The organism is Paracoccus sp. J55, assembly GCF_000513975.1.
Lineage (GTDB): Bacteria > Pseudomonadota > Alphaproteobacteria > Rhodobacterales > Rhodobacteraceae > Paracoccus.
The window spans coordinates 1-111,159 of the sequence record NZ_AZVA01000003.1; the positions used below are offsets into that span (position 1 = coordinate 1).

Genomic DNA, 111,159 nt, shown 5'->3' on the forward strand with positions numbered 1-111,159 from the left:
TCCCACAGTCCCGCCAAAGTCCAGCGGCGGAACTGACGGTAGACCGAGGACCACTTGCCAAACTCTTCGGGCAGATCGCGCCATGGCGCACCAGTCCTTGCGATCCAGAATATACCATTCAGAACAAGACGATGGTCCGCAGGTTTCCGCCCGTTAGGGTGCCGGACGGCACGAATGAAGCCCTCGAAGAAGGTCCACTCATCGTCGGATATCAGGTTGCGTGCCAAGTTCATCTCCCACGTAGAGATGAGCTTGAATCATAGGACGACTGCCAGAGGAATCCCTTTTGTCAACACGACCTATGTTAGGCGGGAAAAGTTAGCCAAAGCGCCGAACGCAGGACGGAATTGTGACGATTCACCACGATTGGGACAAAGCCGACTGCCGCAACCTGCATTCGCTGGGCAGCGTCGATCTGACCTGGATCGCGCGCGAGCAGGTGCAGGGCCGGATCGGCATGACGCCGGGCAAGCGGTGTTTCGACATCGTGCTGGCCCTGGTGCTGCTGATCCCGCTTTCCGTGGTCATGGCCGGGGTCGCGATGATCCTGCTGCTGACCCAGGGCCGGCCGCTGTTCTACGTCGCGCCGCGCATGCGCGCCCCGGGCGAGCCGTTCAACCTGCTCAAGTTCCGCACCATGCTGCTGGAAGACGGGGATTTCGGCGCCACCGGCGCGCACAAGCATTGGCGCATCACCCGCGTCGGCCGCATCCTGCGCCGCACCCGCATCGACGAATTGCCGCAACTGTTCAACATCCTGCGCGGCGACATGAGCTTCGTCGGCCCCCGCCCGCCGCTGCGCGAATATGTCGAGCGTTTTCCGGCGCTTTACGCCCAGGTGCTGAAGAACCGCCCCGGCGTCACCGGGCTGGCCACGATGATCTATCACGCGCATGAGGACCGGATCATGGCGCGCTGCAAGACCGCCGCGGCGACCGAGGCCGCCTATTACCGCCGCTGCCTGCCGACCAAGCTGCGGCTGGACCTGATCTATCAGCGCCGGCGCAGCCTGCGGCTGGACCTGTGGATCATCTGGCATACGGTGATGACCGTGGTGATTCCGCATTGGCAGGGCCGCCGCGCTCGCCGGGTGCCCAGCATGCCGCAGGCGGCTGCTCCGGTCAGGCCCCAGCCCGTGTTGCCGGCGGTGCACCCGCAGCCAAGCGTTCCCGCCGAGTAAGCCGCCGGGAGTCGCCGCAGCCTGCCGGCGCCGCGTCCTGTGGTCTGCCAGCCTTGTCGTCGCTGTCCTCCTCTCGACATCTTCAAGCCCGCCGCTTTGGCGCGGGCCGGGCCGCGGGTGCAGCCTGTTGCCCGCGGGGTGCCGCCGGGTCCTAGCTGCCCACGCCTGCCCTGCACCCGGTCGTCGCCAAAAGGGCGGGCCGCGTCCCGGCATGTGCCGGGGCCGCCGCGTCAGCGCGCGACAGGGGCAAAGGGGTCCTGCGGATAGCCCACCCCGGTCAGGTAAAGCCCCTGCGGCGGGCAGACCGGGCCGCAGGCGGCGCGGTCGCGGGCGGCGAGCGCCTCGGCCACGCGCCCCGGCGGCCAGGCCCCTGCGCCGACCCGCTCCAGCGTGCCGACGATCGAGCGCACCTGGTTGTGCAGGAAGGACCGGGCGCGCAGGACAAAGCGGTATTCGCGGCCCTGCGGGACCTCGACCTCGTCGATGCTCAGCTCGTCCAGCGTCTTGACCGGGCTGTTCGACTGGCACATGGTCGAGCGGAAGGTGGTGAAATCGTGCCGGCCCAGGAGATGCGCCGCGCCTGCGCGCATCGCGGCAAGGTCCAGCCGGTTCTGCACCTGCCAGGCCCGGCCGCGATCATGGGTCAGCGGCGCGCGGCGCGCGATCAGCCGGAACATATAGCGCCGCTCATGCGCCGAAAACCGGGCGTGGAAGTCATCCGCCACCCGTGCGGCGGCCAGGACGGCCACCGGGGCGGGCTTCAGGTGCCAGTTCAGCGCCTCGGACAGGCGAAACGGGTCCCAGTCGCGGTCCAGATCGGCATGGGCGACCTGCCCGGTGGCATGCACCCCGGCGTCGGTGCGGCCCGCCGCGGCGATGCGCGCGCCGGCCGCGAAGCCGGGGTCGAGCCGGCCGAGCGCGGCCTCGATGGCGCCCTGCACGCTGGGCCGGTCAGCCTGGGCCTGCCAGCCCGCGAAGGGGCCGCCGTCATATTCGATCAGCAGGGCGAAACGCGGCATGGCTAGCGGCGCGGCTTTTCGGAATCGCGCGGGATCAGCAGGTCGTCCAGCGTCATCGGCCGCGACAGGTCCGCCGGCTCGTCCGGCTGGGCGGGGATGGCGGGGGGCCGCACCCCTTCGCGCGCCAGCCGGTCGCGCAGCACGCTGATCTCGATGTCCAGGTCGGCGCGGCCGCCTTCCAGCACCCGGGCGCTGCGGGCTGCGAATTCGGTTTCCAGATCGTTCAGGAGCGTCTCGTAATCCTGGCGCGCGCGGGGGTCGCGGGTCTGGGCGTAGAGGTCGGCGAATTTCACCGTCGCGTCCCGCGCGCCCTGCAGATAGACGCTGAGATAGCGGCGCAGGGCCGAGATCGTGTCGGGATTGTCCTCGACATGGCCGAAAAGCGTGCGCGCCGCGGCGGCGAACATGCCGACGCGGGCCTCCAGCCGGCGGTCGCCGGTGCGCAGGATGGCCTGCTGCATGGCCTGCAGATGCGCCTCGCCCTCGGCGACGATGCGCTGGGCGCGGTCCTGCCGGACGCCGTCGATGCCCTCCATACCCTTGTCGCGCATCGGGTCGGTACCGAAGGCCAGCCAGTGCAGCATGGCGCCGGCGATGCCGATCACCCCCGCACCGGCCTCGGCGCCCGGGACATACGAGCCGAGGGCGAGGCCGAGCCCGGTCAGGATGCCGCCGAAGAGCTTGCGCGGAATCGCCGGCCGGCGCGCGACGCGGCGGGCGTCATAGGCGGCCTCGGCCTGCAGCCCCTCGCGCGTCATCCACATGCCCGAGGCGAGGCTGCCGAAGGCGATCAGATGCAGGGCAAGCCCGGCCGGGTCCTGCCAGAAGGCGCTGATCAGGAAGGGGACGGCCATGATCGTGACCCAGCGCGTGCGCGATTCCAGCGGATGCCGGACCTCGCCGGGCGCCGGGCGCGCGGGCGGGCGCGGATCGGTTCCGTCCAGCCGGGGCTGCGGCGAGAAGCGGCCGCCGAAACGCTTTGCCATCGCCGCCTCCCTCAGCCCGCGCCCACGAAGGAGGCGTAGAGCGTCAGGCCCATCAGCAGGAAGAAGGACAGGCGCTGCATGGCTTTCCGGGACATGGGCTTCCTTTCGGCGCGTCGGGCGAGTCGCCCGCGGGATGGTCGGGCGAGATGCCCGCGTCTTGCGGATTGCCCGCAGGATATAGGGCGCATCCGGCGGGAACGGAAGGGCTGGGGGCTCTGCCCCCCACGCCTCCCGCGCCCTGTGGGGCGCAGGAGGCGCTCCCCCCGGGATATTTGGGCAAGAAAGAAGCCGGGTGCCGGGCGGGAGGGTGAGCGGAAGGGGAAAGTGGAGCGGGTGATGGGAATCGAACCCACGTATTCAGCTTGGAAGGCTGCTGCTCTACCATTGAGCTACACCCGCATCGCCTTGGCTTGTATCCTGTCCCGAGATGCTTCGCAAGCCAACGGCGGGGGCTCTGGTCCTGATGGCTTCTCTTTGGTCGGCGGGGCGGGCCGGCTTGTGGAGCTGCGGTCCGATCCGTTCGGCTGGGCCGTGATCTTGGGCCAGCGGGGGGCCCGCTTTCCGCGACCAGCGGGAGGCGATGGGTAGCGGTAAAGGCAGCGTCCGCCCACGACCTTCGCGGTGGCGTGCCCGGGGGCGGTAGCATCGCGTCCCGCCTGTCCCGGGCGCGGCGGAGCGTTGCAGAGATGGAACGGCGCCGACCGCACCTTGTCTGGCTGCGGATCGGCCCCGTGGCAGGTCGTTTGCAGGGATTCGCCCGGAAGCCCCGCGCCGCATCCGCTCCATTGCTTCGAATGATCGATCCCCGCGCTTCCGGCCTTCGGGGTGCGGTCGGTCGCAGCCTGTTGCGGGCGGATGGAGATCGGCGGCGCGAAGCGTCGCCACGTCCAAGGGGGCGGGCGCCGTATCGATGCCCTGGACGCGATCACGCCCCGGCTGGGGACGGTGCCGAGGGTGCATGATCCTGGCGGCAGCCAGCCGGGCATCGGGTCGCGAGGCCGTCCGTGGCGGTTGCGGCTGGCGGGCCGGCCGGCCATGGCTCAAGCGGGTTGCCGCCCTTGGAAACGGCCGGGCCTCAGCTTGCGCCCTTGCTTGCCGGCAGGTGGTGCAGCAGGGACGAACAGGCGCCCATGATATGGGCATAGACCAGCGCGCCGGCCTTTTCCGCATCGCCCGCCCGGCAAGCGGCCAGGATCTCGCGATGCTCGCGATCGGCCGTGCCCTGGCCGTGCGACAGGGCCAGCTGGATGCGCAGGTAGCGTTCCAGCCGGTCGTTCACCGAGCGGATGGTGCTGACCAGGAACGGCCGCTGCGCATCCAGATACAACCGGCTGTGGAACTGCCAGTTCAGCGCCGACCATTGCGCGACATCGGTTTCCCGCGCGAAGGCGTCGCAGAACGCCTCGGCATCGGTGAAGGTCTCCGGCGTCATATGTGGCACCGAAAGCTTGATGGCGGCCGATTCCAGGATGGCCCGGGTTTCGAAGATCTGGGCGATCTCGGGCTCGGAAACCGCGGTGACGATGGCGCCCTTGTTGCGCTGGAACTCGACCAGACCCTCGGCCTCCAGCCGCTTCAGCGCCTCGCGGACCGGGATCTTGCTGACGTTGAACATCCTTGCGACATCGTCCTGGCGGATCGGCTCGCCCTCGTCCAGCGTGCCGTCGGCGATGGAATCGCGGATGAATTTCAGGATGATGTCCGAGGCGGTGGGGGCTTTCCCGAGATTGGGGACCTCTGCATCCTTGAATGGCATTCTGCTTCCCCCAGCTGCGCGGCTGCACGGGCAGGAAGATATGGTAGCCGATATTCCGCCGCAAGAGGATGCCGCGCCCGGAGAAGGTGCGGGCTGTGAGGACTCGCGAAGCGCGCTTGACGGGGCAGGGCGAAACCGGCAATGTGGTGATGAAAATATCGTATACGAAATACCAACCTGCGGCCAGCCCTGCCTGTCCGCAATGATCGAGGAAAACCAATGCGCACATCCAGGGTCGTGCATGTCGTGTCCTGCCATGCCGAAGGCGAGGTCGGCGATGTCATCGTCGGCGGCGTGGCCCCGCCGCCGGGCGAGACGGTCTGGGACCAGTCGCGCTGGATCGCCGAGGACGAGACCCTGCGCAGCTTCGTGCTGAACGAGCCGCGCGGCGGCGTGTTCCGCCATGTCAACCTGCTGGTGCCGCCCAAGGACCCGCGCGCCCAGATGGGCTGGATCATCATGGAGCCGGCCGATACGCCGCCCATGTCGGGCTCGAACTCGATGTGTGTGGCGACGGTGCTGCTCGATACCGGGATCATTCCCATGCAGGAGCCCGTCACCCGCATGATCCTCGAACCGCCGGGCGGGCTGATTGAGGTCGAGGCCGAATGCCGGAACGGCAAGGCCGAGCGCATCCGGGTCCGCAACGTGCCCTCTTTCGCCGACAAGCTGGACGTGCGGATCGAGGTCGAGGGCCTGGGCACGATCACCGTGGACACCGCCTATGGCGGCGACAGTTTCGTGCTGGTCGATGCGGCTGCGCTGGGGCTGGAACTGCGTCCCGACCAGGCCCGCGACATCGCGCAGATGGGCGTGAAGGTGACCGAGGCCGCCAATGAACAGCTGGGCTTCAAGCATCCCGCCAATGATTGGGACCATATCTCGTTCTGCCAGATCACCGACCCTGTGCAGATGAAGGACGGGGTGCTGTGGGGCAAGAACGCCGTGGCGATCCGTCCCGGCAAGCTGGACCGTTCGCCTTGCGGCACGGGCTGCTCGGCGCGGATGGCGGTGTTGCATGCCAAGGGGCAGATGAAGGCCGGAGATCGCTTCGTCGGCACCTCGCTTCTGGAGACCGAGTTCCATTGCCGGATCGACAGCGAGATCGACCTGAACGGCAAGCCGGCGATCCGTCCGATCATCTCGGGCCGGGCCTGGATCATCGGCACCAAGCAGCTGATGGTCGATCCGGCGGATCCGTTCCCGGGGGGCTATCGCCTGTCGGATACCTGGCCGATGGATCGATAGGGGGCATCGCCATCCCGCTTGCCGGCGGGCTGGATGCGCCGCACCACCCGACGGGGGACGGGCATGGCCGGCCGGCAGGAAACACCGGAGGCCCCGGCTCTTGCCAGGCCAGCTCGTCTCTGGCTCTGTAGCGGCATTTCAGGCCGGCCCGGCGGGCGCCGACCCGTGCAGAAGAAGGGAACGCATTTCCATGACAAGCAAAAACGCCCCGCAATTCCTGTCCTATGAGGATGCGATCGGCCGGCTGAACTGGCCCGATGCCGTCGAGGCGTTGCGGCAGGGCCACGGGCTGCCCCCGGCCGAGATCAGGGATGTGTTCCTGGGCCCGCCCACCGGCACGATGATGAGCCGCTCGGCTTGGATCGAGGGGCTGGGCTACGGCGCCAAGACCTTCACCGTCTTCGACGGCAATGCGGCGCGGGGGTTGCCCACGGTCCAGGGGGCGATGCTGGTCTTTGACGGCGAAACCGGCACGCTGCAGGCCATCGTGGACAGCCCGCTGGTCACCGAGATCAAGACCGCCGCCGATTCCGTGCTGGCTGCCAGCCTGCTGGCGCGCCCGGACAGCCGGCACCTGCTGATTGTCGGCGCCGGGACGGTCGCGACCAGTCTGGTCAAGGCCTATACCGCGGTGCTGCCGGGGATCGAGCGCGTCTCGGTCTGGTCGCGCCGCCCGGAACAGGCGCGGGAACTGGTCGCCGGCCTGGACGGAATCGAGGCCGAACTGGTGGCGGTGCCCGACCTGCAAGACGCGGTCGGAGAGGCCGACATCGTCTCTTCGGCCACCATGGCGCGCCAGCCGGTCATCCTGGGCGATTGGGTCCGGGCCGGCACCCATGTCGACCTGATCGGCGCCTTCAAGGCCGACATGCGCGAGGCCGACGATGCCCTGATGGCCAAGGCGGCGCTGTTCGTGGACAGCCGGGCGACCACGCTCGGCCATATCGGCGAGCTGATGCTGCCCATCGCCTCGGGCGCGATCACCGCCGAGAGCGTGCTGGGCGATCTTTACGACCTCGTGCGGCCGGATGCCCGCCGGCGGCAATCGGATGACGAGATCACCCTGTTCAAGAATGGCGGGGGTGCGCATCTGGACCTGATGATCGCGTCCTGGATCGCCCGCGTCATGGCGGACTGAGCGATGGGCCGGGCGGACGTTCTGCCCGACCTCCGGCTTCAGGGAGATGTTGCGACCCCGCCGCGCGGGCTCGGCATCGCGATTCGCCTGTCCAGATCCGGGCGAGGTCTGAAAATGGCCTCGAATTTGTTCCATCTGGCTGGCTGATGGGCAATATTCAGGCGCACCGCCTGGCGATCCTCTGGTATCCCTCTCGCATCGAATGAGGAGATCGGCATGATGCGTATCTGCCCCACCGCCGCGGGGGCACCGCCGCGCTGCTGGCCGGCTGACATTCCGCAGGGGGCCGCGGCCCCCTGTTTTCCAGAAAGAGCCCGGAGGAGGGGTTCATGAGCAATCAGTCATTCCTGGCCGATGTGAACGAGATGTTCGACGTCGCGGCCTCGCGCTGCGACCTGCCCGAGGGGCTGGCCGAGAAGATCAAGGTCTGCAACGCGACCTATGTGACCCGCTTCGGCGTGCGGCTGCGCGGGCGCATGCATACCTTTACCGGCTGGCGGGCGGTGCATTCGACGCATAGCCGCCCGGCCAAGGGCGGCATCCGCTTCGCCCCCAATGCCGACCAGGACGAGGTCGAGGCGCTGGCGGCGCTGATGACCTATAAATGCGCGCTGGTGCGGCTGCCCTTCGGCGGATCCAAGGGGGCGCTGCGGATCGATCCCGCCGACTGGACCGAGACCGAGCTGGAAAAGATCACCCGCCGCTTCGCGCAGGAGCTGATGGCGCATGAATTCCTCAGCTCGGCCGCCAATGTGCCGGCGCCGGACATGGGCACGGGCGAGCTGAACATGATGTGGATCGCCGACGAATACCGCCGCGCCCGGCTGCAGGACATCAACGCGCTGGGTTGCGTCACCGGCAAGCCGGTCGGCGGCGGCGGCATCGAGGGCCGCACCGAGGCCACCGGACGCGGCGTGCAATATGCGATCCGCGAATTCTTTCGCCATCCCGCCGACCGCGCCCGCGCCGGGTTCCTGTCCGAGAGCCTGTCCGGCCTGACCTGCGTGGTGCAGGGTCTTGGCAATGTCGGCTTCCACGCCGCCAAGTTCCTGTCGCAGGAGGACGGCGTGCGCATCGTCACGGTGATCGAACGCACGGGCGTGGTGCGCAATCCCGACGGCATCGACATCGACGCGTTGAAGGCGCATCTGGTGCAGACCGGCTCGGTCGAGGGCTTTGCCGGCGGCGCGGTGAGCCGGCCCGACATGGGCGCGCTGGCCGACGAATGCGACATCCTGATCCCCGCCGCCGCCGAGGGCGCGATCACCGCCGAGAATGCCGCCTCGATCAAGGCGGCGCTGATCGTCGAGGCCGCGAACGGCCCCACGACCAACGCGGCCGACGCCATCCTGCGCCAGGCCGGCAAGATCATCCTGCCCGACCTGTTCGCCAATGCCGGCGGCGTGGTGGTGTCCTATTTCGAATGGGTGAAGAATCTCAGCCACATCCCCTTCGGCCTGATGGAGCGGCGGCTGGAGGAGGACGAGCACCGGCTGCTGGCCCGCTCGCTGGAGCAGATGACCGGCCGGGATTTCCCAAGCGAACATGCCCGCTTCCTGGAGGCGCGCAGCGAGATCGCGCTGGTCCGCTCGGGCCTCGACGACATCATGCGCGCCGCCTATCGCCGGATGAGCGCGCTGTGGAACCGCCCCGACGGCAGCTACCCGGACCTGCGCACCGCCGCCTATGTGCTGGCCATCGACGAGGTGGCGCAGGCCTACAAGGCGATCGGGCTTTAGCCCTTCGGTCCGGCGGGTCCTGCCTCATCCCGCGTGGCGCGCCCTCCGGCTCGGATAAGCTTGCGACCCGCCCGGTGACGCCCGCCAGCCGGGTCGTGGTTTCCCTTGGGGTGGCTGTTCGCGGATTGGCTGGTCTGGGGATAGATCCTTACAGCTGGCGATAGACCCGTGCGGTGTCGGCCTCGAAATGCTGCAGTTCGTCCTGCCGGCGGGCCTCGGACCAGCCGAGGCTGGCGGCGGCGATGCGCGACAGCGCCTCGGCCCGGCCCCGGCCCAGGTCGGGCTCCAGCCCGTCCGGCAGGCGGCGGCGGATGAGGTCCGAAAGGCGCACGACATGTTCGCGGGCTGCCATCTGGCCGATGCCGTCGTCATGGGTTTCGGGCGCCGGAATGGCGCCCGTGGGTTCCGGCCCGCGCCTTCCCAGCCGCTTTTCGACCGCCCGCGCCACCTTCCGCGCCGCGTGGCGGTGCAGCATGATGGTCGAGCCGGTGACGGCCAGCAGGCCGGGCATCGCGGGATCCTCGGCGACCTCGACCGGCAGGCTGGTGGTCCGGCCGTCGCGCGACGAGGTCGGCCGCACGCCGCACCAGCAATGCAGCACATCCGCACGCGTCAGTTGCAGGTCGGGGAACAGGTGGTTGGCCTCGCCCAGGATATAGTCGATCTCGGCATCCTCGACGCGGATGTCGTCGGGATTGGCGGTGACTTCGGTCTCGGTCGGGCCGATGAAATGGAAATCGCGCCAGGGAAAGACGTAATAGGGCTCGCCCTTGCGGGAAAAGGCTTCCAGCCCCTGGCCGCGGAACGCCTCGGGCAGGCGCACCATGACGTTGACGCCCTTGATGCCGATCACCCGGCGCCGGCCCGCGCCGCCGCCCGGCACGCGGTCGATCCAGGGGCCGGCGGCATTCACCACCATGCGGGCGCGGACCTGCGCACGGCCCTGCATCTCGGGCGCGCGTTCGTCCAGCGTGACCAGCCAGCCCTCGCCCTCGCGCACGATGGCCGTCACCTCGGCATAGGTGCGGAGGGTGGCGCCGCGCCGCTCGGCATCCAGCGCGGTATCGACGCAGATGCGCTCGGGCCAGGCATACATGTATTCCTCGAAGACCCCGACGCCGCGCAGCGGCCCGCCCAAGGCCGCCGCCATGGCGCTTTCGCCGGCGGCTTTTGCAGGCGGGAGGCGGCGATAGGCCAGCAGAACCCGCCAGCGGTCCAGCGCCTCGACCAGACGGAAGCCCAGATCGACCAGCCAGGGCGGATAGCGGTCGCCCTTGCGGAACGGATAGTGGAAGCGATGCTTCGTCAGATGGCCGGGCATGTCGTGCACCAGTTCGGCCCGGCAGCGCATGACGTCGCGGGTGTAGAGCAGCCGCCGGATCATGTCGGCGGGCCGAAAGGGCATCTGCCACAGCGGATAGCGCGCGGCGAGATAGCCGAGCCCGGAATAGAGCATGCGGCTGGAGCGCGACGAGGTGCCGGCGCCGATATCGCCGCGGTCGACCAGCAGGGTGCGAAAGCCGCGCCCGGCCAGTTGCCGGGCGCTGGCGCAGCCGACCGCTCCGGCGCCGATGACGATGACGTCGCAATCCGTCCCGTCGAGGCTCGAGAGCGGCGGCCGCGTCACGCCGGATCCTTCGCCATGCGCCGCGCCTTGTCGGTCGCCGCTTCCAGCGCCGCCACGACGGCGCGGCTGAAACCTGCCGCCTCGGCGGCCTCGATGCCGGCGGCGGTGGTGCCGCGATAGTCGTGATAGGCGGCGAGCATGGCGGGCGCTTCGCTGACCCGCCCTTCCAGCAGCCGCGCGCCGCCGATGACGGCGGCCTCGGCCGCGCGCCAGGCGATGGCCTCCGAGATGCCCTGCGCCCGCATGAAGCCGGCCATCGCCACGGCCATCAGCGCCGGATAGGCGGCGCCCGAGCCGGGCAGGGCGGTCATCAGGTCGATCTCGGCCTCGCTTGCCAGTTCGTCGGTGGTGCCGATGGCGGAAAGCAGGCGCCGCACCGTGTCGCGGTCGGCCTCGGTCACGCCCTCGGCGGCCCAGAAGGGCGAATAGGAGGCCCCGATCTCGGCCGCGGCATTCGGCATGACCCGCACGATCCGGCCGCCGCAGCGGGCCAGTTCGCGGGCATCCACCCCGGCCATGAAGGACAGGACCAGCCGCCCCTCGGCCCGCAGCGCCAGCCCCGGCCAGTCCTCGGGGCGGACCGAGACCACGACCACGTCGCTTTGCGCCGCCAGATCGGCCACGTCCCGGGCCCAGACCACATCGGCATGGCCGTGATAATCGGGACGCGGCCCGCTGCGGTTCAAGGGCACCAGATCGCCCGGCTGGACGATGCCGCGCGACAAGAGCCCCGCGCCAAGCGCCGAGCCCAGCCAGCCGGTGGCGCCGACGATGCCGATCCTCATGCGCTCGCCGCGATGTTGCCCGTATAGGCGTTGATGGCGTTCTGGAACGGGATGACGCCGAGGGTCTGGCCTTCCGGGTTCTTGACGCTCAGCGCCTGGAGGCGGTTTGCCGCCATGTGCTGGAGCGCCTCGGCGACCGTGGCCTCGGGGGCGATGGCGGCCTCGGGCAGGCTGTCGAAGCCGTGCTCGGCCACCATGACCGCGCCGACCTTGAGCACCCGGCCGCGGTCGACATGCTGCACGAAATTCGCCACGTAATCGTCGGCAGGACGCAGCACGATGTCCTGCGCCGTGCCCTGCTGGATGACGCAGCCGTCGCGCAAAAGCGCGATACGGTCGCCGATGCGCAGCGCCTCGTCGAGGTCGTGGGTGATGAAGACGATGGTCTTCCTGACCTCCTGCTGCAGGTCCAGCAGGACCGTCTGCATGTCGTAGCGGATCAGCGGATCCAGCGCCGAATAGGCCTCGTCCATCAGCAGGATCGGCGCGTCGTTGACCAGGGCGCGCGCCAGGCCCACCCGCTGCTGCATGCCGCCCGAAAGCTGGCTGGGATAGCTCTTCTCGAAGCCGGAAAGCCCGACGCGCTCGATCCAGCGCATGGCGGTGCGATAGCGTTCGGCCTCGGGCACGCCCTGCACCTCCAGCCCGTAGGCGGCGTTGTCCAGCACGGTGCGATGCGGCAGCAGCGCGAATTTCTGGAACACCATCGCGGTCTTGTGGCGGCGGAAGGCGCGCAGCGCCTCGGGCGGCATGGCGACGACGTTCTGCCCCTCGATGACGATCTCGCCCGCCGTGGGCTCGATCAGCCGGTTGATGTGGCGGATCAGCGTCGACTTGCCGGAACCCGACAGGCCCATGATCACCTGGATGCTGCCCGGCGCGATGGAGATGTTGATGTCGCGCAGGCCCAGCACATGGCCGTGGCGGGCCTGCAGCTCGGCCTTGGTCATGCCGGCGCGCACCGCCTCGACATGCGCCTCGGGCGCGGGGCCGAAGATCTTGTAGAGATTGCGGATCTCGATGCCGATCGGATCAGCCATGACCCACCTCGCGATGTTTCTGCAGCCGCTTGCCCCAGGCCTGGCTGATGCGGTCGAACAGGATGGCGATGCCGACGATGGCGAAGCCGTTGAACAGGCCCAGGGTGAAATACTGGTTGTTGATGGCGCGCAGCACCGGCTGGCCCAGCCCCTGCACCCCGATCATCGAGGCGATCACCACCATGGCCAGCGCCATCATGATGGTCTGGTTGATGCCGGCCATGATGGTGGGCAGCGCCAGCGGCAGCTCGGCCTTGATGAGCTTCTGCCAGGCCGAGGAGCCGAAGGCGTCGGCCGCCTCCAGCACCTCGCGGTCGACCTGGCGGATGCCCAGGTTGGTCAGCCGGATCATCGGCGGCAGGGCATAGATCACCACGGCGATCAGCCCCGGCACCCGGCCGATGCCCAGAAGCATCACCACCGGGATCAGGTAGACGAAGCTGGGCATGGTCTGCATCACGTCCAGCACCGGGTTCAGCACCGCCTGCACCCGCTGCGAGCGCGACATCAGGATGCCCAGCGGCAGGCCGATGGCGATCGACAGCAGCGTCGCGGCGAAGATCATCGACACGGTCTTCATCGTGTCGTCCCACATGCCGAACAGCCCGATCAGCACCAGGGTCAGCAGGCTGCCGATCACCACGCGCAGGCTGCGGCTGGCGCCCCAGGCCAGCGCCCCGACCACCAGCAGGACAAGCGGCCAGGGCGCATTGGTCAGCAGCCGCTCGGACCAGATGAGGAAACTTTGCAGCGGGCTGAAAAAGCCCTCGATGCTGTCACCGTAGTTGCGGGTGAACTGGCGGAAACCCTCGTCGATGACCCGCTTGAGGTCGCGAAGATAGCCGTCGTCTAGCTGGGGGAAGGAAGTTAACCATGCCATGGTGATTTCGTCCGCGCTGGTTCGGAGGGGAAGGGAGAGAGGGCGGCGTCGCGCCGCCCCCCGCCGGACGGGCCGCGCCTAGAGCGCGGCCTTGATGCGTTCCGCCGCCTCGGGCGTCACCCATTGGGTCCAGAGCTCTTCGTTCTCGCGCAGGAATTCCCGCGCCCCGTCCTCGCCCGTGGCCTGGTTGTCGGTCATCCAGGCCATCAGCTTGTTGACGGTCTCGTTGCTCCAGCTGCGCTTGGACAGATAGTCGACGACGCCGGGATCGGCCGCCTCGGCGAAGGATTTCGACACCAGGGTGAAGACATTGTCGATCGGGAAGGCGTTCGGCTTGGGATCGGGGCAATCCGCGACCGAGGTGCAGCGCCGCCATTCCTCGACATCGTGCTCCATGCCGAAATCGACCGCGACCATGTCGTATTTGCCCAGAAGCGAGGTCGGTTCCCAGTAGAAGCCCAGCCATGGCGCCTGCTGCTCGTAGGCGCGGGCGATCGAGCCGTCGAGCCCGGCGGCCGAGCCGGTATCGACCAGGGCGAAGCCCTTGCCCTCGATGTCGAAGGCCTTGGCGAGCTGCGTGGTGACCACGGTGCCGCCCCAGCCCGCCGGCCCATTGTAGACCGCGCCCTTCGAGGCATCCTCGGGGGCCGGGAACAGTTCGGGATGGGCCAGGATCTCCTCGATCTTGTTCAGGTTCGGATGCTCGTCCAGCATGTAGCGCGGGATGAACCAGCCCTGCTTGCCGCCATCCGACAGCGAGCGGCTGAGCGAGACGATCTTTTCGTCCCGCAGCCCGGCCTCGACGATCTCGGGCATCAGGTCGACCCAGGCCTCGGGGACGATCTCGGGCTTGCCCTTTTCCACCAGCGAGGTGATCGAGGGCACGGTGTCGCCGGCGACGATCTCGGCGCTGCAGCCATAGCCTTCGTTCAGGATGAACTGGTCAAGGCTCGCCAGCACCTCGGCGCTTTGCCAGTTCATGCTGGCGATGGTCAGGCTGCCGCAATCGGCCGAGGCGGCGCCGGCCAGCGCAGCGAACGGCAGGGCGAGGACGGTGCCAAAGAGATAGGATCGTTTCATGGTTTTCGCTTCCCTGTCGCGACATTGGTCATGCCTGCCCGGCCCGTCGCGGAAGGCCGGGGGCTGATTTGGGTCAGGATGGGGTTCCTGCCGGCTTGCGCCCCGGTCCGCGACGGTTCAACGCCGCCTCTGCCGGGGCAATTCGGATCGCGCCCGCCGGACCGGCCGGACCACCGGCGGCACCCTCTGCCGGGCCCCTGGCGGGGCTGGGCCCGACCGCGTTCGGCAGGGCGCGGGCGCATCGGAGGCCGGTGGGAACGGTTTCGGGCAAGGGGATGCCTGTCATGAGGGGAACCAGCAGGCGGCCGGCGGCCGCCGATGCGGTATCTTCCCCGTCCGGCCGCGGCCCGGATGCAACAATAGCGGCATGTCGTGCGACGATATCGTCAGCATTGCTGGCCGGACCGGCCCCGCCGCGGCCCGGCGCCGGACGCAGCCGGGAATCGGGCGGGGGGAAATCCGGCAGATTCCGGCCCGGGCTGTCGATGCGGCCGACCCTCATGGTGCGGAGCCGGGACGGGCCCCGGGCTGGGACATGAAACGCGCATTGAAGCGCGCCAGCTCGCGCGGCTCGGGGCGCTGGCCGGTATAGATCTCGACATAGGTGGGAATGCGGGCCAGCCGCGTCTCCAGCTCCTCCCGGGCGCGCATCGAAATATAGCCGATCTGCGTCAGGTAGATGGTGCGGGCGCGGACATCGGCCTCCTGCTCTCCATGTCCCCAGCGCACCAGCATGTCGCGCAGCGCCCCCAGCCGCGTCTCGTCCGCCGCCTCGATTCGCGCCGCCACCTTGCCGTCCTGCAGGGCCCAGCTGCGCACCGCGAATTCCAGCCGCGCATCGAAGACCCCGGACAGGAAACAGGCCAGCACGTTCAGCATCGCCTCGGCCTGGCTGTCGGCATATTCCCGCGTGGCGGCGACGAAGGGCCGGGTGGTGCGCGCCTCCCAACCGTCGATCAGCGCGGTCAGCAATGCCTCGCGATCCTCGAAGAACCAATAGAAGCTGGTGCGCGACAGGTTCAGCTGCCGGGCCAGCGGCAGGATCTTCACCGCGTCGATGCCGCTGTCGATCAGCGCCTGGTAGCCGGCTTCCAGCCAGCCCTCGCGCGACCCGCGCCAGCCGGTTTCGGGGGCAATATGGGTTTCCATGCCCCTGCATAGCCCGCGTGCCGATTCGCCTCAAGCGAATTGTCCAGAGATGCATACTAAAGGATCACATATGATTTTTATATTGACACATGTGAACATTTCTTGCCTTCTTGGGGCAACGACTCCCACCCTTCACAGGCAGAGCCATGTCGAACGATCCCCTTCTGCAGCCCTATCAGCTGAAGCACCTGACGCTGCGCAACCGCATCATGATCACCAGCCACGAGCCGGCCTATCCCGAGGACGGCATGCCCAAGGACCGCTACCGCGCCTATCATGTCGAGCGGGCGAAGGCCGGGGTGGCGCTGACCATGACCGCCGGCTCGGCCTCGGTCTCGCGCGACAGCCCGCCGGTCTTCAACAACATCCTGGCCTGGAAGGACGAGGTGGTCGGCTGGATGAAGAAGCTGACCGACGAATGCCACGACCATGGCTGTGCGGTGATGATCCAGTTGACCCATCTGGGCCGGCGCACGCGCTGGGACAAGGCCGACTGGCTGCCCGTCGTCTCGCCCAGCCATGAGCGCGAGGCGGCGCATCGCTCGTTCCCGAAGAAGATGGAGGACTGGGACATCGACCGGATCATCGACGACTATGTCGATGCGGCCGAGCGCATGAAGGCGGCGGGGCTGGACGGGCTTGAGATCCAGGCCTACGGCCATCTGATGGACCAGTTCTGGTCGCCGCTGACCAACGACCTGGACGGGCCCTATGGCGGCAGCCTCGACAACCGGCTGCGCTTCACCTTCGACGTGCTGCGCGGCATCCGCGAACGCTGCGGCGAGGATTTCATCCTGGGCGTGCGCTATACCGGCGACGAGGACCTGCCGGGCGGGCTGACGGCCGAGGACGGGCTGGCGATCTCGCGCAAGCTGAAGGACAGCGGGCTGGTCGATTTCCTGAACGTGGTCAAGGGCCATATCGACACCGATGCCGGGCTGACCGACGTGATCCCGGTGCAGGGGATGAGGAACGCCCCGCACCTGGAATTCGCCGGGCAGATCAGGAAGGCCACGGGCTTTCCGACCTTCCACGCCGCCAAGATCCCGGACGTGCCGACCGCCCGCCATGCCATCGCCTCGGGGTTGCTGGACATGGTCGGCATGACGCGGGCGCACATGGCCGACCCGCATCTGGTCCGCAAGGTCGTCGAGGGGCGCGAGGACGACATCCGCCCCTGCGTCGGCGCGAACTATTGCCTCGACCGCATCTATCAGGGCGGCATGGCCTTCTGCCTGCACAATGCCGCCACCGGGCGCGAGGAGACCATGCCGCACACCATCCCGCCCGCCCCGGCGAAAAAGCGCATCACCGTGGTCGGCGCCGGTCCGGCCGGCATGGAGGCCGCCCGCGTCGCCGCCGAGCGCGGCCATGCCGTCACCGTCTTCGAGGCCGCCGACCAGCCCGGCGGCCAGATCCGCCTGACCGCGCTGGACGAGCGGCGCCGCGAGATGATCTCGATCATCGCCTGGCGCATGGCGCAATGCGAGAAGCATGGTGTGAAGTTCAACTTCAACACTTTCGCCGACGCGGGTGACGTGCTGGCCACCGAGCCCGACGAGGTGATCGTCGCCACCGGCGGGTTGCCCCATGTCGAGGTGCTGGAGACGGGCAACGATCTCGTCTGCTCGGCCTGGGACATCCTTGCGGGCGACGTGAGGCCGGGCCGCAACGTGCTGATCTTCGACGATGCGGGCGACCATGCGGCGCTGCAGGCGGCCGACCTGATCTCGGCCACGGGTGCGGCGGTCGAGATCGTGACGCCGGATCGCAGCTTCTCGCCCGAGGTGATGGCGATGAACCTGGTGCCCTACATGCGCAACCTGCAAAAGCGCGACACCACCTTCACCGTCACCTGGCGCCTCCGCTCGGTGACGCGCGAGGGCAACCAGCTGCGCGCCACGCTCGGCAGCGATTACGGCGATTTCACCCGCGAGCGCATCGTCGACCAGGTGGTGGTCAACCACGGCACGCGGCCGCTGGACGAGCTCTATTTCGATCTCAAGCCGCTGTCTTCGAACCTGGGCGAGGTCGATTACGAGGCCCTGACCACCGGCGGGTTGCAGGAGGTCCGCAAAAACCCCGAAGGCCGCTTCCGCCTCTACCGCATCGGCGATGCCGTCGCCGCCCGCAACACCCATGCCGCGATCTACGACGCGCTGCGGTTGGTCAAGGACTTGTAACGCACCCCGGCGCGCGGCGATGATCCGCGCGCCGGCCGGATCCCGGGAGGTAAACCGAAATGCCGCGACTGCAACCCCTGCAGGATTTCCTTGATATCGCCTTGCCCGCCATGCGGGCGCGCGCCCATGACGGCAATTCGCCGGCCTCGCTTCAGGGCATTTCCGAGGCAATCCTTTCGGTTGGGGACCAAGGGGCGGGACCGGCCCGCCTGCCCGTGGTCGAGGCTTGGCTCGACACGGCTCTGGCCCGTCCCATGGAATACCAGGATCTTTCCGATCTTTTGCAGGCGATACAGCGGCTGACGCCGCTGCTGTGCTGGCGCCGCCGGACCGGCGACGCGACCGCCAGCGCGAATTTCTCAGAAAGCCATGCCAATGCCATGCTGCTCGGCCCCGGTGGCATCGAGGAGCGCCGCGACCTGTGGATCGGCCTCAGCCTTCTGGCACCGCAGACCCGATATCCCGACCACCAGCACGCGCCCGAGGAAACCTATCTGGTCCTGTCGCCGGGCCAATTCCGCAAGCCGGGGCGCGACTGGTTCGAGCCCGGCATCGGCGGCAGCTTCTTCGTGCCGCCAAACGCGGTTCATGCCATGCGATCCAGCGATGAACCGCTGTTCGCGCTCTGGGCGCTCCGGGCCTGATGGATCGACAACAGCAGGAAGGTCAATCCCATGAAGATACTCGTGCCCGTGAAGCGCGTGATCGACTACAACGTGGCTCTGGTGTCGATTTGGCGAATGTGAAGATGTCGATGACCCGCTCGACCAGATCGCGGTGGAAGAGGCGATTCCCCTGAAGGAGGCGGGCAAGGCCGAGGAGGTCATCGCCATCAGCACCGGCATCTCCGGCGCCATCCAGCACCTTGCTGGGATGAAGGACAGCAATGTGATCGTCACCGATTACGGCTTCGTCGGGATCTGTTCTCCGTCGTCCCGGAACTGACCGGGAAGCTCTGAAGGCTTTCACCGTTTCCCAAATACTCCGGGGGCAGAGCCCCCTGTCGCGTCCCACCAAAGGACGCCCAAGGCGCGGGAGCCCAAAGCAGCCCGGTGCTTCATGCGCCACCATGGATGCACGCGGATTGCCGGAACCGAAGAACTTCTTGACAGAATCGCCCGAAGGCAAGAGATTTCGTAGAACAAATATCGTATACGAATATGGCGATCAGAAGCGGGCGACGAGGATGAAGCGGCCAAAGGGCCCCCCGTAGCCAAGCCGTCCCGAGAACAGGGCAGGTAAAGACGCGGCGCGCCGCCCTGAAACAACGCCGCAGACAGGGAGATGGAAATGCAAAGACTACTCGCTTCGACGGTCCTTGCCGCTGGCCTTTCCGGCGGCGCATGGTCGGCTGCCGCGCAGGATTGCGGCAACGTGACCCTTGCACTGCATAACGTCCAGAGCGCCGAACTGCTGACCTATGTCGACAAGTTCATCCTCGAAAACGGTTACGGCTGCAGCGTCGAGACCATTCCGGGGGATACGGTTCCCTCGACCACATCCATGATCGAGAAAGGCTCGCCCGACGTTTCCTCGGAAACCTGGGTGGACCTGCTGCCCGAGATCGTTCCGCAGGGGCTCGAGGACGGCAAGATCGTCTACGGCGCGCCGGCCCTGCCCGATGGCGGCATTCAGGGCTGGTGGATTCCGAAATACCTGGCCGATGCGCATCCCGAGATCAAGACGGTCGAGGATGCCCTGGCGCATCCCGAGCTTTTCCCGGACCCGGAAAACCCCAGCCGCGGCGTGATCTTCAACGGCGCCGAAGGCTGGGGGGCGACGGTTGTGACCGCGCAATTGTTCAAGGCCTACGAGGCCGAGAAAAAGGGCTTCAACCTGATGCGGCCGGGCTCGGCCGCGGGCCTGGATGGCGCCATCGCCCGGGCCTATGAGCGTCAGGAAGGCTTCATCACCTATTACTGGGCGCCGACCGCGCTCTTGGGCAAATACCAGCTGGTGCAGCTGGAACCGAACGCCGAGCACGATCCGGTCGAATGGAAACGCTGCATCACCAATCTCGATTGCGCCGACCCGAAGGTCACCGGCTGGCCCATCGACACGGTGATGACGGTGTTGACCAGGGATTTTGCCGACCGGACCAGCCCGGCGATCCTGGACTATTTCAACACCCGCGGCTGGAGCAACGACACCGTGGCCAAGCTGATGGCATGGCAGGGCGACAACCAGGCCATGGGCGAGGATGCGGCCGTGCATTTCCTGGAAGAGAACAGGGATATCTGGACGAGCTGGGTTCCTGCCGAGGTCGCGGAAAAGGTCGAAGCCGCTCTGTGACCATGGCCGCTGCGTCATGGCGGATAAACCGGCCTTATGGTGCAGCGATCCGTATTCCCTGATCCCTTTGGTTCGCCCGGCTGTCATCACCGGGCGCGCCTTTCCCATCCCGGCTTCAAGAACACGCCCTCAGGAGCAGCAAACATGGCGTTCAAGCGAATGATCCATGCCGTCGATACGCATGCCGGAACGCCGATGCGGGTGATTACCGGCGGCGTTCCCCATATTCCCGGGCGCTCGTCCTACGAGAAGATGCAATGGCTGGAGGCCAATGACGACCAGCTGCGCAAGCTGATGCTGCGCGAGCCGCGCGGCTATGCGGCGCATTGCTGCAACATCATCGTGCCGCCCTCGCATCCCGAGGCCGATGCCGGCTATATCATCATGGAGCAGATCGAATATCCGGTCATGTCCGGCGGCAATACCATCTCGGTCGTCACGGTGCTGCTGGAAATGGGCCTTCTGCCGATGAAGGAGCCCGTCACCGAGCTGGTGCTGGAGGCGCCGGCGGGGCTGATCCGGGTCCGCGCCGAATGCCGGGGCGGCAAGGTGACCAGCGTGACGTTCCGCAACGTGCCGGCCTTCGCCGCGCATCTGGATGCCGAAATCGAGGTGCCGCATCTGGGCAAGGTCCGGGTCGATGTCGGCTGGGGCGGCATGTTCTATGCCATCGCCGACATCCGGCAGTTCCCCGGCCTGGAACTGATCCCCGAGCATGGCCGCGAAATCGCCCGCATCTCGGCGATGATCCGGCAGGCGGCGATCGAGCAGCTGCCGGTCGAGCATCCCGATTATCCGGGCGTGGGCATCACCATCTCGCAACTGTCCGGGCCGACGGACGATCCGAACGCCGACTGGAAGAATGCCGTCACCATGGCCTCGGGGGATTTTTCCTGGGACAATCCCGCGACCTGGACCGGCGCGCTGGATCGCTGCCCCTGCGGCACAGGCACCTGCGCCAAGATGGCGGTGCTGCATGCCAAAGGCGAATTGCCGCTGGACAAGAGCTTCCGGCACCAGGGCATTCTCGGCAACGTCTATACCGGGCGGCTGGTCGAGGAGACCGAGATCGCGGGCCGCCGCGCCGTGGTGCCGGAAATCTCGGGGACCAGCTGGATCTGTGGGTTGAACACCCTGGTGCTGGACCATGACGATCCGTTTGCCGAAGGTTTCACGGTGGGGGATACCTGGGCGTAGCGCGCGGTCCTGCGGGGCCGCGGCTGCCCGCTTTGCCGGCTCTATTCCGCACCGTAATCCTCTCCGAAGAACTGGCGCATGAAGGCGGGGCCGTCTGTGGTGACGAAGTCGCGGAACTCGCGCGCGGCCGGGCCCAGCGTCTTGCGGCGCGGATAGACCACGAACCAGTCGCGCAGCTGCGGCATGCCGTCGACGCTGAGGACGCTCAGCTTGCCCGCCTGCCGTTCCAGCGCGATGGTGTGGGCGGAGAGGAAGGCGAGCCCCATGTTCGCCATCAGCGGCGGTCAGGAAGATCTGCATCTGCCGCAGGGTGATCGTCCAGTCCGCATCCCCGCATTGCCCCGGTTGAACTGGTCGCGCGTCAGCCGGGCGGGGTCAAGTCGGGCCTGCGGGCAAAGAAGTCGTTGCCCTTGTCGTCGGTGACGACGAAGGCGGGGAAATCCTCGACCCGGATGCGCCAGACCGCCTCCATGCCGAATTCGGCAAAGTCGAGCACTTGCGCCAGCCGTCCCGCGTCGCGCGCTTGACGGTCGTAAGGCGGCGGGGCAAGCAGGGCGGCATGATCGATATCCGTCCCGTGGCCAATATCGTCGGCAAGGTCGTCGTCACGCTCGGGGCGGCGATGGCGCTGCCCATGCTGGTGGACTGGTGGCACGGCGACGCGCATTGGCTGATCTTTCTGGAATGCGGCATCCTGACCATGCTGGCCGGCGGGCTGGTGGCGCTGTCGACGCGGCAGAGGGACAGTTCCCTGACCATCCAGCAGGTCTTTCTGCTGACGGCGATGCTGTGGCTGGTGGTGCCGGTGGCCGGCGCGCTGCCCTTCATGCTGGGCGCGCCGCATGCTGGCTTCACCGATGCCTATTTCGAGGCCATGTCGGGCGTCACCACGACCGGGACCACGGCCTTTGCCGGGCTGGACGGCCTGCCCAAGGGCACCAACCTGTGGCGGGCCTTCCTGAACTGGTCCGGGGGCCTCGGGATCATCGTGGTCGCCATGATCTTCCTGCCGGTGATGAAGGTCGGCGGCATGCAGTTCTTTCGCTCGGAAGGGTTCGACACGCTGGGCAAGATCCTGCCCCGCGCCTTCGACATCGCGCGCGAGATGGCCGGGGTCTATTTCGCCATGACCGCCAGCTGCATGGTGGTCTATATCCTGCTGGGCATGAAGGGCTTCGACGCGCTGGTGCTGGCGCTGTCCACCTGCTCGACCGGCGGGTTCTCCAATTACGACGCCAGCTTCGCGCCCTTCATTGGGCCGGCGGAGTATGCGGCGGCCTTCTTCATGATCCTGGCCTCGATCCCCTTCATCCGCATGGTGCAGCTGATCCGCGGCTCGGCCGAGCCGATCTGGCGCGACATCCAGGTGCGGGCCTATCTGCGCTGGACCTTCTATGCCATCGCCGTGGTGGTGCTTTACCGGCTGTTGTGGCTTGAGGCGAAGAACCCGCTCGCCGTGATCCGCGAGACCACGTTCAACGTGATCTCGGCCTTCTCGGGCACCGGCTTCGCCTCGACCGACGTCACGCAATGGGGGCATTTCCCCTTCGTCATCCTGATCGTGGTCGGGCTGATCGGCGGCTGCACCGGCTCGACCTCGTGCTCGGTCAAGGTGTTCCGCTATCTGGTGCTGCTCCAGGCGGTCAAGGCGCAGCTGCGGCGGATGCAGTCGCCGCATCGGGTGTTTCCGCTGCTTTACGGCGGCCGCCCGCTGGAGGAGGACGTGGTCGATTCGGTCATGGCCTTCTTCACCCTGTTCATCCTGACCTTCGGCCTGCTGATCGTCGGGCTGGCGTTGACCGGGCTGCATCCGCGCACCGCGCTGACCGCGGCCTGGACCGCCATCGCCAATGTCGGCCTGGTCTGGGGCCCGGAACTGACCGAGAGCGGGGCGGTGACGGATTTCCCCACCGCCTCGAAATGGCTGATGATCTGCGGCATGTATCTGGGCCGGCTCGAACTGATCTCGGTGCTGGTGCTGTTCCTGCCGCGGTTCTGGCGCGCCTAGTTCTGCGCTGCCGCCGGGGCGATGGCGGGCGCCTCGGGCTGCGCCTCGCCCGCGCCGGGGGCGAAGCGGGTCAGGTTGTCCGAGATCTCGGCCGCCAGCCGGTGCTGGTCCTCGGGGTCCGAGATCGGCCAGATCAGCACGAAGCCCTGCACGCGCCCTTCCACGACCCGGGCCTCGGCATGGCCGATATGGGTCTGGTTGCTTCCGTCCAGCGTGACGCTGCCGCGTTCCACCTGGCGCTGGGGCGCCGGCACCCAGCCGAGCGCGGTGACAAGGCCGGCGAGGTCCAGCATCTCCTGCTGGCCGCCGGGCTGTGAGAACAGGATCAGCGCCGCGCCCGAGCCGTCCTTGGGCCCATAGATCGACAGCGCGCGCTCGGCGCGGTCGAATTGCAGCTTGTCCATCGGCGCGGGCAGGGCAAGGCCGGTATGGCTGTCCCGAAGCTCGGTCAGGCCCATCTCGGCCCGCCAGGCCTCGCGCCGCCGGATCAGCTCGGCCATGGCGGTGGCGGTATCGGGCGAGGCGCGCAGGCGCACGATCTCTTCGGCGATGGCGGCGCGGGTCTTGGGGCCGTCCTTGCCGTCGATGCCGCCGTCGTAATGGCCGGCCCAACGCAGGGCGCGCTGGATGTCCTCCAGCGGCGGCATGGGCACCGGCGCGGCATCCGGGGCAGGGGGCGCGCCAAGCTCCGGCACCTTGCCGATGATCGCGATCTCGCCCATCTCCTCGCCGGGCGACAGGAAGGCGTCCTTCGGCACCGCGCCGGCGGCCTTGAAGGCTTTCAGCCAGGCGGTGCCGGTCGCCTCGTCCATAGGGCCGAAGGCGATGGCCGACCGGCCGTTGGGCAGGGTCCAGAGCCCGGCCTCGGGCAGGGTTTCGCGCCATTTCGCCAGCAGTTCCTCGGCCCTGGCGCGGTCGGTGCTGGATTCAAGGCGCAGGAAGAATTGCGCCGGCGCGGGTTCGGGAGCGGGTTCCGGCGCGGCCGCGGTGGTGTTTTCGGTGGTGTTTTCGGGGGCGGTTTCGGCGGCGGCGCTTTCGGGCGTGGCGGCCGTGGCCGCATCCTCGCCCGCCAGATCGCCCACCGCAGGCTCGCCGTCCTCCTCTGCCGGCTGGCCCGCGCCCTGCCGGAAGGTCGAGGCATTGCCGGTCGAGCCATCGGGCGCCCCCGGCGCGGCGGGGGCCGCCCTGGCCACCGGGGTCAGGTCGCGGCCCTCGGCGGCGGAAAGGAAGCTGTCGCCCGGCACCTTGCGCTCCTGCTTCAGCTGCTCCAGCCGCGCCGTCGCCGCTTCGCGCGGCATCGGGCCAAGCGCGATGCCGATCCAGCCATCGGCCAGCGGGAAGGTCACGACATCGGGGAAGGCGGTGGCCCAGCCTTCGGCACTGGCGCGGGCGGCCTCGGCACCGCGCTTGGCCTCGATGCGGATCACCACATCCTCGGCTTGCGCGGCCGCGCCGAATGCCAGCGGCAGAGCCGCACCGATGACGAATGCAAAGCGCCGCATGGGCATGTCCCTCTCATTGACCCTGCGCCGCCCTCTGCCTAGAAGGCGGCAGACATTTCCTGCCAGTTATGCCGAAGGAAGCCCCGATGACCAGCCCAAAGGACAATCAGACGGCGAAACCCGTCTGCTTTCAGGACGTGATCCTGCGCCTGCAATCCTATTGGGCCGGACAGGGCTGCGCGGTGCTGCAACCCTATGACATGGAGGTCGGCGCCGGCACCTTCCACCCGGCCACGACACTGCGCAGCCTGGGCGCCCGGCCCTGGGCTGCGGCCTATGTCCAGCCCTCGCGCCGCCCCACGGATGGCCGCTATGGCGAGAACCCGAACCGGTTGCAGCACTACTACCAGTATCAGGTCATCATCAAACCCTCGCCCGCCAACCTGCAGGACCTGTATCTGGGCAGCCTCAAGGCCATCGGCCTCGACCCGATGATCCACGACGTGCGCTTCGTCGAGGACGACTGGGAATCCCCGACGCTGGGCGCCTGGGGCCTGGGCTGGGAGGTCTGGTGCGACGGCATGGAGGTCAGCCAGTTCACCTATTTCCAGCAGGTCGGCGGCCATGACTGCAAGCCGGTCTCGGGCGAGCTGACCTACGGGCTGGAGCGGCTGGCCATGTATGTGCTGGGGGTCGAGCACGTGATGGACATGCCCTTCAACCCGCCCGGCAGCCCGATCCCGCTGAGCTATGGCGACGTCTTCCGCCAGGCCGAGCGCGAATATTCCCGCTGGAACTTCGAGCAGGCCGATACCGGCATGCTGTTCCAGCATTTCAAGGATGCCGAGGCGGAATGCGACCGCATCCTGACCGCGGCCGAGACGGACGGCGCCGGGCGCCGCATCCCGATGGCGCATCCGGCCTATGACCAGGCGATCAAGGCCAGCCACCTGTTCAACCTGCTGGACGCGCGCGGCGTGATCTCGGTCACCGAGCGCCAGGCCTATATCGGCCGCGTCCGCGCGCTGGCGAAACGCTGCGCCGACCTGTTCGTGACCACCGAGGCCGCGGGCGCGGCGGGGGGAGAGGCGGCATGAGCTCGGGCAAGATCGTCGCCTCGATGCTGGTGCTGGTGGCCGTCATGGCCGGCCTTGCCGTCTGGTATCTGCAGGTCTACGGCTTCTATGACGAGGTGGACGAGATCAGCGGCGCGCAAGAGATCGTCGTCACCGACGCGCAGGGCGCGACGCATCCGGTCGCGGTCGGCGATTTCAAGGCCATCGACGCGGCAAGCTCGCCGATCCGCTATCGCGCCTGCTTCACGCTGGACCCTGCCGGGCTGGCCGATGCCGCGCCCTATCCCGCCGCGACGCCGCTGAACGGGCCGGGCTGGTTCAAGTGCTATTCCGCCCGGGCACTGACCGCCGACCTGGAATCCGGCGCGGCGCGCGCCGTGCTGGGCCAGGCCGAGATCCGCCCCGACGTGGACCGGGTGATCGTCGTCTATCCCGACGGCCGCGCCTTTGCCTGGCACCAATTCAACGACAAGACCCCCGAACGCGGAGTGATGGACTGATGCCCGACCTGCTGATCGAGCTGTTCTCAGAGGAAATCCCGGCGCGCATGCAGGCCCGCGCCCGCGAGGACCTGAAGAAACTCGTCACCGACGGGCTGGTCGAGGCCGGCCTGACCTACCGCTCGGCCGGCGCCTTCTCGACCCCGCGCCGGCTGGCGCTGGCCATCGAGGGGCTGACCGCGGAAAGCCCGACCACGCGCGAGGAGCGCAAGGGCCCCCGCACCGACGCCCCCGAGGCGGCGCTGGAGGGCTTCCTGCGCTCGACCGGTCTGACCCGCGACCAGCTGGAAGCGCGCGACGACAAGAAGGGCCAGGTCTGGTTCGCCACCATCGTGAAGCCGGGACGCCCCGCCGCCGGGATCGTCGCCGAGGTGCTGGAGGCGACGATCCGCAACTTCCCCTGGCCCAAGTCGATGCGCTGGGGCTCGGGCAGCCTGCGCTGGGTGCGGCCGCTGCATTCCATCCTCTGCCTGCTCTCGGACGAATCCGGCGCCGCGGTGGTGCCGCTGGAGATCGACGGCATCCGCGCCGGCAACACCACCCGCGGCCACCGCTTCATGGCCCCGGACGAGATCGCCGTCTCGGGCTTCGAGGATTACGCCGCCAGGCTGCGCCGCGCCCGCGTCATGCTGGACTCCGCCGAACGCGAGGCCGCGATCCGGCAGGAGGCGGCGAACCTCGCCTTCGCCCGCGGCTGGGAGATCGTGCCGGACGAGGGCCTGCTGACCGAGGTCGCGGGCCTTGTCGAATGGCCGGTGCCGCTGATGGGCGCCATCGAGGACCGCTTCCTGACGCTGCCTCCCGAGGTGCTGCAGACCTCGATGAAGGAGCACCAGAAATTCTTCTCGGCCCGCAATCCCAGGACCGGCCGCATCGAGGGCTTCGTCACCGTGGCGAATATCGAGACCCCCGACCATGGCGAGACGATCCTGAAGGGCAACCAGCGCGTGCTGGCCGCCCGCCTCTCGGACGCGGCCTTCTTCTGGGACAACGACCTGCGCGAGGCGCGGGCGGGCATGGCCGACTGGGCCGAAGGGCTGAAATCGGTCACTTTCCAGAGCAAGCTGGGCTCGCAGGCGGATCGCATCGCCCGCATCGCGGCGCTGGCGCGCGAGATCGCGCCGCTGGTCGGCGCCGATGCCGATCAGGCGGAACAGGCGGCCAAGATCGCCAAGCTCGACCTGCGCTCGGCCATGGTCGGCGAGTTCCCGGAACTGCAAGGCATCATGGGCCGCTATTACGCGCTGGAGGCCGGCCTGCCCGAGCCGGTGGCCGATGCTGCCCGCGACCATTACTCGCCGCTCGGCCCCTCGGATGCGGTGCCCTCGGCGCCGGTGTCGGTGGCGGTGGCGCTGGCCGACAAGCTCGACACGCTGACCGGCTTCTGGGCCATCGACGAGAAGCCCACCGGCTCGAAAGACCCCTTCGCACTCCGCCGCGCCGCGCTGGGGGTGATCCGGCTGGTGCTGGTGAACGGGGTGCGGGCCAATCTGGGCCGAACCTTCGCCAAAGCCAATCCGGATGCCGCGGCCGCCGACCTCATCGCCTTCTTCCACGACCGCCTGAAGGTCCATCTGCGCGACCAGGGCATCCGCCACGACATCATCGACGCGGTGCTGGCGATGCCCGGCAATGACGACCTGGTGCTGCTGGTCAACCGTGCCACCGCGCTGAACGACGTGCTCAAGACCGAGGACGGCACCAACCTGCTGCAAGGGCTGAAACGCGCCGGCAATATCCTCGCCCAGGCCGAGGAGAAGGACGGCGTCGAATACAGCTTCGGCGCCGATCCGAAATTCTCCGAGACCGACGAGGAACGCGCCCTTTTCGCCGCCCTCGACAAGGCCGAGCCCGCGATCCGCGAGGCCGTCCGGCTCGAGGATTTCCAGGCCGCGACCCAGGGCATCGCCAGCCTGCGCGCGCCCATCGACGCCTTCTTCGAGGCGGTGCAGATCAACACCGACAACCAGATCACCCGCCGCAACCGGCTGAACCTGCTCTCGCGCATCCGCGAGGCCGGCCGGCTGATCGCGGATTTCGGCCGCATCGAGGGCTGACTCCCGGCTTCTTTCTTGCGCAAATATCCCGGGGGAACGCCCCTGCGGCCCCGTCGGGGGCCGCAGGGGCGTGGGGGCAGAGCCCCCGCCTCCGCTCTCGCCTCCGGCTTTCTTCGCACTTGCAGCAATGCGCCGGCCATGCCTAATGTGACGGCATCATGACCGCGCTGACAGATCCCGGAGCCATCGTCGAAATCACCCCCTCGGCGGGGATCCAGGCCGCACGCCACGGCTGGCGCGCAAAATGCCTGCAGCGCCTGATCCGCATGGAGCTGCCGGTCCCGACCAGCTTCGCGCTGTCGGCCGAGGCGGTGCGCGCCATCGCCGCCGGCCAGATGCCCGACCGCGCCCGCCTCGCCGCCATCATCGAGCGCGCCGACGGGCTGGTCAGCGTGCGGCCCTCGGCGATGAACCCGGCCTGGGGCGGGCCGGGCACGGTGCTGAACGTCGGCATCAACCACGAATGCCACGCCCGGCTGGTCCAGACCCGCGGCAAGGCGGCGGCGGACGCGATCTATCTGGGCTTCGTGCAATCCTATGCCATCCATGTTGCCCGGCTCGACCCCGACATGTTCTCGGACAGCGAGGGCGGGCTCGACGCGGCGCTGCGCGCCTATGAGGACGAGACGGACGAGGAATTCCCCCAGGACCCGACCCAGCAGCTGGCCGAGGTGCTGCGTAGCATGGCGCGGGCCTGGGACGGGCCGACCGCGCGGCTTCTGCGCCAGGCCAAGGGGGCGCCGGCCATCGCACCGCTGGGGCTGGTGGTGCAGGACATGGCGCTGGCCATCGGGCCGGGCGTCACCGGCTCGGGCACCATCCAGTTCGTCGACAGCGTGACCGGCGCGTCGCGCATCACCGGCCGGTTCCGCGGCCAGACCCAGGGCCGCTCGAAGGCCGAGGGGGCCGAGACGCTCTACCTGACCCGGGACCCGCGCGGCCCCTCGCTGGAGGAGGCCGCGCCCGAGGTCTTTGCCGACCTGGTCCGGTTCGGGGTCGCCGCCCGCGAAAGGCTGCGCGAGGAGATGCAGATCGAATTCGTCGTCTCGGACAGCCGGCTTTCGATCATCGATGCGGTGCGGGTCATCCGCAGCTCGCGGGCCAGCGTGCGCATCGCCGTGGCGCTGGCCCGCGACGGCATCATCCCGGCGGAAGAGGCGGTGATGCGGGTCGAGCCGCGGGCGCTTTCCGACCTGCTGCACCACCAGGTCGATCCGCGCGCGCCCCGCGACGTCATCGTCCGCGGCATCAATGCCAGCCCCGGCGCCGCCACCGGCCGCATCGTCTTTACCGCCGCCGCCGCCCAGGCCGCCGAGGCGCGGGGCGAGCGCTGCGTGCTGGTGCGTCGCGAGACGGTGCCCGAGGACATCCGCGGCATGCATGCCGCCGTCGCCGTGCTGACCGAGCGCGGCGGCATGACCAGCCATGCCGCGGTGATCGCCCGCGGCATCGGCCTGCCCTGCATCGTCGGCGCCAGCGGCATCTCGATCGACTCGCGCGCCCGGACCATGCTGATCGGCGGGCGCATCTTCCACGAGGGCGAGGAGATCACCATCGACGGCACCTCGGGCGAGGTGCTGGCCGGCGCCGCCGAGATGCTGGAGCCGGCGCTGGACGAAAGCTTCACCCAGTTGCTGGAATGGGCCGACCAGCATTGCCGCATCCGCATCCGCGCCAATGCCGACACGCCCGAGGACGCCCGCACCGCCCGCATGTTCAACGCCCAGGGCATCGGGCTGTGCCGCACCGAGCACATGTTCTTCGACGACGAGCGCCTGCCCGCCATGCGCGAGATGATCTTTGCCGGCAAGCCCGAGGACCGCCGCCTGTCGCTGGAACGCCTGCTGCCGATGCAGCGCAGCGATTTCGCCAAGCTGTTCGAGATCATGGCCGGCCTGCCGGTCACCATCCGGCTCTTCGACCCGCCGCTGCACGAATTCCTGCCCCATGACCGCGAGGGGATGCGGGAACTGGCCGAATCGCTGGACCTGCCGCTGTCGGACGTCACCCGCCGGGTCGAGGCGCTGTCGGAATTCAACCCGATGCTGGGCATGCGCGGCGTGCGGCTGGGGATAACCGTCCCCGAGATCTATGACATGCAGGCCCGCGCCATCTTCGAGGCCACCATCGAGGCCAGCCACAACGGCGCGCCGGTGGTGCCCGAGATCATGATCCCGCTGGTCAGCGCCCGGCGCGAGGTCGAGCTGGTCAAGACCCGCATCGACGCCGTGGCCGCCGCCGTCCGCAACGAGACGCGCAAGGATTTCACCTATCGGCTGGGCGTCATGGTGGAGACGCCGCGCGCCGCGCTGCGCGCCGGCGACATCGCCGAGCATTCCGCTTTCCTGTCCTTCGGCACCAACGACCTGACGCAGATGACCTACGGCCTGTCGCGCGACGATGCCGGCCGCTTCATGGGCATCTATGTCAACCAGGGCGTCTATTCCGAGGATCCGTTCCATATCCTCGACCGCGACGGGGTGGGCGAACTGGTGGCCATCGGTGCCGAGCGCGCCCGCAGCCACAAGCCCGACATCACTATTTCGGTCTGCGGCGAGCATGGCGGCAATCCGGAATCCATCGCCTTCTGCCTGCGGGCCGGGGTGAACTATGTCTCCTGCTCGCCCTTCCGGGTGCCGGTGGCGCGCCTTGCTGCAGCGCAGGAATCGATTCTCATGGCGCGGGAAGAGACGGAATCCCAGACCTGGTTCGGGTCCTAGCCCCGGCCGGTTTTGGCCGGAATCTGCCCGTTAACCTTTTTGTCGTCGGCGGGTTTCCGCCAAAATCATTTAAAATCAAGCGAATCGCGCCGCTCACGCCCATGTGGGCTGGATAGGGGCGTCCTGTTTCGGGCCTTTAACGCCAGACCGCCGCCCGCGAGGGAACCTCGGGGCGGCCCTTCCGACGAAACAGACCGGGCCGGACCCGGACCGAAAACAGGACCAACATGTCGATTAGCAAGTCATGGCTGGCGCGCGTTTCCGTGTGTGTGGCTGTCGCCTTTTCCCCTGTCGCAACCGTTCCGGCCCTTGCCGATGGGCAGCACCAGGTCGCCTATGAAACCAAGACCGGCCGCGCCCGTCAGGCCGCCGTGCAGATCAACCCCACCGACCTGCAATGCCTGGCCGAGGCGCTGTATTTCGAGGCGCGCGGCGAAGGCGTCCAAGGCCAGAAGGCCGTGGCCGAGGTGATCCTGAACCGCGTCGATCACCCGCGTTTCCCCAAGACCGTCTGCGGCGTGGTGAACCAGCGCGGCCAGTTCACCTATAACAAGAACGCCCGCATCCGCGAAAAGGGCACCTATGCCCGGGTGCAGAAGGTCGCCATGGCGGCGCTGGCCGGTGCGCCGCGCACGCTGACCAACGGCGCGACCTATTTCCATGCCCGGGGCGTCAGCCCCTCCTGGGCCAAGCGTTTCGAGCGCACGACCCGCATCGGCAGCCATACCTTCTATCGCTCGGATCGCCGGCTGGCCGCGAACTGAGCCCGCGGGCTGACGCATTCCTTCTGTGGATTCCGCGGTCCCGTCTCTTGCGGCGGGGCCGTTTTCCTGAAAACACGGGCGGTATGGACCAGCCTGACCGTATCCACCTGCGCGATTACATCCTTTCGGCCGAGATCGGCGCGTTCCAGACCGAGCGTGGGCATCCGCAGCGGCTGCGCTTCAACATCGATGTCGAGCTGGCGACCCATGTCGTCGGCGTGAACGACGAGGTGGACCGGATCCTCAGCTATGACATCCTGACCGGCGCCGTGGCGGCCGGGCTGGCGGATCGCCGCTACGACCTGCTGGAAACGCTGGCCGAGAAAATCGCCGCGCAGATCCTCGCCCATCCGCGCGCCGCACAGGTCTCGGTCACGGTCGAGAAGCTGGACCGCATCCCCGGCGCCCTGGGCGTGACGCTGGTGCGCCGCCAGGCGCGGGTCGAGGCCGACAACGTCGCCGCGCCGATCCGGGTGGTCTTTCACGGCCGCGACATGGCGCTGCCCGAAGGCGCGGTGGCGCTGGTCCCGGACGCCCCGCGCCTGCCCCTGCCGCAGGGCGGCAATGCGCGCGAGATCGAGCTGCTGGCGCTGGACCAGGCCGCCTGGGCCCTGGCCGGCCACCTGGGCCTGACCGTCGCCGACAGCCGCACCGAGTTGGACTGGGCGGCGAGCGAGGGCCGCGCCGTGGTCTGGGCCCCGGCCCGCATGGTGCGCGACGTGGCCGGGCTGGCACCCGAACCGCAGGCGCTGGCGCTGTGGCTGGCCGAGCGGCTGGGGGCGAGCCGGCTGGACTGGGCTCTACCCCAGGATGCGGCGGAGCCGGCCGTGCCGGCGGGTTTTCGCATTCCGACCGGGCGTATCTGATCTTCGCGCTTGAATCGGCAGCCGGCCGGCGTAGAGACCGGAGCATGACCGATTATTTCCGCCCCATCCCTTGCGAGACGGGCCGCTGGCGACTGGCCGGCGGCTGGCTGCGCTTCTCGCAATTCGAGCTTCTGCGGCGCGGCGAGCCGCCGCGCGTGGTGGACGCCGCCCCCGAGGCGGTGCTGGCCGCGCTGACCGCGCCGCGCGCGCCGCTGCTGGGCCTGACCATGGATCGCCCGCGCATCATGGGCATCGTCAACGCCACGCCCGACAGCTTCTCGGATGGCGGGGCCTATGATGGGGCGGCGCAGGCGCGGCTGCTGGCCGGGCAGGGGGCCGAGATCCTCGATATCGGCGGCGAATCGACCCGGCCGGGCGCCCGCGAGGTGCCGGTGGCCGAAGAGATCGCCCGCGTTACCCCCGCCATCGCCGCGGGTCGCGCACTGGCGGCGGTGTCGATCGACACCCGCAAGGCCGAGGTGGCGCGGGTCGCCATCGCGGCGGGCGCGGGGCTGGTCAACGACGTTTCGGGCTTCGATTTCGATCCGGCCATGGCGGCGACGGTCGCGGCGGCGGGCGTGCCGGTCTGCCTGATGCACGCCCAGGGCATCCCCGAGACGATGCAGGATAATCCGACCTATGGCGACGTGCTGCTGGACGTCTATGACGCGCTGGCCGAGCGCATCGCCCGGGCCGAGGCGGCGGGCATTCCCCGCGACAGGATCGTGATCGATCCGGGCATTGGTTTCGGCAAGACGCAGGCGCATAATCTGGCGATCCTGCGGCGGATCTCGGTCTATCACGGGCTGGGCTGCGCCGTGCTGCTGGGGGTTTCGCGCAAGCGGTTCATCGGCAGCCTCGGCGGGGCCGAGCATCCGGCGGACCGGGTGGCGGGCACGCTGGCGGTGACGCTGGCGGGGATCGCGCAGGGCATACAGATCCACCGCGTCCATGACGTGGCGGAAACACGGCAGGGCCTCGCCCTCTGGCGGGCCGTGACCACAGAAACGAGTTGAGCGGGGCAAGATGAGCAGGAAACTTTTCGGCACCGACGGCGTCCGGGGCCGCGCCAATACCCATCCGATGACGGCCGAGATGGCGCTGCGCCTGGGCGCCGCCGCCGGCCGCTATTTCCGCCGCAACGGCGAGGATCACCACCGCGTCGTCATCGGCAAGGACACCCGCCTGTCCGGCTATATGCTGGAGAACGCGCTGACCGCCGGGCTGACCTCGACAGGCATGAACGTGCTGCTGCTGGGTCCGGTGCCGACGCCGGCGGTGGGCTATCTCACCCGCTCGATGCGGGCGGATGTGGGCATCATGATCTCGGCCAGCCACAACCCGGCGCAGGACAACGGCATCAAGTTCTTCGGTCCCGACGGCTTCAAGCTTTCGGACGAGGCCGAGGCCGAGATCGAGAGCATCGTGGCGGGCGAGATCATTCCGGCCCAGCCGCAGAACATCGGCCGCGCCAAGCGCATCGATGACGGGCGCGGCCGCTATGTCGAATATGCCAAGACCACCTTCCCGGCCGGGCACCGGCTGGACGGGCTGAAGGTGGTGGTGGACTGCGCCAACGGCGCCGCCTATCGCGCCGCGCCGGACGTGCTGTGGGAACTGGGCGCCGAGGTGATCCCGCTGGGGGTTTCCCCGAACGGCCACAACATCAATGACGGCCTCGGCTCGACCCATCCCGAAGCCTGCGCCCGCGCGGTGCTGGAGCACGGCGCCGACATGGGCATCAGCCTGGACGGCGATGCCGACCGGGTGATGATCGTGGACGAAAAGGGGCAGGTGGCGGATGGCGACCAGATCATGGCGCTGCTGGCCGACCGCTGGGCGGCGCAGGGCCGGCTGCGCGGCGGGGCGCTGGTGGCGACGGTGATGTCGAACCTCGGGCTCGAACGCTTTCTGCAGGGCCGCGGGCTGCGGCTGGAGCGCACTGCCGTCGGCGACCGCTACGTGGTCGAGCGGATGCGCGGCGCGGGCTTCAACCTGGGGGGCGAGCAGTCGGGCCATATCGTGATGACCGATTACGCCACTACCGGCGACGGGCTGATCGCCAGCCTGCAATTCCTGGCGGCGCTGTCGGATAGCGACCGGCCGGCCTCGGAGCTGGTGGCGCAGTTCGAGCCGGTGCCGCAGCTGCTGAAGAACGTGCGCTATGCCGCCGGCGCCGATCCGCTGTCGGTCGAGGCGGTCAAGGCCGAGATCGCCCGCGCCGAGGCGCGGCTGGACGGCTGCGGCCGGGTGCTGATCCGCAAGTCCGGCACGGAGCCCCTGATCCGGGTCATGGCCGAGGCCGAGGACGAGACCGTGCTGCGCGAGGTCGTGGAGGGTATCGTCGCGGCGGTGGAGCGGGCGGCCTGACCGTCTGCGCGGGCCGTGCCGGTGGCGGCCTTGGCATGGGTATTTGGGAAACAGAGAAGTGCAGGCGCGGCGTCAGACCGCCGTCGGGTCGTAATCGTAGAGCCAGGCGAAACGCTCGATCAGCCGGGCCGGGGCGAGGCGCGAGACGGCGCGCAGCCCGGCATGGGCGACGGCGCGGGTCGGGCCGCGCAGGTGGTAGTTGCGGGCATTGGCATTCGCCGCCTCGACGATGCGCTGGCAGCGCGGCTGGCGCAGGGACTGGAAGCGCGCCAGCGCGGTTTCCTGATCCGTGCCGGCATCGAGGCAGGCGGCCAGCACCCAGGCATCCTCGATCGCCATGACCGCGCCCTGGGCCATGAAGGGCAGGGTCGGATGCGCGGCGTCGCCGATCAGCGCCCGTTTGCCGTCCTGCCAATGCGCGGCGACAGGGTGGCGGAAGAGGCCCCAGATGCCGACCCGCTCGACCCGTTCCAGCCAGCCGGGCACCGGGCCGCCGAAGCGGGCGAAGGCGGCGCGCAGCTCGGCCGGATCGCCGGGGATCGACCAGCCTTCCTCGTGCCAGTCGGGACGTTCGACCACGGCGACGATATTGCGCTGGCCCTGGCCCAGCGGATAGCTGACCAGATGCCGGCCCGGCCCCATGAAGACCTGCGCCGCCGGCGCGGCATCGGCTTCGGCCGGGATCAGCGCCCGCCAGGCGGTCTGGCCGGTGAAGAAGGGGGCCTCGGCGCCGTTCAGCGCCGGGCGCAGGCGGCTTTTCACCCCGTCGGCGCCGATCAGCAGCGGCACCTCGGGCAGGTCGGTCACGTCATGGCCCAGCTCGATCCGGGCGCCGGCCTCGCGTGCCACCTGTTCCAGCAGCGCGACCAGCCGGGCGCGGTGGACAAGGCGGAAACGGTCCTGCGGGCGGTATCGGGCCAGGTCCAGCACCGCGACCGGCCGGCCGGCGGAATCGCGCAGCTCGACCCGTTGCGAGGGCACCGAGATCGCCCGGAAGCGCGGCCACAGCCCCAGCGCCTCGATCACCCGCACCGCGTTGGGCGAGATCTGCAGGCCCGCGCCGACCTCACGCAGAGCGCCGGCGCGTTCCAGCACCGTCACGGCAAAGCCGCGCTGCGCCAGCGCGCAGGCGGCGGTCAGGCCGGCGATGCCGGCGCCGATGATGGTGACGGGGGGCCGGGTCAGCAGCGCACCTCGGCGCTGGCGATGGCAAGGAATTCGTCCAGCCTGTCCTGCGGCAGGCCGGCGGCGCGCAGCACCTCGGCGGCGAAGGTCACGGGCGCGGTGCCGGGCGCGGTGATGATGCCGCCATCGGCCACGGCATGCGGCAGGTCGCGGTAATGGTCGGCCGCGTCATAGCCGGGCAGCCAGTGGCGCAGGAAATCGAGCCCGTTCGAGGTGTGGTCGCGCCCGTCCAGAAGCCCGGCGCGGCCGAGCGCCAGGGTGCCGGCGCAGATCCCGGCGACGGTCTGGCCGCGGCCATGTGCCGCGCGCAGCATCTCGGCCAGGTCGGGGGGCGCTTCGCCCGTCCAGCTTTCGCCGCCGCAAAGCACGATCACCTCGTCCTCGCGCGGCACCGCATCCTCGAGCCCGGTCACCGTCAGCCCGCCCATCGAGCGGACCGTGCCGCCGCCCGGCGTGACGTGGCGGACCCTCAGACCGTAGAAATCCCCGCCGATACCGGAGATCAGCGGGGTTTCCCAATCCGCGAACCTGTCCAGGAACAGGATCATCACGGGTTTCAGGCTTGTCTCCGGCATGCTTGCTCCCTCGGGTTGCGAGGCCGGGGCGGCTGCGGGCTCAGTCGTCGCGATGCACGCGCTCGCGCCGCTCGTGGCGCTCCTGCGCCTCCAGCGTCATGGTGGCGATGGGCCGCGCGTCCAGCCGCTTGAGGCTGATCGGCTCTCCGGTCATTTCGCAATAGCCGTATTCGCCGGTCTCGATGCGGCGCAGGGCCGCGTCGATCTTGGCGACCAGCTTGCGCTGGCGGTCGCGGGTGCGCAGCTCCAGCGAGCGGTCGGTTTCCTCGGAGGCGCGGTCGGCCAGGTCGGGCACGTTGCGGGCGCTGTCCTGCAGACCTTCCAATGTCTCGGCGGACTGGTCGAGCAGCTCCTGCTTCCATGCGATCAGCTTGCGGCGGAAATATTCGAGTTGCCGCTCGTTCATGAAAGGTTCGTCTTCGGCGGGGCGATAATCTTCGGGCAGAAAGGTCTGGGCTTTCATCGTTCCTCCGGGAGCCGGGCGACTGGATGCCCGATCCTTGCGGCCCCCTTAAAGTATGGCAGACCAATTGTCACTAGGCCATTCCGACAGGTTTCGCCCGCGGCTTGCGAAGCCGGCGGCTGCTGGCTAGGGTCGCGCAGATTGCGCAAAGGACAGGCGGATGCAGTTTTCCTCGACCGAAACCTATGTGGCGCCCGCGGATCTGGCGATGGCCGTGAACGCGGCGATCACGCTGGAACGCCCCCTGCTGGTCAAGGGCGAGCCGGGCACCGGCAAGACCGAGCTGGCGCGGCAGGTTGCCGCAAGCCTGGACCTGCCCATCGTCGAATGGAACGTGAAATCGACCACCCGCGCGCAGCAGGGGCTTTACGAATACGATGCCGTGTCGCGGCTGCGCGACAGCCAGCTGGGCGATGCGCGGGTTCACGATATCGCGAACTACATTCGCAAGGGCAAGCTGTGGCAGGCTTTCGAGGCGCCGGGCAAGGTCGTGCTGCTGATCGACGAGATCGACAAGGCCGACATCGAGTTCCCGAACGACCTGCTGCAGGAACTCGACCGCATGGAGTTCCATGTCTACGAGACCGGCGAGACGGTGGTGGCCCGGCACCGGCCGGTGGTCATCATCACCTCGAACAACGAGAAGGAGCTGCCGGACGCCTTCCTGCGCCGCTGCTTCTTCCACTATATCCGCTTTCCCGACGCCGAGACGCTGAAGCGCATCGTCGAGGTGCATTATCCCGGCCTCAAGCGCCGCATCCTGGACGAGGCGCTGAGCCAGTTCCTGGAACTGCGCGAGGTGCAGGGGCTGAAGAAGAAGCCCTCGACCAGCGAGCTTCTGGACTGGCTCAAGCTGATCCTGGCCGAGGACCTGTCGCCCGAGGACCTGAAGCGCCCGGCGGGCGAGATGCTGCCCCGGCTGCACGGCGCGCTTCTGAAAAACGAACAGGACGTGGCGCTGTTCGAGCGGCTGGCCTTCATGGCCCGCCGTCAACGCTGAGGGCGGCAGCGATGATCCGCGCGCTTCGCCCCGAGGATCGCAAGGGCTGGCAGCGGCTCTACGAGGGGTATCAGGCCTTTTACGGCTTCGACGACCGGCCGCCGTCCTTTTACGACCGCGCCTTTGCCCGGCTGATGGCGCGCGATCCGCGCGACTTCCACGGGCTGGTGGCCGAGTCGGACGGGCGGCTGCTGGGGCTGACGCATTACGTCTTTCACCCGAACCTGTGGCGCGACGAAGGGGTCTGCTATCTGCAGGACCTGTTCACCGCACCCGAGGCGCGCGGCCGCGGCATCGCCCGCGCCCTGATCGAGGCCGTCTATGCCGAGGCCGACCGGGCCGGCGTTCCCGCCGTCTATTGGCTGACGGCCGAGGACAACTATCCCGGCCGCATGCTCTACGACCGGGTTGGCCAGAAGTCGCCCTTCATCCGCTACAACCGCAAGCTGTAATGCAAAGGGCGGCCCGAAGGCCGCCCCCGCGATCCGCTGTCCCTCGCCTTAGCGCAGGCCGGTGGCTTCCAGCAGGCCTTTGCGCTTGGCCTCGTAGTAATAGCCGCGGGCATACCATTTCACCGCGGCATCCTTGTTGCCGTCGGCGACCATATAGGCGCCGCGCAGGTATTTGACGCCGTATTTCAGGTTCGTCTCGGCATCCAGCAGCCCGGCGGGCGAGCCGCGATAGCCCATGCCGCGCGCGGTGGCGGGCAGGATCTGCATCAGACCGTAATAGGGGCCGTTGCGGGCGCCGGGCCGATGGGTCGATTCGCGGATGATGACGCGCTGCACCAGATCGACGGGCACATCGTATTCCGCGGCATATTTGTGGATGAGCCGGCGCAGCTCCGGCGTCTCGTTCGGGTGCAGCGCAGCGACCTGGGCCGCCGAGGCGCGGGGTTCGACCAGATAGCGGCGGTCGGGATCGACCCGATTGTCGCCGCAGGCGCTGACAGCCAGAACGCCGCTCAGCGCCAACAGTGCGATAATGGATTTCATGACTGCCCCTTGGCTTTTCATTGCCCGAAGGATTAGCCACAGCCGCCGGAGTCGGGGAATGCAAAAGAAAGGGCCGCCCGGTTCGGGGCGGCCCATCGGCGGATTATTGCCGCAGCGCGGCGGCGGTTTCGGTGAAGTTCCGCCGATCAGGCGTGAATTGCGCCGTCGCCGCAGGCCAGCGCTGCCTCGCGCACCGCTTCCGAGCAGGTCGGATGCGCATGGCAGGTCAGGGCGATGTCCTGGGCCGCTGCGCCGAATTCCATCGCCACGCAGATCTCGTGGATCATCTCGCCGGCATTCGGGCCGATGATGTGGCAGCCCAGGACCCGGTCGGTTTCCGCATCGGCGATCAGCTTGACGAAGCCCTCGGCCTGGAACAGGGCCTTGGCGCGGGCATTGCCCATGAAGGGGAACTTGCCGACCTTGACCTTGCGGCCGCTTTCCTTCGCGGCCTCTTCGGTCAGGCCGACCGAGGCGACCTCCGGCGTGGTATAGATCACGCCGGGGATGACGTCATAGTTCACATGGCCATGCTTGCCGGCGATGACTTCGGCCACCGCCATGCCCTCGTCCTCGGCCTTGTGGGCCAGCATCGGGCCGGGCACCGCGTCGCCGATGGCGTAGATGCCCTTGACGCTGGTCTGCCAATGCTGATCGATCTGGACGAAGCCGCGATCGGTCAGCGCGACGCCGAGCTTGTCGAGGCCCAGCCCGGCGAGATAGGGGCGGCGGCCGGTGGCGACCAGCACGCATTCGGCCTTGATCTCATGCTCGCTGTCGTCCTTGCGCAGCTTGTATTTGACCTCGGCCTTGCCCTTCTCGACCTCGACCTCGGACACGGCGGCGCCCAGGACGAATTTCAGCCCCTGTTTCGCCAGGATGCGCTGGAACTGCTTTTGCACCTCGCCGTCCATGCCGGGGGTGATGGCGTCCAGGAACTCGACCACCGTCACCTCGGCGCCCAGCCGGGCATAGACCGAGCCCAGCTCCAGCCCGATCACCCCGGCGCCGATCACCACCATCGACTTGGGGATCTTCGGCAGCGACAGGGCGCCGGTCGAATCGACGACGATGCCGGCCGCGTTGTCGACCTCGACCCCCTTCAGGCTGGCCGGTTCCGAGCCGGTGGCGATGACGATGTTCTTCGTCTCGTGGACGGTGTCGCCGACCTTGACCTTGCCGGGCGCCTCGATGCTTGCCCAGCCCTTCAGCCAGTCGATCTTGTTCTTCTTGAACAGGAACTCGATGCCCTTGGTGTTGCCGCCGACCGTCTCGGCCTTGTAGCCCTGCATCTTCTGCCAGTCGACCTTCGGCGCGGCGCCGACCAGGCCCATCTTCTCGAAATTCTCATGCGTCTCGTGCAGCATGTGGCTGGCATGCAAAAGCGCCTTCGAGGGGATGCAGCCGACGTTCAGGCAGGTGCCGCCCAGGGTCTCGCGCCCCTCGACGCAGGCGACCTTCAGCCCCAGCTGGGCGGCGCGGATCGCGCAGACATAGCCGCCGGGTCCGGCGCCGATCACGATCAGGTCATAGGTGGACATTCGGGTCTCCTTGCAGTTCGCGGCGCGCCTTCGGCGCCGCCATTCGAGTCAGGTGAACAAAGCGGTCAGGATCATCGCCAGCGTGGCGACGAACCCCGCCGCCCAGATGACCGAGCGCCAGGGCGACCAGCCAAAGGCATAGGCGGGGATGTAGAGCAGCCGGGCCAGCAGATAGGTCCAGGCGCAAAGCACGGTCAGGGGCGAGCCGGCATCGCCCAGCACCACCAGAAGCACGGCGATGGTGAACAGGATCAGCCCCTCGAAATGGTTGTCCACCGCGCGGCGCAGCCGCCCGGTCAGGGCCGAGAATTCCGGCTGCCGGTCGCGCGGGCTGGCGTTCCATTTCGCGCCGACGTCGCGGTTCATCGAGGCGGCGGCCAGGCCGATCTGCACGGCCTGCAGCAAGGCCGCCAGCGCCAGCGCGGTGGTCTCGGCCGCCATCAGGCGGCCTCGACGAAATGGAACGCGGAGGCCGAGACGCCGGCCTGGCTGTTGAAGACCCCCGCCGCGCCCTCCAGATAGGCCTTGGCGGCCGCGGCGTCCTGCACCTGGAACAGCGCCCAAGCGCTCTGGTCGCTTTCGCGCCAGAGCTGCAGCAGCGACAGGCCGTTATTGCCGCGATCCTCGGCATCGGCGTCGAAAGCGGTCTTGAAGGCGGCGTAACCCGCGACGGTGTAATGCGCGATCATCTGCATGGCTTCAGTCCTTTCAGCTTTTTGCCGCCCTGCCGGGGACAAGTTTCGACCTGCCGTTCAACGGAACGGCCGCTGCCTGGGTTGCCTTGAGCCGCGCCGCGCCGGCCGGGAAGGGGGAAAAGACGCATCAGCGATCCCCCGGATCATAGCCCAGCCAATCGAAATCGGCGGCATAGAGCGCCCGGATGGCCGCCCGGTTCCCGGCGCTCAGCAGGGCGGCGCGGTCGCTGCGATGATGCTGCCGGTTCGAGGCGGTGTCGGCGGCATCCCCCGGCAGCGGGCGATCCAGCCGCGCGGCGAGTGCGGCGAAAAAGCCCGGCATGTCCTCGACCCGCCCGACTAGGTCGGGGCGGAACAGCGCGGGCCGGACGTTCTCGATCTGCGGGCGCCAATGCGGGTCGACCGCGGCGGCGCCGGCCTGGGCGCGGATGCAGGCCACATAGTCCAGAAACCGCGCGAAGCCCTGTTCCGTGCGGGGATGCCGGGACCAGTCGAAGCCGACCAGGGCGTTCATGCGCAGCCGGTCCGCCGCGAACCAGCCATGGCGCAGCTCATGCGAGCGGCAGAGATGGTCGAAGGCCGAAAGCGCGCGGTCCAGCGGATGGCGGACCGTGGTGATCCGCAGCGCCGCCGCCAGCCGCGCGGCGGCTTCGGGAATGGCGAGGGCCGGGCGCAGGATGCCGGCCGGCCCCTGCAGGTGATGCACGACCGCGTCGGAATTGATGTCGCCGGGCACGTCCCATTCCGCGGTCAGGGGAGCCCCGAATTCCAGCCGGAACAACAGGCGCCGGGCCGAGCTGGTGCCGGATTTGCCGTTGTTCAGGAAGGCCCAGCGCAGGCTGGCGGGCATGTGGATGCTGCGCAGGAACTGCGCCGCCGCATCGGCGGTGGGAAAGTCCTGCGGATGGGTGCGCCGCATGGCCTCGGCCTGCGCGGTGGCGGGACCGGGGGGCAGCGCCGGGCCAAGGAAGACCGATCCGGCCGGGAGGGTCGCCGCGTCCTCAGCCATGCGCCGCACTCCGCGCGGGAGGCGGGACCGGCGCGACGCGGCGGATCGGGGTGGCGATGGCAGGGGACGGCGACATGGAACCCGGCAATGAGGAAGGGGGCGGCCGAAGCCGCGCCCCAAAGCGATCAAAGATCCATCAGCAGGCGGCGCGGATCCTCCAGCGCCTCCTTGACGCGCACGAGGAAGGTCACGGCGCCCTTGCCGTCCACGATGCGGTGGTCGTAGCTCAGCGCCAGATACATCATCGGGCGGATGGTGATCTGGCCATCGACGACGACCGGCCGCTCCTGGATCTTGTGCATGCCGAGGATCCCCGATTGCGGCGGGTTCAGGATCGGCGAGGACATCAGCGAGCCGTAGACGCCGCCGTTCGAGATGGTGAAGGTGCCGCCCTGCATCTCGGCCATGGTCAGCTTGCCGTCGCGGGCGCGCAGCCCCAGCTCGGCGATCTCCTTCTCGATCTGGGCGAAGCTCTTCTGGTCGGCGTCGCGCACCACCGGGACCACCAGGCCGGTCGGGGTGCCGACCGCCACGCCCATGTGGACGAAGTTCTTGTAGACGATGTCGCCGCCGTCGATCTCGGCATTGACCTCGGGCACCTCCTTCAGCGCGTGGCAGCAGGCCTTCACGAAGAAGGACATGAAGCCCAGCTTGACCTTGTGCTTCTTCTCGAACTGGTCCTTGTAGGTGTTGCGCAGGTCCATGATGCCCTTCATGTCCACCTCGTTATAGGTGGTCAGCATCGCGGCGGTGTTCTGCGCATCCTTCAGGCGGCGGGCGATGGTGGCGCGCAGGCGGGTCATCTTGACCCGCTCCTCGCGCGCCGCGTCGTCGGCCGAGCTGGGCGCGCGCGGGGCCTGGGCCGGGGCAGGGGCGGGCGAGGCGGCAGGCGCCGGGGCCGCGGCGGCGCGGGCCACGTCCTCTTTCATCACCCTTCCGTCGCGGCCGGTGCCGGTCACGGCGTCGCGGCTGACGCCGGCCTCGGCCATGGCCTTCTTGGCCGAGGGCGCGTCCTCGACATCCTTGCGGGCGGCGGGCGTTTCCGGACCGGCGCCCGGCGACTGCACGGCGGCCGCGGCCGCGGCAGGCGCTTCGGCCTTGGGTGCCGATGCGGCGCCGGCCGCGCCCTCGGTGATGATCGCCAGCCGGGCGCTGGCCTCGACCGTCGCGCCCTCGGGGGCCAGGATCTCGGCCAGGACGCCCGCCGCCGGGGCGGGAACCTCGACCGAGACCTTGTCGGTCTCGAGCTCGCACAGCATCTCGTCCTGCGCGACGCTGTCGCCGACCTTCTTGAACCAGGTCGCCACCGTGGCTTCGGTCACGCTTTCGCCCAGGGTGGGCACCATCACATCGACGGATTTTCCGCTCATCTTCCTCTGTCCTTCCTGAGCCTTCGTGCCCGCATCAGCCTTGGGCAACATTTCTTCCGGGCCGGCATCGCCCTGTTCCATGATCTGCGCGAGCAGCGCATTGGGCGCGACCACCGTGCCCTCGGGGGCGACGATCTCGGCCAGTTTTCCGGCAACGGGCGAGGGCACCTCGACCGTCACCTTGTCGGTTTCCAGCTCGCACAGCATTTCATCCACGGCGACGCGGTCGCCCGGTTTCTTGAACCAGGTGGCCACCGTCGCCTCGGATACCGATTCCCCAAGCGTGGGGACGCGCAGTTCCACTGCCATGTCAGGACCCGATGGTGATGGCTTCGTGGACCAGGGCCTCTTGCTCGGCCTTGTGGCGCGAGGCAAGCCCGGTGGCCGGCGAGGCCGCGGCATGGCGGCCGACATAGCGCGGACGGCCATGCTTGGCGCCGATGCGCGACAGCACCCATTCGATATTGGGCTCGACGAAGGTCCAGCCGCCCTGGTTCTTGGGTTCCTCCTGGCACCAGACGATCTCGGCGTCCTTGAAGCGTTCCAGCTCCTTGGACATGGTCTGGGCCGGGAAGGGATAGAACTGCTCCAGCCGCAGGATATAGACATCCTCGGCGCCGGCCGCGTCGCGGGCCTGCGCGAGGTCGTAATAGACCTTGCCCGAGCAGATCACCACGCGGCGGATCTTGTCGTCCGGCACCAGCCTGAACTCGGACTTGCCGCGGTCGGCATCGTCCGCCAGCACCCGGTTGAAGGTCGAGCCGGTCTGGAACTCGTCCGCCGTCGAGACCGCCAGCGGGTGGCGCAGCAGCGATTTCGGCGTCATCAGCACCAGCGGCTTGCGGAAGGGGCGCTTCAGCTGCCGGCGCAGGATATGGAAATAGTTCGCCGGAGTCGTGCAGTTGGCCACGATCCAGTTGTCCTCGGCGCACATCTGCAGCCAGCGTTCCAGCCGCGCCGAGCTGTGCTCGGGGCCCTGGCCCTCATAGCCGTGCGGCATCAGCATCACCAGGCCGGACATGCGCAGCCATTTCTTCTCGCCCGAGGTGATGAACTGGTCGAACATGATCTGGGCGCCGTTGGCGAAATCGCCGAACTGGGCCTCCCACATGACCAGGCTGTTCGGCTCGGCCAGCGAATAGCCGTATTCGAAGCCCAGCACCGCATATTCCGACAGCATCGAATCGATGACCTCGTAGCGCGCCTGCCCGCCGCGGATATGGTTCAGCGGGTAGTGGCGCTCTTCGGTGGCCTGATCCACGAAGGCGGAATGGCGCTGCGAGAAGGTGCCGCGGGTCGAGTCCTGGCCGGCCAGGCGCACCGGATGCCCCTCCACCAGCAGCGAGCCGAAGGCCAGCGCTTCGCCCGTGGCCCAGTCGAAGCCCTTGCCGGTCTCGAACATCTGCTTCTTGGATTCCAGCAGCCGGCCCACGGTCTTGTGCAGGTCGAAGCCCTCGGGCACCCGGGTCAGCGCGCCGCCGATCTCGGCCATGGTCTCGGCCGAAATGCCGGTCTGGCCCAGGTTTTCCTCGGCATGTTCGGCCTCGATGCCCGACCATTTGCCGTCCAGCCAGTCCGCCTTGTTCGGCTTGAAGTTCTTGCCGATCTCGAACTCCTCGTTCAGATGCGACTGGAAGGCGGCCTTCATCTCCTCGATCTCGCCCTCGGGCACCAGGCCGTCGGCGACCAGGCGGTCGGTATAGAGCTGCAGCGTGGTCTTGTGGCCCTTGATCGCCTTGTACATCGCCGGGTTGGTGAACATGGGCTCGTCGCCCTCGTTATGGCCGAAGCGGCGATAGCAGAAGATGTCGATGACCACGTCCTTGTGGAACTTCTGCCGGAACTCGGTCGCCACGCGGGCGGCATGCACCACCGCCTCGGGGTCGTCGCCGTTGACGTGGAAGATCGGCGCCTCGACCATCAGCGCGATGTCGGTCGGATAGGGCGAGGTGCGGCTGAAATGCGGCGCCGTGGTGAAGCCGATCTGGTTGTTCACCACGATATGGATGGTGCCGCCGGTGCGGTGGCCGCGAATGCCGGACAGCTGGAAGCATTCCGCCACGATGCCCTGGCCGGCGAAGGCCGCGTCGCCATGCAGCAGGATCGGCAGCACCGCCGTGCGGTGGGTCTGGTCGGAAAGCTGGTCCTGCTTGGCGCGGACCTTGCCCAGCACCACCGGGTTCACGGCTTCCAGGTGCGAGGGGTTCGCGGTCAGCGACAGGTGCACGGTATTGTCGTCGAAGGTGCGGTCCGAAGAGGCGCCGAGGTGGTATTTCACGTCGCCCGAGCCGTCCACGTCGTCGGGCTTGTAGCTGCCGCCCTGGAATTCGTGGAAAATGGCGCGGTAGGGCTTGCCCATGACATTGGCCAGCACCGACAGGCGGCCGCGATGCGGCATGCCGATCACCACGTCCTTGACCCCAAGCGCGCCGCCGCGCTTGATGATCTGCTCCATGGCCGGGATCAGCGCCTCGCCGCCGTCAAGGCCAAAGCGCTTGGTGCCCATGTATTTGACATGCAGGAACTTTTCAAAGCCCTCGGCCTCGACCAGCTTGTTGAGGATGGCGCGGCGGCCTTCGCGGGTGAAGGCGATCTCTTTGCCGTAGCCCTCGATGCGCTCCTTCAGCCAGGCGGCTTCCTCGGGGTTCGAGATATGCATGAACTGCAGCGCGAAGGTGCCGCAATAGGTGCGCTTCATCAGATCCACGATCTGGCGGATCGTGGCGATCTGCAGGCCGAGCACGTTGTCGATGAAGATCGGCCGGTCCAGGTCGGCCTCGGTGAAGCCGTAGGTTTCGGGCTTCAGCTCGCCATGGTCGGGGATGTCGCGCATCCCCAGCGGGTCCAGATCGGCATAGAGATGGCCGCGGATGCGGAAGGCGCGGATCAGCATGATGGCGCGGACGCTGTCCAGAACCGCGCGCTTCAGCTGGTCGTCCGACAGGCTGACGCCCTTTTCCCCGGCCTTGGCGGCGATCTTGTCCAGCGCCGCCTTGGCCTCGGCCTTGGGCAGCATCGGCCATTCGCCGGTCAGCGCCGCGGTGGTGTCGTCCGAGGGCACCGGCGGCCAGTCGGCGCGGCGCCAGCTGGCGCCCTTGGCCTCGCGGGTGACCACGGCCTCTTCGTCGCCCAGGCTGCGGAAGAAGGCGTCCCAGGCCTGATCGACCGCCGCCGGGTTCTGGGCCCACTGGCCGTAAAGTTGCTCTACATAGGCCGCGTTATGGCCCTGCAGGAAGCTTGAATCGTGGAAGGCCGAATTGGGGGATTGATCGTTCATTGGCTTGCCTCCGGGAAATCCTATCCGTTCGCGCCCGGGTCGGGGGCGGTCGCATTGTTCTGGCCAGGACCGGGCGAAGCCCCGGTCATCAGCCGTGTCTGAAGGGTCTGATACCATGCCGGCAGCCCGGCGCGCGGCTGGCGCAGCAGCGCGGGCAGGTGGCGCCCGGCCAGCAGGGCGCCGCGCAGCTGCGGCAGGTCCCAGCGGCCCCCGGCGATGTCCTTGGGCAGTTCGGCCAGCACCATGCGCAGATACCACAGCGCGTAGCGGGCCAGGTCGCGGGCCTGCCGCTCGGAATTGCGGCGGACGAAATAGGCGATGTTCAGCACCGCCAGCGCGCTGTTGATCCGCCGCCGGTCGCGGCCGGCCGCCGCTTCGAGATGGTGGATCAGCGCATCCGGCGCGATGGCCAGGATGCCGTGCCGGCCAAAGCGGTAGCTGGCGTCCAGATCCTCGGCGATCGAGCTGCCGACCAGCCCCTCGTCGAATGGTTCGCGCAGCGCCAGGTGGCGGCGCAGGGTCAGCGCGAAGCCGACGATGAAATCGACGCGCAGCAGCCCCTCGGGCAGGGTGGCATCGCCCTGCCAGCGCCGTTCGGGGCGGTCATAGGCCAGGAAACGCTGCTCGGCGGGGATCATCAGCAGATGCCGCAGGACGAAGTCGATGCCGCGCCGCGCCGGTCCCCCCCGGTCCGCGAGCAGCCCGCCGGCGGGGTTGGTCCGCTTCAGCTCGGCCGCGCCGGCCGCGTCGCGGGTCCGGGGCGCGTTGCGGGCCGAGATGGCGACGATCCGGCCCCGGCTGTCGGCGCGGTAATGCGCCATGATCCGCCCGGCGCAGTCGGGATGCAGCAGCGCGTCGTCGTCGATCATGAACAGGATGTCGGCCCGGGCCAGCGCGACGGCCTGGTTGCGCTGCACCGTCAGCGACTTGCGCAGGGCGGGCACATAGGTCAGGGGACAGCCGCCGGCCTCGGCGACCACCGCCTCGACGCTCCGGCGATTCAGCGGCCAGTCGGCGCTGGCATCGACGATGACGATTTCCGCCGGCCGCTGGTCCGAGGCCAGCGCGGCGCGAACGCAGTCGCAGAGCATCCGCCGGCGATTGTAGGTCGAGACGCAGAGCGCCCAGTTCCGCGCCGCGACCGGCGAAGGATCGGGCGAGGGGGCGGGCTTGCCGGCCGGAGGGGGCTGCGTGGTCATGCCGCGCCCCGCACGGTCAGGGCAGGGCCGTCGGCCGGGCAGGGCACTGCCCCGGCGGTTATGGCGACGATCTGGCGACGGCGGACGTCCAATCTGGCACCTGCTGGTAAAGTCTGGCGCGGCCCCCTGAAGGTAGGCAGGGGCCACGCCTAAGTCAAAAAGCTTGCAAAGACGTTACCGGCCGAGAGCCTTCAGCACCGCCTCGCCCAGGCCCGCCGGGCTGTCGGCAACGACGATCCCGGCCGATTTCATGGCCTCGATCTTCGATTCCGCGTCGCCCTTGCCGCCCGAGACGATGGCGCCGGCATGGCCCATGCGGCGGCCCTTCGGCGCGGTGCGCCCGGCGATGAAGCCGGCGGTCGGCTTCCACTTGCCCTTGCGCTTCTGCTCGGCCAGGAATTCGGCGGCCTCTTCCTCGGCGGAACCGCCGATCTCGCCGATCATGATGATCGACTCGGTCTCGGGGTCGTCCAGGAACATGCGCAGCACGTCGATATGCTCCATGCCCTTGATCGGGTCGCCGCCGATGCCGACGGCCGAGGACTGGCCGAGGCCGACGTCCGAGGTCTGTTTCACCGCCTCATAGGTCAGCGTGCCGGAACGCGACACGACGCCGACCGAGCCGCGCTTGAAGATGCTGCCCGGCATGATGCCGATTTTGCATTCGTCGGGCGTCATGATGCCGGGGCAGTTCGGCCCGATCAGCAGCGATTTCGAGCCTTGCAGCGCGCGCTTGACCTTCATCATGTCGAGCACCGGAATGCCCTCGGTGATGGCGACGATCAGCGGGATCTCGGCGTCGATGGCTTCCAGGATCGAATCGGCCGCGAAGGGCGGCGGGACATAGATCGCGGTCGCATTGGCGCCGGTCTTTGCCACGGCCTCGTGGACGCTGTTGAACACGGGCAGGCCCAGGTGTTCGCTGCCGCCCTTGCCGGGCGTCACGCCGCCGACCATCTGCGTGCCGTAGGCGATCGCCTGTTCGGTGTGGAAGGTGCCTTGCGAGCCGGTGATGCCCTGGCAGATGACTTTGGTGTCTTTGTTGACGAGAACGGCCATCTTCTTATCCTTTCACCGCTTTCACGATCTTCTGCGCCGCATCCGACAGGTCGTCGGCCGGGATCACGTTCAGGCCCGAGTCGCGGACGATCTGCTTGCCCAGCTCGACATTGGTGCCTTCCAGACGCACGACCAGCGGAACCTGCAGCCCGACTTCCTTCACCGCGGCGATGATGCCCTCGGCGATGATGTCGCAGCGCATGATGCCGCCGAAGATGTTGACCAGGATGCCTTTGACGTTCGGGTCCGAGGTGATGATCTTGAACGCCTCGGTGACCTTTTCCTTGGAGGCGCCGCCGCCCACGTCAAGGAAGTTCGCCGGCTCGGCACCGTAGAGCTTGATGATGTCCATGGTGGCCATCGCCAGGCCGGCGCCGTTCACCATGCAGCCGATCTCGCCGTCCAGCGCGATGTAGTTCAGGTCGAACTTCGAGGCCGCCAGTTCCTTCGGGTCCTCCTCGGTCTCGTCGCGCAGCGCCAGCACGTCGGGCTGGCGATAGAGGGCGTTGTTGTCGAAGCCCATCTTCGCGTCGAGGCATTTGAGGTTGCCGTCCTTCATCACGATCAGCGGGTTGATCTCCAGCATCTCCATGTCCTTCTCGATGAACATGCGATACAGGTTCTTGACCAGCTGGACGCATTGCTTGACCTGCGGGCCCGAGAGGCCCAGGGCGAAGGCCACGCGGCGGCCGTGGAAATCCGAAAGCCCCGAGGCCGGATCGACGCTGAAGCTGACGATCTTCTCCGGGGTCGAGGCCGCGACTTCCTCGATGTCCATGCCGCCCTCGGTCGAGGCGACGAAGCTGACGCGCGAGGTGCCGCGATCGACCAGCAGCGCCAGATACAGCTCGCGCTCGATATCCGAGCCGTCCTCGATATAGATGCGGTTGACCTGCTTGCCGATCTCGCCCGTCTGGTGGGTGACCAGGGTGCGGCCCAGCATCTGGCGGGTCAGTTCCTCGGCCTCCTCGACCGATTTCGCCAGCCGGACGCCGCCCTTCTCGCCGGCTTCCTTCTCCTTGAAATGACCCTTGCCACGGCCGCCGGCATGGATCTGGGCCTTGACGACCCAGAGCGGACCGTCGAGTTCCCCCGCCGCCGCCTTGGCCTCGTCGGCCTTCATCACCACCCGCCCGTCGGAGACCGGCGCGCCATAATGGCGCAGCAACGCCTTGGCCTGGTATTCATGGATATTCATGGTGCTTCCCCGCAGTTGTCGGTTGGCCGGGCTTGTGGCACATTCCGCGCACGCCCCAAAGCACTATGATCGGCGAAATCCGTAAAACAGGCGGGAATTCGCGTTTTGCGATCACAGTTTTCAAGGCTGTGATCACAAATGCCGCCTTGCCGCGCAAGCATCCCGGGAATCCGCCGCCTGCAAGGGGATGCGGGCGGCCTCTGCCTTGGGGCCTGACAGATCCCAAGGTCCCTGGTTGCGCGGAGGCTCGCCGGGCGCGCGAGCCGCTGCAAGCCCGGTCGCTGGCGCCTTTTCCCCTCGCGTCCCGGCCGTGGAAAGACGGCCATGAAAAAACCCCGCCGTCGCCGGCGGGGTCGTTCACGGCGCGGATGCGGCGATCAGGCCAGCGCGCTTTCGATGCCCTTGCAGGCCTGGACAAGGCCCTTCACCGCATCGACCGACTTGTCGAACATCGCCTGTTCCTCGGCGTTCAGCGTGATGTCGACGACCTTCTCGATGCCGCCGGCGCCGATCACGGTCGGCACGCCGACATAAAGCCCGTCCAGCCCGTAGGCGCCTTTCACGTAGGCGGCGCAGGGCAGCACGCGCTTCTGGTCCTTGAGATAGGCTTCCGCCATCTCGATGGCCGAGGTGGCGGGCGCATAGAAGGCCGAGCCGGTCTTCAGCAGGCCGACGATCTCGGCGCCGCCGTCGCGGGTGCGCTGCACGATGGCGTCCAGCTTCTCCTGCGTGGTCCAGCCCATCTTGACCAGGTCGGGCAGCGGAATGCCGGCGACGGTCGAATAGCGGGTCAGCGGCACCATGGTGTCGCCATGGCCGCCCAGCACGAAGGCGGTGACGTCGCGCATCGAGACGCCGAATTCCAGCGACAGGAAGTGACGGAAGCGCGCCGAATCAAGCACGCCGGCCATGCCGACGACCTTTTCATGCGGCAGGCCGCTGAATTCGCGCAGCGCCCAGACCATCGCGTCCAGCGGGTTGGTGATGCAGATCACGAAGGCGTTCGGGGCGTGCTGCTTGATGCCCTCGCCCACCGATTTCATGACCTTGAGGTTGATGCCCAGAAGGTCGTCGCGGCTCATGCCGGGCTTGCGCGGCACGCCGGCGGTGACGATGCAGACGTCGGCGCCGGCGATGTCGGCATAGTCGTTGGCGCCCTTCATGCTGGCGTCGAAGCCCTCGGACGGGCCCGATTGCGCGATGTCCAGCGCCTTGCCCTGAGGGGTGCCCTCGGCGATGTCGAACAGGACGACGTCGCCCAGTTCCTTCATCGCGGCCAGATGCGCCAGCGTGCCGCCGATCTGTCCCGCACCGATGAGTGCGATCTTGGGTCGGGCCATGTTAACCTCCGATTTCCATGATGGGTTCGCGCGGTGGCCTAGTCCCTCGGGATGAGAATCGCAAGCCTTGCCTGTCGGACCGGCGCGAAATCGGCCGTTGTCAACCGCTAACAGGACAAGCCTGCCCGTGCATTGCCGCGGCCGGGCGGCTGGATTACTCCATGGCCGGCAAAGCGGAGGGCGTGCCGGAATGGAGATGCTGGGCTGGGTGCTGGCGGTGATCGCCGCCTTTTCGATCGGGCTGGCCAAGGGCGGGCTGTCGATGGTCGGCACCATCTCGGTGCCGCTGCTGGCGCTGGTCATGTCGCCGGTGCAGGCGGCGGGCATCCTGCTGCCGGTCTATATCGTCTCGGATATCGGCGGGCTGATCGCCTTTCGCCGCGATTTCGACCGCCGGGTGCTGCGGACGCTGGTGCCCGGGGCGATCGCCGGCATCGGCCTGGGCTGGGCGACCGCGCATCATGTCGACGACGCGCAGGTCGGGCTGATCGTCGGGCTGATCGGCCTGGCCTTCGCGCTGAACGCATTGCTGCGCAGCCGCATCAGCGCCGGCGCCCGGCCGCCGCGCTGGGGCGCGGGCAGTTTCTGGGGCACGGTCTCGGGCTATACCAGCTTCGTGTCCCATTCCGGGGCGGCGCCCTATCAGGTCTATGCCCAGCCGCTGCGCATGACGCCGATGACCTATGCCGGCACCACGACGATCTTCTTTGCCATCTGCAATGCGGTGAAGCTGATTCCCTATGCCCTGCTGGGCCAGCTTTCCGCGCATAACCTGTCGGTGGCCGCCGTGCTGATGGTGCCGGGCGTGCTGGGCGTGCTTGCCGGGCTGTGGCTGGTGCGGCGCATGTCGCCGGCGTTTTTCTATCGCTTCATCACCTGGGCGCTGATCCTGGTTTCGGCCAAGCTGATCTGGGACGGGATCTGACGCCGCAGTGCGGCAAATCGGTGCTTGCGATTCGCTTCCTTTCCGGGCAGGTTCGCGCAAGATTATTACGCGAGGCCCCGATGACCCGTCCCTATCGTTCTGTTCTCTACATTCCGGCCGCCAATCAGCGGGCCATGGAAAAGGCCCGGACGCTGGCTGCCGACGCGATCATCTTCGACCTTGAGGACGCGGTGGCCCCGTCCGAGAAGGCTGCCGCGCGCGAGCTTCTGGCCAAGGCGCTGCTGGCCGATTACGCCGGCCGGGCGCGGATCGTGCGCATCAACGGGCTGGACACCGAATGGGGCGAGGGCGATGCCCGCGCCTTTGCCACCGGCGCCGATGCGGTGCTGGTGCCCAAGGTCAGCCGCGGTGCCGATCTGGACCGCGTGGCGGCGCTGGTGCCCGACACGCCGCTCTGGGCGATGATGGAGACGGCGGAGGGCATGCTGAACGCCGCCGAGATCGCCGCGCATCCGCGCCTGCAGGGCATGGTCATGGGCACCAACGACCTGGCCAAGGAGTTGAACAGCCGCTTTCGCGCCGACCGGCTGCCGATGATGCCGGGGCTGGGCCTGTGCCTGCTGGCGGCGCGGGCGCATGGCCGGGTGATCGTCGACGGCGTCTTCAACGCCTTCAAGGATGACGAGGGCCTGCGCGCCGAATGCGAGCAGGGCCGCGACATGGGCTTCGACGGCAAGACCCTGATCCACCCGGCGCAGCTGGCCATCGCCAACGAGGTTTTCGCGCCCTCGGCCTCGGAGGTCGAGCTGGCCCGCCGCCAGATCGAAGCTTTCGATGAGGCCAATGCGCAGGGCAGGGGCGTCGCGGTCGTGGATGGCCGGATCGTCGAGAACCTGCATGTCGAGACCGCGCGGGCCACGCTGGCCAAGGCAGCGGCGATTGCCGAACTGGCGGGGTGATGGCAAAGTAAGGGCCATTAACATCCAGCGGAAAGGAATAGCCAGATGTTGATCCTGATCCTTGGCCTCGCCCTGTGGTGGGGCGCGCATCTGCTCAAGCGCCTTGCGCCGCAATCCCGCGCCCGGCTGGGCCGTGGCGGCGTCGCGGGACTGCTGCTTCTGTCGGTGGTGCTGATGGTGGTCGGCTATCGCATGGCCGACGGGCCCTCTTGGTGGGGCGCCTCGGCGCCGCTGAAGGGCATCAACAACCTGCTGGTGCTGCTGGCCTTCTATCTCTTCGCCGCTGCCGGGATGAAAACGCGCGTCACCCGGCACATGCGCCACCCGCAGCTGACCGGCTTCGCGCTCTGGGCCTTTGCGCATCTGCTGCCGAACGGCGATCTGCCCAGCTTCGTGCTGTTCGGCGGGCTGCTGGTCTGGGCGCTGGTCGAGATGGCGGTCATCAACCGCGCCGAGCCGCGCTGGACCCCGCCCGCCGGCCCGTTCCCGGCCCGCAAGGAGGCGATGGCCGCGGTCGGTGCCATCGTCGTCATGCTGGTCGTGGGGCTGATCCACGCCTGGCTGGGCTATAATCCGTTTGGAGGCTGACATGCCGAAGATCTATCGCCTGCTGACCGAGGACGACACCTCGGCCTTCTGCCACAAGGTCAGCGAGGCGCTGTCGAAAGGCTGGGAGCTGCATGGCGCCCCGGCCTATGCCTTCGACGCGGCGCGCGGCGTGATGCGCTGCGCCCAGGCCGTCACCAAGGAGATCGAGGCCGATTACCACCCCGAGATGAAACTGGGCCAACAGTAAGGGACCATGATGAGCAAGACCAATCCGGGCCGCTTCTTCGAGGATTACCGCGTCGGCCAGGTGATCCGCCACGCCGTCCCCCGCACCGTGGCCGAGGGCGAGCGCGCGCTTTACCACGCGCTTTATCCGGCGCGGCATGCGCTTTATTCCTCGGACGAATTCGCGGCGGCCTCGGGGCTGGAAGGCAGCCCGATGGACGACCTGATCGCCTTTCACGTCGTCTTCGGCAAGACGGTCCCGGATATCAGCCTGAACGCCATCGCCAACCTGGGCTATGCCGAGGGGCGCTGGCTGAAGCCGGTCTGGCCCGGCGATACGCTGCGCTCGGAATCCGAGGTGATCGGGCTGCGCGAGAACTCCAACGGCAAGTCCGGCGTGGTCTGGGTGCGCACGCGCGGGCTGAACCAGCTGGACGAGGCGGTGCTGGAATATGTCCGCTGGGTCATGGTGCGCAAGCGCGACGCCTCGGCCCCGGCGCCCGAGCCGGTGGTGCCGGAGCTGGCGAAGGCGGTGGCGCCCGGCGATCTGGTGGTGCCCGAGGGGATGGATTTCGCCCAATACGATTTCGACCTGGCGGGCGAGCCGCATCGCTGGGGCGATTACCAGATCGGCGAGGTGATCGACCATGTCGACGGCGTCACCGTCGAGGAGGCCGAGCACATGCTGGCCACCCGGCTGTGGCAGAACACCGCCAAGGTGCATTTCGACGTGACGGCGCGCGAGGACGGCAGGCGGCTGATCTATGGCGGCCATGTCATCAGCATGGCCCGCGCGCTCAGCTTCAACGGGCTGGCCAATGCGCAGATGATCGTGGCGCTGAACGGCGGCGCGCATGCCAATCCCTGCTTTTCCGGCGACACGATCCGCGCCTGGTCCGAGGTGCTGGACAAGGCCGACACCCATGCGCCGGGCATCGGCGCGATCCGGCTGCGGCTGGTCGCCCACAAGGGTGCCGCCGGTGATCACGCCCTGAAGACCGGCGAGGGCAAATACGCCCCGCAGGTGCTGCTGGACCTGGATTACTGGGCGCTGATGCCGAAATGACGGCCGGCAAGGAGGAGCGGCGAATCGGAGCGACGCCCCGGCCAACATGACGGAAACCCTCGGCTATTCGGGCGAATGGGCCGAGTCCGGCATGATACCGCAATCATCTCGCGCTTGACGGGGCGCCTGTGATCACAGCCGGCATTTGCGTGATCACAAAAACGGAAAATCTGCCCTTATCCGCCTTACGTCTGGCATCCGCCCGTGACAGATGCGACAAGACGGCTAAAAGCAAACCCAATTTCGGCCAGCCCTCGCCGCCAGCCGTAGCGTGCGGGGCCTGAACGCAGGAGAGCGCATCATGGCTGACGTCAACCGGGGCAACCGGCCACTGTCACCGCATCTGCAGGTCTATCGCCTGCCACTTGCCGCAATCACTTCGATCATGACCCGTATCACCGGCCACGCCCTGGTCGCCGGGATCGTGCTGATCGCCTGGTGGCTGGTCGCCGCCGTGACCTCGCCCGGCGCCTTCGCCTGTGCCGACTGGGTGGTGCGGTCCTGGCTGGGCTTCATCATCCTGACCGGCTCGATGTGGGCGCTGTGGTATCACCTGCTCGCCGGGCTGCGCCACCTGGCCTACGACGCCGGCTACGGGCTCGAGATCCGGCAGGCCGAGAAATCCAGTCAGGCGCTGATCGCCGGTTCGGTCGTCTTGGCCGTGCTGACGCTGATCGTGTTCTTCGCGTTCTGAGGAAAGGGCAGGGATCATGCGTTACATCACCCCCCGCAAAGCTGCCGAAGGCCTGGGCTCGGCCCATGAAGGCACCCAGCACCATTGGGCCATGACCGTCAGCGCCGTGGCGCTGACCGTGCTGACGCCGCTGTTCATGATCGTGATCGCCCGCGCCATCGGCCTGCCGCACGAGCAGTTCCTGGCCTATTTCGGCCGGCCCTTCCCGGCGCTCATCACCGCGCTGTTCGTGATCGTGGGCATGGTCCACTTCATCAAGGGCACGCGGATCATGATCGACGACTATTTCCAGGGTGGCACGCGCAAGGCGGCCATCATCTTTTCCGTCATCTTCGGCTGGGCGGTGATCGCCGCCGCCGTCTATGCGCTGGCCCGGATGGGTCTGGGCGCGATCGTCGTCGTCTGAGGTTCCGCCATGGCTGCTTACAAATACGAAACGCACGAATATGATGTCGTGGTCGTCGGTGCCGGTGGCGCGGGCCTGCGCGCGACGCTGGGCATGGCCGAACAGGGGCTGCGCACCGCCTGCGTGACCAAGGTCTTTCCGACCCGCTCGCACACGGTCGCGGCGCAGGGCGGCATCGCCGCCAGCCTGTCGAACATGGGCCCCGACAACTGGCAGTGGCACATGTATGACACCGTCAAGGGCTCGGACTGGCTGGGCGATACCGACGCCATGGAATATCTGGCGCGCGAGGCCCCGAAGGCGGTCTACGAGCTGGAGCATTACGGCGTGCCCTTCTCGCGCACCGAGGAAGGCAAGATCTACCAGCGCCCCTTCGGCGGCCACACGACCGAATTTGGCGAGGGCCCGCCGGTGCAGCGCACCTGCGCCGCCGCCGACCGCACCGGCCACGCCATCCTGCACACGCTCTATGGCCAGTCGCTGAAGGAAAAGGCCGAGTTCTTCATCGAATATTTCGCGCTGGACCTGATCATCACCGACGGCGCCTGCACCGGCGTGGTGTGCTGGAAGCTGGACGACGGCACCATTCATGTCTTCAACGCCAAGATGGTGGTGCTGGCGACCGGCGGCTATGGCCGCGCCTATTTCAGCGCCACCTCGGCCCATACCTGCACCGGTGACGGCGGCGGCATGGTGGCCCGCGCCGGCCTGCCCCTGCAGGACATGGAATTCGTGCAGTTCCACCCGACCGGCATCTACGGCTCGGGCTGCCTGATCACCGAGGGCGCGCGCGGCGAGGGCGGCTATCTGACCAACTCGGAAGGCGAGCGGTTCATGGAACGCTATGCCCCGACCTACAAGGACCTGGCGTCCCGCGACGTGGTCAGCCGCTGCATCACCATCGAGATCCGCGAGGGCCGCGGCGTCGGCCCGCAAAAGGATCACATGTATCTGAACCTGATGCACCTGCCGCCGGAAAGCCTAGCCGAGCGGCTGCCGGGCATCTCGGAATCGGCGAAGATCTTCGCCGGCGTCGATGTCACGCGCGAGCCGATCCCGATCCTGCCGACCGTGCATTACAACATGGGCGGCATCCCCACCAACTATTGGGGCGAGGTGCTGAACCCGACCGAGGACAGCCCCGACGCGGTCTTCCCCGGCCTGATGGCGGTGGGCGAGGCCGGCTGCGCCTCGGTCCATGGCGCGAACCGGCTGGGCTCGAACTCGCTGATCGACCTGGTGGTCTTCGGCCGTGCCGCGGCGATCCGCGCCGGCCAGGTGATCGACCGCAAGGCGGCGATTCCCTCGACCAACAAGGAACAGGTGGACAAGGCGCTGGACCGCTTCGACCGCATCCGCAACGCCAACGGCTCGGTGCCGACCGCCGAGCTGCGGCTGGAGATGCAGCGCACCATGCAGGCCGATGCCGCGGTGTTCCGCACCGACAAGACCCTGGCCGAGGGCGTCGAGAAGATGAAGGTGATCGCCGCCAAGATGAACGACCTGAAGGTCACCGACCGCAGCCTGATCTGGAACAGCGACCTGATGGAAACGCTGGAGCTGACCAACCTGATGCCCAACGCGCTGGCCACCATCGTCGGCGCCGAGGCGCGCAAGGAAAGCCGCGGCGCCCATGCCCATGAAGACTGGCCCGAGCGGGATGATGCCAACTGGCGCAAGCACTCGCTTGCCTGGATCGAAGGCAACGATGTTAAACTGGCCTATCGGCCCGTGCACCTCGAGCCTCTGACCACGCAAGAGGAAGGCGGGATCGACCTGAAAAAGATCGCACCCAAAGCGAGGGTTTACTGATGCGTCTTCCCCTGATCCTGACCGCCGCTGCGCTGGCCCTTTCGGGCTGCGTGGTACAGAACCCCGGCATGGCGCCGGCCCCCGGCCCGTTGCCGCCGGTCGCGGCGCCCGCGCCGGATGCGGCGATCCGCTCCTCGGCGCGCGTGATCGTGAACCGCGAGATGGCGCGGCGCCTGCCGGGCGCCAATGTCGCGCCCTATACGGATTGCGTGATGCAGAACGCCACCACTGCGGAACTGGCCAGCATCGCCGATGCCGGCGCGGCGGGGGCCGGGGATGCGGTGGCCGCCATCGTCGGCCGTCCGGCGACCACGCAATGCATCGCGGGGGCCGCTGCCGCGGCCAAGCGGGCGGCCTGATGGCCGCGCGCCGCGCGCCTTTCCTGCTTGCCCCGGCCTTGCTGGGGCTGGCGGCCTGCGCGCCGGCGCAGATTCCGGTCGAACAGGCCGAGCGCGTCTGCATGGTGAAGGCGCTGGACGCCCGCGGGCCGCGCACCGAGGTCGGCTTCGGCGTCGGCTCGCACGGCTATCGCGGCGGCTTTGTCAGCGTCGACCTGTCCTCGGACTATATCATGGGCCGCGACCCGGCCGAGATCTTCAACCAATGCGTCCTGCGCCGCTCGGGGCAGATGCCTGTCCGGCCGCTTTACGAACAACCGGGCTGGAGGGCGAGTTGACGCCTTTCGCCCAAGCCACCGCATGACGGCGGTCTGACCACCAGGAGTTACCCAATGGTCCAACTTACCCTTCCCAAGAACAGCCGCATGCGGGTCGGCAAGACCTGGCCGAAACCCGAGGGCGCCACCAACATCCGCCGCTTCAACATCTACCGCTGGGATCCCGATACCGGGGAAAACCCGCGCATCGACAGCTATTTCCTGGACATGGACAAATGCGGTCCGATGGTCCTCGACGCGCTGATCAAGATCAAGAACGAGATCGACCCGACCCTGACCTTCCGCCGTTCCTGCCGCGAGGGGATCTGCGGCTCCTGCGCGATGAACATCGACGGCGGCAACCATCTGGCCTGCATCTTCGGCATGGACGAGGTCAAGGGGGACGTGAACATCTATCCGCTGCCGCATATGCCTGTGGTCAAGGACCTGGTGCCGGACCTGACGCATTTCTACGCCCAGCACGCCTCGGTCCAGCCCTACCTGATCACCGAGACGCCGACCCCCGACAAGGAATGGCGCCAGTCGATCGAGGACCGCAAGAAGCTGGACGGCCTCTATGAATGCGTGATGTGCGCCAGCTGCTCGACCGCCTGCCCGAGCTATTGGTGGAACGGCGACCGCTACCTGGGCCCGGCGGCCCTGCTGCATGCCTATCGCTGGATCATCGACTCGCGCGACGAGGCCACGGGCGAGCGTCTGGACGCGCTTGAGGATCCGTTCAAGCTGTATCGCTGCCACACGATCATGAACTGCACCAACACCTGCCCCAAGGGGTTGAACCCGGCCCGGGCGATCGCCTCGATCAAGCACATGATGGTGGACCGGATCGTCTGATCTGCATGGGGGGCATGGCCGGTATGCCGTGCCATACCGTTTGACGCCGCGTCGCAGAGCTGGATTTTTCTGCGGTGCGGCGTTATCTTTTTCGGCGGGGAGAGCACCATTCGACCCGGAGATTCCAAGATGAAATCCCAAGCCGAAACCCGGAAACCGACCGCCAACCTGTCCGTGCTGAAACCGGCCAAGGCCGAGAACCGCGCCGCCCTGGCGGTGCTGGAGCAGATGTACGGCTATTTCAGCTTCGATCCGATGCCGCTCGAAGCCGATATGCGCCGCGCCGCCTGAGGCGCGGCCGCTCGCCCGTTCTTGCGGGCCTTCCAGCGCGGCCGACCGGCCGCGCTCTTGTTTTTGGGTATTTGGAAAACAGAGAAGCCGTCGGGGCGGCGTATGCTTCTCTGTTTTCCAAATACCCATGGGGCAGCACGCGCTTGCGATATCGCGGACGCCCGCATAGCATCGCCTGCATGATCCGCACCATTCCGCAAGACGCCGCCGAGCGCCGGGCCATCCCCCCGGTCATCTGCTATCCGAACCACACGCTTCCCGATCCGGACCTGCCCGGTTTGCAGGAGATCCGCCTGACGGCGCGCAAATCCGGCGAATGCCTGGTCCCGCCGCGCGAGGCGCGCTGCTTTCACGTCCCGGCCGGGCATTTCTTCCGCATCACCAGTATCGAGGGACCGCAGGTCGGCGATCTGAACCTGTGGTCCGCGGCCGATCCGCATGAGCGGTTCTATTCCGGCAAGACCCGGGCGCTGCACGGCACGCATCTGACGCGCGGCGACCGGATGTGGTCGAATTTTCCCAACCTGCGCCCGATGGCCACGGTGACCGAGGACACGCTGGAATGGTATGGCATCGACGAATATGGCGGCTCGGTCCATGACGTGATCGGCACGCGTTGCGATCCCTATACCCATCGTCTGCTGAACGGGCAGGACTATCATCATTGCTGCCACTCCAACCTCGTCAACGCCCTGATGGCCGAACTGGGCCTTGCGCGCGAGGAGGCCGAGCCGCTGGTGCATGACGTGCTGAACGTCTTCATGTGCACCGGCTTCACCCGCGACACCGGGCAGTATTTCATGAAGGCAAGCCCCGTGCGCCCCGGCGACCACATAGAATTCTTCGCCGAGATCGACCTGATCGGCGGCCTGTCAGCTTGTCCGGGCGGCGATTGCGGCAGCGAGCATTCCAGCGACGCCGCCGCCTGCCATCCGCTGCTGGTCGAGATCTTCGCGCCGGCCCGGCCCGCGGCGCGGGCGCAGCCCGGGCCCAGCGCCTATCGTTGGCCCTGAACCATTCCGCCGCCAGTCCGCCGGTCTGCCGGAAATGCGCCAGGGCCTTGTCCTTGCGCATTTCCGCCAGCGCAAAGCCGGCGCCCGCTTTTGCCGGAAATGCCTCAGAGCGCGATCGGCTGCATCACCTCGGGCTCGATCACCTGCACGCCGGGCAGCCCGGCCTTCAGCGCCTCGGCATCCTGCGCCAGCAGCGGGAAGGTCCTGTAATGGCAGGGGATCACGGTCCTGAAGTCGAAATATTTCCGCGCCGCCCAGGCCGCGCGTTCCATGTCCATGGTGAAATGCCCGCCGGCGCAGAGGATGCCGATGTCGGGCCGGTGATATTCGCCCATCCAGGCCATGTCGGCCATGATGTCGGTGTCGCCCGAGACATAGATCACATGGCCTTCGCCGGCGATCATGTAGCCGGATTCGTGGCCCGCATAGACCGGCCCCTCGTTGCCGTCGAAGGACGAGGAATGGCTGGCATTGACCATCGTCACCTTGGCGCCGCCCAGATCGATGGTGCCGCCCTTGTTGAAGCCCAGCCCCTCGATGTCCTGATGCGTCTGCCAGGTGTTGATCAGGTCGTAGATGCCGACCACCGGGATCTTCAGCTCGCGGGCGATCGACAGCGCGTCGCCGGTATGGTCGCCATGGCCATGGGTCAGCAGGACATGGGTGGCGTCCCGGATCGCCTCGTCGCGGCTGTCCTCGGGGAACATCGGATTGCCGGACAGCCAGGGGTCGATCAGGATCACCGCCTGTTCGATCTCCAGCCGGAAGCCGGAATGGCCAAGCCAGGTCAGTTTCATCGGAAGGCTCCTTTGCTTGCGTCGCCGCATCCTGCCAAGCCGGGCGGCGGGCGTAAAGTTCCGCGTGCGCGGGTGCTTGCCCCGCCCCGGCCGCCCCGGTAAAACCCGGCGCAAGCGAAAGGAGCCTCCCATGGCGATCACCGAGGACGAAGCCCGCAAGGTCGCGCATCTGGCGCGGATTGCGGTCAAGGACGCCGACCTGCCCGCGCTGGCGCAGGAGCTGAACGGCATCCTGCATTTCATGGAACAGCTGAACGAGGTCGATGTCGAGGGCGTCGAGCCGATGACCGGCGTCGAGCCGATGCGGCTCAAGCGGCGCGAGGACATCGTCACCGATGGCGAGATGCAGGAGCTGATCCTGAAGAACGCGCCCGATGCGCGCGAGGGCTTCTTTGCCGTGCCGAAGGTGGTGGAATGAGCGATCTGAACAGACTGACCATCGCCGAGGCCCGGGACGGGCTGCGCAAGGGCGATTTCACCAGCCTTGAGCTGACCGAGGCCTGCCTTTCGGCCATCGCGGGTGCCGGCGCGCTGAACGCCTTTGTCCACAACACCCCCGAACGCGCGCGGCAGATGGCCGCCGCCGCCGACAGCCGCATCGCCGCGGGCGACGCGCCCGCCATGTGCGGCATCCCGCTGGGCATCAAGGATCTGTTCTGCACCAGGGACGTGCCCTCGCAGGCGGCCAGCCGGATCCTTGACGGCTTCCTGCCGCAATATGAATCGACGGTGACGCAGAACCTGTGGGATGCCGGCGCGGTCATGCTGGGCAAGCTCAGCATGGACGAATTCGCCATGGGCTCTTCGAACGAAAGCGCCTGTTATGGCCCGGTGGTCAACCCTTGGAAGGTGGACGACCGGCAGCTGACGCCGGGCGGCTCCTCGGGCGGTTCGGCCGCTGCGGTGGCGGCCGACCTGTGCCTGGCCGCGACCGGCACCGATACCGGCGGCTCGATCCGCCAGCCGGCGGCCTTCACCGGCACGGTCGGGCTGAAGCCGACCTATGGCCGGGTCAGCCGCTGGGGGGTGATCGCCTTCGCCAGCTCGCTGGACCAGGCCGGGCCGATGACGAAATCGGTGCGCGACGCGGCGATCATGCTGGGCGCCATGGCCTCGGTCGATCCCAAGGATTCGACCAGCGCCGAGCGCGCGGTGCCCGACTACGAGGCGGCGCTGACCGGCGACATCCGCGGCAAGCGGATCGGCATTCCGCGCGAATACCGCATGGAAGGCATGTCGGACGAGATCGATGCGCTCTGGCACAAGGCGGCCGAGATGCTGCGCGATGCCGGCGCCGAAGTGGTGGACATCACCCTTCCGCATACCAAATACGCGCTGCCGGCCTATTACGTGATCGCCCCGGCCGAGGCGTCCTCGAATCTCGCGCGCTATGACGGGGTGCGCTACGGCCGCCGCGCGAAGCTGGGCGCCGGCGACGGCGTGGTCGAGATGTATGAGAAGACCCGCGCCGAGGGCTTCGGCCCCGAGGTGCAGCGCCGGGTGATGATCGGCACCTATGTGCTGTCGGCGGGCTTCTACGACGCCTATTACAACCGCGCCCGCAAGGTGCGCGCGCTCATCAAGCGCGACTTCGATCAGGTCTATGCCGACGGCATCGACGCGATCCTGACCCCGGCCACCCCCAGCGCCGCCTTCGGCCTGGGCGAGATGGCGGGCAAGGACCCGGTCGAGATGTATCTGAACGACGTCTTTACCGTCACGGTGAACCTGGCCGGGCTGCCGGGAATCTCGGTGCCGGTGGGCCTGGACAGGCAGGGCCTGCCGCTGGGCATGCAGCTGATCGGCCGGCCCTGGGACGAGGGCAACCTGATGAACCTTGCGCAGGCCCTCGAATCTGCGGCAGGCTTCACGGCGAAACCCTCGCGCTGGTGGTGACCGGCTTCAAACGGGAGAGACCGATGCGGAACCTGGCGATCCTGGGCTTTGCCCCGCTGCTGGCGCTGGCCAGCTGCGGCGAGAATACCGGCTGGAACCCGAATTACAGCGCCATGCACAACGGCTCGCGCTATGCCGAATACCTGCAGGCGCGCGAAGTCGCGCTGCAGGGCAGGGGCCCGGTGCCGACAGCGATCCCGGTGCAGTTGCCGGTGCAGGCGCCGACCGCCGCCGATATCGCCGGCACGCCGGCGAAACCGGCGGGGACGACGACGGCGCGCGCCCCAGCGGTTCCGGCCAATGCCCAGGTCGCCGCCACCGGTCCCTATCCCGGCTCGACCCCGGTGCTGGTGCGTTACGCGCATCAGGAAGCGCAGGCGCCGGGCACGCGGAAGTATCAGCGCAGCGGCGGTTCCGAATCGACGGCGGCGCGGGCCTGCCGCGGCTATGCCAGCGCCGATGCGGCGCAGACCGCCTTCATCGCGGCGGGCGGGCCGGTGATCGACCCGCGCGGGCTGGACCCCGACGGCGACGGATTCGTCTGCGGCTGGGATCCGCGCCCCTTCCGCTGGCCCCGGCTTTGAGCCCTTCGCCCAATCACGGCGACCGGCGCGGGCAGCTCCCCTCGCTGGTGGTGATCCATTACACAGGCATGGCGGACGGACCTTCCGCCCGCGCCCGGCTCTGCGATCCCGCGGCCGAGGTCAGCGCCCATTGGCTGATCCATGAGGACGGCGCGGCCGAGGCGCTGGTCCCCGAGGACCGCCGCGCCTGGCATGCCGGCGCCGGCTCCTGGCAGGGGCGCGAGGACATCAATTCCCGCAGCATCGGCATCGAGCTGGCCAATCCCGGCGACCGGCCCTTCCCCGAGCCGCAGATGGCGGCGCTGGAGGCGCTGCTGCACGACATCATGACGCGCTGGTCCATCGGCCCCGCGGGCGTGATCGCGCATTCCGACATGGCGCCGGGGCGCAAGATCGACCCAGGCCCGCGTTTCGACTGGCGGCGGCTGGCCTTGCAGGGGCTGGCGCTCTGGCCGGACGGCGCGGGCGAGGACCGGCCGCTGGCCGCAAGCCTGACCCGCATCGGCTATCCCGAGCACCCCGACCGCCTCGCCGCCTTTCGCCTGCGCTTCCGCCCCTGGGCCAGCGGTCCCGAAGACGCTACCGACCGCCGCCTCGCCGCCGCCCTTGCCGATGGCCGGTTTCTTTCTTGCGCAAATATCCCGCAGGGGGAGGCCGCCGCGCCAGCGGCGGACGGGGGACGCGAAGTCCCCCCGCAGCACGCCTAGACAAGCGGCCCTAGAAAAGCGCCTCGATCCGCCGGGCTTCCTCGGCCAGCCCGTAGGGCGGGTTCAGCACGACCATGCCCGAGCCGACCATGCCATGGCCGGGCCGCGCCGGCGGGAACTGCACCTCCGAGATCAGCGCCCCGGGATGGTCCCGGCGCAGCGCCTCGACCATCGGCGCATGGCGGTCGTCGGCCAGGATCGGATACCACAGCGCGATGACGCCCACGTTCCACTTGCGCACCAGCTTGCCGATATGGCGCGGGATGGCGTCGTAATCCGCCTTGACCTCATAGCTGGGGTCGATCAGCAGCAACCCGCGGCGCGGCATGGGCGGGCAGAGGGCCTGCGCCATCTGGAAGCCGTCCTGCCGGTGCAGATGCGCGAAGCCGGCGACCTGCGCCAGCGCCTCGTGCTCGGCCGGGTGCAGCTCGGCCAGATGCGCCACGTCGCCCGGACGCAGGAAATGCCGCGCGATCAGCGGCGAGCCGGGATAGGCGGTCGCGCCATGGCGGGCGCGCACCGCGTCCAGCGCCAGCCGCAGCGGGTGATCCTCGGACAGCCAGTTTTCGGAAAGCGCGCGGGTGATGCCGGCCTCGGCCTCGCCGGTCTTTTCCGCTTCGGGCGCCGCCAGGTCGTAGAGGCCGCGCCCGGCATGGGTTTCCAGATAGGACAGCGGTTTGGGCTTGGCGGTCAGATAGGCCAGCACCCAAGCCAGCAGCGCGTGCTTGTGCAGGTCGGCCAGGTTCCCGGCGTGATAGGCGTGCTGATAGGACAACATGTCCCGCGATTAACCCGATGGTCCGGAAATGAAAAGCGGCGGCGCCCAGGGAGGAGGAGGGGGCACCGCCGCGCAACGCTGGCCCAGGGAGGAGGAGGGGCCGCGTATGGGGTGCGGCAATGGCAGGGAGGAGGAGGCCATCACCGCGTGCCGACGATCCCAGGGAGGAGGAGAGGACCGTCGCATTCGTCCCGCCCTTCGGCGGTATTTCTTGGCGGCACCCTCAGGGAGGAGGAGGGAGGGTGCCGCCTGAGCCGGGAAGCCCAGGGAGGAGGAGGGGCTTCGCCGTATCGGTTTGGCGGCGCCTCCGGGAGGAGGAGAGAGGCGGCCGCCTGAACCGCGAGACCCAGGGAGGAGGAGGGATCTCGCCGTATGGGGTGCGGCAATGGCAGGGAGGAGGAGGCCATCACCGCGTGCCGACGATCCCAGGGAGGAGGAGAGGACCGTCGCATTCGTCCCGCCTTTCGGCGGTATTTCTTGGCGGCACCCTCAGGGAGGAGGAGGGAGGGTGCCGCCTGAACCGGGAAGCCCAGGGAGGAGGAGGGGCTTCGCCGTATCGGTTTGGCGGCGCCTCCGGGAGGAGGAGAGAGGCGGCCGCCTGAACCGCGAGACCCAGGGAGGAGGAGGGGTCTCGCCGTATCTGAGCGGCGGCATCCTCAGGGAGGAGGAGGGAGGATGCCGCCTGAACCCGGACCCAAGGGAGGAGGAGTGGGTCGGGTGTTCTATGCCTTACTTCGATCCCCAGGCGGCCTCGTAGGCCACGCTGCGGATGTTGCCGCGGTTCAGGCCCAGGTCGGCCAGATCGCGGTTCGACAGCGCGCCCAGTTCGCGCAGGGTCTGGCGATAGACCGCGCGGCGTGCCATATTCTCACGGATATTGGCCACGAATTTCGCGATCGCGCCGTTGCCGGCGATGTCGTTGCGGTGCAGACCGCCATGGATCAGATCGAGAACAGCCATTTCATTCACTCTTTCGTCTTGCGGATGGCGCGGTCGGTTTTCCCTGTCGCGCTGTTGAGACGAACATGGTCCCTTTTCTGCATATGCACAATGGCCGCGGGCGAGATGCTGCTATGCAGAAACCACATGGCTGTTTCTTGGAGGCTGTCACAAAGCGTTAATAATCCGTGAACTTTTCAGCCTTTTTACAAGCTCCATCAAGTTTCTCTAGTAGCCGGGTCGTATTTTACGCGGGGTCACAGGCAGTTAGCGGTATCAGCCTTTTGGTGCGGGTTGCCGACACCCGTCCGAATTGCCATGCTGCGGGCGCTTTGGAATGGGGGTGGCGATGACGATATCACGCGAACGTGTGCTTGCGGAACTTGCGCAGATCGCGGTTCCCGGGGGCGGAACCCTTGTTTCGGCCGATCTGGTGCGCGCGCTCAGCGTCGAATCGGGCGTAGTGCGATTCGTCATCGAGGCCGCGGATGCCGCCGCCGCCCGCGCCCTTGCGCCCGTCGAGGCCGAGGTGCAGCGCCGCCTTTCCGCCCTGCCGGGGGTCGAGAAGGTGCAGATCGTCACCACCGCCCCCGCCGCGCCGCGCGGCGCCGTCCCGCCGCAAGTCACGGCGCGCTCGGGCGGCGAGGCGCCGCCCAGCCTGAAGATCGGCCGCCATCCGACGCCCCAGGCCGGGCCGGCCCCGGTCAGCGGCGTGGCGCGGATCCTGGCCATCGGCTCGGGCAAGGGCGGGGTCGGGAAATCCACGCTGACCGCCAACCTCGCCGTGGCGCTGGCGCGCAAGGGGCGGCGGGTCGGGCTGCTGGATGCGGATATCTACGGCCCCTCGCAGCCGCGGATGCTGGGCCTGACCGGGCAGCGCCCGACCAGCAACGGCCAGATGATCGAGCCGCTGCACGCCCATGGCGTCACCGTCATGTCGCTGGGCCTGATGATGAAGGAAGGCGAGGCCGTGGTCTGGCGCGGCCCGATGCTGATGGGCGCGCTGCAGCAGATGCTGAACCAGGTGAAATGGGGCGAGCTGGACGTGCTGCTGGTCGACCTGCCGCCCGGCACCGGCGACGTGCAGCTGTCGCTGTGCCAGAAGGCGCAGGTCAGCGGGGCGATCATCGTCTCGACCCCGCAGGACGTGGCGCTGATCGACGCGCGCCGCGCCATCGACATGTTCGGCAAGCTCAAGACCCCGGTGCTGGGGCTGGTCGAGAACATGTCCACCTATATCTGCCCGAATTGCGGCCATGAGGCGCATCTGTTCGGCCATGGCGGCGTCGCCGCCGAGGCCGCGGCGCTGGGCCTGCCCTTCCTGGGCGAGATCCCGCTGAACCTCGACCTGCGGCTGTCGGGCGATGCGGGCACGCCGGTCGCCGCCGGCGACGAACCAGCGGCGCAATCCTTTGCCCGGCTGGCCGAACGGCTGATCTCTGGCGGCATGGCCTGAGGCCGGCCGCCCGGGACCCGTCCGGGAAAGCACGGGAACGGGTCCGGGAATTCGCGGGAAAGGCGCTCCGATTCCGAATCACCACGGCGTGATTGGCCGTGAAGAACCGACGAATCCGCGATTCCCGTCGCACTCTCCCCACCCCGAAGGACGTGCCTGGGCGGAAATCGGGCCGATTCCGGGAAACTGTGGGATTTATGTGCCACAGCCCAGGTCGACACCATATCTTGTGGTCATCGGCGAAAAGAATCCGAAACCTTCCGTGTTGATCGCGCTAGCGTGAATTTGTTCGCTTGCCGTTCACCGGCAATGGCCCGCCTGCAGCCTGCTTTCCCCCAAACAAATCCATTGCGTCCCGTAAATTCCCATGGCATCCCTTGGCTCACGGAACGGGCACGAGGGGCATCAAGACCCCAAAAGGCGACAAGCAGCTTTCATACAGGCAACCCGCTTCCGAACGACCTCTGCGGCGCGCGAGCAGCACCTCCCCCAGGTGGCGCGAAACGCAGGGCGCGATCCCCGAAACTACGGGGCCCAGAGATGGGAACGAGGGCGGCGGATCGGGCGGTGGCAGCAGCCCGGTCCGCCTTTCCTTTTCGGGAAAACCGGAAAGGCCGGGACAGTGGAAGGAGTGCGGGCCGTTGGCACGCCGGTTCAGAGGGTCGGAAGAGGTCAAGGTGGACGCGAAGGGTCGCGTTTCCATCCCGGCCAAGTTCCGCCGGGTCTTTGAAGCCTCCGATCCCGACTGGCAGGCCGGCAAGCGCGCGCAGCTCGTCATCGTCTACGGCACCCGCGACTGGAACTGGCTGCAACTCTTCACCATCGAGGCCATGGAAGAGATCGAGGAGGGCATCGCCCGCATGCCGCGCGGCTCGGCCGCCCGCAACCTCTTGGAAAACATCTATCAGGGCCATGCCGACGAGGCCGAGATCGACGGCGACGGCCGGCTGGTCCTGCCGCAGAAGCTGCGCGAGAAGATCGGGCTGACCGACAGCGCCTTCTTCATCTCGGCCGGCGACAGCCTGAAGGTCTGGACCCCCGAAGCCTATGCCGAGGAAGAGCGCGCGCTGGAGGCCCGCGTGCCGGAGCTGGAGCCCGGCGCCGATCCGCTGTCGCTGCTGGCCCTTGGCGGGAGGGATGAGGGATAGATGGCCGAGGCTCCGCATATCCCCGTCCTGCTTGGCCCGCTGTTGCGGGCCGTTGCGCCTGTGAAGGGCATCTGGGTCGACGGCACCTTCGGCGCCGGCGGCTATGCCCGCGGCCTGCTTGAGCAGGGCGCCCAGCGCGTCATCGGCATCGACCGCGACCCCTCGGTCATTCGCATGGCCCAGGCCTGGGCGGGCGAATACGGCGACCGGCTGCATCTGGTCGAGGGCACCTTTTCCGATCTGGACCAGCTGGCCGGCGGGCCGGTCGATGGTGTGGTGCTGGACCTGGGCGTCAGCTCGATGCAGCTCGACCAGCCCGAGCGCGGCTTTTCCTTCCTGCGCGACGGGCCGCTGGACATGCGCATGGGCGGCGACGGGCCCTCGGCCGCAGAGCTGCTGAACACCGCGCCCGAATCGGTCATCGCCGACGTGCTTTACCTTTACGGCGAGGAACGCGCCTCGCGCCGCATCGCCAAGGCCATCGTGGCGGCGCGGCCGCTGTCGCGCACCGGCGAGCTTTCGGACATCGTCGCCGGCTGCCTGCCGCGCCCCAAGCCGGGGCAGAGCCATCCCTCGACCCGCACCTTCCAGGCGATCCGCATCTGGGTGAACGACGAGTTCGGCCAGCTCGTCGCCGGGCTGGCGGCGGCCGAGCGGGCGCTGCGGCCGGGCGGCAAGCTCGCGGTGGTCAGCTTCCATTCGCTCGAGGACCGCATCGTCAAGCGTTTCATGCAGGCGCGCTCGAACAGCGCCGGGGGCGGCAGCCGCCATGCGCCCGTGGCCGCGCGCGAGGAGCCGGCCTTCACGCTGCCCTTCCGCCGCGCCATCGGCCCGGACGAATCCGAGCTGGCGGCGAATCCGCGCGCGCGCTCGGCGCTCTTGCGCGTCGGCATCCGCACCGGGGCGCCGGCCGGCCGGGTCGATCCGGCGGCCCTGGGCCTGCCGGTGCTGTCGGATAGGAGGGGCTGATGCGATCCGTGCTTTACCTTCTGACCACGCTGGCGGTGATGGGCTTGGCCTTCTGGGCCTATCGCGAGAATTACCGCACCCAGGCCGCCATCAGCGAGATGGGCGATATCCAGCGCCAGATCGGCCGCCTGCGCGAGGATCTGGGCGTGCTGCGCGCCGAATGGGCCTATCTGAACCGTCCCGAGCGCCTGCGCCAGCTGGTCGACCTGAATTTCGAGCGGCTGAAGCTGGTGCCCTTCGGTTCGGACCAGTTCGTCGATGTCGGACAGGTGGCCTTCCCGGCGCCCCAGGCGCCCGAGCCCGCCGCCGGTCCCGAGGCCGGCGCCGATCTGCCCGTCGAGCGCCCCGCCGGATATCCGCCCCGCAGACCACAGGAGAGCACGCCATGATCCGCACCCCGCTGCGCCCGCTGGCCCGCATCCTTCGCGCCCGCGAAACCGGGCAGAACCCCGATGCCATCGAGGCCGAGAACCGCGCCCAGAGGCATGCCGTCATTCAGGAAAAGGCGCGCGGCAGCGCCCGCACCCGTCTGTTCTTCATGTCCTGCGCCTTCGCGGTCGCCTTCGGCACCGTGGGCGCCAAGATGGGCGTGCTGGCCTCCAGCCAGCCCAGCGAGCCGCGGGTGCAGACCACGGGCGCGCAGATCATCTCGCAGCGCGCCGACATCACCGACCGGCACGGGCGGGTGCTGGCCACCAACCTGCTGACCCATTCGCTTTATGCCCATCCCCAGCAGATGGTCGAGCCCGAGCGCGCCGCGCGCGAACTGGTCCGCGTCTTCCCGGACCTGGACATCGAGCGTCTGCGCAAGGACTTCACCGGCAAGCGCACCTTCGTCTGGATCAAGAAGAAGATCAGCCCCGAGCAGATGCAGGCCGTGCACGACATCGGCGAGCCGGGACTGCTGTTCGGCCCGCGCGAGATGCGGCTTTACCCGAACGGCCATATCGCCGCGCATATCCTTGGCGGTGCCACCTTCGGCAAGGAGGACGTCGCCAGCGCCGAGGTCGTCGGCGTCGCCGGCGTCGAGAAGGCCTTCGACCACTGGCTGCGCGACCCGGCCAATGACGGCGCGCCGCTGACCCTGTCGCTGGACCTGACCGTGCAGGCCGCGATGGAGGAGGTGCTGGGCAACGGCATGAAGGTGATGAACGCCAAGGGCGCCACCGGCATCCTGATGGAGGTCAAGACCGGCGAGATCGTCGCCATGGCCAGCCTGCCCGATTTTGATCCCAACGACCGGCCGCGGCCGCTGCTCAAGGGCGATCCCTCGGACAGCCCGCTGTTCAACCGCGCGGTGCAGGGCCAGTACGAGCTGGGCTCGACCTTCAAGATCTTCCCGGTGGCGCAGGCCATCGACCTCAAGCTGGTCAGCCCGGCCACGATGATCAACGCGAAGTCGCCGATGCGGATCGGGAAATACCTCATCAACGATTTCCACAATTACGGCGGCCAGCTTTCGGTGGCGGATATCATCGCCAAATCCTCGAACGTCGGCACGGTGCGCATCGCCCAGCTGCTGGGCCCCGAGCGGCAGAGGGATTTCCTGCAGAAGCTCGGCCTGTTCGAGCCGACCCCGATCGAGATGAGCGAGGCGCCGACCGGCAAGCCGCTGGTGCCGCAACGCTGGCCCGCCGTGACCTCGGCCACGGTCGCCTTCGGCCACGGGCTGGCGGCCAGCCCGCTGCACCTGGCCTCGGCCTATGCGACCATCGCCAACGGCGGCAAGCGCGTGCGCCCGACGCTGGTGCATGGCCGCAGCCAGCGCGAGGGCGAGCAGGTGCTTTCGCCGGCCGCCGCCCATACCGCCATGCAGCTGCTGCGCCAGGTGGTGACGCGCGGCACCGCCCGGACCGCGAATATCGACGGCTACGAGGTCGCCGGCAAGACCGGCACCGCCGACAAGCCGCGCCCGACCGGCGGCTATTACAAGAACAAGAACGTGACGACCTTCGCCTCGGTCTTTCCGGCCAGCGATCCGAAATATGTGTTGGTGCTGACGCTGGACGAGCCCTCGGTCGGGCTGGCGGGGGGCGGCGAAAGCCGCACCGCCGGCGCCACCGCGGCCCCGGTGGCGGGCGAGCTGATCCGCCGCGTCGCGCCGCTGCTGGGCCTGAGGCCCAGCACGGAAACCCAGCTGCCGATGGTTGAACGGCCTTTGCCGGATCGGCTAAAGCTCGTCTCGAACTGATGAGCGGAGGTTCCGTGACCGAACGGGTGATGCGGCTGTCCCTTCTGGGGCTTCGGGGGGACAAGGGGCGCGACCCCGAGGTGACGGGGCTGTCCGTCGATTCGCGGCAGGTTCGGCCCGGGCATCTGTTCGCGGCCCTGCCGGGTTCGGCGACGCATGGCGGCGAGTTCATCCAATATGCGCTGCGCCAGGGGGCGGGCGCCATCCTGACCGACCGCAAGGGCGCCGAGATCGCCGCGGCCGAGCTGGCCGGCTCGGACGCGGCGCTGGTGGTGGCCGAGGACCCGCGCGCCGCGCTGGCCGGGGCCGCCGCGCTGTGGTTCGCGGCCCAGCCCGAAACCATGGTCGCCGTCACCGGCACCTCGGGCAAGACCTCGGTCGCCACCTTCACACGGCAGATCTGGCAGGCGCTGGGCCACAAGGCGATCAGCCTCGGCACCATGGGCGTGCAGGGCGATTACCAGGCCAAGCTGGCCCATACCACGCCCGAGCCGATCACCCTGCACCGGGTGCTGGCCGAGGCGGCGAGCGCGGGCGTCACCCATGCGGCGATGGAGGCCAGCTCGCACGGCCTTGACCAGCGCCGGCTGGACGGGGTGCGGCTGAAGGCCGGGGCCTTCACCAATTTCAGCCAGGACCACCTGGATTATCACAAGGATTTCGACGAGTATTTCGCCGCCAAGGCGCTGCTCTTCGACCACCTGCTGGACGAAGGCGCCGGAGCCGTCGTCAATATCGACGACCCGCGCGGCCGGCAGATGGCGCAGATCGCGCGCGAGCGCGGCCTCGACCTGACCACCATCGGCAAGGATGAGCGCGCCGACCTGCGCATCCTCGGCCAGCGTTACGACGCGACCGGGCAGGACCTGCGCTTCAGCCTGCACGGCCAGGCGCATCTGGTGCGGCTGGCGCTGATCGGCGGCTTCCAGGCGGAAAACGTGCTTGCCGCGGCCGGCCTCGCCATCGCCGCCGGCGACGAACCCGCCCGGGTGATCGAGACGCTGCCGGGCCTGACCACCGTGCGCGGCCGCATGGAACTGGCGGCGGTGCGGGAAAACGGCGCGGCGGTCTTCGTCGATTACAGCCACAAGCCCGGCGCGCTGGCCTCGGCCCTGCAATCGCTGCGCCCGCATGTCCTGGGCCGCATCATCGTGGTCTTCGGCGCCGGCGGCGACCGCGACCGGCTGAAGCGCCCGCTGATGGGCGAAGCGGCGCGGCAATTCGCCGACCTGGTCTATGTGACCGACGACAATCCCCGCTCGGAAGACCCGGCCGCGATCCGCGCCGAGGTGCTGGCCGGCGCCGGTCCCGATGCCATCGAGGTCGGCGACCGGGCCGAGGCGATCCTGCGCGCCGTCGATGCGCTGCAGCCCGGCGACGCGCTGCTGATCGCCGGCAAGGGGCACGAGACCGGCCAGATCATCGGCAACGACGTTTATCCCTTCGACGATGCCGAGCAAGCCTCGGTGGCCGTCGCGGCGCTGGATGGCAAGATATGACGCTCTGGACCTCGCAGGATGCCGTCGCCGCGACCGGCGGCCGCGCCACCCGTGACTTCGCCGTCACCGGCGTCTCCATCGACACCCGCACCATCCGGCCGGGCGATCTGTTCGTCGCCCTGCAGGCCGCCCGCGACGGCCATGACTTCGTCGCCCAGGCGCTGGAAAAGGGCGCGGCCGCTGCGCTGGTCAGCCGCATCCCCGCGGGCGTGGCGGATGATGCGCCGCTGCTGGTGGTCCCCGAGGTGCTGGCGGCGCTGGAGGCGCTTGGCCGCGCCGGCCGCGCCCGCATGCGCGGCAAGGTCGTGGCCATCACCGGCTCGGTCGGCAAGACCTCGACCAAGGAGATGGCGCGCATCGCCCTGACCGGGCAGGGCAAGATCCACGCCGCCGAGGCCAGTTACAACAACCATTGGGGTGTGCCGCTGACCCTGGCGCGCATGCCCGAGGACACCGACTTCGCCATCGTCGAGATCGGCATGAACCACCCCGGCGAGATCGAGCCGCTGGCGCGCCTTGCCCGGCCGCAGGTGGCGATGATCACCACGGTCGCCGCGGCGCATCTGGAAGCCTTCGGCGCCATCGAGGGCATCGCCCGCGAGAAGGGCGCGATCTTCCGCGGCCTGACCCAGCCCGGGACCGCGGTGATCCCCGAGGACCTGCCCGTCACCCAGCTGCTGCGCGACTGCGCGGACGAGGCCGGCGCCATCGTCATCGGCTTCGGCCAGCAAGGCATGGCGAGGCCGCTGAAGGCCGAGACCGCGGACGGCGCGACCCGGGTCCGCGCCCGGGTGCTGGGCGAGACGGTGGATTTCACCCTCGCCAGCGCCGGCACGCATTTCGTGATGAACGCGGTCGGCGTGCTGGCGGCGCTTTCCGCCGCCGGGGCCGATGTGAAGCAGGCCGCGGCGCGCCTTTCCGACTGGCGCCCGCCGCTGGGCCGCGGCGCGGTCGAGGATCTGGGCGGCATCCGGCTGATCGACGACGCCTACAACTCGAACCCCACCTCGCTTTCGGCCGGGCTGGCGACGCTCGCGCGGCTGACCGGCGGGCGGCGGGTGGCGATCCTGGGCGACATGCTGGAACTCGGCCCCGACGAGATCGCCATGCATGCCGGCATGGCGCAGGACCCCGCGATGGAGACCGTCGACCTGGTCCACACCGCCGGCCCGCGCATGCGCGCCCTGCACGAGGCGCTGCCGGAAACCCGCCGCGGGCTGCATGCCGAGAGTGCCGCCGAACTGGCCGAGCGCGCGCAGGACCTGGTCGCGCCCGGCGATATCGTGCTCGTGAAGGGCTCGAAATCCTCCAAGGTCTCGACGGTGGTTGACGCGCTCAGGCGGACGCGCCAAAGCACGCCCCCTGGCGAAAGGACAGCGTAATGCTCTATTGGCTCACAAACCTCTCTGACGGCGGGGATTTCTTCAACCTTTTCCGATACATCACCTTTCGCGCCGGCGGCGCCTTCTTTACCGCGCTGGTCTTCGGCTTCTTCTTCGGCCGGCCGCTGATCGACCTTCTGCGCCGCAAGCAGAAGAAGGGCCAGCCGATCCGCGACGACGGGCCCGAGAACCATTTCTCCAAGGCCGGCACCCCCACCATGGGCGGGCTGCTGATTCTCGCCGCGCTGGTGGTGGGCACGCTGCTCTGGGCGCGGCTCGACAATGGTTATGTCTGGATCGTGCTGCTGGTCACGCTGGGCTTTGCCGCCATCGGCTTCGCCGACGACTATGCCAAGGTCACCAAGCAGCACCATGCCGGGCTCTCGGGCAAGGTGCGGCTGCTGATCGGGCTTTGCATCGCTGCCGGCGCGGGGGCCGCCGCCGCCTGGCTGCACCCCGCGGCGCTCAGCGGCGAACTGGCGCTGCCCTTTTTCAAGGATGCGCTGATCAATCTGGGCCTGCTCTACGTGCCCTTCGCGGTGCTGGTGATCCTGGGCGCGGCCAATGCGGTGAACCTGACCGACGGGCTGGACGGGCTGGCGATCATGCCGGTGATGATCGCCGCGGCCAGCTTCGCGGTGATCGCCTATATGGTCGGCAACGCGAATTTCGCCAATTACCTCGGCGTGCATTTCGTCCCCGGCACCGGGGAACTCGCGGTCTTCGTCGCGGCGCTGATCGGCGGCGGCCTGGGCTTCCTGTGGTATAACGCCCCGCCCGCCGCGGTGTTCATGGGCGATACCGGCAGCCTCGCGCTCGGCGGCGCGCTCGGGGCCATCGCGGTGGCGACCAAGCACGAGATCGTGCTGGCCATCGTCGGCGGCCTTTTCGTGGTCGAGGCGCTGTCGGTGATCATCCAGGTGCTCTATTTCAAGCGCACCGGCAAGCGCGTCTTCCTGATGGCCCCCATCCACCACCATTTCGAGAAGAAGGGCTGGGGCGAGGCGCAGATCGTCATCCGCTTCTGGATCATCGCGCTGATCCTGGCGCTGATCGGCCTCGCCACGCTCAAGCTGCGCTGATCCTTCTCTGTTGCACAAATACCCTCGGGGGGTCCGGGGGGCGAAGCGCCCCCGGCCTTCCTTTACCGAAGGCAGAACCATGATCCCCGTCCAAGGCGTCGAAAACCAGACCATCGCCGTGCTCGGCCTCGGCCGCTCCGGCCGCGCCACCGCCGCCGCCCTTGCCGCCGGCGGCGCCCATGTCGTCGCCTGGGACGACGGCGCCGACACCCGAGAACAGGCCGAGGCCGAGGGGCTGCGCATCCTCGACCTGACCCGCGACGCCAGCTGGGAGGGCGTCTCGGCCCTGATCACCAGCCCCGGCATCCCGCATCTCTATCCGAAACCGCATCCGCTCATCGCCAAGGCTTACGCGCTCGGCGTGCCGGTGGACAACGACATCGGGCTGTTCTTCCGCAGCTTCGCCACCGCGGAATGGGAGCGGTTCGATACCACCCCGCGCGTTATCGCCGTCACCGGCTCGAACGGCAAGTCCACCACCACGGCGCTGATCCACCACATCCTGAAGGAAGCCGGCCGCCCGACCCAGATCGGCGGCAATATCGGCACCGGGGTTCTGTCGCTCGACCCCGCCCATGACGGCGAGGTGGTGGTGCTGGAGCTTTCCAGCTACCAGACCGACCTTGCCCGCGCCCTGACGCCCGATGTGGCGGTGTTCACCAATCTCTCGCCCGACCATCTCGACCGCCATGGCGGCCCCGGCGGCTATTTCGCCGCCAAGCGCCGGCTCTTCGCCGAGGGCGGCCCGGACCGGGCAGTGATCGGCGTGGACGAGATCGAGGGATGCTACCTTGCCGGCCAGCTTGCCATGGCCGCCTCGGACGACCGGGTGATCCGCATCTCCTCGGGACAAAAGCTGGAACGCTTCGGCTGGTCGGTCTTTGCCCGCAAGGGCTTTCTTTCGGAATGCCGCAAGGGCCGCCAGGTCGCCTCGATCGACCTGCGCGACATCAAGGGCCTGCCGGGCGAGCACAACCACCAGAACGCCTGCGCCGCCTATGCCGCGGCCCGCGCCGTGGGCCTTGCCCCGCGCGAGATCGAGCGCGCCTTCCACAGCTTCGAAGGCTTGCCGCATCGCAGCCAGACCGTGGCCGAGATCGGCGGCGTGGCCTGGGTCAACGACAGCAAGGCCACCAATGTCGATGCCGCCGCCAAGGCCCTGGCCGCATTCCGCAACATCCGCTGGATCGCCGGCGGTCTGGGCAAGGAGGGCGGCATCGCCGCCCTGCAACCGCATCTGGGCAATGTCGCCAAGGCCTATCTGATCGGCCATTCCGCCCGCGACTTCGCGCTCGAGATCGGCCAGACCCCCTATGAGATCGCCGAGACCATGGAGCAGGCGGTCGCCCATGCCGCCGCCGAGGCCCGGCCGGGCGAGACGGTGCTGCTTGCCCCTGCCGCCGCCAGCTTCGACCAATATCCCAACTTCGAAAAGCGCGGCGAGCATTTCATCGCCTTGGTCGAGGCGCTGCGGCGCTGATCTTCACCGTTTCCCAAATACTCATGCGCCAATGCTCAAGCGCCCATGCCGCCAGGCCCGGCCCATGCAGGAGATGACAACGATCCCGTTGCGTCGATCCGGCCGCGGCACCCGGCTTCTTCGTTCCTCAAATACCCGTAAAACCGTGCAGCCAGGAACCGGGCTTGCATGAAAAAGGCCCCGGCGGAACCGGGGCCTTCATCCTTGCGGCGGCTCAGAAGGAATAGCCGACGCGGACGCCCGCGGCCCAGGCGTGGTTGTCCGACATCCTGGCCCGCGCGACATCCGGCGTCCCGGTCTCGGCATAGGCGTTGCCCAGCTTGATGTAGCTGACGCCGGTCGTCACCTTGATGTTGTCGCGGGTATAGATCGCGGCCAGCGTCACGCCCTTGCGCCCGTTGGTCGGCGCCAGGGGCGAGACCAGGTCGTCGCCGTCGGGTTCGTACATGAAGGACATCGAGCCCGACCAGGTTTCGGTGAACTTGCGGCCGACGCCGATGGTGTAGGTCGTGGTGTCCTCCAGCTCGACCAGGCCATCCGCGATGCCGAAGCCCGCCGGCGGCGTGCCGACCAGGACCTGCGGGTTCACCCTGAACTCGGACCAGTTCACCCAGCGGATCGAGCCGAACAGCAGCGTGTCGGCGGCGATGCCGGTCTGGCCCTCCAGCGTCCAGGAGCGCGGCGTCTTGACGGTGGTCTCGCTGCTGATGCCCGAGGGCGGCAGGGCGGCATGGGTCTCGGTGGTATCGAAATCATGCTCGACGGGCGAGTTGTAGGTCAGCGAGACGCGGGCGGCGATCTCTGGCATCTCATAGGCGACGCCGGCGACCCAGCCGACGCCCCAGGCCCCGTCCAGCTTGACGTTATAGCCGGACAGCGGGCCGTAGGCCGCCCCGCTCAGCGTCACGTCGCCATCGGCGTGCGAGCCGCGGATACCGCCATGGACCGAGAAGTTGTTCTCGAACTTGTAGCGCAGCAGGGCGGTATAGGTCGTCGAATTGACCTCGACGGCGGTGCCGCCGAAGGCCACCGACCTGCCGGGCTCGTAGCGGATATCTGCGCCGAAGGGCTGTTCCAGGATGAAGACGCCCGACAGGGCATCCGTGAACTGGTGCTTGTAGGCGAACCCGGCGAAACCGTAGCCCTGTGCGACATCGCCGGTCTCGCGGCCGCCGAACACCGCCAGGTCCCGGCCCGAGACGTCGGGGGTCACGCCGCCGAAGCTGAGCTCCAGATAATTCCCCTGCTCGAACAGCGGCGCCAGCGATTGCGGCGCGCGTTCGATCCCGCCGGCCAGAACAGGCGCGGCCGTGGCCAGCAGGGCGCCGATGCCGGTGATGATCCTTTTCATGGTTTCCTCCCAGAGACCGGTTCTTTTCAAACCTCTGGGTTCAGCCTGCGGCACGCGCCACAGTTGCGTCAATCTCCCGCATATCCTGACGCGGCGTCCCGGCCCCGCCGCCTTCCGGGCGTGTCCTCTCCGCAACATTTCGTTAACGCGGCGTCCCGGCCCGGCCGTTGCATGCGCCTGCCGGCCGTCATCGGAGCGGTCCGGCCGCGCCAGAGGGCGGCATCCGGAAATCGTCGCCAAATCGCCCCGGATCGCGCCCGGCAGGCTGGACAATCCGCTCCCCGCGTGAAATGGGAAACTGCCAAACGAACCCCTGACAAGGATGCTCCCATGCAGATTCGTGAGGCTCTGACCTTCGACGATGTTCTTCTCGTTCCTGCGGCGTCCTCGGTGATGCCCTCGACCGCCGACGTGACGACCTATGTCACCAAGCAGATCCGGATGAACATTCCGCTGCTCTCCAGCGCCATGGATACCGTCACCGAAAGCCGCATGGCCATCGCCATGGCCCAGGCCGGCGGCATCGGCGTGATCCACCGCAACCTGACCGCCGAGCAGCAGGCCGACGAGGTCCGCCGCGTGAAACGCTTCGAATCGGGCATCGTCTACGACCCGATCACCCTGACCCCCGACCAGACCATCGCCGATGCCAAGGCCCTGCAGGAGCGTTACAACGTCACCGGCTTTCCGGTGGTGGACGCGGCCGGCCGCGTCGTCGGCATCATCACCAACCGCGACATGCGCTTCGCCAACAGCGACGACATGCCGGTGCGGGCGGTGATGACGGCCGAGAACCTCGCCATCCTGCGCGAGCCCGCCGACCGGGCCGAGGCCATCGACCTGATGAAGGCCCGCCGGATCGAGAAGCTGCTGATCACCAATGCCGAGGGCAGGCTGACCGGCCTGCTGACGCTGAAGGATACCGAGAAATCGGTGCTGAACCCGCTGGCCTGCAAGGACGAGCTGGGCCGGCTGCGCGTCGCCGCCGCCTCGACCGTCGGCGACGAGGGATATGAGCGCAGCCTTGCCCTGATCGAAGCCGGGGTGGATCTGGTGGTGATCGACACCGCCCATGGCCATTCCGAGGGCGTGGCCCGTGCCGTTTCCCGCATCAAGGCGCATTCGAACGAGGTGCAGGTGGTGGCCGGCAACGTGGCGACCGCCGAGGCGGCCCGCGCGCTGGTCGATGCCGGCGCGGATGCGATCAAGGTCGGCATCGGCCCGGGGTCGATCTGCACCACCCGCATCGTCGCGGGCGTCGGCGTGCCGCAGCTGACCGCGATCATGGACGCGGCGCGCGGCGCCGGCGACGTGCCGGTCATCGCCGATGGCGGCATCAAGTTCTCGGGCGATTTCGCCAAGGCCATCGCGGCGGGGGCTTCCTGCGCCATGGTCGGCTCGGCCATCGCCGGCACGGATGAATCGCCCGGAGAGGTGATCCTCTATCAGGGCCGCAGCTTCAAGTCCTATCGCGGCATGGGCAGCCTCGGCGCCATGGCGCGCGGCTCGGCCGACCGCTATTTCCAGAAGGACGCGGCCAGCGACAAGCTGGTCCCCGAGGGGATCGAGGGCCAGGTGCCCTACAAGGGCTCGGCCGCGGCGGTGATCCACCAGCTGGTCGGCGGCCTGCGCGCCGCCATGGGCTATACCGGCAACGCCACCGTGGCCGAGATGCGCGGCGGCTGCCAGTTCGTGCGCATCACCGGTGCGGGCTTGAAGGAAAGCCATGTCCATGACGTGCAGATCACCCGCGAAAGCCCGAATTACCGCATGGGCTGATCCGCTTACCGAATCTTAATCGGTTTGCCCTAGAGGTCGTGAGGGAACTTCCTTCGCGGCCTTTCATGCTTTTCCGGGCTTTCCTTTTTCTTCTGGCGCTTGGCACTGCGGCTTTCGGCCCCGGCGGGGGCAGGGCGCTGCCTTCGGCCGATGTCTGCGAATGGGCCGCGCAGCAGGCGGCGCAGGAATATGGCGTGCCGATGGACATCATGGGCGCGCTGACCCTGACCGAGACGGGGCGCCGCCTGGACGGCGTCGTGCGCCCCTGGGCCTGGAGCGCCAATGCCGAGGGCGAGGGGACCTGGTTCGACGACCCCGCCAGCGCGGTGGCCTTTGCCGAGGATCGCGTGGCCCGGGGCCGCACCAATATCGACATAGGCTGCTTCCAGCTGAACTATCGCTGGCATGGCGAGAACTTCTCCTCGGTCGCGCAGATGTTCGACCCGCTGGAGAATGCCCGCTATGCCGCGCGTTTCGTGCGCGATCTGCATGGAGAGATGGGCGATTGGCGCATTGCGGCAGGCGCGTTCCACTCTCGCACCCAGGTCCATGCGCAGCGTTACCTGGCGCGTTTCGACACGCTGCACCAGATGCTGCGCGACCGGGGTTTCCAGGGCATGACCGGTTCGCCCGAGACCTATAACAGCTTCGCCTCGATCGAGTCCGGCCAGCGCCGGCGGGTGCGGGAAAGGGTGATGTTGCTGGGGGCGCCGCTGGGCAGTCAGGTCACTGGCCGGCCCGGCTCGCTGGCGGTGCTGGCCTCGGGACGCTCGCCCCTGGGGGCTCCGGGCGGGCCGATGATCGCGGTGCGCGTCGCCTCGGGGGAAGAGGGGGCCTCGCTCTGGCGGTCCGGTCTGCCGCCCTGACGGGATTGACAAAGCACGGCCGGGGCCGTTTCTGGGCGGGATCCGCCAACCGCCGCGCCGGGGACGCAGCCAGACATGACGCCCGCCGCCCGAGCTGCCGCGGCCATCGCCATCCTTGACGGCATTCTTGCGGGACAGGCCGCCGAGGCGGCGCTGATCCGCTGGGCCCGGGCCAGCCGCTTTGCCGGTTCGGGGGATCGCGCGGCGGTGCGGGATCTGGTCTTCGATGCGCTGCGCCGGCGGCGTTCTCGTGCCGCCCTGGGCGGCGCGCTGTCCGGGCGCGGGCTGCTTCTCGGGCTGTGCCGCGAAGAAGGCGCCGATCCCGCAACGCTGTTCACCGGCGAAGGGCACGGGCCGCCGGCTCTTTCCGCGGCCGAGCTGGCGGCGGGCCGCGCGCCGACGCCGGCAGAGGCGCTGGACCTGCCGGACTGGCTTTTGCCGCTGTGGCACGAGGCGCTGGGCGCCGCTGCCGAGCCGGTGGCATTGGCGATGCGCGACCGCGCGCCGGTCTGGCTGCGGGTCAACCTGCGCCGCGCCGATCCGGCGCGCGCCGCCGCCGCGCTGGCCGAGGAGGGGATCGCGACCGTGGCGCATGCCGAACTGCCCACGGCGCTGCGCGTCTCCGAAGGCGCGCGGCGGCTGTCCGGCTGCCGCGCCTATCGCGAGGGTCTGGTCGAGCTGCAGGACCTTTCGCCCCAGCTGGCCTGCGCGCTTTTGCCGGAGCAGGGCAGTCTGCTGGACTTTTGCGCGGGGGGCGGCGGCAAGGCGCTGGCCATGGCGGCGCGGGGAGCGGGGCCGATCACCGCGCATGACATCGATGCCGGGCGCATGGCCGATCTGCCGGCCCGGGCCGAAAGAGCCGGGGTGCGCATCCGCCTGGCCGCGCCGGGCAAGGTCGCGGGCCGGTTCGATACCGTCCTGGCTGATGTGCCCTGTTCGGGCAGCGGAACCTGGCGGCGCAGCCCCGAGGCGAAATGGCGGCTGACCCCCGAAGCGCTGCGGCGGCTGTTGTCGGTGCAGGGCGGGATCCTGGATCAGGCGGCCGGATTCGTCGCGCCGGGCGGGTATCTCGCCTATATGACCTGTTCGGTGCTTTCTGCGGAAAACCAGGGGCAAGCACATGCATTCCTTGCCCGCAATCCGGGATTCGAACCGGTCGCCGAGCGCCGGTTCACGCCGCTGGAGGCTTCGGACGGCTTCTACCTCGCCTTGATGCGTCGGCGTTAACCTCCGGTTAACCCGCATGCGCTACGCAGAGAGGAAAAGATTGGTTGCGAGGGGACTGATGATTTCGGAACGGGCGGACATCCTGCGCTCGGCGCAAATCCTGGTGCCGTTTCTGACGCTTCCCGCGCTGATCGGCGCGTTGTGGCTGGCGCTGCGCCCGCAGGACGCGCAGGGCGGCGTCACTCTTTTGACCGTCGGTGCGGCGGTGACGGCCTGGTATCTTCTGGGGGGCGCCATTTCGGCCCGTCACCTGTGGCGGGGGCTGGCGACGCGGCGCGATCTGACCCGGCTGCTGCCCGCCGTCCTGGACCATGATCTGCCGGCCTTTGCGGTCGGGCCGGACGGGCTGATCCTGGCGCAGAATCAGATGGCGCTGGACCGGATCGGCGATCTGGTCGACCGACCCGTTCATGATGCGCTCAGCCGCCGCCATGCCGATCCGGCCGCGTTCTGGCAGGACCTGGGTATCGGCCTTTCCCGCAGCGGCAGGGTCCGCGCCGATCTGGGCGAGGCGGGCGATTATATGGTGACCCGCCAGGCGGGCTCGACCGTCCAGCTGTGGCGGGCCGCCGCCCCCGAGCTGCCGGCGCTGCCCGCGCCGGCGCCGCCGCGCAGCGACATCGACGATTTCGATCTGCTTCCGGTCTCGTTGCTGATCCTCGACCCCGCGGCGAATATCCTCCGCGCCAATGCGGCCGCCTGCGACCTGCTGGGGGGGGCGGTCGGGGGACAGAACCTGGCCGCACTGCTCGACGGGCTCGGACGCGAGATGGGCGATTGGGTGGCGGATGTCGGCGCGGGACGGACGATCGGCGGCTCAGAGGTGCTGCATGTTCGGGCCGAGGGCCCCGACCGGTTCGTTCAGGTCTCGCTGACGCGCGGCAAGGGGGATCACGTCACCGCGGTGCTGTCCGATGCCAGCGCGCTGAAGACGCTCGAGGCGCAGTTCGTGCAAAGCCAGAAGATGCAGGCGATCGGCCAGCTTGCCGGCGGCATCGCGCATGACTTCAACAACCTGCTGACCGCGATCACCGGGCATTGCGACCTGCTGATGCTGCGCCATGACAAGGCCGATCCGGACTACGCCGATCTGGACCAGATCAGCCAGAACGCCAACCGGGCGGCGGCGCTGGTGCGGCAATTGCTGGCGTTTTCCCGCAAGCAGACGCTCAAGCCGCAGATCATGGACCTGCGCGACACGCTTTCGGACCTGACGCATCTGCTGAACCGGCTGGTGGGCGAGCGCATCGTGCTGACCTTCGATCACGATCCTTCGCTGCGGATGATCCGCGCCGACCGGCGCCAGCTGGAACAGGTGATCATGAACCTGGTGGTGAACGCCCGCGACGCCATGCCCGAGGGCGGCGACATCACCATCTGCACCGACAATGTCCGGCTGGAGAGCCGCGCCGCCTGCGGGCGCGCCACCTTGCCGGCCGGGGATTATGTCCGGGTCCAGGTCCGCGACCAGGGCTGCGGCATTGCCGCCGATGATCTGGCCAAGATCTTCGAGCCCTTCTTCACCACCAAGCGCACCGGCGAAGGCACCGGACTGGGACTCTCGACCGCTTACGGCATCGTCAAGCAGACCGGCGGCTATATCTTCTGCGACAGCGCGCCGGGCGAGGGCAGCTGCTTTTCCCTGTTCTTCCCGGCGCATGACCGCCGCGATGCCGAAGAGGTGCAGCAACAGTCCCCGACGGCTGCGATGCGCGCGCGTCGCGAGGTCGAGGCGACCGTGCTGCTGGTCGAGGACGAGGCCCCGGTGCGCGCCTTTGCCAGCCGCGCCTTGAAACTGCAGGGGTTCAACGTGCTCGAGGCGGCCTGCGCCGAGGATGCGCTGTCGCTGCTGGCCGATCAGCGCCTGGAGGTGGATGTCTTCGTCACCGATGTGGTGATGCCGGGCATGGACGGCCCGGCCTGGGTGCGCACCGCGCTGCGCGACCGGCCTGACACCAAGGTGATCTTCATGTCGGGCTATGCCGAGGACATCTTCTCGGAGGGCCGTCCGCCGGTGCCGGATGCCGCCTTCCTGGCCAAGCCCTTCTCGCTTTCGGACCTGACCGCGCTGGTGAGCCGGCAGCTGGGCGGCAATCGCTAGGTCGCCGCCGGACCGGGATCAAAGCGAATCGTAAAGCGCGAAATCCGCCGCCATCACCTTGCGCAGCCCCGCCTCCTGTTCGGGGTTCAGGCTGACGTCGACCGTCGGCGGCACGTTCACCCGCGGCAGGCTGATCGCGCAATCCAGCCGGTCCTCGAGGAAATGGGTAAAGGTTTCCATGTCCTCGTAGCGGAAGATGCGATCGACATGATCGGCTTCCGTGGTCAGGAAGGCGGCCTGGCTGCCCACCCGCGCCACCTCCGGCCCGTCGGGATCGGCATAGGCGCTGGCGAAATCCGCGAAGCTGACGCCGATCATGGGGTGTTCCGGGTCCTCGTCATCGTCGCGCAGGCGAAAGCGATACCAGCTGCGCAGCCAGCCGATCGGCTCGCGCATCAGGGCGATGGTGGTGAATTTCTCGCCGGTGGCCGAATGCAGCCAGGGCTCTATATGGCGTCGATAGGTCTGCAGGTCGGCATGTTTCAGCGCGGCCGGGCGCTGGACGGCGACATTGGCCAGGGCTTCAAGCGCGGATTCCACCGCGGTGGACCCGGCCTTGGGTGTCGCGAGGAAGACCAGCCGCCTTTCCCAGAAGATCAGCATTTTCCAAATACTTTCAGCCGTTGCGGCATGCGCGCCGGGATAGCCATCCGCCCTGCGGCTGTAAACCGTTTCTTAATCCTTTCGCGGCAGTCTGGGGCAGGAGGTCGCGATGCGGCCTCTGATTCGCCAACCAGGACTTGCATTTCGGCGCAATAGGGCGCAGATAAGAACAACCCGTGAACAAAATGGCGGGCGGGCGCTGATTGCCCCGGATGGCGGGGTGTGAAATAAGCATGAGGACCGCATGGCAGGGGCAACACTTTTCGACATGAACGACAAGCGATCCGCAGACAAGCAGAAGGCGCTGGACAGCGCGCTGGCCCAGATCGAACGGCAATTCGGCAAGGGCTCGATCATGAAGCTGGGCGCCGACAGTCCGGTGGCCGAGATCGAGGCGACCTCGACCGGCTCGCTGGGGCTCGACATCGCCCTGGGGATCGGCGGCCTGCCCAAGGGCCGGATCATCGAGATCTTCGGCCCGGAAAGCTCGGGCAAGACCACGCTGACGCTGCATGTCGTGGCCGAGGAGCAGAAGAAGGGCGGCGTCTGCGCCTTCGTCGATGCCGAACATGCGCTGGACCCGCAATATGCCAAGAAGCTGGGCGTCAACCTGGACGAGCTCTTGATCAGCCAGCCCGACACCGGCGAACAGGCGCTGGAGATCGTGGATACGCTGGTGCGCTCGGGCGCGGTCAGCCTGGTCGTGGTCGATTCGGTGGCGGCGCTGACGCCCAAGTCCGAGATCGAGGGCGATATGGGCGACATGCAGATGGGCAGCCAGGCCCGGCTGATGAGCCAGGCGATGCGCAAGCTGACCGCCAGCATCGGGCGGTCGAACTGCATGGTGATCTTCATCAACCAGATCCGCATGAAGATCGGCGTGATGTTCGGCAACCCCGAGACCACCACCGGCGGCAACGCCCTGAAATTCTACGCCTCGGTGCGCCTGGATATCCGCCGCACCGGCTCGATCAAGGACCGAGACGAGGTGGTCGGCAACTCGACCCGGGTCAAGGTGGTCAAGAACAAGGTGGCGCCGCCCTTCCGCCAGGTCGAGTTCGACATCATGTATGGCGAGGGCATCTCGAAGGTCGGCGAACTGATCGACCTCGGCATCAAGGCCGGCGTGGTCGAGAAATCGGGCAGCTGGTATTCCTATGGCGATGAGCGCATCGGCCAGGGCCGCGAGAATGCCAAGCAATATCTGCGCGACAATCCCGACGTGGCCTATGCCATCGAGGACAAGATCCGTGCCAGCCACGGCCTGGATTTCGGGGCTGCGGAGGATGGCGACGAGGCGCTGACCGAGGATTGATCCCGGACCGACCCGGCGGGCATCGGTGGCTTCCGACAGGGCTTGCATGCGGTGCGCAGGGAAGTTCCCGTGCATTTCCATCGCCAAGGGGGCTTTGCCCCCACGCCTCACGCGCCCCTCGACGGGGCGCATGAGTCGCTCCCCCAGGATATTTGCCCAAGAGAGATGCCGGGAGGCCGCCCGGCCACGCGGGATTGCTGGACAGCCGCCATGGCTGGGGCTAGACCGGGCGGCAAACCGGTTCTGGCCGGAAAAACCGCTTTGCGATGAAGGCCCGATATGCCCAGCTTGAATGAGATCCGCTCAACCTTCCTGAACTATTTCGAACGCAACGGCCATCGCGTCGTCGACTCGAGCCCGCTGGTGCCGCGAAACGACCCGACGCTGATGTTCACCAATTCGGGCATGGTGCAGTTCAAGAACCTGTTCACCGGCGTCGAGACGCGGGACTACAAGCGCGCCACCACCGCACAGAAATGCGTGCGGGCCGGCGGCAAGCACAACGACCTGGACAATGTCGGCTATACCGCGCGCCACCATACCTTCTTCGAGATGCTGGGGAATTTCAGCTTCGGCGACTATTTCAAGGACGGCGCCATCCCCTTTGCCTGGGAGCTTCTGACCAAGGATTTCGGCATTCCCAAGGACAAGCTGCTGGTCACCGTCTATCACACCGACGACGAGGCGGCGGAGATCTGGAAGAAGGTCGCGGGGCTTCCCGATGACCGCATCATCCGCATTCCGACCAGCGACAATTTCTGGCAGATGGGTCCGACCGGTCCCTGCGGTCCCTGCACCGAGATCTTCTATGACCACGGTGAGCAGATCTGGGGCGGTCCGCCCGGCAGCGCCGATGAGGACGGCGACCGCTTCATCGAGATCTGGAATCTGGTCTTCATGCAGAACGAGCAGTTCGAGGATGGCTCGATGCGCGCGCTCGACATGCAGTCGATCGACACCGGCATGGGGCTGGAGCGGATCGGCGCGCTTCTGCAGGGCAAGCATGACAATTACGACACCGACCTGATGCGGAGCCTGATCGAGGCCAGCGCGCATGCGACCAGCGCCGACCCGGACGGTCCCGGCAAGGTGCATCATCGCGTCATCGCCGATCACCTGCGCTCGACCAGCTTCCTGATCGCCGACGGGGTGATGCCCTCGAACGAGGGGCGCGGCTATGTGCTGCGCCGCATCATGCGCCGCGCCATGCGGCATGCGCATATGCTGGGCGCCAAGGACCCGGTGATGCATCGGCTGGTGCCCTCGCTGGTGCGCGAGATGGGTGCCGCCTATCCCGAGCTCGGCCGCGCCCAGGCGCTGATCGAGGAGACGCTGAAGCTGGAGGAGACCCGCTTCAAGCAGACGCTGGACCGCGGCTTGCGGCTCTTGGACGACGAGCTCGCGAAGCTGCCCGAGGGGGCGAACCTGCCGGGCGAGGCGGCGTTCAAACTTTACGACACCTATGGCTTCCCGCTGGACCTGACCCAGGACGCGCTGCGCGAAAAGGGCCGCGCGGTCGATACCGCCGGCTTCGACGCCGCCATGGCCGAGCAGAAGGCCAAGGCGCGCGCCGCCTGGGCCGGCTCGGGCGAGACCAAGGATGCCGCGATCTGGTTCGATATCGCCGAAGAGCACGGCGCCACCGAATTCCTGGGCTATGACACCGAGATCAGCGAGGGCCAGATCCTGGCCCTGGTGCAGGACGGCGCCGCGGTGGATGCGGCCTCCGAGGGCCAGCAGGTGCAGATCGTGGTGAACCAGACGCCCTTCTATGCCGAAGCCGGCGGCCAGGTCGGCGATACCGGCCTGATCAAGACCGAGACCGGCGCGGCGCGCGTCACCGACACCAAGAAGTCGGGCGGCGTCTTCATCCATATCGCCGAGGTGACGCTGGGCACGATCCAGCGCGGCCAGGGGGCGCAGCTTTCCGTCGATCACGACCGCCGCAGCGCCATCCGTGCCAACCATTCGGCCACGCATCTGCTGCACGAGGCGCTGCGCCGCGCCTTGGGCGAGCATGTCGCGCAGCGCGGCAGCCTGAACGCGCCGGACCGGCTGCGCTTCGACTTCAGCCATGCCAAGGCGATGACACCCGAGGAGCTGGCCCAGGTCGAACGCGAGGTGAATGATTTCATCCGCCAGAACAGCCCGGTCGAGACCCGGATCATGTCCCCCGACGATGCCCGCGCCCTGGGCGCCCAGGCGCTGTTCGGCGAGAAATACGGCGACGAGGTGCGCGTGGTCTCGATGGGCGAGTTGGCGGGCTCGGGCAAGGGCACCGGCGGCCAGACCTATTCGCTGGAGCTGTGCGGCGGCACCCATGTCGCGCGCACCGGCGATATCGGCATGTTCGCGCTGACCGGCGAGACCGCCTCGGCCGCCGGCATCCGCCGCATCGAGGCGCTGACCGGCCAGGCGGCGATGGACGAATTGCGTCGCGTGGACGCCGAGCTTTCCGAAATTGCCGGCATCGTCAAGGCGCAGGCCGGCGACGTGGTGAACAAGGTCCGCGCCCTGGCCGATGAGCGCAAGGCGCTGGCCAACGAGGTGGCGCAGCTCAAGCGCCAGCTGGCGATGGGCGGCGGGTCCGAGGACAAGCCCAAGGACATCAACGGCATCAAGCTGATCGCCCGGCGCGTCGAGGGCGTGACCGGCAAGGAGCTGGGCCCGCTGGTCGATGAGATGAAGTCGCGGCTCGGCTCCGGCGCCGTGGTGGTGCTGGCCGAGGCGGACGGCAAGGCGACGGTGGCGGCGGGCGTCACCCCCGACCTGACCGGCCGGATCAGCGCCGTCGAACTGGTGCAGACCGCGACCGCGGCGCTTGGCGGCAAGGGCGGCGGTGGCCGTCCCGACCGCGCCCAGGGCGGGGCGCCCAGCCTTGCCGCGGCCGATAGCGCCATCTCGGCCGTCGAAACCCTGATCGGAGAGAAAGCATGACCGCCTTGTGGATCGCCCATGTGACCGTGACCGACCCCGATGCCTATGGCGAATATGCCCGGCTGGCGGGGCCGGCGATCGCCGCGCATGGCGGGGTGTTCCTGGCCCGCGGTTCGCGCTACGTGCAGCTTGAAGGCAAGGAGCGCGCCCGCAATGTCGTGGCGCGCTTCCCCAGCGTCGAGGATGCGGTGGCCTGCTACCGCTCGGCCGAGTATCAGGCGGCGCTGGACCATGCCCGGGATGCGGCCGAACGCGACCTTGTGATCGTGGAAGAAAACCCCGCCTGAGACTTTTTGGTGATTCGTCAGGCTTTTCGTGCTAGCCCTAGGAAAAAGCGCGGAAAGGGGCAGGATAATGTGCCGCTGGGCAGCCTATGTCGGCAGTCCGATCTATCTTGAGGATGTCATCTGCCGGCCCGGCCATTCGCTGGTCCGGCAAAGCCACGGGGCGACCCGCTGTCACACCCCGGTCAATGCCGACGGCTTCGGCATCGCCTGGTATGGCGAGCGCGAGGAGCCGGGCCTTTACCGCGACATCATGCCGGCCTGGTCGGACAGCAACCTGCGCAGCCTGACCGCCACGGTGAAATCGCACCTGTTCCTGGCGCATGTGCGGGCCTCGACCGGCACGGCGACCAGCCGCAACAATTGCCATCCTTTCGTCGTCGGCAAATGGTGCTTCATGCATAACGGCCAGTTCGGCGGCTACGACGGCTATCGCCGCCATGCCGAGGTGCTGATCCCCGACGAGCTCTATCCGCATCGCAAGGGCGCCACCGACAGCGAGGCGCTGTTCCTGATGGCCCTGGGCGAGGGGCTGGAGGACGACCCCGCCGGCGCCATGGCCCGCGCCACCGCGAAATTCGAGGCACTGGCCCGGCAAAAGGGCGCGGCGCCGCATGTGCGGCTGACGGCGGCCTTCTCGGATGGGACCAGACTCTATGCCCTGCGCTATGCCAGCGACGAACATGCGCCGACCTTGTTCCACCGCTGGTCCGACACGCGCGGCGGCCGCGCGGTGGTCTCGGAACCGCTGGAGAGCGACGAAACCGGCTGGCTGGAGGTGCCGGCGCAAAGCTTCTGCATCTTCGACGGCGCCGAGGTGACACTCACGCCTTTCCGGCCGGGGCCGCTGCGCGCCGTCGCCTGAGCCACGAAACCCCCCGCGAAAGTCGGCGCCATCCGCCTTGCGACGGCCCGGAACCCGGTGGGGCTGCTTGCCCCGGCCGGAAAGGCATCGCAGCCGGCCAGCTGTGCCAAGCCGGACCTCCTCCGGAGGCGGCCGTTACCCGCGGCGATGGGAATGGGGCGATGTCGGCCAAGGCCGGCCGGTGGCCGGGCGCCTTTCTCCGGTCTCTTCTCTGTTGCCCAAATACCCTCAGCCACGGTGCAGGTGCAGCGTCCGTGCCGGGCTCGCGCGGCCGGATCGTTCACGGGTCAGCGCAGGGCCAGCCCGCCCTCGCGCAGCAGGAAATCCACGATCTCGCGGACCCCCTTGCCATGCCGCAATTGCGCCATGACGAAGGGCCGCGTGCCCCGCGCCGCCCGTGCATCGCTTTCCAGCAGCGCCAGATCCACCCCGACATGCGGCGCAAGGTCGGTCTTGTTCACCACCAGCAGGTCGGATCGGGCCAGCCCCGGCCCGCGCTTCCTGGGGATGTCCTGCCCGGCAGTGGTGTCGATGACATAGATCGTCAGATCGGCGAGCTCGGGCGAGAAGGTCGCGGCCAGGTTGTCGCCGCCCGATTCGATCAGGATCAGCGCCAACTCGGGGAAGGCGGTGCGCAGATCGGCCACGGCGGCCAGGTTGATGCTGGCATCCTCGCGGATCGCGGTATGCGGGCAGCCGCCGGTCTCGACGCCGCGGATGCGCTCGGCCGGGAGCACCTGGGCGCGCATCAGCGCCTCGGCATCCTCGCGGGTATAGATGTCATTGGTGATGACCGCCATGGACAGGCGCGGCGCCAGCGCCCGGGCCAGCTGCTCGGTCAGGGTGGTCTTTCCGGCGCCGACCGGGCCGCCGATGCCGACGCGCAAAGGTCCGTTCATCATGTGCGGAAGATCCTTACCTCCAGGGTTTCATGCCGCATCGCCGCCAGATCGGCGCCGAAGCAGCAGCTTTCCAGCCGGTCGCGCCCGGCCGTCGCGGCTTCGGCCGCAAGCGCGGCGATCAGGGGATGCAGGCGGGAAAGCGCCGCCTGCGCCTCGGCCTGGCCCAGCGGCAGGAAGCGCGTCGCGGCCGAGATCAGGTTCGCGGCGAAGGCGTGCAGGTAATGCGCGATCACCTCTTCGGCCGGCAGGGTCAGTCGGCGCGCGGCCTCACCCACCGCGACGGGCAGCGGCCGCGCCGGCAGCGTCGCGGCCGAAAGCGCCGAGACGGTGGCGGCAAAGGCGCGGCCCTGGTCCGCGGTTTCCGCCAGCCGCTCGGCTGAGCCGGCCAAGGCACGGGCAAGATCCGCGATCTCCTCGGCATCCTCGCCGCGCAGCACCAGCGCCAGCAGCACCGCGTCGAGCCGGCCGCCGCCATGGCGCAGCACATCCGCGACCCAGTCCGAAACCGCATCGGCGTCCCGCACGCCCTCGGCCATCGCCTGTTCCAGCCCGTGCGAATAGGCGAAGCCGCCGGTGGGGAAGGCCGGCGACAGCCATTGGATCAGCGACAGGCGGTCCAGCGCGGACATCGGCTAATGCGCATGGTCATGGCCCATGGTGCGGCCATGGCCATAGGCGCCGCCCTCGGGGGCAAAGGGCGCCATGGTCGGGGTGATGCGGGCGCCGAGGCCGCGCAGCATGGCCTCCAGCACATGATCGGCGCGGATCAGCAGGTGGTCGGGCTCGATCTGGCAGGGGGTGTGGCGGTTGCCGATATGCCAGGCGAGGCGGGGCAGCGGCCCCTCGATGCGCAGGCAGGGCTCCAGCGCGGCGGCGATGCCGACCAGACGCCCGTCCTCCAGCTGCAATGCGTCGCCGGGATCAAGGCTGACCGTCTGGGGCAGGTCGACCAGAAAGGACAGCCCGCCGCGCGAGGTCAGGCGCTTGCGGCGCAGGAAGCGGCCCTCGTAGTCGAGGACCACCGTGTCGTCGGCGGGGGTCGCGCGAAGCACCGCGACGGCCCGCAACGGCAGGGGCGCGCTCATCGCGGCGCCCCCTTGCAGGTCAGAACCAGATGCGGTCGCTGAAGACGTAATGCACGATCCGGTCGCGGGTGATGCCCATCCGGGCCAGTTCGGCGTCGGATTTCGCCTCCAGCGCCTCGATCTCGGCACGGCGCGAATGCTTCTCGATATAGGCCTCGGTTCCGCGCGCGAACCGCTTGAGGAATGCGTCGAACAGTTCCGGCAGGCGGGGCGAGAAGATGTTGGTCGAGATGGTAGCCATTGGAAACCCTTTCGGTATTGGCGAATGGTTTCCTCCCCTGGCGTCGAATGTAGGTCTGTTTCGCGGTCATCACCATGGCTTCTTTTGCAATGCTGCATTGCAGCGGGGGCGTAAGCGGCTTTCAGAACAGGAAATATCTTTGCGCCAGCGGCAGTTCGGTGGCGGGCTGGCAGGCCAGAAGCTCGCCATCCGCCCGCACCTCGTAGGTTTCGGGGTCCACCTCGATCAGCGGTGTCGCGTCGTTCAGCCGCATGTCGGCCTTGCCGATGCCGCGCGTATCCCGCACCGCCACCGCCGCTTTCAGCATCCCCTCGGCGCAGCCGGCATCCAGCCCGGCCCGGCTGACGAAGGTCGTGCCCGAGGCATGCCGCGCCCGGCCCATCGCGCCCCACATCGGCCGCATATACATGGGCTGCACCGGGATCGAGCCGTTCGGATCGCCCATCTGCGCCCAGGCGATCATGCCGCCGACCAGCACCATTTCCGGCTTGGCGCCGAACATGGCGGGGTCCCAGATCACCAGATCGGCGCGCTTGCCCGGCTCGACGCTGCCGATCTCATGGCTGATGCCATGCGCGATGGCGGGGTTGATGGTGTATTTCGCCACGTAGCGCCGGGCGCGCAGGTTGTCGTTCCGGCCCGTCTCTCCGGCCAGCCGCCCGCGCTGCAGCTTCATCTTGTGCGCGGTCTGCCAGGTCCGCGTCACCACCTCTCCCACCCGGCCCATGGCCTGGCTGTCGGAGGAGATCACTGAAAAGGCGCCCATGTCGTGCAGGATGTCCTCGGCCGCGATCGTCTCGCGGCGGATGCGGCTTTCGGCGAAGGCCACGTCCTCGGGCACGCGCTTGTCGAGGTGATGGCAGACCATCAGCATGTCCAGATGCTCCTCGACCGTGTTGGCGGTAAAGGGGCGGGTCGGATTGGTCGAGCTGGGGATGACGTTCGGCGCACCGACCAGCCGGATGATGTCCGGCGCATGGCCGCCGCCCGCGCCCTCGGTGTGGAAGGCGTGGATGGTGCGGCCCTTGATCGCCGCCAGCGTGTGCTCGACAAAGCCGGATTCGTTCAGCGTGTCGGTATGGATCGTCACCTGCACGTCCATCGCATCGGCGACGGTCAGGCAGCAGTCGATGGCGGCCGGGGTGGTGCCCCAGTCCTCGTGCAGCTTCAGCGTGGCGGCGCCGGCGCGGACCATCTCCTCCAGCGCCTCGGGGCGCGAGGCATTGCCCTTGCCCGAGATCAGCATGTTCACCGGCACCGAATCCATCGCCATCAGCATCCGCCGGATGTGCCAGGGCCCCGGCGTGCAGGTGGTGGCCAGCGTGCCATGCGCCGGGCCGGTGCCGCCGCCCAGCATGGTGGTGATGCCCGAGGCGATGGCGTCCTCGACCTGCTGCGGGCAGATGAAATGGATATGCGCATCCATGCCGCCGGCGGTGACGATGCGGCCCTCGGCGGCGATGATCTCGGTGCCGGGGCCGATCACCAGCGTCACGGCCGGCTGGGTATCGGGATTGCCGGCCTTGCCGATGCCGTGGATGCGCCCGTCGCGCAGGCCGATATCGGCCTTGTAGATGCCGGAATGGTCAAGAATCAGCGCATTGGTGATGACGGTGTCCATGGCCCCCTCAGCGTGGCTGGCCTGCGACTGGCCCATGCCGTCGCGGATCACCTTGCCGCCGCCGAACTTGACCTCTTCGCCATAGGTGGTCAGGTCGCGCTCGACCTCGATGACGATCTCGGTATCGCCCAGCCGCAGGCGGTCGCCGGTGGTCGGGCCATACATCTGCGCATAGTCGCCGCGGGAAATGGTCAGCGCCATGATCCTCTCCTTAATCCAGCGGGCCCATGACCGTGCCGTTGAAGCCATGGACCGCGCGCCGGCCGGCAAGCGGGATCAGCCGCACCTCGCGCCGCTGGCCCGGCTCGAAGCGGACGGCGGTGCCGGCGGCGATGTCCAGCCGCATGCCGCGCGCCGCCGCCCGGTCGAAATCGAGCCCCGGATTGGTCTCGGCGAAATGGTAGTGGCTGCCGACCTGCACCGGCCGGTCGCCGGTATTGGCGACCATCAGCGTGATCGCCTCGCGCCCGGCGTTCAGGACGATCTCGCCCTCGGCCGGAAAGAGTTCGCCCGGGATCACGGCAGCACCGCCAGCGCGACGCCCGCCGCCGCCGTCGCCGCGCCCAGCAGGCGCGTGGCGCCCAGCCGGCCAAGCGCGATCCCTGCCAGATGCAGCGCCGCGGTCGCCAGCACGAAGCCCGCCGCATAGGCGGCAAGACGCGAGGCCGGCCCCTCGGCCCCATGCGCATGGCCGTGCATCAGGCCGAAGACAGCCACCACCGGCAAGGCAAAGCCCAGCGAGGGCCGCAGCGCCAGCGCCACGGCAAGGCCGAGGATGACGGACGAAGCCAGGATCATCGGCTCGACCGCCGGCAGGGGCAGGCCCGCCGCCCCCAGCGCGCCGCCGGCCAGCATGGCGGCGACGAAGCATAGCGGCAGCGCCCAGAGGCCCCGCCGGTCCGCCGCCGTCGCGGCCCATAGCCCGACTGCAACCATCGCCAGCACATGGTCGGTGCCGCCCAGGGGGTGCATCCAGCCCTCGGCGAAGGGCGCGGCATGGCCGACATGGCCGGGATGGGCAAAGGCCGCCGTCGGCATCAGCAGCAGGGGAAGGATAGGTTTCATGGCAGCCTCTCAGCGGATGGGATCGTGGACGGTGACCAGCTTGGTGCCGTCCGGAAAGGTGGCCTCGACCTGCACGGAATGGATCATCTCGGGGATACCCTCCATGCATTGCTCGCGGGTGATGACATGGGCGCCGGCCTCCATCAGCTCGGCGACCGTGCGGCCGTCGCGCGCGCCCTCGACCACGAAATCCGAGATCAGCGCGATGGCCTCGGGGTGGTTCAGCCTGACGCCGCGGGCCAGCCGGGCGCGCGCCACCATGGCGGCGACCGAGACGAGCAGCTTTTCCTTTTCGCGGGGACTCAGGTTCATCTTGGGCTTCCTTCAGATTTGCCAGACGCGGGGCAGGGGGCCGGGCCGGATCGCCCGGATCAGCCGCATCAGCGCCTGCCGCAGCTCCCAGCCATCCGGGGCCATCAGCCGCGCCACGAGCTTGCCGTCGAAGGCGCTGGCGGCGCCGTCCGCGCCAAGCGCATCCCGCGCCCGCCCCAGGCGGTCGGCGGCGTCGGGGGCCACCAGCACCAGCGTCGCAAAGGCGCGGCATCCGGCTAGCATCGCCGGCCCGCATCCGGCCAGCGCGGCATCGGTGATGCGCAGGTTCTCGACAAAGACCGGCCGGCCGTCGCGGCTGATGCGGCGCCGGTCGCTCAGGTCCAGCCGCGTCACCGTCTCGCCCATGGCCGCGCGGCCCAGCACCAGCACCTCGGCCCAGAGGCAGCTGGCCGTGCCGGCCAGCGCCACCTCCTGCTCGCGCACCAGCGCGGCGCGGTCGAACAGGATCGTCTCCTGTGGCAGCAGGTCCAGATGCGCGCCGTCCGCCACCGCATAGCGCGCTTGCACCCCCGCGCGCCCGGTCACCGAGCGATAGGCGCGCTCGGCCGTCTGGGTCGTCACCACCAGCCGCGTGCCCGGCCCTTGCCCGACCGCGATCTCCATCCGGTCGCCGCCGGTCAGCCCGCCCGAAGTGTTCAGCAGCACCAGCTCGCAGCCCCCTGCGGGCGGCAGCATGGCCTTGCCGCTGCCGGACTGGTGCAGCCGCTCCAGCCGGGTCGTGCCGCCGCGCAGCGCGAATCCGGCGCGGACACGCCCTTGGGCGCGGGGAAGCTGGCAGGGGATCGTCTGGTGCAGCATCGGGACCTCTTTGCCCGAAGCATCGGCAGAGCCGCGCCGCGACTGCAAGGAAAGGCACCAGATCCGCCGGCCCGATCCCCGATCTGCGCGAAATCGGGGCAGGCTGGGCATTTCGCAGGCAGGGCGGAATGCGCTTCCCCCCAAGGGCTTCGGCCATTATACGGTTCGCGGCATTCATGACCGCAAGGGGAAGCACAATGGCCAATGTGGTGGTCGTCGGCGCGCAATGGGGCGACGAGGGCAAGGGCAAGATCGTCGACTGGCTGTCGGAACGCGCCGATGTGATCGCGCGCTTCCAGGGCGGCCACAACGCCGGCCACACGCTGGTCATCGGCAATCAGGTCTTCAAGCTGTCGCTCCTGCCCTCGGGCATCGTGCGCAAGGGCAAGATGGCGGTCATCGGCAACGGTGTGGTGCTGGACCCCTGGTCGCTGTTCGCCGAAATCGACAAGCTGGCCGCGCAGGGGGTCGAGATCAGCCCGGAAAACCTGATGATCGCGGAAAACACCCCGCTGATCCTGCCGCTGCATCAGGACCTCGACAAGCTGCGCGAGGAAGCTGCCGGTGCCAGCAAGATCGGCACCACCGGCCGCGGCATCGGTCCCGCCTATGAGGACAAGGTCGGCCGCCGCAGCATCCGCGTCGCCGACCTTGGCGACGAGGAGACGCTGGACTCGCGCCTCGACCGCCTGCTCGCCCATCACGACGCCCTGCGCCAGGGCCTCGGCGCCGCGCCCATCGACCGGGCGGAGCTGCGCGCCAGGCTGCTGGAAATCGCCCCGAAACTGCTGCAATACGCCCAGCCGGTCTGGAAGGTGATGAACGACTACCGCAAGGCCGGCAAGCGCATCCTGTTCGAGGGCGCGCAGGGCAGCCTGCTCGACATCGATTTCGGCACCTATCCCTATGTGACCAGCTCGACCACCATGTCGGGCATGGCGGCCAGCGGCACCGGGCTCGGCCCCTCGGCCATCGGCTTCGTGCTGGGCATCGTCAAGGCCTATACCACCCGCGTCGGCGAAGGCCCGTTCCCGACCGAGCTCGACGATGCCGACGGCCAGCGCCTGGGCGAGCGCGGCCATGAATTCGGCACCGTCACCGGCCGCAAGCGCCGCTGCGGCTGGTTCGATGCGGTGCTGGTGCGCCAGACCTGCGCCATCTCGGGCGTGGACGGCATCGCGCTGACCAAGCTCGACGTGCTGGACGGCTTCCAGACGCTCAAGATCTGCACCGGCTACGAAGTGGACGGCCAGCATTACGACCACCTGCCCACCGCCGCGGCGCTGCAGGCCCGCGCGAAACCCGTCTACGAGGAGATGGAGGGCTGGCAGGATTCGACGCAGGGCGCGCGCAGCTGGGCCGACCTGCCGGCCAATGCGATCAAATACGTCCGCCGCATCGAGGAATTGATCCAGTGCCCCGTCGCGCTGCTCTCGACCTCGCCCGAGCGCGACGATACCATCCTCGTGACCGATCCCTTTGCGGACTGACGCGGGCTGACATGGACCTCAAGACGCGCAAACGCTGGTCGCTGGTGATCCTGCTGGTCGGGCTGCCGCTCTATATCGTGGTGGCGGTGAGCCTGGTGAACTGGATGGACCGGAGCTGGGGCCGCCAGCCGATCCTGGTCGAGCTTGCGGTCTATGTGGCCCTGGGCATCCTCTGGGCGCTGCCCTTCCGCAAGGTCTTCTCCGGCATCGGCAAGGGCGAATGAGGTTCACCAGCGCCCGCCCGGTCACGCTGATCGGCGGCGCGCCGGTCAGCCGCGCCGACCTGCAGCAGGCGCTGCGGCTCGCGCCGGTGGTGGCCGCCGCGGACAGCGGCGCCGATACCGCGCTGAGCCACGGGCTGATGCCGGCGGCGGTCTGGGGCGATTTCGACAGCATCTCGGCCCGCGCCCGGGCCGAGATCCCGGCCGAAAACCAGCATCCCATCGCCGAGCAGGACAGCACCGATTTCGAGAAATGCCTCTCCCGGCTCGGTGCGCCCTTCATCATTGCGCTGGGTTTCTCGGGCGCGCGCCACGATCATTTCCTCTCGGCGCTCGGCGTGCTCGCCCGCCGCATCGGCCCGCCCTGCATCCTGATCGCCGGCGAGGACGCGATCACCCTCGCCCCCCCGCATCTCGCGCTGGACCTCGCCCCCGGCACCCGGGTCTCGCTGTTCCCGATGGGCCCGGCCTCGGGCAGCTCGACCGGCCTGAAATGGCCCATCGACGGGCTGGCCTTCGCGCCGGCCGGACGCAGCGGCACCTCGAACGAAGCCACGGGCCCGGTCACGCTGGAATGCGAGGGCCCGATGCTCCTGATCCTGCCGCGCGCGGAACTGCCGCGCCTGGCCGCGGCGCTCTAGGCTTCTTTGCTCGCCAAATACCCATGCAACCGCGCCGTTCAGCGCTTGCGGATCCGCGGGTCCATGGCATCGCGCAACCCGTCGCCGATATAGTTCACCGACAGCACCGTCAGCGAGATCAGCAGCCCCGGCAGCACCACCCGCCAGGGATACATCTGCATCTGGTCCACCGCGTCGTAAAGCAGCCGCCCCCAGGTCGGGAAATCCGGCGGGAAGCCCAGCCCCAGGAAGGACAGCGCGCTTTCGGTGATGATCGCCGTGGCGATGCCCAGCGTCGCCGCCACCACGATGGGCGAGACCACGTTGGGCAGCACATGGCGCAGGATCATCCGCGGCGCCGGCGTGCCGATGGATTTCGCCGCCAGGATGAACTCGCGCTCCTTCAGGCCCAGCACTTCGCCGCGCACGATGCGCGCGGTCTGCATCCACGAGGTGACGCCGATGGCGCCGACGATCAGCAGGAAGGTGCCGCCCGCCGGGCCCATCGCCTTGCCCAAAGGCTCGCGGAACAGCGTCACCATCAGAAGCAGCAGCGGCAGCAGCGGCAGGGCCAGGAACAGCTCGGTCAGCCGCATCAGCGGCGCGTCGAGCCGGCGGAAATAGCCCGAGCTGATGCCGATCAGGCTGCCCAGGCTCAGCGCGATCGCCATGGCGGTCAGCCCCACCGCCAGCGAGACCTGCCCCCCCGCCATCAGCCGGGCCAGCAGGTCGCGGCCCAGCTGGTCGGTGCCCAGCGGATGCGCGGCGCTGAAGCCCTGGTTGCGGGCGCGGATGTCGACGAAGGTCGGCTCGATGGTCCAGACCAGCGGCCCGACGGCCACGAACAGGATGATCGCCACGAACAGCACCAGCGCCACCATGGCGCCGCGATGGCTGCGGAACTGCCGCCAGATGTCGCGCCACTGGCTGCGGGCCGGGGCCTCGGGCGTTGGGGCGGCCGGTGGCAGCGCCTCGGCCCCCGGTGCCGCGGCATTGACCGCGCTTTCCTCGATCAGCAGCCGGTCAGTCATAGCGGATCCTCGGGTCCAGCACGCCATAGAGCAGGTCGGCGATCAGGGTGAAGGTGACGATCAGCACCGCGAAGATGAAGGTCAGCGTCATCACCATCGGGATGTCGTTGGCGTTGATCGCCAGGATCAGCAATTGCCCCAGCCCGTTCACCTTGAACACCTGCTCGGTGATGATGGCGCCGCCGAAGACCGCCGGCAGACCCAGCGCGATCACCGTGACCACCGGGATCAGCGAATTGCGCAGCACGTGCTTCAGCACTACGACGCGCTCGGACAGGCCCTTGGCGCGGGCGGTACGCACGTAATCCTGCCGCAGGTTGTCCAGCATGGAGGCGCGCATGAAGCGGCTGATCTGCGCGGCGTTGTAAAGCGCCAGCACCGTGACCGGCATCACCATCTGCCGCACCTGCTGGGCGAAGCTGTCCCAATCCGTCACCCGCAAGGTGGTGTCGTAGATCGACGGGAACCATTGCAGCTTGATGCCGAAGACGATGATCAGCACCACCCCGGTGAAGAAGGTCGGCAGCGAGAAGCCGACCATCGACACGAAGGTGCCGATCTGGTCGAACCAGCTATATTGCTTGTAGGCCGAGACGATGCCGATCGGGATCGCGATCAGCACCCCGATCAGGTAGGACATGCCGACGACGGTCAGCGTCTGCGGCAGCCGCTGCGCGATCACGTCGAAGACCGGGCTGCGGCTCTGGAAGCTGATGATGCGCTGCATGCCTTCGCTGAACCCGGTGCCGAAGGCGCGGTCGAACCAGTGAAGCGGCTCGACCCAGAAGAACTGCTTCAGCCACAGCACATAGCGGATATACCAGGCCTGCCCCAGCCCCAGCGCCTCGCGCATCCGCTCCTTGACCTCGGGCGGCACGGTCAGCGGCACGTCGCCCAAGGGATCGCCGGGCGAGGCTTCCAGCAGCAGGAAGATCACCAGCGAGATGAACAGCAGCGTCGGGATTGCCAGCAAGAGCCGGCGCAGGGCGAAACTCAGCATGGCGATCCTTTCGCGCTCACGGCTTTTTCCTCACTCGACGCGGCTCCAGTCGGCGACGTTCCACAGCTGCCCCTCCCAGCCGTTCGGGGCGACGCCCCGCAGGCTGCCCGCATGGGCCGAGACCATGCCGCGATGCACCAGCGGCAGCAGGTAATTGCCCTCGGCGGTCAGCGTGTCGGTCAGGCGTTTCGCGATCTCCTGCCGCTGTTCCGGCTCGGCGCTGCGATGCAGCTCGGCGATGCCCGCGTCATAGGCCTTGTCGCAGAAGCGCACGGAATTGTTGCCCTGCCACTGGTTTTCCGCCGAGGGGATGCGCGAGCAGACGAACTTGTTCAGGAACGAGGCAGGGTCGGGGATATAGAAGGCATCGGTGAACATCTGCGCATCGGCATAGAATTTCTGCTGCGAATCGGGATTGCCCGGATCGCCGCCGAAGAAGGCCGCGCCGTCCACCGCCTTCAGCTCGGTCTCGACGCCGATCTCGGACCACCATTGCTTGACCAGCGCCTGCACGTCCTGGCGCACCGGGTTCACCGTGGTCTGGAACACGAGCGACAGCCGATGACCGTCCTTTTCACGCACGCCGTCGCCGCCCGGCAGCCAGCCGGCCTGGTCCAGCGCCGCTTTCGCGCCCTCGATGTCCTGCGCCAGGCATTCGTCGCGTCCCGAGGCATAGGCGGCCGGCACCGGCACGATGGTGCAGGTCGGCTTGCCGGCCGGGCCATAGGTCAGCTCGGCCAGCAGCGGCCGGTCGATGGCCATGGACAGCGCCCGGCGCACCGCCGGATCGCCCAGGACCGGATGCGGATGCGCGGCGGTGGACCGCTCGCCCTCGGGCAGGTCCGAGCTGGGATCGGTCTGGTTCAGCTCGATCCGCTCGACCATCGAGCCGAAGCTGGCGACCAGCCTGCCCTTGCCCTGCGCCTCCATCGCCGCCACCGACTCGGGCGGCAGCTGCAGGTTCCAGGCGAAATCGTACTCGCCCGATTCCAGCACCGCCCGCGCCGCCGCCATGGCATCGCCGCCGCCCTTGACCGTCACCCGGTCGAAGGCGGGTTTCGCGGGGTCGCGGTAATGCTGGTTGATCTCGAACACCGCCACGTCGCCGGGCCGGAAATCCGTCACCCGATAGGGGCCGGTGCCGATGGGGCCGAAATTCTGCGCCGTGCAGCTGGCGCCCGCCGCGCCCATGCAGGGCTGGAACTGCGCCTTTTGCAGCACCGGCGTGCGCCCGCCGACGAAGGCTTGCAGGGGCGCATAGCGCGGCGCGTCGAAATTCAGCCGCACCCTCTGCGCATCCAGCGCCTCGACCGAGGCGATGCCCTCGAACTCGGCCAGCACCGCGCAGCCGAAGGCCGGGTCCATGCAATATTCGGCGGTGAACTTCACGTCCTCTGCGGTGACGGGCGAGCCGTCCGACCAGACCAGCCCCGGCTTCAGCCTCCAGGTGACCGAGGTGAAATCCTCGGCGATGCCGCCATTCTCGCGGCTGGGGATCTCGGCCGCCAGCACCGGAACCAGGCTGCCGTCGTCGGCGACGATGGCCAGCGGCTCGATCACCATCGAGGCCGGGTCCACGTCCTTGGCGCCGGTCGACAGATAGGGGTTCAGCACCGTGGCGGCCTGCCAGTAAAGCACGCGCAGCTCGCCGTCGCCGCCGCGTTCGGCCAGGGCGGGCGAAGCGACGGCCAGCGCCAGCGCCGAAACGATCAGTCGGGAAATCATCATGGTCTTTCAGCCTGTTGACGGGTCAGGGGCCGGCCCCCGCGACGGGGCCGGTCTTTCGCCAGCATGGCCTATTGCTTGATGCGATGCCAGTCCGCGACGTTCCACAGCTCGCTGTCCCAGGCGTTCAGCTTGACGCCGCCCAGCGTGTTCGACACGGCCGAGGCGGTGCCGCGATAGACCAGCGGAATGACGGCATTGCTGTCCTTGGTCAGCATGTCGTTCAGCTTGCGACCCATGGCGCCGCGCTCGGCCGGATCGACGATCTGCGTCATCTCGCCGATCAGCCTGTCGAATTCCGGGTCGCAATAGCGGCTGGTGTTCTCGCCCTGCCACTGGTTTTCCGGACCGGGGATCTTGTCGCAGGTCTGGCGCGCCAGATAGGGCTCGGGGTTGTTGCCTTCGAAGTTGTTGGCGTACATCTCGATATCGGCATAGAACTTCTGGAAGGTGTCGGGCGATCCCGCGTCGCCGCCGAAGAACACCGAAGGGTCGACCGTCTTCAGCTCGGTCTCGACGCCGATCTCGGACCACCATTGCTTGATCAGTGCCTGGAAGTCCTGCCGCACCGCGTTGACCGAGGACTGGAACACGAAGCTCAGCCGCTTGCCGTCCTTTTCACGGATACCGCCTGCGCCGGGCGTCCAGCCGGACTCGTCCAGCAGCTTCTTGGCGCCCTCGATGTCCTGGGTCAGGCATTCGGTATTGTCCGAGGCCCAGGCCGCCGGCGCCGGCACCAGGTTGCAGGTCGGCTGGCCGGCCGGGCCATAGCCGAGCTCGGTCAGCAGCTCGCGGTCGATGGCCATGGACAGCGCCTTGCGGACATTGGCATCGGTCAGGATCGGGTGCGGATGCTTGGCGGTGGAGCGTTCGCCCTCGGGCAGGTCCGAGGAGGGATCGGTCAGGTTCACATGGATGCGCTCGACCAGAGAGCCGAAGGCGGCGACGTTCTGGCCCTTGCCGGCCGCCTCCATGCCGGCGATCACGTCGGGGGCCAGCTGGGTGTTCCAGGCATAGTCGAATTCGCCCGTCTCCAGCACGGAACGCGCCGCCGCCGCCGCATCGCCGCCGCCCTTGACCACCAGCCGGGCGAAGGCGGGCTTTTCGGGGTCGCGATATTCCGGGTTCGCCTCGAAGGTGATGGTGTCGTTGGTGCGGAACTCGACCACCTTGAACGGGCCGGTGCCGACGGGGTTGAAGTTCTGCTGGGTGCAGGTCGGGGCCTTCTCGCCGGTGCAGTTCTCGAACTGCGCCTTTTGCAGCACCGGCGACTGCGCCCCCACGAAGGCCGAGAACGGGTCGGGCCGCGGCGAGACGAAGGTGATCTTCACCGTCAGCTCGTCCACCGCCTCGACCTTTTCGACGCCCTCGAACTTCGCCAGCTGCGCGCAGCCGCCCGAGGGGTCCATGCAATAGGCGGCGGTGAAGGCCACGTCCTCGGCGGTGAAGGGGCTGCCGTCGGCCCATTTGATCCCCGGCTTCAGTTTCCAGGTGACGCTTTTCAGGTCCTCGGCGATGCCGCCGTTCTCGACCGAGGGCAGCTCGGCCGCCAGCCGCGGCTCGATGGTGCCCTCGGTGGTGAAGCTCGCCAGCGGCTCAAGCGCGATGGAACTGGCAATGATGTCCTTGGTGCCGGCCGAGAGGTAGGGATTCATCGTCGAGGGTGCCTGCCACATGATGACGTTCACCTGCCCGTCGGCGCCCCGCGCGGCAAAGGCGGCGGGGGTCATGGCGGCGGCAAAGGCGGTGGTTGCCGCCGCGCCCAGCATCAGGGTTTTCAGTTTCATCGCTCTCTCCTGTCGGTGGATCTGCGCGGGACCTCTGGCGCTGCCGGTTCCGGTGGTGTTTTGCCTTCTGCCGTTTCCCCGGTCTTGCTGTCCCTCGGATGCGCCGAGTTTCAGACAGGTCCCGGATGAAAAGCAAGAAACAAGTTCCCGCCCCGCTTTGCGATTGCAATGTGACGGCGGGGCATTAGCCTGAATGCCGCAACAATGGTCGGGCAATGGTCAGGGGGTGCGGATGCTGGACGGAAAGCCGCTGGTCCGGGTCGAGGGATTGCGGGTCGAATTCCAGACCCATGACGGCCCGGTTACCGGGGTCGAGTCGCTGTCCTTCGACATCCGGCCCGGCGAATGCCTTTGCGTGGTGGGCGAATCCGGCTCGGGCAAGTCGGTCAGTTCGCTGTCCTTGATGCGGCTGGTCGAGTTCGGCGGCGGCGAGATCGCCCAGGGCCGGCTGCTTTTCCAGCGCGAGCGGGGCGAAGTCGACCTGGCCAAGGCCCCGCCCGCCGCCATGCGCGACATCCGCGGCAACGAGATAGCGATGATCTTCCAGGAGCCGATGACGGCGCTGAACCCGGTTTTCACCGTGGGCGAGCAACTCTCGGAAGGGCTGATGGTGCATCGCGGCCTGTCGCGGCGCGAAGCCCGCGCCCGGGCGCTGGAGCTTCTGGCCGAGGTGCGCATCCCCGAGCCTGAGCGGCGGCTGCGGCAATACCCGCACGAGCTGTCCGGCGGCATGCGCCAGCGCGTCGTCATCGCCATGGCCATGGCCTGCCGGCCGCGCCTGTTGATCTGCGACGAGCCGACCACGGCGCTGGACGTGACCATCCAGGCCGAGATCCTGGCGCTGATCGACCGGCTGAAGCGCGAAACCGGCATGGCGGTGCTGTTCATCACCCATGACATGGCGGTGGTGGCGCAGATGGCCGACCGCGTCGTGGTCATGTTCCGCGGCAACAAGGTCGAGGAAGGCCCGGTCGAGCAGATCTTCGAGGCCCCGCGCGAGCCCTATACCCAGGCGCTGCTGGCCGCCGTGCCGCGGCTGGGCGAGATGGCCGGCCGCGACGCGCCCGAGCCGATGCGGCTGATGCGCGAAGGGCAGGCGGCCCGGCCCGAGCCGGTCGTCCCCCGCACCCCCGAGCCGCTGCTGGAGGTCAGGCATCTCTGCACCCGCTTCCCGGTCAAGGGCGGCATCCTGCGCCGCACCGTGGCCCAGGTCCATGCGGTCGAGGACGTCAGCTTCACCGTCAATGCCGGCGAGACCCTGTCGCTGGTCGGCGAATCGGGCTGCGGCAAGTCCACCACCGGCCGCTCGATCCTGCGGCTGGTCGAGCCGACATCGGGACAGGTCAGCCTGGGCGGACGCGACATCCTGGCGCTTGGCACCCGCGATCTGCGCAAGGCGCGGCGCGACATGCAGATGATCTTCCAGGATCCTTTCGCCAGCCTCGACCCGCAGATGCGGCTGCTGGACCAGATCGAGGAGCCGATGCTGAACTATGGCATCGGCAACCGCACCGAGCGCCGCGACCGCATCGCCCAGCTCTTCGACCGGGTGGAGCTGCCGCGCGGCTTCATGAAGCGTTACCCGCACGAGATGTCCGGCGGCCAGCGCCAGCGCATCGCCATCGCCCGCGCCCTGGCGCTGGACCCCAAGCTGATCGTGGCGGACGAGGCGGTCTCGGCGCTGGATGTCTCGGTCCAGGCGCAGGTGCTGAACCTGCTGATGGAACTGCAGCGCGACCTGGGCATCTCGATGCTGTTCATCAGCCATGACATGGCGGTGGTCGAGCGGGTCAGCCACCATGTCGCGGTCATGTATCTGGGCCGCATCGTCGAGATCGGCAGCCGCCGGCAGGTGTTCGAGAATCCGCAGCACAGCTATACCCGCCAGCTCATGGCCGCTGTCCCGGTCGCCGATCCGCGCCGCCGCAAGATCAGCGAGGATCTGCGCTTCCGCCCGATCCCCTCGCCGATCCAGCCCATCGGCTACGTCCCGCTGCCCTCGACCTATGCCGAGGTCGCGCCCGGCCATCTGGTGCTGACCGAGCCGGTGACGCATGGCTGAGGCGCGGGCATCGGCGTCGCCTTGCGTATTGCCGGCCTGCACGGCCTTGCGGCGCGGGGCGAAAGGCGTAACCTGCGGGCCGAAGGAGATCGTCACATGCCCGTCAAGAACCGCTTTGCCGAATTGCTGCCCGAGATCACCGCTTGGCGCCGCGACTTTCACCAGAACCCCGAGCTTGACTATCAGGTCCATCGCACCGCCGGCCGGGTGGCCGAGCTGCTGCGCAGCTTCGGCGTGGACGAGGTCACCGAGGGCGTCGGCCGCACCGGTGTGGTCGGCGTCATCAAGGGCCGCAGCGACAGCAGCGGCCGGGTGATCGGGCTGCGCGCCGATATGGATGCGCTGCCGATCAAGGAACAGACCGGTGCGGAATATGCCTCGAAGAATCCGGGGGTCATGCATGCCTGCGGCCATGACGGCCATACCGCCATGCTGCTGGGCGCGGCGAAATACCTGGCCGAGACGCGGAATTTCGACGGCACCGCCGTGGTGATCTTCCAGCCCGCCGAAGAGGGCGGGGCGGGGGGCCTGGCCATGGTGCAGGACGGGCTGGTCGATCGCTGGGGCATCCAGGAATTCTATGGCATGCACAACATGCCCGGCTATCCGGTGGGCAGCTTCGCCATCCGCGAGGGCGCGATGATGGCCGCCGCCGACCAGTTCGACATCCTGGTCACCGGCAAGGGCGGCCATGCCGCCAAGCCGCATGAGGCCATCGACACGCTTCTGGTCGCGGCGCAGATCATCGTGGCGCTGCAATCGGTGGTGTCGCGCAATGTCGATCCGCTGAAGAGCGGCGTGGTCTCGGTCTGCGTGGTCGAGACTGATTCGACCGCGCATAACGTCATCCCGCAGGTGGTGAAGCTGAAGGGCACCGCCCGCAGCCTCGCGCCCGAGGTGCGCGACCAGCTGGAAGAGGGCATCAAGCGCGTCGCGGGAAATGTCGCCGCCGCCTTCGGCGCCACGGCCGAGGTGCGCTATGACCGCGGCTATCCGGTGACGATGAACCACCCGGAAGCCACCGGATTCGCGGCCGAGGTGGCGCGCCAGGTGGCGGGCGAGGTGAACATGGAGATGGAGCCGCTGATGGCGGGCGAGGATTTCAGCTATATGCTGAATGAACGGCCCGGCGCCTATATCTTCGTCGGCAATGGCGACACGGCGATGGTGCATCACCCGGCCTATGACTTCGACGACAATGCGATTCCGGCGGGGTCGAGCTGGTATGCCGGCATGGTCGAGGCGCGGATGCCGATCCCGGCGTGACGGCCGGACCGGGGGCTGTCTGCCCCCGGACCCCCGAGAGTATTTGTGAAACGGAGAAATCAAGGGGCCGCGAGGCCCCTTTGTCGTTCAGAAATGGATCGCGCGGCCATAGGCCGAGAGCGTGGCCTCGTGCAGCATCTCGGAAAGCGTCGGGTGCGGAAAGACCGTTTCCATCAGCTCGGCCTCGGTGGTTTCCAGCGTGCGGCCGACGACATAGCCCTGGATCAGTTCGGTGACTTCCGCGCCGACCATGTGGGCCCCCAGAAGCTCGCCGGTCTTGGCGTCGAAGACGGTCTTGATCAGGCCCTCGGGCTCTCCAAGCGCGATGGCCTTGCCGTTGCCGATGAAGGGGAAGCGGCCGACCTTGACCTCGTAGCCCGCGGCCTTGGCCTTTTCCTCGGTCAGGCCGACGGAGGCGACCTGCGGGTTGCAATAGGTGCAGCCGGGGATCGAGTTCGGCTTGATCGGATGCGGGTGCCCGCCGGCGATCAGTTCGGCCACCATGACGCCTTCATGGCTGGCCTTGTGCGCCAGCCAGGGCGCGCCGGCCACGTCGCCGATGGCATAGAGCCCCTCGACCCCCGTGCGGCAATATTCGTCGGTGACGACATGGGTGCGGTCGATCTTGGCGCCCAGCTTTTCCAGGCCGAGGTTTTCGACATTGCCGACGATGCCGACGGCCGAGATCACCGTGTCAAACTCATGCGTCTCGGTCTTGCCGCCCATCTCGATATGGGCGGTGACCTTGCCCTTGGCGCGGTCGAGCTTCTTGACCGCGGCCTTTTCCAGGATCTTCATGCCCTGCTTGACGAATTGCTTCTTGGCCAGCGCCGAGATCTCGGCATCCTCGACCGGCAGCACGCGATCCATGACCTCGACCACCGTGGTGTCGGCGCCCAGCGTGTTGAAGAAGCTGGCGAATTCGATGCCGATGGCGCCCGAGCCGATGACCAGCAGCTTTTTCGGCATCCGCGGCGGCTGCAGGGCGTGCTTGTAGTTCCAGACCAGGTCGCCGTCCGGTTCCAGCCCCGGCAGCTCGCGGGCACGGGCGCCGGTGGCCAGCACGATGGCCTTGCCCGTGATCTCTTCGCTGCCCTTGTCGGTCTTGACGCTGATCTTGCCGGGGGCGGTGAGGCTGGCCTCGCCCATGATGACGGTGACCTTGTTCTTTTTCAGCAGGTGGCCGACGCCGCCGGCGAGATGCTTGGCCACGCCGCGCGAGCGTTGCACCACGGCACCGAGCTCGTAGCCGATCTTGTCCGCCGAGAGGCCGAATTCCTTGGCGCGGTGCATGAGGTGAAAGACCTCGGCCGAGCGCAGCAGCGCCTTGGTCGGGATGCAGCCCCAGTTCAGGCAGATGCCGCCCAGATGCTCGCGCTCGATACAGGCCACCTTCAGCCCCAGCTGCGCGCCGCGGATGGCGCAGACATAGCCGCCAGGGCCGGAACCGATCACCACCATGTCGAAGCTCTGCGCCATGGATGTCCCCCTATCAAAAAAGATAGTTCAGCGTTAAACCATTTTTCAGAGGTCAGCAAGCGACAGCTTGCCGGCGACCAGCGCGCCATAGCCGCCGGCCTCCATCACGCGGGTTTCCGCCGCCGTGGGCACGCGCTTCAGCGCCGCGTTGCGCCAGGGGAAGCGGCCGAATTTGGCTATGGTGTCGCGATGCAGCTCGGCATGGCGCAGGTTCTCGCCGGGCATGAACTCGGCGAAGAGGCTGACGGCGCGGTCCTGGTCGGCCAGGTCCTCGGAATGCTCGAAGGGCAGGTAGAAGAACTGCCGGCCGGGCGGCTCGATGCGCAGGTGGAAGCCGTTCTCGACGGCCTCGCGGGCCAGGCTGCGGGCCAGGGGGTCGGTGTCGAAGGCGCGGGCATCCTCGCGGAACATGTTGCGCGGGAACTGGTCGGTCAGGATCAGCGCGGCCAGCGCGCCCTCGGGCGTCCGGGCCCAGCCGGGCGCCAGATCGGCGGCGCGCTCCCAGACCGGCAGGAAGCGTTGGCGGATGGTGTCGTCCAGCGCGTCCGAGCGGACATACCAGCCCTTCTCGCCGATCTCGTCGAGCCAGAAGCGGTTGATGCTTTCGGGTGTCACGGTGTCGGTCATGCTGCGCCCTCCGTTTTCCCGGATGGTTGCAGAGCCGGCGGCGCGCCGCAACCCCGTCAGGCGGGTTTGTCGGCGTCGTCCGAGCTGGCGGTTTCCAGCGCCGCCTCGACCGCGACGGGGGTGGCCGAGGGGGCGATGACCGCGAAGCTCT

General features: G+C 68.3%; 106 protein-coding genes, 1 tRNA gene and 1 pseudogene (1 of these 108 only partly in view). 59 read left to right on the forward strand and 49 right to left on the reverse strand.

All coding sequences use genetic code 11. The features are described 5' to 3' along the window. Positions 1-233 (reverse strand): transposase (locus PARJ55_RS23210; protein ID WP_156929419.1); only part of this gene is annotated, 233 nt, incomplete at its 3' end. A gap of 116 nt (positions 234-349) precedes the next feature. Here PARJ55_RS23210 and PARJ55_RS21450 point away from each other — a divergent pair. Continuing rightward, positions 350-1,180 carry a sugar transferase gene (locus PARJ55_RS21450; protein WP_156929420.1) on the forward strand — a complete coding sequence of 277 codons (831 nt, stop codon included), beginning with the start codon at positions 350-352 and terminating at the stop codon, positions 1,178-1,180. Positions 1,181-1,410: 230 nt separating this feature from the next. Here the strand turns inward: PARJ55_RS21450 and truA are convergent, their stop codons facing one another. From truA to PARJ55_RS0103925, 4 genes are all read right to left on the reverse strand, one after another. Then, entirely contained in the window at positions 1,411-2,199 is a 789-nt protein-coding gene (truA, locus tag PARJ55_RS0103905) for a tRNA pseudouridine(38-40) synthase TruA (RefSeq protein ID WP_028711819.1), read from the reverse strand. 2 nt (positions 2,200-2,201) lie between these two features. Then, positions 2,202-3,185, reverse strand: a complete 984-nt coding sequence (locus tag PARJ55_RS0103910) for a 5-bromo-4-chloroindolyl phosphate hydrolysis family protein (protein WP_028711820.1) — start codon at positions 3,183-3,185, stop codon at positions 2,202-2,204. 325 nt (positions 3,186-3,510) lie between these two features. Then, positions 3,511-3,584, reverse strand: a tRNA-Gly gene (locus PARJ55_RS0103920). 676 nt (positions 3,585-4,260) lie between these two features. Next, the gene (locus PARJ55_RS0103925; protein ID WP_028711821.1) at positions 4,261-4,941 is read right to left on the reverse strand and encodes a GntR family transcriptional regulator; all 681 of its coding nucleotides are present in this window, start codon (positions 4,939-4,941) and stop codon (positions 4,261-4,263) included. Between the two features lie 219 nt (positions 4,942-5,160). On the opposite strand from PARJ55_RS0103925, the gene PARJ55_RS0103930 reads away from it, so the two are divergent. The 3 genes from PARJ55_RS0103930 (at position 5,161) to PARJ55_RS0103940 (ending at position 9,066) form a co-directional block, all read left to right on the forward strand. Further along, on the forward strand, positions 5,161-6,189 hold the full coding sequence (locus tag PARJ55_RS0103930) for a proline racemase family protein (RefSeq protein WP_028711822.1): 1,029 nt from the start codon (positions 5,161-5,163) through the stop codon (positions 6,187-6,189). 190 nt (positions 6,190-6,379) lie between these two features. Next, positions 6,380-7,327 carry an ornithine cyclodeaminase family protein gene (locus PARJ55_RS0103935; RefSeq protein ID WP_028711823.1) on the forward strand — a complete coding sequence of 316 codons (948 nt, stop codon included), beginning with the start codon at positions 6,380-6,382 and terminating at the stop codon, positions 7,325-7,327. 329 nt (positions 7,328-7,656) lie between these two features. Continuing rightward, positions 7,657-9,066 (forward strand): Glu/Leu/Phe/Val dehydrogenase, encoded by a 1,410-nt coding sequence (locus PARJ55_RS0103940; RefSeq protein WP_028711824.1) that lies wholly within the window; start codon positions 7,657-7,659, stop codon positions 9,064-9,066. Positions 9,067-9,214: 148 nt separating this feature from the next. Here PARJ55_RS0103940 and PARJ55_RS0103945 read toward each other — a convergent pair whose 3' ends face one another. The 6 genes from PARJ55_RS0103945 to PARJ55_RS0103975 all read right to left on the reverse strand — a co-directional run bounded on the left by PARJ55_RS0103945 (position 9,215) and on the right by PARJ55_RS0103975 (position 15,627). Beyond that, positions 9,215-10,693, reverse strand: coding sequence for an FAD-dependent oxidoreductase (locus PARJ55_RS0103945; RefSeq protein WP_028711825.1), 1,479 nt, complete (start codon positions 10,691-10,693; stop codon positions 9,215-9,217). Next, a complete protein-coding gene (locus tag PARJ55_RS0103950; protein ID WP_028711826.1) occupies positions 10,690-11,478 on the reverse strand; it encodes a pyrroline-5-carboxylate reductase in 789 nt (262 codons plus the stop codon). Before PARJ55_RS0103950 ends, PARJ55_RS0103945 begins: the two co-directional genes overlap by 4 nt. Then, positions 11,475-12,518, reverse strand: coding sequence for a glycine betaine/L-proline ABC transporter ATP-binding protein (locus tag PARJ55_RS0103955; protein WP_028711827.1), 1,044 nt, complete (start codon positions 12,516-12,518; stop codon positions 11,475-11,477). The genes PARJ55_RS0103950 and PARJ55_RS0103955 overlap by 4 nt, the downstream gene beginning before the upstream one ends. Then, positions 12,511-13,398 carry a proline/glycine betaine ABC transporter permease gene (locus PARJ55_RS0103960; RefSeq protein ID WP_028711828.1) on the reverse strand — a complete coding sequence of 296 codons (888 nt, stop codon included), beginning with the start codon at positions 13,396-13,398 and terminating at the stop codon, positions 12,511-12,513. Before PARJ55_RS0103960 ends, PARJ55_RS0103955 begins: the two co-directional genes overlap by 8 nt. A 78-nt stretch (positions 13,399-13,476) precedes the next feature. Then, on the reverse strand, positions 13,477-14,478 hold the full coding sequence (locus tag PARJ55_RS0103970) for an ABC transporter substrate-binding protein (protein WP_028711829.1): 1,002 nt from the start codon (positions 14,476-14,478) through the stop codon (positions 13,477-13,479). A gap of 498 nt (positions 14,479-14,976) precedes the next feature. After that, complete coding sequence (locus PARJ55_RS0103975; RefSeq protein WP_028711830.1) at positions 14,977-15,627, reverse strand: TetR/AcrR family transcriptional regulator; 651 nt, start codon at positions 15,625-15,627, stop codon at positions 14,977-14,979. Between the two features lie 146 nt (positions 15,628-15,773). On the opposite strand from PARJ55_RS0103975, the gene hpbA reads away from it, so the two are divergent. The 5 genes and pseudogenes from hpbA to PARJ55_RS0104000 all read left to right on the forward strand — a co-directional run bounded on the left by hpbA (position 15,774) and on the right by PARJ55_RS0104000 (position 21,299). Beyond that, complete coding sequence (gene hpbA / locus PARJ55_RS0103980; protein WP_028711831.1) at positions 15,774-17,810, forward strand: N-methyl-L-proline N-demethylase HpbA; 2,037 nt, start codon at positions 15,774-15,776, stop codon at positions 17,808-17,810. Positions 17,811-17,869: 59 nt separating this feature from the next. After that, positions 17,870-18,454, forward strand: a complete 585-nt coding sequence (locus PARJ55_RS0103985) for a dimethylsulfonioproprionate lyase family protein (protein WP_028711832.1) — start codon at positions 17,870-17,872, stop codon at positions 18,452-18,454. Positions 18,455-18,484: 30 nt separating this feature from the next. Next, positions 18,485-18,677: pseudogene (locus tag PARJ55_RS24490) on the forward strand (electron transfer flavoprotein subunit beta/FixA family protein); the annotation flags it as partial. A gap of 507 nt (positions 18,678-19,184) precedes the next feature. Next, positions 19,185-20,102 (forward strand): glycine betaine ABC transporter substrate-binding protein, encoded by a 918-nt coding sequence (locus tag PARJ55_RS0103995; protein WP_230378150.1) that lies wholly within the window; start codon positions 19,185-19,187, stop codon positions 20,100-20,102. A 144-nt stretch (positions 20,103-20,246) separates the two neighbouring features. Continuing rightward, positions 20,247-21,299: a proline racemase family protein gene (locus tag PARJ55_RS0104000; RefSeq protein ID WP_028711834.1), complete on the forward strand. Its 1,053-nt coding sequence runs from the start codon at positions 20,247-20,249 to the stop codon at positions 21,297-21,299. A gap of 41 nt (positions 21,300-21,340) precedes the next feature. Here the strand turns inward: PARJ55_RS0104000 and PARJ55_RS0104005 are convergent, their stop codons facing one another. Beyond that, entirely contained in the window at positions 21,341-21,574 is a 234-nt protein-coding gene (locus PARJ55_RS0104005; RefSeq protein ID WP_028711835.1) for a LysR substrate-binding domain-containing protein, read from the reverse strand. Positions 21,575-21,660: 86 nt separating this feature from the next. After that, positions 21,661-21,795 carry a fumarate hydratase C-terminal domain-containing protein gene (locus PARJ55_RS24495; RefSeq protein ID WP_232215661.1) on the reverse strand — a complete coding sequence of 45 codons (135 nt, stop codon included), beginning with the start codon at positions 21,793-21,795 and terminating at the stop codon, positions 21,661-21,663. 63 nt (positions 21,796-21,858) lie between these two features. Between PARJ55_RS24495 and PARJ55_RS24275 the strand changes: the two genes are divergently transcribed. Beyond that, positions 21,859-23,307 (forward strand): TrkH family potassium uptake protein, encoded by a 1,449-nt coding sequence (locus PARJ55_RS24275; RefSeq protein WP_028711836.1) that lies wholly within the window; start codon positions 21,859-21,861, stop codon positions 23,305-23,307. Here the strand turns inward: PARJ55_RS24275 and PARJ55_RS0104020 are convergent. Continuing rightward, positions 23,304-24,809 carry a peptidoglycan-binding protein gene (locus PARJ55_RS0104020; protein WP_028711837.1) on the reverse strand — a complete coding sequence of 502 codons (1,506 nt, stop codon included), beginning with the start codon at positions 24,807-24,809 and terminating at the stop codon, positions 23,304-23,306. The two genes, PARJ55_RS24275 and PARJ55_RS0104020, sit on opposite strands and share 4 nt — an antisense overlap. Positions 24,810-24,895: 86 nt before the next feature. Here PARJ55_RS0104020 and PARJ55_RS0104025 point away from each other — a divergent pair, with 86 nt between their 5' ends. From PARJ55_RS0104025 to glmM, 8 genes are all read left to right on the forward strand, one after another. Beyond that, on the forward strand, positions 24,896-25,846 hold the full coding sequence (locus PARJ55_RS0104025) for a glycine--tRNA ligase subunit alpha (RefSeq protein WP_028711838.1): 951 nt from the start codon (positions 24,896-24,898) through the stop codon (positions 25,844-25,846). Beyond that, positions 25,843-26,325 carry a DUF6446 family protein gene (locus PARJ55_RS0104030; protein WP_028711839.1) on the forward strand — a complete coding sequence of 161 codons (483 nt, stop codon included), beginning with the start codon at positions 25,843-25,845 and terminating at the stop codon, positions 26,323-26,325. Before PARJ55_RS0104025 ends, PARJ55_RS0104030 begins: the two co-directional genes overlap by 4 nt. Continuing rightward, positions 26,325-28,382: a glycine--tRNA ligase subunit beta gene (gene glyS / locus PARJ55_RS0104035; RefSeq protein ID WP_028711840.1), complete on the forward strand. Its 2,058-nt coding sequence runs from the start codon at positions 26,325-26,327 to the stop codon at positions 28,380-28,382. The genes PARJ55_RS0104030 and glyS overlap by 1 nt, the downstream gene beginning before the upstream one ends. Positions 28,383-28,540: 158 nt before the next feature. Further along, on the forward strand, positions 28,541-31,102 hold the full coding sequence (locus tag PARJ55_RS0104040) for a putative PEP-binding protein (RefSeq protein WP_051416147.1): 2,562 nt from the start codon (positions 28,541-28,543) through the stop codon (positions 31,100-31,102). A 227-nt stretch (positions 31,103-31,329) separates the two neighbouring features. Further along, positions 31,330-31,866 carry a cell wall hydrolase gene (locus tag PARJ55_RS0104045; protein WP_028711842.1) on the forward strand — a complete coding sequence of 179 codons (537 nt, stop codon included), beginning with the start codon at positions 31,330-31,332 and terminating at the stop codon, positions 31,864-31,866. An 83-nt stretch (positions 31,867-31,949) separates the two neighbouring features. Then, complete coding sequence (locus PARJ55_RS0104050; protein WP_036713805.1) at positions 31,950-32,732, forward strand: dihydroneopterin aldolase; 783 nt, start codon at positions 31,950-31,952, stop codon at positions 32,730-32,732. A 44-nt stretch (positions 32,733-32,776) separates the two neighbouring features. Further along, positions 32,777-33,748 (forward strand): dihydropteroate synthase, encoded by a 972-nt coding sequence (gene folP, locus PARJ55_RS0104055; protein WP_028711844.1) that lies wholly within the window; start codon positions 32,777-32,779, stop codon positions 33,746-33,748. Between the two features lie 10 nt (positions 33,749-33,758). Continuing rightward, positions 33,759-35,102, forward strand: a complete 1,344-nt coding sequence (glmM, locus tag PARJ55_RS0104060) for a phosphoglucosamine mutase (protein WP_028711845.1) — start codon at positions 33,759-33,761, stop codon at positions 35,100-35,102. Positions 35,103-35,174: 72 nt separating this feature from the next. Here the strand turns inward: glmM and PARJ55_RS0104065 are convergent, their stop codons facing one another. From PARJ55_RS0104065 to dksA, 3 genes are read right to left on the reverse strand one after another with little or no spacing between them, the layout of a single operon-like run. Further along, positions 35,175-36,287, reverse strand: a complete 1,113-nt coding sequence (locus tag PARJ55_RS0104065) for an FAD-dependent oxidoreductase (RefSeq protein ID WP_028711846.1) — start codon at positions 36,285-36,287, stop codon at positions 35,175-35,177. After that, a complete protein-coding gene (locus tag PARJ55_RS0104070) occupies positions 36,284-36,862 on the reverse strand; it encodes a DJ-1/PfpI family protein (protein WP_051416148.1) in 579 nt (192 codons plus the stop codon). Before PARJ55_RS0104070 ends, PARJ55_RS0104065 begins: the two co-directional genes overlap by 4 nt. 40 nt (positions 36,863-36,902) lie before the next feature. Beyond that, complete coding sequence (gene dksA / locus PARJ55_RS0104075; RefSeq protein WP_024842929.1) at positions 36,903-37,325, reverse strand: RNA polymerase-binding protein DksA; 423 nt, start codon at positions 37,323-37,325, stop codon at positions 36,903-36,905. Between the two features lie 160 nt (positions 37,326-37,485). Here dksA and PARJ55_RS0104080 point away from each other — a divergent pair, with 160 nt between their 5' ends. Then, a complete protein-coding gene (locus PARJ55_RS0104080) occupies positions 37,486-38,325 on the forward strand; it encodes a MoxR family ATPase (RefSeq protein WP_028711848.1) in 840 nt (279 codons plus the stop codon). 11 nt (positions 38,326-38,336) lie between these two features. Continuing rightward, complete coding sequence (locus PARJ55_RS0104085; protein WP_028711849.1) at positions 38,337-38,777, forward strand: GNAT family N-acetyltransferase; 441 nt, start codon at positions 38,337-38,339, stop codon at positions 38,775-38,777. Positions 38,778-38,825: 48 nt separating this feature from the next. On the opposite strand, the gene PARJ55_RS0104090 is transcribed toward PARJ55_RS0104085, so the two are convergent. The 11 genes from PARJ55_RS0104090 to mdh all read right to left on the reverse strand — a co-directional run bounded on the left by PARJ55_RS0104090 (position 38,826) and on the right by mdh (position 52,008). Continuing rightward, positions 38,826-39,320, reverse strand: a complete 495-nt coding sequence (locus tag PARJ55_RS0104090) for a lytic transglycosylase domain-containing protein (protein WP_028711850.1) — start codon at positions 39,318-39,320, stop codon at positions 38,826-38,828. 146 nt (positions 39,321-39,466) lie between these two features. After that, positions 39,467-40,861, reverse strand: coding sequence for a dihydrolipoyl dehydrogenase (lpdA, locus tag PARJ55_RS0104095; protein WP_028711851.1), 1,395 nt, complete (start codon positions 40,859-40,861; stop codon positions 39,467-39,469). A gap of 48 nt (positions 40,862-40,909) precedes the next feature. Beyond that, the gene (locus PARJ55_RS0104100; RefSeq protein ID WP_028711852.1) at positions 40,910-41,302 is read right to left on the reverse strand and encodes an MAPEG family protein; all 393 of its coding nucleotides are present in this window, start codon (positions 41,300-41,302) and stop codon (positions 40,910-40,912) included. After that, positions 41,302-41,556, reverse strand: a complete 255-nt coding sequence (locus PARJ55_RS0104105) for a hypothetical protein (RefSeq protein WP_028711853.1) — start codon at positions 41,554-41,556, stop codon at positions 41,302-41,304. The genes PARJ55_RS0104100 and PARJ55_RS0104105 overlap by 1 nt, the downstream gene beginning before the upstream one ends. Before the next feature lie 127 nt (positions 41,557-41,683). Then, complete coding sequence (locus PARJ55_RS0104110) at positions 41,684-42,565, reverse strand: sulfotransferase family 2 domain-containing protein (RefSeq protein ID WP_028711854.1); 882 nt, start codon at positions 42,563-42,565, stop codon at positions 41,684-41,686. Positions 42,566-42,690: 125 nt separating this feature from the next. Further along, positions 42,691-44,244, reverse strand: a complete 1,554-nt coding sequence (odhB, locus tag PARJ55_RS0104115; RefSeq protein WP_028711855.1) for a 2-oxoglutarate dehydrogenase complex dihydrolipoyllysine-residue succinyltransferase — start codon at positions 44,242-44,244, stop codon at positions 42,691-42,693. Position 44,245: 1 nt separating this feature from the next. Continuing rightward, on the reverse strand, positions 44,246-47,212 hold the full coding sequence (locus tag PARJ55_RS0104120) for a 2-oxoglutarate dehydrogenase E1 component (RefSeq protein ID WP_028711856.1): 2,967 nt from the start codon (positions 47,210-47,212) through the stop codon (positions 44,246-44,248). Between the two features lie 20 nt (positions 47,213-47,232). Next, positions 47,233-48,411, reverse strand: coding sequence for a glycosyltransferase family 2 protein (locus PARJ55_RS0104125; RefSeq protein WP_028711857.1), 1,179 nt, complete (start codon positions 48,409-48,411; stop codon positions 47,233-47,235). Positions 48,412-48,585: 174 nt separating this feature from the next. Beyond that, positions 48,586-49,470, reverse strand: a complete 885-nt coding sequence (gene sucD / locus PARJ55_RS0104130) for a succinate--CoA ligase subunit alpha (protein WP_028711858.1) — start codon at positions 49,468-49,470, stop codon at positions 48,586-48,588. A gap of 4 nt (positions 49,471-49,474) precedes the next feature. Then, the gene (gene sucC / locus PARJ55_RS0104135) at positions 49,475-50,668 is read right to left on the reverse strand and encodes an ADP-forming succinate--CoA ligase subunit beta (RefSeq protein WP_028711859.1); all 1,194 of its coding nucleotides are present in this window, start codon (positions 50,666-50,668) and stop codon (positions 49,475-49,477) included. 377 nt (positions 50,669-51,045) lie between these two features. Continuing rightward, positions 51,046-52,008 carry a malate dehydrogenase gene (mdh, locus tag PARJ55_RS0104140; RefSeq protein WP_028711860.1) on the reverse strand — a complete coding sequence of 321 codons (963 nt, stop codon included), beginning with the start codon at positions 52,006-52,008 and terminating at the stop codon, positions 51,046-51,048. 190 nt (positions 52,009-52,198) lie between these two features. Between mdh and PARJ55_RS0104145 the strand changes: the two genes are divergently transcribed. From PARJ55_RS0104145 to PARJ55_RS0104205, 13 genes are all read left to right on the forward strand, one after another. Beyond that, positions 52,199-52,933: a sulfite exporter TauE/SafE family protein gene (locus PARJ55_RS0104145; protein WP_028711861.1), complete on the forward strand. Its 735-nt coding sequence runs from the start codon at positions 52,199-52,201 to the stop codon at positions 52,931-52,933. Positions 52,934-53,013: 80 nt separating this feature from the next. Beyond that, on the forward strand, positions 53,014-53,853 hold the full coding sequence (locus tag PARJ55_RS0104150; protein ID WP_028711862.1) for a CoA ester lyase: 840 nt from the start codon (positions 53,014-53,016) through the stop codon (positions 53,851-53,853). Between the two features lie 45 nt (positions 53,854-53,898). Then, positions 53,899-54,441, forward strand: a complete 543-nt coding sequence (locus PARJ55_RS0104155; RefSeq protein ID WP_028711863.1) for an NnrU family protein — start codon at positions 53,899-53,901, stop codon at positions 54,439-54,441. A 1-nt stretch (position 54,442) separates the two neighbouring features. Continuing rightward, positions 54,443-54,649 (forward strand): DUF1737 domain-containing protein, encoded by a 207-nt coding sequence (locus PARJ55_RS0104160; RefSeq protein WP_028711864.1) that lies wholly within the window; start codon positions 54,443-54,445, stop codon positions 54,647-54,649. Positions 54,650-54,658: 9 nt separating this feature from the next. After that, the gene (locus tag PARJ55_RS0104165) at positions 54,659-55,693 is read left to right on the forward strand and encodes a MaoC family dehydratase (RefSeq protein ID WP_028711865.1); all 1,035 of its coding nucleotides are present in this window, start codon (positions 54,659-54,661) and stop codon (positions 55,691-55,693) included. A gap of 301 nt (positions 55,694-55,994) precedes the next feature. Beyond that, positions 55,995-56,387: a succinate dehydrogenase, cytochrome b556 subunit gene (gene sdhC, locus PARJ55_RS0104170; protein WP_028711866.1), complete on the forward strand. Its 393-nt coding sequence runs from the start codon at positions 55,995-55,997 to the stop codon at positions 56,385-56,387. 16 nt (positions 56,388-56,403) lie between these two features. Next, complete coding sequence (gene sdhD / locus PARJ55_RS0104175) at positions 56,404-56,793, forward strand: succinate dehydrogenase, hydrophobic membrane anchor protein (RefSeq protein WP_028711867.1); 390 nt, start codon at positions 56,404-56,406, stop codon at positions 56,791-56,793. Positions 56,794-56,802: 9 nt separating this feature from the next. After that, positions 56,803-58,605: a succinate dehydrogenase flavoprotein subunit gene (gene sdhA / locus PARJ55_RS0104180; RefSeq protein WP_028711868.1), complete on the forward strand. Its 1,803-nt coding sequence runs from the start codon at positions 56,803-56,805 to the stop codon at positions 58,603-58,605. Then, a complete protein-coding gene (locus tag PARJ55_RS0104185) occupies positions 58,605-58,964 on the forward strand; it encodes a hypothetical protein (RefSeq protein ID WP_028711869.1) in 360 nt (119 codons plus the stop codon). The genes sdhA and PARJ55_RS0104185 overlap by 1 nt, the downstream gene beginning before the upstream one ends. Beyond that, positions 58,964-59,281 (forward strand): hypothetical protein, encoded by a 318-nt coding sequence (locus tag PARJ55_RS0104190; protein WP_036698261.1) that lies wholly within the window; start codon positions 58,964-58,966, stop codon positions 59,279-59,281. The genes PARJ55_RS0104185 and PARJ55_RS0104190 overlap by 1 nt, the downstream gene beginning before the upstream one ends. 54 nt (positions 59,282-59,335) lie before the next feature. Further along, complete coding sequence (locus tag PARJ55_RS0104195; RefSeq protein ID WP_028711871.1) at positions 59,336-60,115, forward strand: succinate dehydrogenase iron-sulfur subunit; 780 nt, start codon at positions 59,336-59,338, stop codon at positions 60,113-60,115. Between the two features lie 129 nt (positions 60,116-60,244). Beyond that, positions 60,245-60,406 carry a hypothetical protein gene (locus tag PARJ55_RS23855; protein ID WP_156929423.1) on the forward strand — a complete coding sequence of 54 codons (162 nt, stop codon included), beginning with the start codon at positions 60,245-60,247 and terminating at the stop codon, positions 60,404-60,406. A gap of 179 nt (positions 60,407-60,585) precedes the next feature. Beyond that, on the forward strand, positions 60,586-61,419 hold the full coding sequence (locus PARJ55_RS0104205; RefSeq protein ID WP_028711872.1) for an urea carboxylase-associated family protein: 834 nt from the start codon (positions 60,586-60,588) through the stop codon (positions 61,417-61,419). Positions 61,420-61,523: 104 nt separating this feature from the next. On the opposite strand, the gene PARJ55_RS0104210 is transcribed toward PARJ55_RS0104205, so the two are convergent. Then, complete coding sequence (locus PARJ55_RS0104210) at positions 61,524-62,216, reverse strand: metal-dependent hydrolase (RefSeq protein ID WP_028711873.1); 693 nt, start codon at positions 62,214-62,216, stop codon at positions 61,524-61,526. Positions 62,217-62,346: 130 nt separating this feature from the next. Between PARJ55_RS0104210 and gatC the strand changes: the two genes are divergently transcribed. From gatC to PARJ55_RS21455, 4 genes are read left to right on the forward strand one after another with little or no spacing between them, the layout of a single operon-like run. Beyond that, positions 62,347-62,634, forward strand: a complete 288-nt coding sequence (gene gatC / locus PARJ55_RS0104215) for an Asp-tRNA(Asn)/Glu-tRNA(Gln) amidotransferase subunit GatC (protein ID WP_028711874.1) — start codon at positions 62,347-62,349, stop codon at positions 62,632-62,634. Next, on the forward strand, positions 62,631-64,112 hold the full coding sequence (gene gatA, locus PARJ55_RS0104220; protein WP_028711875.1) for an Asp-tRNA(Asn)/Glu-tRNA(Gln) amidotransferase subunit GatA: 1,482 nt from the start codon (positions 62,631-62,633) through the stop codon (positions 64,110-64,112). Before gatC ends, gatA begins: the two co-directional genes overlap by 4 nt. Before the next feature lie 23 nt (positions 64,113-64,135). Further along, positions 64,136-64,696, forward strand: a complete 561-nt coding sequence (locus PARJ55_RS0104225) for a hypothetical protein (RefSeq protein ID WP_028711876.1) — start codon at positions 64,136-64,138, stop codon at positions 64,694-64,696. Continuing rightward, positions 64,693-65,403 carry an N-acetylmuramoyl-L-alanine amidase gene (locus PARJ55_RS21455; protein ID WP_084637776.1) on the forward strand — a complete coding sequence of 237 codons (711 nt, stop codon included), beginning with the start codon at positions 64,693-64,695 and terminating at the stop codon, positions 65,401-65,403. Before PARJ55_RS0104225 ends, PARJ55_RS21455 begins: the two co-directional genes overlap by 4 nt. 10 nt (positions 65,404-65,413) lie before the next feature. On the opposite strand, the gene PARJ55_RS0104235 is transcribed toward PARJ55_RS21455, so the two are convergent. Both PARJ55_RS0104235 and PARJ55_RS0104240 read right to left on the reverse strand, forming a co-directional pair. After that, positions 65,414-66,181, reverse strand: coding sequence for a 23S rRNA (adenine(2030)-N(6))-methyltransferase RlmJ (locus tag PARJ55_RS0104235; RefSeq protein WP_028711877.1), 768 nt, complete (start codon positions 66,179-66,181; stop codon positions 65,414-65,416). 729 nt (positions 66,182-66,910) lie between these two features. Further along, positions 66,911-67,141 carry a DUF1127 domain-containing protein gene (locus PARJ55_RS0104240; protein ID WP_028711878.1) on the reverse strand — a complete coding sequence of 77 codons (231 nt, stop codon included), beginning with the start codon at positions 67,139-67,141 and terminating at the stop codon, positions 66,911-66,913. Positions 67,142-67,469: 328 nt separating this feature from the next. Between PARJ55_RS0104240 and PARJ55_RS0104250 the strand changes: the two genes are divergently transcribed. The 9 genes from PARJ55_RS0104250 (at position 67,470) to murD (ending at position 78,327) form a co-directional block, all read left to right on the forward strand. Further along, positions 67,470-68,576, forward strand: coding sequence for an Mrp/NBP35 family ATP-binding protein (locus PARJ55_RS0104250; protein ID WP_028711879.1), 1,107 nt, complete (start codon positions 67,470-67,472; stop codon positions 68,574-68,576). 641 nt (positions 68,577-69,217) lie between these two features. Then, positions 69,218-69,724 carry a division/cell wall cluster transcriptional repressor MraZ gene (mraZ, locus tag PARJ55_RS0104255; protein ID WP_028711880.1) on the forward strand — a complete coding sequence of 169 codons (507 nt, stop codon included), beginning with the start codon at positions 69,218-69,220 and terminating at the stop codon, positions 69,722-69,724. After that, positions 69,725-70,693, forward strand: coding sequence for a 16S rRNA (cytosine(1402)-N(4))-methyltransferase RsmH (gene rsmH / locus PARJ55_RS0104260; RefSeq protein WP_028711881.1), 969 nt, complete (start codon positions 69,725-69,727; stop codon positions 70,691-70,693). Further along, the gene (locus tag PARJ55_RS0104265) at positions 70,693-71,082 is read left to right on the forward strand and encodes a cell division protein FtsL (protein ID WP_036696922.1); all 390 of its coding nucleotides are present in this window, start codon (positions 70,693-70,695) and stop codon (positions 71,080-71,082) included. The genes rsmH and PARJ55_RS0104265 overlap by 1 nt, the downstream gene beginning before the upstream one ends. Further along, entirely contained in the window at positions 71,079-72,884 is a 1,806-nt protein-coding gene (locus PARJ55_RS0104270) for a penicillin-binding protein 2 (RefSeq protein WP_028711883.1), read from the forward strand. The genes PARJ55_RS0104265 and PARJ55_RS0104270 overlap by 4 nt, the downstream gene beginning before the upstream one ends. 29 nt (positions 72,885-72,913) lie before the next feature. Then, positions 72,914-74,383, forward strand: coding sequence for a UDP-N-acetylmuramoyl-L-alanyl-D-glutamate--2,6-diaminopimelate ligase (locus tag PARJ55_RS0104275; protein ID WP_028711884.1), 1,470 nt, complete (start codon positions 72,914-72,916; stop codon positions 74,381-74,383). After that, a complete protein-coding gene (gene murF / locus PARJ55_RS0104280) occupies positions 74,380-75,765 on the forward strand; it encodes a UDP-N-acetylmuramoyl-tripeptide--D-alanyl-D-alanine ligase (protein WP_028711885.1) in 1,386 nt (461 codons plus the stop codon). The genes PARJ55_RS0104275 and murF overlap by 4 nt, the downstream gene beginning before the upstream one ends. Beyond that, the gene (gene mraY / locus PARJ55_RS0104285; RefSeq protein WP_028711886.1) at positions 75,765-76,847 is read left to right on the forward strand and encodes a phospho-N-acetylmuramoyl-pentapeptide-transferase; all 1,083 of its coding nucleotides are present in this window, start codon (positions 75,765-75,767) and stop codon (positions 76,845-76,847) included. Before murF ends, mraY begins: the two co-directional genes overlap by 1 nt. Positions 76,848-76,926: 79 nt before the next feature. Further along, on the forward strand, positions 76,927-78,327 hold the full coding sequence (gene murD / locus PARJ55_RS0104290) for a UDP-N-acetylmuramoyl-L-alanine--D-glutamate ligase (RefSeq protein ID WP_028711887.1): 1,401 nt from the start codon (positions 76,927-76,929) through the stop codon (positions 78,325-78,327). Between the two features lie 214 nt (positions 78,328-78,541). On the opposite strand, the gene PARJ55_RS0104295 is transcribed toward murD, so the two are convergent. After that, positions 78,542-79,678 (reverse strand): OmpP1/FadL family transporter, encoded by a 1,137-nt coding sequence (locus tag PARJ55_RS0104295; protein ID WP_028711888.1) that lies wholly within the window; start codon positions 79,676-79,678, stop codon positions 78,542-78,544. A 330-nt stretch (positions 79,679-80,008) separates the two neighbouring features. On the opposite strand from PARJ55_RS0104295, the gene guaB reads away from it, so the two are divergent. From guaB to PARJ55_RS0104315, 4 genes are all read left to right on the forward strand, one after another. Continuing rightward, positions 80,009-81,457 (forward strand): IMP dehydrogenase, encoded by a 1,449-nt coding sequence (gene guaB, locus PARJ55_RS0104300; RefSeq protein ID WP_028711889.1) that lies wholly within the window; start codon positions 80,009-80,011, stop codon positions 81,455-81,457. Between the two features lie 65 nt (positions 81,458-81,522). Then, complete coding sequence (locus PARJ55_RS21460) at positions 81,523-82,323, forward strand: hypothetical protein (protein ID WP_036713808.1); 801 nt, start codon at positions 81,523-81,525, stop codon at positions 82,321-82,323. Positions 82,324-82,398: 75 nt separating this feature from the next. Further along, a complete protein-coding gene (locus PARJ55_RS0104310) occupies positions 82,399-83,550 on the forward strand; it encodes an RsmB/NOP family class I SAM-dependent RNA methyltransferase (RefSeq protein WP_028711890.1) in 1,152 nt (383 codons plus the stop codon). 58 nt (positions 83,551-83,608) lie between these two features. Next, entirely contained in the window at positions 83,609-85,651 is a 2,043-nt protein-coding gene (locus PARJ55_RS0104315; RefSeq protein WP_028711891.1) for an ATP-binding protein, read from the forward strand. Between the two features lie 18 nt (positions 85,652-85,669). On the opposite strand, the gene PARJ55_RS0104320 is transcribed toward PARJ55_RS0104315, so the two are convergent. Beyond that, positions 85,670-86,254: a sulfotransferase family 2 domain-containing protein gene (locus tag PARJ55_RS0104320; protein ID WP_028711892.1), complete on the reverse strand. Its 585-nt coding sequence runs from the start codon at positions 86,252-86,254 to the stop codon at positions 85,670-85,672. Between the two features lie 244 nt (positions 86,255-86,498). Between PARJ55_RS0104320 and recA the strand changes: the two genes are divergently transcribed. From recA to PARJ55_RS0104340, 4 genes are all read left to right on the forward strand, one after another. Then, a complete protein-coding gene (gene recA / locus PARJ55_RS0104325; protein ID WP_028711893.1) occupies positions 86,499-87,569 on the forward strand; it encodes a recombinase RecA in 1,071 nt (356 codons plus the stop codon). Between the two features lie 279 nt (positions 87,570-87,848). Next, positions 87,849-90,506 (forward strand): alanine--tRNA ligase, encoded by a 2,658-nt coding sequence (gene alaS, locus PARJ55_RS0104330; RefSeq protein WP_028711894.1) that lies wholly within the window; start codon positions 87,849-87,851, stop codon positions 90,504-90,506. After that, positions 90,503-90,793 (forward strand): DUF1330 domain-containing protein, encoded by a 291-nt coding sequence (locus PARJ55_RS0104335; RefSeq protein WP_028711895.1) that lies wholly within the window; start codon positions 90,503-90,505, stop codon positions 90,791-90,793. The genes alaS and PARJ55_RS0104335 overlap by 4 nt, the downstream gene beginning before the upstream one ends. 67 nt (positions 90,794-90,860) lie before the next feature. Further along, a complete protein-coding gene (locus tag PARJ55_RS0104340; protein ID WP_028711896.1) occupies positions 90,861-91,655 on the forward strand; it encodes a class II glutamine amidotransferase in 795 nt (264 codons plus the stop codon). A gap of 287 nt (positions 91,656-91,942) precedes the next feature. Here the strand turns inward: PARJ55_RS0104340 and ureG are convergent, their stop codons facing one another. The 9 genes from ureG to PARJ55_RS0104385 form a co-directional block, all read right to left on the reverse strand. Next, entirely contained in the window at positions 91,943-92,557 is a 615-nt protein-coding gene (gene ureG, locus PARJ55_RS0104345; protein ID WP_028711897.1) for an urease accessory protein UreG, read from the reverse strand. After that, the gene (locus PARJ55_RS0104350; RefSeq protein WP_028711898.1) at positions 92,554-93,186 is read right to left on the reverse strand and encodes an urease accessory protein UreF; all 633 of its coding nucleotides are present in this window, start codon (positions 93,184-93,186) and stop codon (positions 92,554-92,556) included. Before PARJ55_RS0104350 ends, ureG begins: the two co-directional genes overlap by 4 nt. A gap of 3 nt (positions 93,187-93,189) precedes the next feature. Next, entirely contained in the window at positions 93,190-93,642 is a 453-nt protein-coding gene (locus tag PARJ55_RS0104355) for an urease accessory protein UreE (protein WP_036696929.1), read from the reverse strand. A 19-nt stretch (positions 93,643-93,661) separates the two neighbouring features. Then, complete coding sequence (locus PARJ55_RS0104360) at positions 93,662-93,883, reverse strand: hypothetical protein (protein ID WP_028711900.1); 222 nt, start codon at positions 93,881-93,883, stop codon at positions 93,662-93,664. A 121-nt stretch (positions 93,884-94,004) separates the two neighbouring features. Beyond that, the gene (gene ureC / locus PARJ55_RS0104365; RefSeq protein ID WP_028711901.1) at positions 94,005-95,705 is read right to left on the reverse strand and encodes an urease subunit alpha; all 1,701 of its coding nucleotides are present in this window, start codon (positions 95,703-95,705) and stop codon (positions 94,005-94,007) included. Positions 95,706-95,715: 10 nt separating this feature from the next. Beyond that, a complete protein-coding gene (locus PARJ55_RS0104370) occupies positions 95,716-96,024 on the reverse strand; it encodes an urease subunit beta (RefSeq protein ID WP_028711902.1) in 309 nt (102 codons plus the stop codon). Continuing rightward, the gene (locus tag PARJ55_RS0104375; RefSeq protein ID WP_028711903.1) at positions 96,021-96,569 is read right to left on the reverse strand and encodes a HupE/UreJ family protein; all 549 of its coding nucleotides are present in this window, start codon (positions 96,567-96,569) and stop codon (positions 96,021-96,023) included. The genes PARJ55_RS0104370 and PARJ55_RS0104375 overlap by 4 nt, the downstream gene beginning before the upstream one ends. Positions 96,570-96,578: 9 nt before the next feature. Beyond that, a complete protein-coding gene (locus tag PARJ55_RS0104380) occupies positions 96,579-96,881 on the reverse strand; it encodes an urease subunit gamma (RefSeq protein ID WP_028711904.1) in 303 nt (100 codons plus the stop codon). Positions 96,882-96,893: 12 nt separating this feature from the next. Continuing rightward, the gene (locus PARJ55_RS0104385; protein ID WP_028711905.1) at positions 96,894-97,700 is read right to left on the reverse strand and encodes an urease accessory protein UreD; all 807 of its coding nucleotides are present in this window, start codon (positions 97,698-97,700) and stop codon (positions 96,894-96,896) included. Between the two features lie 197 nt (positions 97,701-97,897). On the opposite strand from PARJ55_RS0104385, the gene PARJ55_RS0104390 reads away from it, so the two are divergent. From PARJ55_RS0104390 to PARJ55_RS0104400, 3 genes are read left to right on the forward strand one after another with little or no spacing between them, the layout of a single operon-like run. Next, positions 97,898-99,190 carry an adenylosuccinate synthase gene (locus PARJ55_RS0104390; protein ID WP_028711906.1) on the forward strand — a complete coding sequence of 431 codons (1,293 nt, stop codon included), beginning with the start codon at positions 97,898-97,900 and terminating at the stop codon, positions 99,188-99,190. A gap of 11 nt (positions 99,191-99,201) precedes the next feature. Continuing rightward, positions 99,202-99,414, forward strand: a complete 213-nt coding sequence (locus PARJ55_RS0104395; protein ID WP_028711907.1) for a DUF2842 domain-containing protein — start codon at positions 99,202-99,204, stop codon at positions 99,412-99,414. Beyond that, on the forward strand, positions 99,411-100,052 hold the full coding sequence (locus tag PARJ55_RS0104400; RefSeq protein WP_028711908.1) for a thiamine diphosphokinase: 642 nt from the start codon (positions 99,411-99,413) through the stop codon (positions 100,050-100,052). Before PARJ55_RS0104395 ends, PARJ55_RS0104400 begins: the two co-directional genes overlap by 4 nt. Positions 100,053-100,090: 38 nt before the next feature. Here the strand turns inward: PARJ55_RS0104400 and PARJ55_RS0104405 are convergent, their stop codons facing one another. From PARJ55_RS0104405 to PARJ55_RS0104420, 4 genes are all read right to left on the reverse strand, one after another. After that, entirely contained in the window at positions 100,091-101,062 is a 972-nt protein-coding gene (locus PARJ55_RS0104405) for an ABC transporter permease (RefSeq protein WP_028711909.1), read from the reverse strand. Beyond that, positions 101,055-102,062, reverse strand: a complete 1,008-nt coding sequence (locus PARJ55_RS0104410) for an ABC transporter permease (protein WP_028711910.1) — start codon at positions 102,060-102,062, stop codon at positions 101,055-101,057. Before PARJ55_RS0104410 ends, PARJ55_RS0104405 begins: the two co-directional genes overlap by 8 nt. A gap of 30 nt (positions 102,063-102,092) precedes the next feature. Further along, positions 102,093-103,790, reverse strand: coding sequence for a peptide ABC transporter substrate-binding protein (locus PARJ55_RS0104415; RefSeq protein ID WP_028711911.1), 1,698 nt, complete (start codon positions 103,788-103,790; stop codon positions 102,093-102,095). 68 nt (positions 103,791-103,858) lie between these two features. Beyond that, complete coding sequence (locus PARJ55_RS0104420) at positions 103,859-105,574, reverse strand: peptide ABC transporter substrate-binding protein (RefSeq protein ID WP_028711912.1); 1,716 nt, start codon at positions 105,572-105,574, stop codon at positions 103,859-103,861. A 232-nt stretch (positions 105,575-105,806) separates the two neighbouring features. Between PARJ55_RS0104420 and PARJ55_RS0104425 the strand changes: the two genes are divergently transcribed. Beyond that, the gene (locus tag PARJ55_RS0104425) at positions 105,807-107,636 is read left to right on the forward strand and encodes an ABC transporter ATP-binding protein (RefSeq protein ID WP_028711913.1); all 1,830 of its coding nucleotides are present in this window, start codon (positions 105,807-105,809) and stop codon (positions 107,634-107,636) included. Positions 107,637-107,732: 96 nt separating this feature from the next. Next, positions 107,733-108,902: a M20 aminoacylase family protein gene (locus tag PARJ55_RS0104430; protein WP_028711914.1), complete on the forward strand. Its 1,170-nt coding sequence runs from the start codon at positions 107,733-107,735 to the stop codon at positions 108,900-108,902. An 87-nt stretch (positions 108,903-108,989) separates the two neighbouring features. Here PARJ55_RS0104430 and lpdA (PARJ55_RS0104435) read toward each other — a convergent pair whose 3' ends face one another. The 3 genes in view from lpdA (PARJ55_RS0104435) to PARJ55_RS0104445 are tightly spaced (at most 56 nt apart) and all read right to left on the reverse strand, a layout consistent with a single transcriptional unit that may run on beyond the window. Continuing rightward, the gene (gene lpdA / locus PARJ55_RS0104435; RefSeq protein ID WP_028711915.1) at positions 108,990-110,381 is read right to left on the reverse strand and encodes a dihydrolipoyl dehydrogenase; all 1,392 of its coding nucleotides are present in this window, start codon (positions 110,379-110,381) and stop codon (positions 108,990-108,992) included. Between the two features lie 45 nt (positions 110,382-110,426). Next, positions 110,427-111,008, reverse strand: coding sequence for a DUF924 family protein (locus PARJ55_RS0104440; protein WP_028711916.1), 582 nt, complete (start codon positions 111,006-111,008; stop codon positions 110,427-110,429). A gap of 56 nt (positions 111,009-111,064) precedes the next feature. Continuing rightward, positions 111,065-111,159: the 3' end of an MFS transporter gene (locus PARJ55_RS0104445; RefSeq protein WP_028711917.1), read on the reverse strand. Its footprint extends 1,156 nt past the window's final position; only the last 95 of its 1,251 coding nucleotides appear in the window; the start codon falls outside the window, past its right edge — the gene reads right to left on this strand; the stop codon is at positions 111,065-111,067.

Bases quoted from the DNA above. Each gene is read 5' to 3' on its own strand.
- truA (WP_028711819.1), bottom strand. From the start codon at position 2,199: ATGCCGCGTTTCGCCCTGCTGATCGAATATGACGGCGGCCCCTTCGCG.
- PARJ55_RS0103910 (WP_028711820.1), bottom strand. From the start codon at position 3,185: ATGGCAAAGCGTTTCGGCGGCCGCTTCTCGCCGCAGCCCCGGCTGGAC.
- PARJ55_RS0103925 (WP_028711821.1), bottom strand. From the start codon at position 4,941: ATGCCATTCAAGGATGCAGAGGTCCCCAATCTCGGGAAAGCCCCCACC.
- PARJ55_RS0103930 (WP_028711822.1), top strand. From the start codon at position 5,161: ATGCGCACATCCAGGGTCGTGCATGTCGTGTCCTGCCATGCCGAAGGC.
- PARJ55_RS0103935 (WP_028711823.1), top strand. From the start codon at position 6,380: ATGACAAGCAAAAACGCCCCGCAATTCCTGTCCTATGAGGATGCGATC.
- PARJ55_RS0103940 (WP_028711824.1), top strand. From the start codon at position 7,657: ATGAGCAATCAGTCATTCCTGGCCGATGTGAACGAGATGTTCGACGTC.
- PARJ55_RS0103950 (WP_028711826.1), bottom strand. From the start codon at position 11,478: ATGAGGATCGGCATCGTCGGCGCCACCGGCTGGCTGGGCTCGGCGCTT.
- PARJ55_RS0103955 (WP_028711827.1), bottom strand. From the start codon at position 12,518: ATGGCTGATCCGATCGGCATCGAGATCCGCAATCTCTACAAGATCTTC.
- PARJ55_RS0103960 (WP_028711828.1), bottom strand. From the start codon at position 13,398: ATGGCATGGTTAACTTCCTTCCCCCAGCTAGACGACGGCTATCTTCGC.
- PARJ55_RS0103970 (WP_028711829.1), bottom strand. From the start codon at position 14,478: ATGAAACGATCCTATCTCTTTGGCACCGTCCTCGCCCTGCCGTTCGCT.
- PARJ55_RS0103975 (WP_028711830.1), bottom strand. From the start codon at position 15,627: ATGGAAACCCATATTGCCCCCGAAACCGGCTGGCGCGGGTCGCGCGAG.
- hpbA (WP_028711831.1), top strand. From the start codon at position 15,774: ATGTCGAACGATCCCCTTCTGCAGCCCTATCAGCTGAAGCACCTGACG.
- PARJ55_RS0103985 (WP_028711832.1), top strand. From the start codon at position 17,870: ATGCCGCGACTGCAACCCCTGCAGGATTTCCTTGATATCGCCTTGCCC.
- PARJ55_RS0104000 (WP_028711834.1), top strand. From the start codon at position 20,247: ATGGCGTTCAAGCGAATGATCCATGCCGTCGATACGCATGCCGGAACG.
- PARJ55_RS0104005 (WP_028711835.1), bottom strand. From the start codon at position 21,574: ATGGCGAACATGGGGCTCGCCTTCCTCTCCGCCCACACCATCGCGCTG.
- PARJ55_RS24275 (WP_028711836.1), top strand. From the start codon at position 21,859: ATGATCGATATCCGTCCCGTGGCCAATATCGTCGGCAAGGTCGTCGTC.
- PARJ55_RS0104020 (WP_028711837.1), bottom strand. From the start codon at position 24,809: ATGCGGCGCTTTGCATTCGTCATCGGTGCGGCTCTGCCGCTGGCATTC.
- PARJ55_RS0104025 (WP_028711838.1), top strand. From the start codon at position 24,896: ATGACCAGCCCAAAGGACAATCAGACGGCGAAACCCGTCTGCTTTCAG.
- PARJ55_RS0104030 (WP_028711839.1), top strand. From the start codon at position 25,843: ATGAGCTCGGGCAAGATCGTCGCCTCGATGCTGGTGCTGGTGGCCGTC.
- glyS (WP_028711840.1), top strand. From the start codon at position 26,325: ATGCCCGACCTGCTGATCGAGCTGTTCTCAGAGGAAATCCCGGCGCGC.
- PARJ55_RS0104040 (WP_051416147.1), top strand. From the start codon at position 28,541: ATGACCGCGCTGACAGATCCCGGAGCCATCGTCGAAATCACCCCCTCG.
- PARJ55_RS0104045 (WP_028711842.1), top strand. From the start codon at position 31,330: ATGTCGATTAGCAAGTCATGGCTGGCGCGCGTTTCCGTGTGTGTGGCT.
- PARJ55_RS0104050 (WP_036713805.1), top strand. From the start codon at position 31,950: ATGGACCAGCCTGACCGTATCCACCTGCGCGATTACATCCTTTCGGCC.
- folP (WP_028711844.1), top strand. From the start codon at position 32,777: ATGACCGATTATTTCCGCCCCATCCCTTGCGAGACGGGCCGCTGGCGA.
- glmM (WP_028711845.1), top strand. From the start codon at position 33,759: ATGAGCAGGAAACTTTTCGGCACCGACGGCGTCCGGGGCCGCGCCAAT.
- PARJ55_RS0104070 (WP_051416148.1), bottom strand. From the start codon at position 36,862: ATGCCGGAGACAAGCCTGAAACCCGTGATGATCCTGTTCCTGGACAGG.
- dksA (WP_024842929.1), bottom strand. From the start codon at position 37,325: ATGAAAGCCCAGACCTTTCTGCCCGAAGATTATCGCCCCGCCGAAGAC.
- PARJ55_RS0104080 (WP_028711848.1), top strand. From the start codon at position 37,486: ATGCAGTTTTCCTCGACCGAAACCTATGTGGCGCCCGCGGATCTGGCG.
- PARJ55_RS0104085 (WP_028711849.1), top strand. From the start codon at position 38,337: ATGATCCGCGCGCTTCGCCCCGAGGATCGCAAGGGCTGGCAGCGGCTC.
- PARJ55_RS0104090 (WP_028711850.1), bottom strand. From the start codon at position 39,320: ATGAAATCCATTATCGCACTGTTGGCGCTGAGCGGCGTTCTGGCTGTC.
- lpdA (WP_028711851.1), bottom strand. From the start codon at position 40,861: ATGTCCACCTATGACCTGATCGTGATCGGCGCCGGACCCGGCGGCTAT.
- PARJ55_RS0104100 (WP_028711852.1), bottom strand. From the start codon at position 41,302: ATGGCGGCCGAGACCACCGCGCTGGCGCTGGCGGCCTTGCTGCAGGCC.
- PARJ55_RS0104105 (WP_028711853.1), bottom strand. From the start codon at position 41,556: ATGCAGATGATCGCGCATTACACCGTCGCGGGTTACGCCGCCTTCAAG.
- PARJ55_RS0104110 (WP_028711854.1), bottom strand. From the start codon at position 42,565: ATGGCTGAGGACGCGGCGACCCTCCCGGCCGGATCGGTCTTCCTTGGC.
- odhB (WP_028711855.1), bottom strand. From the start codon at position 44,244: ATGGCAGTGGAACTGCGCGTCCCCACGCTTGGGGAATCGGTATCCGAG.
- PARJ55_RS0104120 (WP_028711856.1), bottom strand. From the start codon at position 47,212: ATGAACGATCAATCCCCCAATTCGGCCTTCCACGATTCAAGCTTCCTG.
- PARJ55_RS0104125 (WP_028711857.1), bottom strand. From the start codon at position 48,411: ATGACCACGCAGCCCCCTCCGGCCGGCAAGCCCGCCCCCTCGCCCGAT.
- sucD (WP_028711858.1), bottom strand. From the start codon at position 49,470: ATGGCCGTTCTCGTCAACAAAGACACCAAAGTCATCTGCCAGGGCATC.
- sucC (WP_028711859.1), bottom strand. From the start codon at position 50,668: ATGAATATCCATGAATACCAGGCCAAGGCGTTGCTGCGCCATTATGGC.
- mdh (WP_028711860.1), bottom strand. From the start codon at position 52,008: ATGGCCCGACCCAAGATCGCACTCATCGGTGCGGGACAGATCGGCGGC.
- PARJ55_RS0104145 (WP_028711861.1), top strand. From the start codon at position 52,199: ATGGAGATGCTGGGCTGGGTGCTGGCGGTGATCGCCGCCTTTTCGATC.
- PARJ55_RS0104150 (WP_028711862.1), top strand. From the start codon at position 53,014: ATGACCCGTCCCTATCGTTCTGTTCTCTACATTCCGGCCGCCAATCAG.
- PARJ55_RS0104155 (WP_028711863.1), top strand. From the start codon at position 53,899: ATGTTGATCCTGATCCTTGGCCTCGCCCTGTGGTGGGGCGCGCATCTG.
- PARJ55_RS0104160 (WP_028711864.1), top strand. From the start codon at position 54,443: ATGCCGAAGATCTATCGCCTGCTGACCGAGGACGACACCTCGGCCTTC.
- PARJ55_RS0104165 (WP_028711865.1), top strand. From the start codon at position 54,659: ATGAGCAAGACCAATCCGGGCCGCTTCTTCGAGGATTACCGCGTCGGC.
- sdhC (WP_028711866.1), top strand. From the start codon at position 55,995: ATGGCTGACGTCAACCGGGGCAACCGGCCACTGTCACCGCATCTGCAG.
- sdhD (WP_028711867.1), top strand. From the start codon at position 56,404: ATGCGTTACATCACCCCCCGCAAAGCTGCCGAAGGCCTGGGCTCGGCC.
- sdhA (WP_028711868.1), top strand. From the start codon at position 56,803: ATGGCTGCTTACAAATACGAAACGCACGAATATGATGTCGTGGTCGTC.
- PARJ55_RS0104185 (WP_028711869.1), top strand. From the start codon at position 58,605: ATGCGTCTTCCCCTGATCCTGACCGCCGCTGCGCTGGCCCTTTCGGGC.
- PARJ55_RS0104190 (WP_036698261.1), top strand. From the start codon at position 58,964: ATGGCCGCGCGCCGCGCGCCTTTCCTGCTTGCCCCGGCCTTGCTGGGG.
- PARJ55_RS0104195 (WP_028711871.1), top strand. From the start codon at position 59,336: ATGGTCCAACTTACCCTTCCCAAGAACAGCCGCATGCGGGTCGGCAAG.
- PARJ55_RS23855 (WP_156929423.1), top strand. From the start codon at position 60,245: ATGAAATCCCAAGCCGAAACCCGGAAACCGACCGCCAACCTGTCCGTG.
- PARJ55_RS0104205 (WP_028711872.1), top strand. From the start codon at position 60,586: ATGATCCGCACCATTCCGCAAGACGCCGCCGAGCGCCGGGCCATCCCC.
- PARJ55_RS0104210 (WP_028711873.1), bottom strand. From the start codon at position 62,216: ATGAAACTGACCTGGCTTGGCCATTCCGGCTTCCGGCTGGAGATCGAA.
- gatC (WP_028711874.1), top strand. From the start codon at position 62,347: ATGGCGATCACCGAGGACGAAGCCCGCAAGGTCGCGCATCTGGCGCGG.
- gatA (WP_028711875.1), top strand. From the start codon at position 62,631: ATGAGCGATCTGAACAGACTGACCATCGCCGAGGCCCGGGACGGGCTG.
- PARJ55_RS0104225 (WP_028711876.1), top strand. From the start codon at position 64,136: ATGCGGAACCTGGCGATCCTGGGCTTTGCCCCGCTGCTGGCGCTGGCC.
- PARJ55_RS0104235 (WP_028711877.1), bottom strand. From the start codon at position 66,181: ATGTTGTCCTATCAGCACGCCTATCACGCCGGGAACCTGGCCGACCTG.
- PARJ55_RS0104240 (WP_028711878.1), bottom strand. From the start codon at position 67,141: ATGGCTGTTCTCGATCTGATCCATGGCGGTCTGCACCGCAACGACATC.
- PARJ55_RS0104250 (WP_028711879.1), top strand. From the start codon at position 67,470: ATGACGATATCACGCGAACGTGTGCTTGCGGAACTTGCGCAGATCGCG.
- rsmH (WP_028711881.1), top strand. From the start codon at position 69,725: ATGGCCGAGGCTCCGCATATCCCCGTCCTGCTTGGCCCGCTGTTGCGG.
- PARJ55_RS0104265 (WP_036696922.1), top strand. From the start codon at position 70,693: ATGCGATCCGTGCTTTACCTTCTGACCACGCTGGCGGTGATGGGCTTG.
- PARJ55_RS0104270 (WP_028711883.1), top strand. From the start codon at position 71,079: ATGATCCGCACCCCGCTGCGCCCGCTGGCCCGCATCCTTCGCGCCCGC.
- PARJ55_RS0104275 (WP_028711884.1), top strand. From the start codon at position 72,914: ATGCGGCTGTCCCTTCTGGGGCTTCGGGGGGACAAGGGGCGCGACCCC.
- murF (WP_028711885.1), top strand. From the start codon at position 74,380: ATGACGCTCTGGACCTCGCAGGATGCCGTCGCCGCGACCGGCGGCCGC.
- mraY (WP_028711886.1), top strand. From the start codon at position 75,765: ATGCTCTATTGGCTCACAAACCTCTCTGACGGCGGGGATTTCTTCAAC.
- murD (WP_028711887.1), top strand. From the start codon at position 76,927: ATGATCCCCGTCCAAGGCGTCGAAAACCAGACCATCGCCGTGCTCGGC.
- PARJ55_RS0104295 (WP_028711888.1), bottom strand. From the start codon at position 79,678: ATGAAAAGGATCATCACCGGCATCGGCGCCCTGCTGGCCACGGCCGCG.
- guaB (WP_028711889.1), top strand. From the start codon at position 80,009: ATGCAGATTCGTGAGGCTCTGACCTTCGACGATGTTCTTCTCGTTCCT.
- PARJ55_RS21460 (WP_036713808.1), top strand. From the start codon at position 81,523: ATGCTTTTCCGGGCTTTCCTTTTTCTTCTGGCGCTTGGCACTGCGGCT.
- PARJ55_RS0104310 (WP_028711890.1), top strand. From the start codon at position 82,399: ATGACGCCCGCCGCCCGAGCTGCCGCGGCCATCGCCATCCTTGACGGC.
- PARJ55_RS0104315 (WP_028711891.1), top strand. From the start codon at position 83,609: ATGATTTCGGAACGGGCGGACATCCTGCGCTCGGCGCAAATCCTGGTG.
- PARJ55_RS0104320 (WP_028711892.1), bottom strand. From the start codon at position 86,254: ATGCTGATCTTCTGGGAAAGGCGGCTGGTCTTCCTCGCGACACCCAAG.
- recA (WP_028711893.1), top strand. From the start codon at position 86,499: ATGGCAGGGGCAACACTTTTCGACATGAACGACAAGCGATCCGCAGAC.
- alaS (WP_028711894.1), top strand. From the start codon at position 87,849: ATGCCCAGCTTGAATGAGATCCGCTCAACCTTCCTGAACTATTTCGAA.
- PARJ55_RS0104335 (WP_028711895.1), top strand. From the start codon at position 90,503: ATGACCGCCTTGTGGATCGCCCATGTGACCGTGACCGACCCCGATGCC.
- PARJ55_RS0104340 (WP_028711896.1), top strand. From the start codon at position 90,861: ATGTGCCGCTGGGCAGCCTATGTCGGCAGTCCGATCTATCTTGAGGAT.
- ureG (WP_028711897.1), bottom strand. From the start codon at position 92,557: ATGATGAACGGACCTTTGCGCGTCGGCATCGGCGGCCCGGTCGGCGCC.
- PARJ55_RS0104350 (WP_028711898.1), bottom strand. From the start codon at position 93,186: ATGTCCGCGCTGGACCGCCTGTCGCTGATCCAATGGCTGTCGCCGGCC.
- PARJ55_RS0104355 (WP_036696929.1), bottom strand. From the start codon at position 93,642: ATGAGCGCGCCCCTGCCGTTGCGGGCCGTCGCGGTGCTTCGCGCGACC.
- PARJ55_RS0104360 (WP_028711900.1), bottom strand. From the start codon at position 93,883: ATGGCTACCATCTCGACCAACATCTTCTCGCCCCGCCTGCCGGAACTG.
- ureC (WP_028711901.1), bottom strand. From the start codon at position 95,705: ATGGCGCTGACCATTTCCCGCGGCGACTATGCGCAGATGTATGGCCCG.
- PARJ55_RS0104375 (WP_028711903.1), bottom strand. From the start codon at position 96,569: ATGAAACCTATCCTTCCCCTGCTGCTGATGCCGACGGCGGCCTTTGCC.
- PARJ55_RS0104380 (WP_028711904.1), bottom strand. From the start codon at position 96,881: ATGAACCTGAGTCCCCGCGAAAAGGAAAAGCTGCTCGTCTCGGTCGCC.
- PARJ55_RS0104385 (WP_028711905.1), bottom strand. From the start codon at position 97,700: ATGCTGCACCAGACGATCCCCTGCCAGCTTCCCCGCGCCCAAGGGCGT.
- PARJ55_RS0104390 (WP_028711906.1), top strand. From the start codon at position 97,898: ATGGCCAATGTGGTGGTCGTCGGCGCGCAATGGGGCGACGAGGGCAAG.
- PARJ55_RS0104395 (WP_028711907.1), top strand. From the start codon at position 99,202: ATGGACCTCAAGACGCGCAAACGCTGGTCGCTGGTGATCCTGCTGGTC.
- PARJ55_RS0104400 (WP_028711908.1), top strand. From the start codon at position 99,411: ATGAGGTTCACCAGCGCCCGCCCGGTCACGCTGATCGGCGGCGCGCCG.
- PARJ55_RS0104405 (WP_028711909.1), bottom strand. From the start codon at position 101,062: ATGACTGACCGGCTGCTGATCGAGGAAAGCGCGGTCAATGCCGCGGCA.
- PARJ55_RS0104410 (WP_028711910.1), bottom strand. From the start codon at position 102,062: ATGCTGAGTTTCGCCCTGCGCCGGCTCTTGCTGGCAATCCCGACGCTG.
- PARJ55_RS0104415 (WP_028711911.1), bottom strand. From the start codon at position 103,790: ATGATGATTTCCCGACTGATCGTTTCGGCGCTGGCGCTGGCCGTCGCT.
- PARJ55_RS0104420 (WP_028711912.1), bottom strand. From the start codon at position 105,574: ATGAAACTGAAAACCCTGATGCTGGGCGCGGCGGCAACCACCGCCTTT.
- PARJ55_RS0104425 (WP_028711913.1), top strand. From the start codon at position 105,807: ATGCTGGACGGAAAGCCGCTGGTCCGGGTCGAGGGATTGCGGGTCGAA.
- PARJ55_RS0104430 (WP_028711914.1), top strand. From the start codon at position 107,733: ATGCCCGTCAAGAACCGCTTTGCCGAATTGCTGCCCGAGATCACCGCT.
- lpdA (WP_028711915.1), bottom strand. From the start codon at position 110,381: ATGGCGCAGAGCTTCGACATGGTGGTGATCGGTTCCGGCCCTGGCGGC.
- PARJ55_RS0104440 (WP_028711916.1), bottom strand. From the start codon at position 111,008: ATGACCGACACCGTGACACCCGAAAGCATCAACCGCTTCTGGCTCGAC.